The organism is Xanthobacter aminoxidans (genome assembly GCF_043193615.1).
Classification (GTDB): Bacteria; Pseudomonadota; Alphaproteobacteria; order Rhizobiales; family Xanthobacteraceae; genus Xanthobacter; species Xanthobacter aminoxidans.
In genome coordinates this window covers 168,830-284,172 of sequence record NZ_JBAFUS010000004.1, presented here as the reverse complement: position 1 = coordinate 284,172, position 115,343 = coordinate 168,830, and the positions used below count along the sequence as shown (strand labels likewise).

Genomic DNA, 115,343 nt, shown 5'->3' with positions numbered 1-115,343 from the left:
TCCGGGCCGAGATCGGCCGCGTCCCGCGTGCCGGCGGCAAGATAGAGCGCCACATCGAGGCGGTCGGCCGGCAGGCGCTCCTCGGCGCGCTCGGGCCATTCCACCATGAGGAGCGCGTTCTCGCGCATCTCGTCCCAGCCGAGCTCGTCCAGCTCGTCCGGCTCCTGGATGCGGTAGAGGTCGGCGTGCACCACCCGGCCGCGGGGAAAGTCGTAGGTGATGAGGATCGGGAAGGTGGGGCTCGGCACGTCCACGGCGGGATCGTCGGCGAAGGCGCGGATGAGCGCGCGGGCCAGCTCCGTCTTGCCGGCGCCGAGGTCGCCGGTGAGGGTGATGGTGTCCTTGCCCCCGAACCAGCTGGCGATGAGCGAAGCGAGACGGCTGGTGGCGGCGAGGTCCTTCAGCACCACGCGGCAGGCCACCGGCTGACCTTCAAGGCGTTCCAGCACGATGCTCATTCGGCAGCCTCCCGCCGGCGCTCGCCTTCGAGCGGGAAGATGCAGGTGGCGAGGGTGCCGCGCGTCGCGGACGCCGGCCCCACCGTGACCGAGCCGCCATGCAGGCTCACGAACGAGCGCACGATGGCAAGGCCGAGGCCCACCCCGCGATGGCGCGGGCCGGCGCTGCGGCTCTCGAAGCGATCGAACAGCGTCTCCTTCACCTCCGCCGGCACGCCCGGCCCCTCGTCGCGCACGGTGAACACCAGCGCCCCGTCGCGCCGCGCGGCGCCGAGCGTCACGGTGGCGCCCTCGGGCGAGACGGCGATGGCGTTGGACAGGAGATTGAACAGGATCTGCCGCAGCCGCCGCGCATCGGCGACGAAGACGCCGGCGGCGGGATCGATGTTCACGGCGAGGGAAAGCCGCGCCTCGTCCACGCTGTCGCGCACCGCCTCGGCGACCGAGAGCACCAGCTCGCGCACGTCCACCTCGGTGAGGTCCAGCTCCATGGCGCCGGCATCGATGGTGGCGAGGTCGAGGATGTCGTCGATGAGGGCGCGCAGCAGGTCCGAGGACTGGCGCATGTGGTCGAGATAGTCGCGCTGGCGGTCGTTGAGCGGGCCGGCCAGGCCCTCGCGCAGCATGTCGGCATAGCCCATCAGGGTATTGAGGGGCGTGCGCAGGTGATAGGAGACGTGGCCGACGAAGGCGTTCTTCAGCTTGTCCGCCGCCTCCAGCGCCTCGGCGCGCTCGGTCAGCGCCCGCTCCACCTTCACGCTGTCGGTGACATCGCGGAACGTCACCATGGTGCCGCCGTCCGGCAGCGGCTGGGTGGCGCCGTCGAGCACGCGGCCGTCCGGCCGCTCGATGCGCAGCGTCATGACCTCGCGCGGGCCGATGGCCGTCACCGCCTGGCGGATGCGGGAGAAGGCGGCCGTCTCGCCATAGAGCGGACGGCACATGGCGGCCACTGCGTCCACATGGGGCTTGTCGCCCATGGCCTGGGCATCGAGGGACCAGAGCGCGAGGAAGGCCTGATTGTAGAGATTGAGCCGCCCGTCGGCGCCGAACACCGCCACCGCCTCGGCGAGCCCGTCCAGCGTCTCGCCCTGGATGCGGATGAGGCTGTTGTAGCGGCTCTCCAGCGCCAGATGTTCGGACAAATCGTCGAACAGATAGGTGATGCCGCCCTCGGCATTGGGCGTGATGACCACGCGCAGCATCTGCCCGCCGGGCAGGTGCCACCAGTCGTTCACCGGCTCGATGGCGCGATAGGCCTCGCGCAATTGCGCCCGCCACGCGCGGAAATCCGCCTGCTCGGGCACCTTGCGGCGGCGGCGCAGGTCTTCGAGGATTTCGTTTTCCGGCGGGCGCTGGTCGAGGAGACCGGGGGCGAGGTCGAACAGGCGCTCGTAGGCCGCATTGTGGAACACGAGGCGCTCGTCGGCGCCGAAGATGGCCACGGCGGTGGTGAGCTGGTCCAGCGTGCGCTGGTGGGCGGCGACCGTGCGGGCGGTCTCGGCCTTCGCCACATCCTCGCCGGTCACGTCGATGGCGATGCCGGCGGTGCCGAAGGGGCCGGCCACCTCCACCACGTCCATCTGCCGCCGCTGGCCACTCGCCACCGCCTTCACCCGCTGGCGGAAGGTGCCGGCTGCCCCCTCTGCGGTGAGCGCGGCGCTGCGGATGCGGGTGTCGAGCAGATCGAGGCCGGCGGCGCGCGCCTCGGCGGCCGAAGGCGCCCCCACCGCGGTGGCGAAGGCGGGATTCACATAGACCAGCGTGCCATCCGGCCGGCGCAGCCAGGCCGGCGCCGCGGCGGCATCGAGGGCGGCGGCGAGGCCATGGGCCATCCGCTCCGCCTCGGCGAAATCGACGGCATCGGCTTTTGCGGCGGTATCCACGGCATCGGCCGGACGCAGGAGCAGCACGCCCGCGCCGCCGAGGCTATGGCCTTCCAGCCGCGCGGGACCGGCCGGGGTGTCCACCAGCTGAGAAACGGTGCCGTCTTCCCGGCGCAACTGCTCCAGCGCGCGGTCGAGGGCTGCGGAGGCGGCGCCGAGGCTGGCGCGGAAAGCTTCCGGCGTCGCGCCGTGCACATCCACCGGCAGGGTGCGACCGCTCCAGGTCATAAAAGCGGGCGCGCCGGCGGTGAGGAGGGAGCGCGCGGCATGGGCTTCCGCCCGGGCCCGGGCGGCGGCGGCGCCGGCATCGCGGGCCTCGGCCTCGGCCTTGTCCATGCGCGCGCCGAGATCGGCGGCCACCCGGCGGGACCTCAGGGCCACGAGGCCGACGACGGCGCAGGCGGACAGAGCGATGACCGGCCACAGCGCTTCGGCCGCGCCCATGGCGATGCTCCAGCCGTCGGCGGAGGCCGGGGTGCCGGCAAGAGCGGTGGTGGCGAGGAGAAAGGAGCCGAACAGCGCGGTCCGGGTGCCGACGCAGAAATTCGCGCATCCCCTCGCCGGGGCCGGCCCCAGCCTGCGCCCGCGCGCCGGACGCCGCGCGCCGCTCCTCCGGATGCGCTCCGCCATTCGCCCCGGTGTCCTTCCCCTGCCCTGCGGCTGCCGCAGCCTCTCTGCGGCGCGCCGCGAATCACTTGCGAAGGATAACGGAGCGTTTACCAGCATTGAAAGGGCAGACCGCCGCCGGCCCACAGCCGGCAAACCAGCGCAGCCCTACACGTAGGCGACGGCCTCGATGCGCCAGCCGTCCGGGTCCATGAGGAATGAGGCGTAATAGCCGGGGCCGTACTGGGGCCGCAGACCCGGCGCGCCGTAGTCCGTTCCGCCGGTGGCGAGGCCCGCCGCATGGAAAGCCTCCACCGCCGCCCGGTCCGCCGCGCAGAAGGCGATATGGGTGCCCGGCGGCGGCGTCACCGGCCCTTCGCGCAACTGCACCCAGAAGGGCGCGGCGCCCGGCACGCCCTCCGGTGCCGGCAGGGTACCCGGCGGCCCCCAGCAGGCGGAAGCGCCCTCCGGCTCGTCATAGTCGGCCACCCGCACGAGGCCGAGGGGCGCCAGCACCGCATCGTAGAAGCGCACCGCGCGGGCAAGGTCCACGGTGGTGACGGAGAGATGCTCGATGACGGGGCGGACGGGCGTGAACGTCATGCTTCAGCTCCTGCTTACGCCCGCGCCCTCGGATGGGCAGCGCGCCAGGCGTTCATGAGGGCGGCGGCATCGACCTGCGTATAGATCTGCGTGGTGGAGAGCGAGGCGTGGCCGAGCAGTTCCTGGATCGCCCTGAGATCACCGCCCCGCGAGAGGAGGTGAGTGGCGAAGGAATGGCGCAAGGCGTGGGGCGTCGCGCTGTCGGGAAGGCCCAGCGCGCCGCGCATCCGCTCCACCGCCAATTGCACGATGCGCGGCGAGAGCGGCCCACCCCGCGCCCCCCGGAACAGCGGCTTGTCCGGCGCCAGAGGATAAGGACAGAGACCGCGATAGGCATCCACCGCCGCGAGCACCGGCGCGATCAACGGCACCATGCGCGTCTTGTTGCCCTTCCCCGTCACCGTGATCTGCGTCGTGCCGGGCGACATCATCCCCGCCGAGAGGCCCAGCGCCTCCGAGATGCGCAGGCCCGCCCCGTAGAGCAGGGCGATCACTGCCGCGTCGCGCGCCAGCACCCACGCCTCGCGTGCCTCGCCGGCACGGGTGTCGGGATCAGCCAGCGCGCGGGCGGCGGCGACGGAGACGGGCTTGGGCAGGCCCTTCGGCACCTTGGGCGCGCGCACCGCCGTGAGCGCGCCGACCTTGCCCTGCCCTTCCCGCTCCAGATGCCGGCCGAAGGAGCGTGCGGCGGCGAGCAGGCGCACCAACGTGCGCGGCGCCACGCCCTCGGCGCGGCGGGAGGCGAGCACGGCCCGCACGTCCGCCGGTGTCAGCGCGGCGAGATCGGGAAGCGTCGGGCGCTTGCCGAGATGGTCGGTGAGCCTGACGAGCACCACCGAAAGATCGCGCGCATAGGCCTCCAGCGTCTTGGCCGAGAGCCGCCGCTCGTGGGCAAGGCGCGCCAGCCAGCCCTCGACGGCGACCGCCACATCCGGCGCGGCGGCACTGGCGAGGCCGTGGGCGGCGCGGGCGGCGCGATCCTGATCTGACATGGCCATTGAGGAAGACTCCGGCGATCGGGCCGATCCTGCAAGCGCGGGCCTTCAGAAAGGCTGAACGGATTTTTCGGAGGAGCCTCTTGTCATCCAGATATATCGAACGATATAACCATCGTCGCTATATCTAACGACATATCTAAGGAGACTTCCGAATGTTCGGATGCAAACGAGACTGGCGGGACGCCCGCCGTGGCCGCGGCTTTGGCGGCGAAATGGGCGGCGACTTTGGTGGACGCGCGTTCGGCGAGCATGAGTTCGCGGGGCGCGGCGGCCACGGCCATGGTCCAGGCGAGTTCGGCGGCCATCGCGGCGGCGGCGGACCTGGGGGACCTGGCGGACGCGGTGGGCGCGGGGGCGGCGACATGTTCCGCATCGGCCGCATGCTGGCCCAAGGCGACCTCAAGCTTCTGGCCCTGTCGCTCATCGCCGAGCAGCCGCGCCACGGCTACGAGATCATCAAGCTGATCGAGGAGAAGACCGCCGGTTGGTATTCGCCGAGCCCGGGCGTGGTCTATCCCACCCTCACCTTCCTGGAAGAGGCGGGCTATGTCACCGCCGAGGCGGACGGCTCGAAGAAGCGCTACGCCATCACCGAGGAGGGCAAGGCCTACCTCGCCGAGAACCGCGACTTCGCCGACGCCATCATCGGCCGGCTGTCCGAGATCGGCCTCAAGATGGGTCGCGTGAAGAAGTGGATGGGCTGGAGCGAGAGCGGCCCGAGCCACGGCGCCGAGCTGCCCCGCCTGGTGGAAGCCGCGCTGGAAAACCTGCGCGATGTTTCCCGCGAGAAGCTGGAGCAGAACCGGGGTGCCGAGACGCGGATCGTCGAGATCCTCGCCCGCGTGGCCAACGACATCCGCGAGGCGTGAGCCCTGCGGCGCGCGGCGGGCGCACGAACGCGCCCGCCGTCGGCTGCGACTATATGATGTTTTAAACATCACTAATAATGCTTGATCGCTTAATAGACCGGGTGTAAGCAGCACAAATCACGCTAAACGCCTGCCGTCAGCGATCATGATCACAGCTGCCCAGCTCCGTGCCGCCCGCGCCATCCTCGGCCTCGACCAGCGCGCCCTTGCCGGCCTGTGCGGCCTCTCGCTCCCCACCATCCAGCGCATGGAAGCCAGCGACGGCGTGATCCGCGGCAACGTGGATTCGCTGATGAAGCTGGTGGGGGCGCTGGATGCCGCCGGCGTCGATCTCATCGGCGAAGGCGTGGTGAGCGACAGCGGCGGACGCGGCGTGCGCCTCAAGACGCCGGCCCCCCGGCCATCGGGGGACTGAGATGGCTCTCGCTCCCACAATCCAGCTTCTCGCCGCCCTTTCCGCGGTGGCCGCGCTGCTCGTGCTGGCGGTGGCCGGTGCCGTGCTCGCGCGCGGACCTCTCGGACGCCCCGTGGTCTATGGCGGCGCGCTGGCAGTGACGCTCCTTGCCGCCGTCTCGGCCCTCACCGCCATCCCGGCGCCCACGGGCGGGCTGGTGCTGCCGCTGGGCATTCCGTGGATCGGCGCCAATCTCCGGCTTGATGCGCTCTCCGCCGTCTTCCTCGTCGTGGTGAACCTCGGCGGAGCGGCGGCGAGCCTCTACGGCCTCGGCTACGGCCGGCATGACCATGCGCCCGAGCGGGTGCTGCCCTTCTTCCCCGCCTTCCTCGCCGGCATGAACCTGGTGCCGCTGGCGGCGGACGCCTACACCTTCCTGCTGGCGTGGGAATTCATGTCGCTCGCCTCCTGGGCGCTGGTGATCTCCCACGACAAGGAGGCCGGCAATGTGCAGGCGGGCCTCGTCTATATCCTCATGGCCTCGTTCGGCACGCTGGCGCTGATGCTGGCCTTCGGCCTGCTGGCGGCGGGCGGCGGGGGCTTCACTTTCGAAGCCATGCGCGCCGCGCCGCCCACCGGCTGGGCCGGGGCAATCGTGCTGGTGCTCGCGCTGCTCGGCGCCGGCTCCAAGGCCGGCCTCGTGCCGCTGCACGTCTGGCTGCCGCTGGCACACCCCGCCGCGCCGAGCCACGTCTCCGCGCTCATGAGCGGGGTGATGACGAAGGTGGCCGTCTACGGCTTCATCCGCATCGTGTTCGATCTCGCCGGCCCGCCGGACTGGTGGTGGGGCATTCCGGTGATCGTCGCGGGCGCCATTGCCGGCGTCGTCGGCGTGCTGCAGGCGCTGCTGCAGAGCGATACCAAGCGCGTGCTGGCCTTCTCCACCATCGAGAACATCGGCCTCATCTTCGTCGGCCTCGGCCTCGCCCTCGCCTTCAAGGCTTCGGGCTTCGGCGGGGCGGCGGCGCTGGCTTTCACCGCGGCGCTGTTCCACGTGTTCAACCACGCGGCCATGAAGAGCCTCCTCTTCTTCGGCGCCGGCGCGGTGCTCACCGCCACCGGGTCGCGGGTGATGGACCGCCTCGGCGGGCTCATCCACCGCATGCCCGTGACATCGGTGGTCATGCTGATCGGCGCGGCGGCCATCTCGGCTTTGCCGCCGCTGAACGGCTTCGCCTCCGAATGGCTGGTGTTCCAGGCGATCCTGCTCAGCCCAGAACTGCCGGCCTGGGGCCTAAAACTCTCCGTCCCGGCGGCGGGCGCCCTGCTGGCGCTGGCGGCGGCGCTGGCGGCGGCCTGCTTCGTGCGGCTCTACGGTATCGTCTTCCTCGGCCGGCCGCGCAGCGAACAGGCGGCGAATGCGCATGAGGTGGACGCCTTCTCCCGCGCGGCGATGATCGCGCTCGCCGCCATCTGCGTCGCCGCCGGCCTGTTCCCCGGCCTCGTCATCGACGCGCTCCAGCCGGCGGTGACGGCGCTCATCGGCGTGAAGATGCCGGCGCAGAGCGAAGTGGCGTGGCTCTCCATCGTGCCGGTGGCGGAAAGTCGCTCGTCCTATAACGGCCTCCTCGTCTTCCTCTTCATCGCTTCCTCGGCGCTGCTCACCGCCTTCATCATCCACCGGCTCGCCACCGGCGCGGTGCGCCGCGCGCCGCCGTGGGACTGCGGCTTTCCCAATGCCGATCCGGTGACACAATATTCCGCCGGCTCCTTCGCCCAGCCCATCCGCCGGGTGTTCGCCCGCACCCTGTTCGCCGCCCGCGAACGGGTGGAGATGCCGCCGCCCGGCTCGCTCGCCCCGGCGCGCATCGAGATCACCGCCCGCGATCCCGCCTGGGCCTTCCTGTTCCTGCCCCTGGCGGGGCTGGTGGAACGCATCGCGACGCGGGCCAACCGCCTGCAATATCTCACCATCCGCCAGTATCTGGCGCTGGTGTTCGGCGCTCTCGTCCTCCTGCTGCTGGTGCTGGCGCTATGGACCTGATGGCGAACCTCCAGATCGCGAACCTTCTGGTGCAGGGCACCCAGATGCTGCTGGTGCTGGCGCTGGCACCGCTGCTCACCGGCCTCGTGCGGAAGGTGAAGGCGCGCCTCACCCGGCGGCGCGGCGCCTCCGTGTTCCAGCCCTATCGCGACCTCGCGCGGCTCCTGAACAAGGAGGCGGTGCTGGCCCACAACGCCTCCTGGCTGTTCCGCGCCGTGCCCTACCTCCTGTTCGCGGCAACCTGGGTGGCGGCGGCGCTGGTGCCCACCTTCGGCACCGGGCTCATCTTCTCCTGGTCGGCAGACCTCATCGTCATCACCGCGCTGCTCGGCTCGGCCCGCTTCTTCCTCGCGCTGGCGGGGATGGATGTGGGCACCAGCTTCGGCGGCATCGGATCGAGCCGGGAGGTGATGATCTCGTCGCTGGCCGAGCCGGCGATGATCATGATCGTCTTCTCCCTCGCCCTCGTCGCCCATTCCACCCAGCTCTCCACCATCGCCTCGGTGATGGTCGCGGGCGTCGGCCTGCGCGTGTCGCTGGCGCTGGCGCTGGTTGCATTGGCCATCGTCGCGGTGGCGGAGAACGGGCGCATCCCGGTGGACAATCCCGCCACCCATCTGGAATTGACCATGGTGCACGAGGCCATGGTGCTGGAATATTCCGGCCGCCACCTCGCGCTCATCGAACTGGCCGCGCAGCTGAAGCTGCTGCTCTTCATCTCCCTCGTCGCCTGCGTGTTCGTGCCGTGGGGGCTGGCGCCGGCCGGTGCCGGGGCGGGCGCGGTGGTGCTGGGCATGGCGAGCTATGGCGCAAAGCTCGCGGCGGGTGCGGTGCTGCTCGCGGTGTTCGAGACGTCGATTGCCAAGATGCGGGTGTTCCGCGTGCCGGACTTCCTCGGCGCCGCGCTCATGCTGGGGCTGCTCGGCACCCTGCTCCTCTTCGTGTCGAGGATCCTGTGATGGACCGCACGCTGGAAATCGCGCACGGAACGCCGCTGGACGCCGCCCTCTCGGCGAGCCTCGTGTTCGACGTGGCCCACCTGTTCGCCGGGGCGCTGGTGCTCATCAGCTTCCTGATGCTCTATCAGGACCGGCTCTATGCCCTCCTGAAAGTGTTCGCACTTCAGGCGGTGGTGCTCTCCCTCTCCGTCGGCTGGCAGGCGCTGGCGCAGGATGCGCCGCACCTTTATGTCACCGCCGCCATCGCCCTGGTCTTCAAGGCGGTGGTGATCCCGCTGGCGCTGGCGCGCATGGTGAAGCGCCTCGGCATCCACCGGCAGGTGGAGACGGTGGTCTCCATCGGCCCCACCATGCTGGCCGGCATCGCCCTCGTGGCGCTCTCCCTCGTCGTCATGCTGAAGGCCACCGCCGCCGTGGGCGGCGCCGCCGATGCGCTGGCGCGGGAGGATCTCGCCTTCGCCCTTTCCGTGGTGCTGCTGGGCCTCCTGATGATGGTCACGCGGCGCAATGCCGTCAGCCAGGTCATCGGCTTCATGTCGCTGGAGAACGGGCTCATTCTCGCCGCCACCGGTGCCAAGGGGATGCCGCTGGTGGTGGAGATTTCCGTCGCCTTCTCGGTGCTCATCGCCCTCATCGTCATCGGCATCTTCCTGTTCCGCATCCGCGAGCGGTTCGACACCGTGGACGTGGACGCCCTCGACCGCTTCCGGGGAGGGCGCGCATGAGCTTGTTCTCCGATCCCGCCCCCTTGCTGGTGGCCGTGCCGGCGGCGAGCGCGGTGCTGCTGGCGCTGATGCCGTCCTATCGCGTGGGCGCGCTCGTCAACGTCGCCGCCTGCGGCCTCACCTTCGCGCTGGCGCTGCTTCTGTTCGGCGCGCCGCGGATCGCGGGGCCGTTCCTCATCGTGGACGACCTCAACATCGTCTTCGTGGTGCTGAACACCTTCGTCGCCTTCACCACCGCCTGGTTTTCCGCCGGCTACATCGCCCATGAGCTGGAGACGGGGCGGCTGACGCCGCTCAACCTGCGCTTCTACCACGCCATGTATCAGGTGCTGCTCGGCGCCATGACGCTGGCGCTGCTCTCCAACAATCTCGGCGTCATGTGGGTGGCCATCGAGGTGGCAACGCTCACCACCGTGCTCATGGTCGGCCTCTACCGCACCGAGGCGGCCATCGAGGCGGCGTGGAAATATTTCATGCTCGGCTCGGTGGGCATCGCGCTCGCTTTGTTCGGCACCATCCTCGTCTACATGGTGGCGCAGCCGGTGGTGGGCGAAGGCGCGGACGGGATGATCTGGAGCGTGCTGATGAAGCATGCCCACAATTTCGATCCGGCGCTGCTCAACGTCGCCTTCGTCTTCCTGCTGCTCGGCTACGGCACCAAGGTGGGCCTCGCCCCCCTCCATGCCTGGCTGCCGGATGCGCATTCCGAAGGCCCCACCCCCATCTCGGCGGTGCTCTCGGGCCTCCTCCTCAACGTCGCGCTGTTCGCGGTGCTGCGCTTCAAGTCGCTGCTCGCCGCCCATCCCGGCACGCTGGCGCCGGGGCCGCTGATGATGGCCATGGGCCTCGGCTCCCTGCTGCTCGCCGGCTTCATGCTGTACCGGCGGCGCGACATCAAACGCCTGTTCGCCTATTCCTCCATCGAGCACATGGGCATCATCGCATTCGCCTTCGGGCTCGGCGGGCCGCTCGCGAATTTCGCCGGGCTGCTGCACATGACCATGCACAGCCTCACCAAGTCCGCCATCTTCTTCGCCGTGGGCCATGCCTGTCAGGTGAAGGGCACGCAGGAGTTGGCGCAGATCCGCGGCCTCACCACCTCCCACCCGCTGCTGGGCTGGAGCCTCGTCGCCGGCGTCGTCGCCATCGCCGGCCTGCCGCCGGCCGGGGTGTTCATGAGCGAGTTCCTGGTTGTGACGAGCGCCTTCGGCGCCCGGCCGTGGCTGGCGCTGATCCTCGTCCTGGGGCTGCTCATCGCCTTCGGCGCGCTGATGGTGAAGCTCTCGGCCATCGCCTTCGGCGAGCCGAGCCCGGGCACCGATCCGGTGAAGGCGAGTTTCGTGCCCATGGGCGTGCACCTCGCCCTCGTCTTCGCCGCCGGGCTTTACCTGCCGCCGGAACTGGTCGCGTGGTTCCGCCATGTGGCCGCGGTGCTGGGCTAGGAGGGCGGCATGGTCAACCTCTCCGATCTCTTCGCCCGCAACGGCACCATCTGCCGCCCCTGGCCGCGCGTGAGCGTGAACGAGGCGGAATGGACCGGCCTCTGCACGGAGCTGGCCGCCGGCCGGCTCACCCTCTCCGCTTTGTTCGGGGATAGCGGCGCCGTCCACATGGCGCTGCTGGAGGAGGCCACCGGCCGCCTCGCTCTCGCGAGCCTCCCCTGCCCCACCGGCGCTTTCCCATCCGTGGCACGCCACCATCCCCCCGCCGCCCGGCTGGAGCGGACCATCCGCGACCTCTTCGGCCTGACGCCCGTGGGCGCGCCCGATCTGCGCCCGTGGCTGGATCATGCCCGTTGGGGCGTGCGCGCGCCGCTCGGCGCCGCCACGCCCGATGCGGGCGCGGGCGAGGCCTATCCGGTGCTGCCGGTGGAGGGCGAGGGACTGCACCAGATCCCGGTCGGCCCGGTCCATGCCGGCATCATCGAGCCCGGCCATTTCCGCTTCTCCGCCTATGGCGAGACGGTGGTGCGGCTGGAGGAACGCCTCGGCTACGTCCACAAGGGCATGGAAGGCCTCATGGCCGGCCGCGCGCCGGAGGAGGCCGCCCGCATCGCCGGGCGCCATTCGGGCGATGCCACGGTGGCCTATGCGCTTGCCTTCTGCCGCGCCGTGGAAGCCGCGCGCGGCGTCGCGGTGCCGGAGCGCGCCCATGCCTTGCGCGGCCTGATGGCGGAGCTGGAACGCCTCGCCAACCATCTCGGCGACATCGGCGCCATCTGCAACGATGCCGCCTTCGCCATCATGCTGGCCCATTGCGGCGTGCTGCGCGAGCGCGTGCTGCGCGCCTCGGCCCGCGCCTTCGGCCACCGGCTGATGATGGACCGCGTGGTGCCCGGCGGCGTCGCGCAGGACATTCCGGCGGAGGCCATTGCGGGCGTGAAGGCCATGGTGGCCGAGGTGCGCCGCGCCTTCCCCGCCCTCGTCCGCCTCTATGACGAGACCGCCTCGCTGCAGGACCGCACGGTGAGCACCGGCTTCACCAAGCCGGACTATGTGCGCCAGTTCGGCGCCGGCGGGTTCGTCGGCCGCGCCTCGGGCCGCGGCTTCGATGCGCGCCGCGCTCTGCCCTATCCGCCCTACGACCGCCTGCCGTTCGAGGTGCCGGTGCGCTCGGATGGGGACGTGAACGCCCGCGTGTGGGTGCGCATCCGCGAGGTGGAGGAGAGCCTCGGCCTCATCATCCGCCTCCTCGACACACTGCCCAAAGGCGACATCAACGTGCCCGTGTCGGCCGGCGGCGGCGAGGGGGTGGCGCTGGTGGAGAGCTTCCGCGGCGATGTCTTCGCCTTCGTGGCGCTGGAGGGCGACGGGCGCGTGCGCCGGGCGCATCTGCGCGATCCCTCCTGGTTCCAGTGGCCGCTGCTGGAGACCGCCATCGAAGGCAACATCGTCGCCGACTTCCCCCTCTGCAACAAATCCTTCAACTGCTCCTATTCGGGGGTGGACCTCTAAAAGCGTTTTCAAGCGAAGTGGATTCCGGTTCGCTTGAAGAAAACGCGTAAACGCAAGAAGTGAAACGATGCGGAAGCTCCTGCTTCAGGGCCTCCTCAAGGCCCCGCTCACCGAAAAAGGCCCCGACGACGCGGCGGTGGAGGCCCTTGCGCGCGAGCTGGACGCCGCCGCCCGCGCCCGGCTCGGCCGCAGCCTCTCCATCCGCGAGGTGGATGCGGGCTCGTGCAACGGATGCGAGCTGGAAATCCACGCGCTGGGCAACGCCTTCTACGATCTCGACCGCTTCGGCATCCGCTTCGTCGCCTCGCCCCGCCATGCGGACGTGCTGCTGGTGACGGGTCCCGTGGCGAAGAACATGGCCGAGGCGCTGAAGCGCACCTATGACGCGACGCCCGGCCCCAAATGGGTGGTGGCGGCCGGCGACTGCGCCATCAATGGCGGCGTCTTCGCGGGCAGCTATGCGGTGACGGACGGCGCTGCCGCCATCATCCCGGTGGACCTGAAAATCCCCGGCTGCCCGCCGACGCCGGTGGACCTGCTGACGGGGCTGCTGGCGCTGCTGAAGGCGGGGAAGAGATAGGAGCCGGATCGTCCTGCGGTCTCGCGCGCGCCCTCGCATCCCGGCCGACTGCAACGGAGCGCAGCGGAGTGGAAGGAGAGCCGGGATCCAGCGCAAGGGACCGCCGAAGGCGCTTCGCTGTCCAGCCACCGGCAAAGCATTGCCCGCTGCGCGGTTTTCTCCTGGACCCCGGATCGGCGCTCCAGCTGCGCCGTCGCTGGCCCGGGGCGTCCCCACCCACCGACGCCGCAGACCCGGGGGAAACGGGTCTGCGGTCGAAGCGCATGGCTGTCGGCCCTCCGTATTTTTCTTTACTCACGCACACAAAGGAAAAGCCGGGGATGGCCGCTTTTTGAGGCCACCGCGCGCGCCGATGGGACGGTGAAACAAACGCGCGCGGGGCCACGGCCACCCCCGGTGAAGCCCCGGGAGGGGGCAGTCGGTTCGCCGATCAGAAGAAGCCGAGCTTCTTGGGCGAATAGCTGACCAGCAGGTTCTTGGTCTGCTGGTAGTGGTCGAGCATCATCTTGTGGGTTTCGCGGCCGATGCCGGACTGCTTGTAGCCGCCGAAGGCCGCGTGGGCCGGGTAGGCGTGGTAGCAGTTGGTCCACACGCGGCCCGCCTCGATCTCCCGGCCGACGCGGTAGGCGCGCGAGCCGTCGCGGGTCCACACGCCGGCACCGAGGCCGAAGAGGGTGTCGTTGGCGATGTGCAGCGCCTCTTCCTCGTCCTTGAAGGTGGTGACGGAAACCACCGGGCCGAAGATCTCTTCCTGGAAGATGCGCATGTTGTTGGTGCCGAGGAAGACGGTGGGCTTCACGTAGAAGCCGTCCGCAAGATCGCCGTCGAGCATGTTGCGCTCGCCGCCGGCCAGCACCTGGGCCCCCTCGGCCTTGCCGATGTCGATGTAGGACAGGATCTTGTGCATCTGCTCGGACGACGCCTGCGCGCCGAGCATGGTCGCGGGATCGAGGGGCGAGCCCTGCTTGATGGCGGCGACGCGGGCGAGCGCCTTCTCCATGAACCTGTCGAACATGCTCTCCTGCACCAGCGCGCGGCTGGGGCAGGTGCAGACCTCGCCCTGGTTGAGGGCGAACATGACGAAGCCTTCCACCGCCTTGTCGAGGAAGTCGTCGTCGTGGGCCGCCACGTCCTCGAAGAAGATGTTGGGCGACTTGCCGCCCAGCTCCAGCGTCACCGGAATGAGGTTCTGGCTGGCATAGCCCATGATGAGGCGGCCGGTGCCGGTCTCGCCGGTGAAGGCGATCTTGGCGATGCGGGTGGACGCGGCGAGCGGCTTGCCGGCCTCGAGGCCGAAGCCGTTGACGATGTTGAGCACGCCCGGCGGCAGCAGGTCGCCGATGAGTTCGGCCACCAGAAGAATGCTGGCGGGGGTCTGCTCGGCCGGCTTCAGCACCACGCAATTGCCGGCCGCCAGCGCGGGCGCCAGCTTCCACACCGCCATCAGGATGGGGAAGTTCCACGGGATGATCTGTCCGACCACGCCGAGGGGCTCGTGATAATGATAGGCGACGGTGTCGTGGTCGATCTCGGAGAGCGCGCCTTCCTGCGCCCGCACGCAGGCGGCGAAATAGCGGAAATGGTCGATGGCCAGCGGGATGTCGGCGGCCATGGTCTCGCGGATCGGCTTGCCGTTGTCCCAGGTCTCGGCGCGGGCGATCAGCTCGAGATTGGCCTCCATGCGGTCGGCGATCTTGTTGAGCACCAGGGCGCGGTCGGCGGCGGAGGTGCGGCCCCAGGCCTTCTTGGCGGCGTGGGCGGCGTCCAGCGCGCGCTCGATGTCATGCTCGTCGGAGCGGGCGACCTCGCAGATCACCTTGCCGGTGATGGGGGAGGTATTCTCGAAATAGCGGCCGTTCACCGGCTCGACGAAGGCGCCGCCGATGAAGTTGCCATAGCGGGCCTTGAAGGGCGAGGTGTGGGTGCTCGACAGAAAGGCTGGGCTGTTCATTGTTTCCTCCCATTGGTGGTGCCGGAGGATTTGCAGCGGCCGTGCCAGTTCTCGAAGGTGCGCTGCACGCCTTTATTTGCAGTGCGGGAAGATGCTGCGAAAACTTGATTTTGTCCGCGTCAGGAGGACCTACGCAGAACCCCGACTTTACGGCCGGCGAATAGTCGTGCGAGACTGTCGCGCATAAGAACAAGGTGTCGCGACACCTGTCGCAAAATGCGACAGTCGCCGCGGGAAACGTCGCGCTAGGGAAGCGAAACGAGCCGAGGGACGAATGCCTGCGCCATTTCCGCCCCTCTCGCCGGTGCCGCCACCGGACGAGCTGCTCACCGCCCGCCGCCGGTTCTTTTCCGGCGCGCCCGGGGCGGAGCAGGCGCTCGCCCTTCCCATCATCCGCTCCTGGACCCGCTGCGCCGAGCGCGGCCTGCCCGTGGGCGGCCGGCTGAAGGCCGAGCCGCTGACGCAGGGCGAACTCTCCGTCCGCCGCGAGCGGTACGAGGCGCTGCGTCGTCGCTGCCGGCCCGAGCTGGAGGCGCTGCACCTCAGCGCCAGCGCCGCGGGCGGCATCGTCATCCTCACCGATCCCACCGGCCTCGTGCTCGACACCGTGGGCAGCGCCGATTTCGCCGATCGCGCGGCGCAGGTGGCCCTGCGGCCCGGCGTGAGCTGGAGCGAGGCGGACAGCGGCACCAACGCCATCGGCACGGCGCTGATCGAGCGGCGCGGCATCGAGGTGCGCGGCGCCGAGCATTATGCCGAGCCGCACGGCATCCTCACCTGCGCCGCCGCGCCCATCCACGATCCGTTCGGCGAGCTGGTGGGCCTGCTCGACCTCTCCGGCCCCTCCGCCGTGCCGCACCTGCATGCGCTGGCGCTGGTGGAGCTGGCCGTGGGGCAGGTGGAGCACCGCCTGTTCGAAGGCGCCTTCCCCGGCCGGGACGTGGTGCGCTTCCACGCCGACCCCTCCTTCCTCGGCACCGCGCGCGAGGGCGTGCTGGTGTTCGAGGACCATCGGCTCGTGGCCGCCAACCGCCCCGGCCTCGCACTGCTGGGCCTCGGCTGGGATGCCCTGGGCGCGCGGCGCTTCTCCGAACTGTTCGAGGGCAGTCTCGGCCGCCCCGGCGACGCCCGCCGCGCCCGCACGCCCAACGGCGCCGTCATGCTGCGGCTGGAGCGGCAGTCGCCGGCCCCGGTGCGGGCCGCCCCGGCGCCCGTCGCCGCGCCGGCTCCCACCGTAGCCCCCGCCGGCCCCAGCTTCGATGCGGAGACCGAGCAGGCGCTGGGCCGGGCCATTCGCCTGATGAATGCCGGCGTGCCCGTGCTCATCCAGGGCGAGACCGGCTCCGGCAAGGAGGTGTTCGCCCGCCAGATCCACGCCCGCGGCCCGCGCGCGGCCGGCACTTTCGCGGCGGTGAACTGCGCCGCCCTGCCGGAAGGGCTCATCGAATCCGAACTGTTCGGCTATGAGGACGGCGCCTTCACCGGTGCCCGCCGCGCCGGCTTCAAGGGCCTGTTCCGCGAGGCGGACGGCGGCGTGCTGTTCCTCGACGAGATCGGCGACATGCCCCTCGGCCTCCAGAGCCGCCTGTTGCGCGTGCTGCAGGAGCGGGAAGTGACCCCGCTGGGCGGCGGCAAGGCGGTGAAGGTGGATTTCGCCCTCGTCTGCGCCTCCCACCGCGATCTGAAAATGCTAGTGGAGCACGGCAGCTTCCGCGCCGATCTCTATTTCCGCATCGCCCAATACACCGTCACGCTGCCGCCTTTGCGCAGCCTCGCGGACCGGGAAGCGCTGGTGGAGCGCCTGTGGCGCGAGATGGCCGGCCCCGGCCCGGATGCGCCGCGTCTCTCGCCGGACTGCCGCGAGGTGCTGGCGCGCCATACGTGGCCGGGCAATTTCCGCCAGCTCACCGGCGTGCTCAAGGTGCTCCTCGCCCTCGCCGAGCCGGGCGAAACGGTGGGGCCGGAGGCGCTGCCCGCCGACGTCCGCGCAAGCGATCTGCGCAGTCCCGCGCAACCCCCCGCCGCATCAATGCTCCCTGCCTCTCAGGCGGCCGATCCGGCGTCCGGCCTGCCCGGCGATCTCGGCAGCGTCACCCGCGCCGCCATGGATGCCGCCCTGAAGGAATGCGACGGCAACATCTCCCGCGCCGCCCGCCGCCTCGGCATCCACCGCTCCACGCTCCACCGCCACCTCGCCTCACGCGGGCATTGAGCGGCGCGGGCGGGCCTAGACCCCCGCCAGATGATGCAGCACGATGCCCGAGGTGGTGGCGACGTTGAGGCTGTCGAAGCCCTCCGCCATGGGGATGGCCACCGTGCGCACCCGCGCCATCACGTCCGCCGGAAGGCCCGGCCCCTCGGTGCCGAACAATGCGGCGACGCGCGGCGGGCGATCGAGGCGGGAGAGGGTTTCCTGCCCGGACGGGGACAGCGCCACGGCCTCGAACCCCCGCTCGGAAAGCAGCTCGATGAGCACGCCGGCATCCCGCACCCGCGCGAACGGCACCACGAGGCTCGCCCCCACGGAGACGCGGATGGCCTTGCGGTAGAGCGGATCGCACGAGGCGTCATCGAGGATCACCGCATCGGCGCCGAAGGCCGCCGCATTGCGGAAGATGCCACCCATATTGTCGTGATTGGTGAGGCCGAGGGCCGCCACCACCAGCGCCCGTGGCCCCAGCCCATCCAGCAGCGCGCCCACGTCCGGCAGCGGCCGCGCCGTGCCCAGCGCGAGGATGCCGCGATGGATGTGAAAGCCGACGATGGCGTCCATCACCGGCTGCGGCGCCACGTAAACGGGCAGGTCTTCCGGCAGTGCGGCGATGAGGTCGGACAGCCGCTCCGCCTGCGCCTGCGACAGCAGCACGGAGGTGAGGCGATGGCCGCCGCGCGTGCCCAGCCGGCCGGCGAGCAGGCGCAGCACCACCTCGCCCTCGGCCATGAAGCCGCCCTGCCGGCCCACGAGATCGCGCTCGCGCACCTCGCGGAAGCCGGCGATGCGGGGATCGTCGGCCTCGGTCACCGGAACGATCATAGGGGCCGGCGCTTCACCGGCACGGGGGCGCAGGTGCTGGCGCGCACCACCAGCTCGGGCGTCATCTCCGCCCGCTCCACGGGACGACCGGGATCAGCGATGCGCTTGAGGGCCAAGGTTGCGGCGGCGCGGCCGTATTCGGGAATGAAGGTGTGCACCGTGGTGAGCGGGGGGTACCACACCCGCGCCTCCTCGATGTCGTCATAGCCGACAAGGGAGAAATCGCGGCCCGCGAGAAGACCGGCCGCCTGCAGCTCCATCAGCGCGCCGAAGGCGGAGAGGTCGTTGAAGCACACGGCGGCGGTGGGCGGCTCGTCCAGCGCGAGGAGGCGCGCCATGGCCTTGCGGCCTTCCGCGCGCAGGCCCGGCCCCTCCATCACCAGCGTCGGATCGAAGGGAATGCCGGCCGCGGCAAGGCCCGCCTTGTAACCGGCGAAGCGCTTGCGGCCGGTGGAGATGGCGCCGAAGCCGCCGATCATGCCGATGCGCCGGTGGCCCAGTTCCACCAGATGCGCGACGCCCAGCGCCACGCCCGTCACGTCGTCCGAGCCGGCGAAATCGAAGCCGGAGCCCTCGATCTCGCGCGTCACCTGCACCACGGCGATGCCGGTGGAGGCGAGCGCCTTCAGGTCCTCCACCCGCGAATGCGCGGCCGGCGAAACGAGAAAGGCGTCGGGCCGGTATTCCGCCAGCGTGCCCAGCGTGCGGGTCTGGCGCGCCACATCCTCCTGGCTGACCCCCAGCAGCACGGTCTTGCCCGCCTCGGAGAGGGCATCCTCCACCGCCGCCAGAAGCTCGGTGAAGGAGGGGTTCACGATGTCATGCAGACCGAGGGCGACGATGTTGGTGCGTGCCGTGCGCAGCGCTGCGGCACCGCGATTGGCCACATAGCCGCGCGCCCGCGCCGCCTCCTGCACCTTGAGGCGCGTCGCCTCGGCGACCATGGGGCTGTCGCGCAGGGCCAGAGAGATGGTGGCCGTGGACAGGCCCAGCTCCCGGGCGAGGCCCTGCAGCGTCACCTTGCCGATGGGCGCACCGGCGGGAGATGCACCGGGGTGAGCGGCACCCGGCGGAGGAGGATTCGTCTCGTCCATGGGCCATCCCTATAGCGGATCTGTCGCGTCTCGCGCCGTCCTTTCGGTCATGCTAAACGATTTAGCGACAACAGCAACGACAGCTGCGACGATACGAATCGGGAGGATGCCATGGCGGGTACGCGGGTTGGTTTCATCGGGGTCGGCCTCATGGGCCACGGCATGGCGAAGAACATCCTCGCCAAGGGCTTTCCCCTCGCCGTCATGGGCCACCGCAACCGCGCGCCGGTGGAAGATCTGGTCTCCCGCGGCGCGACCGAGGTGAAGACCCCCGCCGAGATGGCGGCCCAGTGCGACGTGATCGTGCTCTGCGTCACCGGTGCGCCGCAGGTGGACGAGGTGCTCAACGGCGAGAACGGCATCCTGAAGACCGCCAAGGCCGGCCTCCACATCATCGACACCTCCACCTCCGAGCCGACGCTGACCATGGCGCTGGCGGCGAAGCTGGCGCAGGACGGTATCTTTCTCTGCGACGCGCCGCTGGGCGGCACGCCCATCCAGGCGGAGGAAGGCGCCCTTTCCGCCATGGTGGGGGCGGACGACGCGGCGTTCGCGGTGATCGAGCCGGTGGTGGCGGCCTTCGCCAGCCGCATCGTGCGCGTGGGCGCGCCGGGCGCGGGACACACCATGAAGCTGCTCAACAACTTCCTGTCGCTGGGCTACGGCGCCATCTATGCCGAGGCGCTGGCCATCGCCGGCAAGGTGGGCGTCACGGCGGAGGTGTTCGACAGCGTCATCCGCGGCTCGCGCATGGATTGCGGCTTCTACCAGACCTTCATGGGCTACGTGCTGGACGCGAACGTGAACGCCCACCGCTTCACCATCACCAACGCCCACAAGGACATGCGCTACGTCACCAACCTCGCCACCAACACCGGCGCTTCCGCCTTCATCAGCGCCACGGTGAAGAACCTCTATGCGGCGGCCGAGGGCCTCGGCAACGGCGGCAAGAACGTGCCGCAGATCACCGACGTGCTGGCGCAGATGAACGGCCTGCCCACCGTGCTCGAGCTGAAGGCGGCGGCCGAGTAGCGTTACCGCAATTTACCGTCGCCCCGGCCCGGATTCACACTTCCGACACCGCCGCGCGCCAGCCTTCCCCGGGCATGGCGTGCGGCGCAATGACTCACGGGCAAGGCGGAACCTTCCGGCCCCGAAAGCATTTGCCGCCATATCGCGCCCCCTACCGGGAGAGCGCCGGCAGGCGATGGGATCGGGAGGCTGCCAGACGTGTCGCAGACCGGGCAACGATTGGTGAGCATCGATTTCTGGCGGGGCTTCGCCCTGCTGACGATCTTCATCAACCATATTCCCGGCCACGTCTTCGGCGGCTTCACCTATCGCAACTTCGGCTTCTCGGACGCGGCGGAACTGTTCGTCTTCCTCGCCGGCATCTCCGCCGCCTTCGCCTATCTCAGGCCCTTCTCCGCCGGCGAGCGCGTGCGCACCACGGCGCGGGTGTGGATGCGCGCCTTCACGCTTTATGCCGCCCATCTGGTGCTGGTGGTGATGTCTGTCGTGGTGGTGGGCGGCTTCGTGGTGCTCACGGGTGACGAGCGGATGCTCGAATGGATGCACCTCGACATCATCCCGCAATATCCGCTGGAATCCCTCGTGGGCATCGGGCTGCTCACCTACCAGCCGGGCTATCTCAACATCCTGCCGCTCTATGTGGGTCTCCTGCTGCTGGCGCCGATCCTGCTGCTGCTGGCGCGGCGCAGCCTCGGGCTGGCCCTTGTGGCCTCGCTCACGCTCTATCTCGTCACCCAGCTCGCCGACCTCGCCTTGCCGGTGTGGCCGGGGGCGGGGGGCTGGTTCTTCAATCCGCTGGCGTGGCAGCTCCTCTTCACCTGCGGCCTCGTGATCGGCGCGCTGATGGATCGCGGCCTGCGCTCCGCCGCCCACCGGGTGCTGGACATCGCCGCGCCGCTCTATCTGCTGGTGGCGCTGGTGTGGGCGACGCTCGGCTATCCGGTGACGCCCGACCTCTCCCCCGTGCCGCCCTTCCTGTGGGATTTCGACAAGACCAACCTCGCCCTGCCTCGCCTGCTGCATGTGCTGGCGCTGGCCTATTGCGTGTCGCGCCTGCCGCTGGAAGCCTGGCTGAAGAAGAGCGCGTCGGCCGCGCCGCTCATCCTCATGGGCCGGCATGCGCTGCCGGTGTTCAGCCTCGGCACCGTGCTCAGCCTCGGCGCGCAGGTGGTGCGCCCCCTCGCCGATGGCGCGCTGGCCGTGGATTTGCTAATTGTTGCCGCAGGTTTCTCGCTCCAGTGGTCCCTCGCATGGGCACTCGAATGGCAGCGCCGCGATCGCGCCCCGGCGCGGCAGGCGGCGCCGGTCCCGGCTTCACCGGCCGTGGCGCTCGCGCCCGGGCCGTGAGGCGCGCGGGCGGCGCTTTTCTCGCCGTCTGGCTCCTGCTGTGCCCGCTCACGGCCGGGGCCACGATCTCCAGCGCCTGCCGGGTGCCCGACATCTTCCTCGCCTTCGACAGCGATCTCGTCCGCACCGAGCGGCTGGTGGACCGCTCCGCCCCCGTGCGCATCCTGATGATCGGCCCCCAGCCCGACCGTCAGGCGCTGTCGGACAAGAAGCGCAGCCGCCTTGAGACGGAGCTGAGCAACCGCCTGCCCAACATCACCTTCACCATCATCGACGAGGGCGCGACGCAGGGCCTCGCACGGGATGATTTCGGCCGCATCCGCTCCGCCGTGGAACGGGTCGCGCCGGACCTCATCATCTGGCAGGTGGGCACCGCCGATGCCCTTGCCGCCACCGATCCCGAGAGCTTCGCCCACACGCTGGAGCAGGCCGCCGACTGGCTGCGCGGGCGCAACATCGACCTCGTGCTCATCGACCCGCCCTTCGTGCCGGGCGTGGACCACGAGCACCTCTACGGCCGCATCGTGAAGCAGATCGACGCGGTGTCGGACCGGGAGCGCATGAACGTGGTGCAGCAATACGGCGCCACCTCCTATCTCCAGTCCTCCGCCCGCTCCCCGGCCGAGGGCCGCGCCTGCATGGCGGAACTGGTGGCAGAGGCCATCGTGAAGGCCGTGACGAGATAGGTTCCGCAAGGTTTTCCCTTCACCCGCCCTTAACCCATTGCCGCCATTCTCACGATCGTGAGTAAGCGTTGCGTAGGGTTGCGTCATGCGTAGTGTGGCCAAGGGGGCGGCCGGGCGGACGGCGCGTCAATGTCGTCCGGAGTATCCCGCAATCGCCCCCTTGGCGGCCCCACCGGCCGCACCAAGGAAGGCGGCTTCTTCGGGAGCGGTTTCGGACCGTGCTCTCCCCCTCAATGAAATTCTGATCGGCGACACCATCGCCCGCATGGCGGCCCTGCCCGCCGGCTCGGTGGATCTCGTCTTCGCCGATCCGCCCTACAACCTCCAGCTCGGTGGCGAGCTGAAGCGGCCGGACGAAAGCCGCGTGGACGCGGTGGACGACCATTGGGACCAGTTCGAGAGCTTCGCGGCCTATGATGCCTTCACCCGCGCCTGGCTGCTCGCCGCGCGGCGGGCGCTGAAGCCCAACGGCACGCTCTTCGTCATCGGCTCCTATCACAACATCTTCCGCGTCGGCGCGCTGATGCAGGATCTGGGCTTCTGGATCCTCAACGACATCATCTGGCGCAAGGCGAACCCCATGCCCAACTTCCGGGGCCGGCGCTTCACCAATGCGCACGAGACCCTGATCTGGGCCGCCCGCAGCGCCGATTCGAAATACACCTTCAATTACGAGGCGCTCAAAGCCGGCAACGAGGATGTGCAGGTGCGCTCCGACTGGCTCTTCCCGCTCTGCACCGGGCAGGAGCGGCTGAAGGACGAGAAGGGTCGCAAGCTCCATCCCACCCAGAAGCCCGAGGCACTGCTCGCCCGCGTGCTGCTGTCCTCGACCAAGCCCGGCGACGTGGTGCTCGACCCCTTCTTCGGTTCCGGCACGACGGGCGCGGTGGCCAAGCGCCTGCGCCGGTCCTTCATCGGCATCGAGCGCGAAGAGACCTATGCCGATGCGGCGCGCGCCCGCATCGACGCCGTGGAGCCGCTGTCGGAAGAGGCGCTGGTCGCCCCGCCGAGCGCGCGGGAAGCGCCGCGTGTGGCTTTCTCCGCCCTGGTGGAGCGCGGCCTCGTCACCCCCGGCGCCGAACTCACCGACGCCAAGGGCCGATTCCGCGCCGTGGTGCGGGCGGATGGCACCATCTCCCTCGCCGACAGCCCGAACGTGGGCTCCATCCACCGCGTCGGTGCCCTCGCCCAGGGGGCGGAGGCCTGCAACGGCTGGACCTTCTGGCACGTGGAAGAAGCGGGCCGCCGCCATCCCATCGACATCCTGCGGGCGCGCCTCAGGGCCGAGATGGGCATCGCCGCCGAATAGCTCAGAAGCGGTAGTTCACCCCCGCGCGGACGACGTTGAAAGCGTAATCCGACGATGCGGCGATGACGAACTCCGGCACCGGGTTGGCCGGGCTGTTGGCAAGCGGGAAGGTGCTGCTGCCAAGGTTCACATAGAGATATTCCGCCTTCACCGACCAATGGGCGTCGATGCGCGTCTCCGCGCCGCCGCCCACGGTCCAGCCCCAGCGGGTGGAAGAGGACGAACCCGCCCAGGCATATTGCGCGCCGTTGGCGCCGCCGATGAAAAGGTTCGTGCCCCCATCGCCGAAGGCGAGGCCGCCGGTGGCATAGAGCAGCGTCGCCCCCACCGCATAGCCGAGCCGAGCCCGCACCGTGCCGAACCAGTCGCCGGTCAGCACATAGTCCTTGACGATGAACTGGCCGGGATTGACCAGCGAGGGGAGGATTTCGCTCCCGGCCTGGCTCCGGTCGGCATAGGCGAAATCGGCCTCGAGGCCGGCCACCACCGCGTTCCACTGCCAATTGTAGCCGACGGTCGCTCCGGCGGTGAAGCCGGTGGAGGAGCCGCCCAGCGCCGTCTCATACTGGATCGCATGCTTCACGGGATCGGACTGCAGGAAGGTGCCGCCGAGCTGAGGCGTGACGGTGGAGGCATCGATCACCGCGCCGGCGGTCACGCCCGCATAGAAGCCCTGCCAGGAGAGTGGCGCGGCGGCCGCCGCAGGCGCCGGCGCCTTCACCGCAAGATCTGCCGCGCACACCGGTGCGCATGTTGCCATCACGGCCGCAATAGCCAGTCCGAACCGCATTTTCTGCCCCCAGTGCCCGCAAACACGAGCTTAGCTTTAAAGGGCTCATGATGCCCTATGCAAGTACCCTCCGCCTGTCGCGTCTCATTGATCGTCGAGATGCGCGAGCACCTTGCGCATGACCGAGGGCAGCGCCTCCGCATCGAACCCCTCCGGCCGCACCCAGCGGTGCCCCTCCGGCGCAGGCGTCGTGGCAGGGAGATCGGCGCGCAGCACCTTCAGCGTCAGCGCGAAATGGGTGAAGACGTGCTCCACCGCGCCGGGCAGCGCCCGCCAGCGGGCTTTGAGCGGCGCGTGGCTCTCCGGCGCCTCCGGCTTCGGGCCCCAGGGGGTGGAGGGCACCTCCGTCATCTTCGCCAAGAGCCCCTTGTCCGGCCGGGTGCGCAGCAGCACCGCGCCATCCGCCCGAACGGCGAGGAAGGCGACGCCCTCCCGCTTCGGCTTGTCGCCCTTGGGCGCCTTCACCGGATAGAGCGCGGCATCCCCCGCCGCCCGCGCCTCGCACGGCTCCATCCACGGGCAGAGCGAGCAGGCGGGCGAGCGCGGCGTGCAGATGGTGGCGCCGAGGTCCATCATCGCCTGCGCGAAATCGCCGGGGCGCTGCGCCGGCGTGAGCGCGGCGGCCAGCGCCTTGATTCGCGGCTTGGCACCGGGCAGCGGCTCGGCCACCCGATAAAGCCGTGAGACGACGCGCTCGATATTGCCATCCACCGGGCTCGCCTTGAGGTCGAAGGCGATGGAAGCGATGGCCGCCGCCGTGTAGGGGCCGATGCCGGGCAGGTCCAGCAGGGCCGCCTCGTCGTCCGGAAAGCGCCCGCCATGGCGCGCCACCACCGCCTGCGCGCAGGCATGCAGGTTGCGGGCGCGGGCGTAGTAGCCGAGCCCCGCCCAGGCCGAGAGCACCTCCTCCAGCGGCGCGGCGGCGAGGTGCGAGACCGTGGGCCAGCGGGCGAGGAAGCCGGTGAAATACGGGCCCACCGCCTTCACCGTGGTCTGCTGGAGCATGATCTCGGAGAGGAAGACGTGGTAGGGGTCCGCCTGCCGGCCCGGCTCGGCCCGCCAAGGCAGGCGGCGGCGGTGGCGGTCGTACCAGGCGAGGAGCGCCGAAGGGGCCGGGGTTCCGGATCTGGAATTTCGGGCACCGCTTGCGGCCGCGCGTGCGGCGGGGGAGGATGTCATGCGGCCAAGGTGGCCGCGCCCGCGTGCCGGGGCAAGAGGCTCCGACACCGCATTGTTTCATCGTCCCATCCGTCCGCCGGAGACGCCTTGAGCACGTCCAACTTCACCCGCCGCTATCGAGGCCCGCGCCCCCTCGCCGATTTCGTGGCGCCGGGGATCAGCGACCTGTGCGGCCGCGCCGGCTTCTCGGTGGTGGAGGTGGTGACCCATTGGGACGAGATCGTCGGCCCGGATCTCGCGCCCCGCTGCATCCCCCTCAAGCTGCAATGGCCGCGGGAGGACGGAGCGGCGGCGACCCTCGTGGTGCGGGTGGAAGGCGCCTACGCCATCGAGCTGCAATATGCCGCCGGCATCGTGGTGGAGCGAATCAACGCCTATTTCGGCTGGCGCTGCGTCGGCCGCCTCACCCTGCGCCAGGGCCCGGTGCCCCAGCGCCACGCGCCGCCGCCCGTGCCGCCGAAGCCGGACAAGGCGGCCATCGCCGCCGTGCGACACGAGATCGGCAGCTTCGAGGACGAGGCGCTGGCCGAGTCGCTCGCAAAGCTCGGCGCGCTGGTGCGGCGCGAGCAGCGCGGCGGCTAGGGGGCGGGGGGCCAAGCGGGCGCCAAGCGGCCGCGGGGGGTGCTAACCGGCCGGCGTTCACCCGTCCGTTATCTCGGGCGCGCGGCGCGGGCCTTTCCCGCCATAAGGGCGACATGATAGAGCGCGAAGGCTCTTTTGCAGGTTCGGCGGTGCGGTGCCGGACTGTTCCCGTTTCCCGTTCTGATGCCCTAACGGAACCGGCGATGCGGCCAAGACCAGGCAAGCCCAGGAAAGCCCGGGGAAGCCCGGTCGCCAGCCGCCGGACCATTCGGAGATGTCCATGATTGTCGATCGCCGCCGTTTCCTGGTCACCGCAGGTCTCGCCGCGCTGGCGGCCGGGCTCGGCCTGCCGCTCTCCTTCGATCCCGCCGCGGCCCAGACCGTGGAGCAGGCCAAGCTGATCGCCCCCGAGGCGAGCCCGCTGCCGGAGAAGGCGCTGGGCAGCGCCACGGCGCCGGTCACGGTCATCGAATATGCCTCGATGACCTGCAGCCACTGCGCCGCCTTCCACACCGGCACCTTCCCCGAGCTGAAGAAGAAGTACATCGACACCGGCAAGGTGCGCTTCATCTTCCGCGAATTCCCGTTCGAGCCGGTGGCCACGGCTGCCTTCATGCTCGCCCGATGCATGCCCGAGGACAAATATTTCCCCATGGTCTCGACCCTGTTCGAGACGCAGAAGACCTGGGCCTACAGCACCGATCCGGCCGCCGGCCTCCTCGCCGTGGCCAAGCAGGCCGGCATGAGCCAGGCCGATTTCGAGAAGTGCCTCACCGACCAGCAGCTCGGCGAGAAGGTGCAGGAAAGCGCCCTCTACGCCAACAAGGAGCTGGGCGTGAACGCGACCCCCACCTTCTTCATCAATGGCAAGAAGGTCTCCGGCGCCCTCGGCATCGCCGAATGGGACAAGGAACTGGCGCCGCTGCTCGCCGGCAAGTGAATTCGCCAGCCTGATCTAGAAGGGCCGGTGCGCTGCGCCGGCCCTTTTTATTTGCGTGTTGCTGACGCTCAGGCGCCGCGCGGGCTTTCACGCCGCCCGGAGCTTCTTCTCCACATAGCGGCTTTCCTGCGTGCGCCCGCCATAGCCATAGGCATCGGCCTTCACCTCGCGCACGAGGATGTAGCTCTCCTCATCCAGATCCGGCAGCAGGCCGGACATGGCGGCGAAGACGGCTTCCAGATAGGCGGCCTTCTCGTCCTTGGTATTGGTGCCGTCCACCACCAGGATGTCGAGGGAGAAGGACGAACGGGCCTTCGCCGACAGCGCCTCTCCGCCCACGAACCAGTGTTCGGCCGGGACGAAGGAGACGGCCACCGCCGTCACCTTCGGGTCCTTGCGCAGGATGCGGGCGGTGAGACCGGACAGGGTGGCGGCGACATTCGCCGCGAGGGCGTCGTCCGGGGCGCCGGACAGCTTCACGTTCAGGATGGGCATTTCGTCCTCCAGGGCTTCCATCGGTGCAGCGATGGCTTCTTGTAGGCCGCCCAAATCCATGAGAAAAATTGAATTCTAAAATTCCAGAGATTTGCTAATCTCATATCATGATCCGCAATCTCGACCTCGACCTCATCCGCAGCTTCGCCGCCGTGGCCGATCTCGGCTCCATCTCCGCGGCGGCGCGGAAGGTCGGACGCAGCCAATCCGCGGTGAGCCTCCAGATGGACCGGCTCGCCGAGGCCGTGGGCTTCTCCCTTCTGGAGCGGCGCGGGCGGGCGGTGTCACCCACCCTGCGCGGCGCCGCCTTCCTGGAGGATGCGCGGCGCCTGCTCGATCTCAACGACCGCATCCTCACCCAGCACGTCCACGGCGCCTTCGCCCAGCCGCTGCGCCTGGGCTTCGTGCAGGACGTGGGCGAGCAGGTGCTCCAGCGCATCCTCTACCGGCTTTCCGCGAGCTTCCCGCAGGCGCCCATCACGGTGCGCGTCTGCACCACATCCACCATGCTCGACATGCTGCGGGCCGAGGAGCTGGACGTCGCCGTGGGCTTTCGCAGCGAGAGCGAATTGCCCGCCTCCCTGCTGCTGCGCGAATCCATGGTGTGGATCGCCGCGCGCCACCTTCGCCTCGACCGTGAGGCGCCGGTGCCCCTCGTGCTGTTCGAGCACCCGTGCTCCTGCCGCACGGCCGCCATTGCCGCGCTGAATGCCGCCGGGCGGCCGTTCCGCATCGCCTTCACCAGCCCCAGCCTGCCGGGGCTGATGGCGGCCGTGGGGGCGGGCATGGGCGTCACCGTGCGCTCGCCCCGGGCGCTCAGGCCCGACCTCGCCATCGTCGCCGATCTCGACCGCGCGGCGCTGCCGGACATGGAATTCCTGCTCTACACCCGCCCCGGCGTCCGCCCCCCGGCGCTCCAGAAGGTGGAGGAGGTGCTGCAGGAAGAATTGCGGCGCGAGCATCCGTTGTACGCGGTGGCCTAAGCCCGCGCGGCGCCTGAGCGAGGGCAACGCCCCCAAGCCCGCGCGGCGCTTGAGCGAAGACAAAGCGAAAACCCCGCGCGGAGATTGAGCGGAGGCAACGCATAACTCGCCCCAACTGGACAGGCCGGGACGAACCCGGCACCCTTTTCTGATCGTTCGGTCCGGGACTGCCCCTTTTCGAGCCCGGCGGAGATTGCCGCGATGACCACCCCACAGCCGCCCCTGAAGGCGTCCCCCGCCTTCCCGTTCGACAATTCCTATGCCCGCGACCTCGCCGGCTTTTATGCGCCCGTCCTGCCGACGCCGGTGGAGGCGCCGGCCCTTGTGAAGGTCAATACCGCCCTCGCCGAGCTGCTGGGCCTCGACCCCGCCGACCTTGCGACCCCCGAAGGCGTCGCGGTTTTCGCCGGCCTTGCGGTGCCGGAGGGGGCGGAGCCCATCGCGCTCGCTTATGCCGGGCACCAGTTCGGCCATTTCTCGCCGCAGCTCGGCGATGGTCGCGCCATCCTGCTCGGCGAGGTGGTTGGCCGGGACGGGCTACGCCGCGACATCCAGCTCAAGGGCTCCGGCCCCACCCCCTTCTCCCGACGCGGCGACGGGCGAGCCGCGCTCGGGCCGGTGCTGCGGGAATATATCGTCAGCGAGGCCATGGCGGCGCTGGGCATTCCCACCACGCGGGCGCTGGCGGCGGTGACCACCGGCGAGCGCGTGGTGCGCGATCGCGCCCTGCCCGGCGGCGTGCTGGCGCGGGTGGCGGCGAGCCACATCCGCATCGGCACCTTCCAGTTCTTCGCCTCCCGCAAGGCGTTCGATGCGGTGAAGCAGCTCGCCGACTACACCATCGCCCGCCACTATCCCGACCTCGTGGAGGCGGAGAACCCTTATCTCGCCTTGCTCGACGGCGTGATCGGCCGGCAGGCGGCGCTGGTGGCGCGCTGGCTGTGCGTCGGCTTCATCCACGGGGTGATGAACACGGACAACATGTCGGTGTCGGGCGAGACCATCGATTACGGCCCCTGCGCCTTCATGGACGCCTACGACCCCAACACGGTCTTTTCCTCCATCGACGAGATGGGGCGCTATGCCTATGGCAACCAGCCGGACATCGCCCACTGGAACCTCGCCCGCTTCGCCGAGTGCCTCATCCCGATCATGGGGGACGACCGGGAGGCCGCCATCGCCGCCGCCAATGCGGCGCTGGGCACCTTCCCGAAGCGCTTCTATGCCGCCTACCACGCCGGGCTTGCCGCCAAGATCGGCCTGCCGGAAGCGAGCGAAGAGGATGTCGCCCTCGCCCATGACCTCCTCAACGTGATGATCGGCTCCAAGGCCGACTTCACCCTCACCTTCCGCCGCCTCGGCGCGCTGGCGGAGGACGCGGACGCGGGCGGGCCGGTGCGCGACCTGTTCCTCGACCGGGAAGCCTTCGACACCTGGGCCGAACGCTGGCGCGCCCGCCTCGCCGAGACGGGGCGGTCCGGTACCGAGATCCGCGCGGGGATGGATGCGGTGAACCCGCTCTTCATCCCCCGCAACCATCTGGTGGAAGAGGTCATCGCCGCCGCCATCGAGCGCGGCGACCTTGGCCCCTTCGAGCAGCTGAACGCGGTGCTGGCGCGGCCCTATGCGGATCAGCCGGAGTTCGCCGCCTATGCCGGGCTGCCGCCGTCCATGGAGGGGTATCGGACGTTCTGCGGGACGTGAGGGGGGTCTCTCTCCGCTGATTCTTTGCCTATCGGCAAGCAGCGGGACGACAACCTTGCACAGGCAAACTCGCTTACAGGCCCAATATTATACAGCCTAGATTTCCAATCATTTCCGCGACCAACAGCCCACACCAAGAGACCATAAATCAATTAAATAGAAATAAATTTCCATATTTCGCAAGTAAATCTAAAAATTATGGACATGAAATTTATTATTATGCTCAAACTCATTAATACGATTCCGGACACCATTAGAATAAATACTATTACTCGTAATTTAAATTGATCATATGATCTCAACTCCAGATCGGCATCGTATATCTGCATTGAATGAAGTTTTATGTCTATAATATTTTTATGATAAGAATAAATATTATTTATACTTTTTATATATTTATCTATAATTTCTAATTGAATTTTTGCCCATATTATTCTATCACCCGGCATATCGATCGGCGGATCAGACTCAAATCTGACAATTAGATTGGATAAAAGCCCTCTCCTTGATACAAGAAAATCGAAATCCGTTATAAAACACCAATCAAAAACCATTTCCTGTTTTGTTCGTGGCAGCCTGAATTCTGGCGTTGATAAAATGTACGGCAAACAATATCCAGAAAAGAACAATATTGCACCAAAAAACAAAGAATTCAGCTTCCATCCAGGGTAGAAAATGTAAATAATAGAATTATTGTTCCCAATAAGCATAATAGATATCGAAAATATTGTTAATGATTTTGATATATATGAAGACCTAATTGAATTAATTGATTTCCACCCAATCTTTCCTGCAAAAAATGATTTTCTCTTCATAACAGGCCTGCTGCATTCGGCCTGATTGAATCAGCAATACCTCGCCAAGCCTCGCGTATAGCGCCTGAAAAACTGAAATAAAATGTATATTGAGAATCAAAATTCTTAATAAGAGACTGAATCCGGTCAGATGATCCAAATTCCTGAAAAAATCTCCGTCGAGGATAATAGCTATCAAAATATACCGGAGTCTGAATAATTCCAGTCCAGCTGATTTCACCTTTTAGATATATTCTTCTCCCTACTGTTGCTGGATTATCACCGATAGAAGAGGCGACGAAAAGTAATTTTGCTAGGCTTTCGTCTCCGCAATCTTTAAGGCAAAATCCTGGAGGATCAATATAAAGCGCTGCGCCATTCCCTGGGCATTCAACCCAACAATCGGGATGATCGGGAGAACAGTGCCTTTGCATGACTTCCACCCAAGAGAGCTCCAACAATCGACAAAATCGTGCACAGGCTAAGGGGTTTTGTCAAACCGTCGATCACTGGAAGCGATGGCGCTTAAAGAGTTTATCCAACGAGAAGCTTTTGATCGCTATTTCCCGAATTAAAAAGCCCGGCCTCTCGGCCGGGCTCTTCGATACCTCAGAGGAAATCTTTCGAGCTAGATAGCTCTCAGAAGTCCATGCCGCCCATGCCACCCATGCCGCCGCCGGGCATGGAGGGCATGCCGCTGTCGCGCTTGGGCAGCTCGGCGACCAGCGCCTCGGTGGTGACGATCAGGGCCGCGATGGAGGCGGCGTCCTGGAGGGCGGTGCGCACGACCTTGGCCGGATCGACGATGCCGGCGGCGATCATGTCCACATACTCTTCCGTCTGGGCGTTGAAGCCGAAGGACGGATCGTTGGACTCCTGCACCTTGCCCACCACGATGGAGCCTTCCACGCCGGAATTCTCGGCGATCTGGCGGATGGGGGCCTCAAGGGCGCGCAGGACGATCTTGATGCCGGCCTTGATGTCGGCGTTGTCGGAGGTGACCTTCTCCACCGCCGCCTTGGCGCGGAGCAGGGCGACGCCGCCGCCGGGGACGATGCCCTCTTCCACCGCAGCGCGGGTGGCGTTGAGCGCGTCGTCAACGCGGTCCTTCTTCTCCTTCACCTCGACCTCGGTCGAGCCGCCGACGCGGATCACCGCGACGCCGCCCGCGAGCTTGGCCAGACGCTCCTGGAGCTTCTCGCGGTCGTAGTCCGAGGAGGTCTCCTCGATCTGCGCCTTGATCTGGTTCACGCGGGCCTCGATGTCGGCCTTCTCGCCGACGCCGTCCACGATGGTGGTCTTTTCCTTCTCGAGGATGACCTTCTTCGCGCGGCCGAGCTGGGCGATGGTGACGTTCTCGAGCTTGATGCCGAGATCCTCGGAGATCACGGTGCCGCCGGTGAGGATGGCGATATCCTCGAGCATCGCCTTGCGGCGATCACCGAAGCCGGGAGCCTTCACGGCCGCGACCTTCAGGCCGCCGCGCAGCTTGTTGACCACGAGGGTGGCGAGCGCCTCGCCTTCCACGTCCTCAGCGATGATGACGAGGGGACGACCGGTCTGCACCACGGCCTCAAGGACCGGCAGGATCGGCTGGAGGCCGGAGAGCTTCTTGTCGAAGATGAGCAGGAAGGGCTCTTCCAGGTCGGCGATCATCTTCTCCGCATTCGTGATGAAATAGGGAGAGAGATAGCCGCGGTCGAACTGCATGCCTTCGACCACTTCGAGCTCGGTCTCGGCGGTCTTGGCTTCCTCGACGGTGATGACGCCTTCGTTGCCCACGCGCTGCATGGCGCCGGCGATCATCTCGCCGATGGAGGCATCGCCGTTGGCGGAGATGGTGCCAACCTGCGCGACTTCGGCGGAGGAGGAGACCTTCTTGGCGCGGGCGCGGATGTCGGCGATGGCCGCGGCGACGGCGAGGTCGATGCCGCGCTTCAGGTCCATCGGGTTCATGCCGGCGGCGACCGACTTGGCGCCTTCCTTCACGATGGCCTGGGCCAGAACGGTGGCGGTGGTGGTGCCGTCGCCGGCGAGATCGTTGGTCTTGGAGGCGACCTCACGCACGAGCTGGGCGCCGAGGTTCTCGAACTTGTCCTCGAGCTCGATCTCCTTGGCCACCGACACACCGTCCTTGGTGATGCGGGGGGCGCCGAAGCTCTTCTCGATGACCACGTTGCGGCCCTTGGGGCCGAGGGTCACCTTCACCGCATTGGCGAGGATGTCGACGCCGCGCAGCAGCTTCTCGCGCGCGTCCGAGGAGAACTTTACTTCTTTGGCAGCCATAACGGCCTCCTTGTGATTCTGTTTCGGTGGACCGGCTCAGAAGCGCGGACGCATCACTTGGCGATGACGCCGAGGATGTCGCTTTCCTTCATGATGAGCAGGTCCTGGCCGTCGATCTTGACCTCGGTGCCGGACCACTTGCCGAACAGCACGCGGTCGCCGGCCTTCACGTCGAGCGGGACGAGCTTGCCGCTCTCGTCACGGGCACCGGCGCCCACCGCGATCACCTCGCCCTCCTGGGGCTTTTCCTTGGCGGTGTCGGGGATGATGATGCCGCCGGCGGTCTTCTGCTCGGCTTCGATGCGCTTGACGACCACGCGGTCGTGCAGAGGACGGAAGGACATGGGTCGTTACCTCTTCGGGGGGAGCGCGAGCCTTGGCCCGCCGTTCTGGCACTCCCGAATGAAGAGTGCCAAGCTCGTCGCGGAGATAAGGGCGCGCCCGGCGAACGTCAAGGCGCGCTGCAGCAATCGGTGGGCTAGCAAAGCGGTAACGAGCCGTGGGATAAGCTGTTCAGGAGCTGAGGCTTGACGGCGGGCGGGGGCGATGCGGACGGCATCGACGTCGACGGCGCAAGCCTTTATGGTCAGGCGACTGCCTGGGTGGTCGCATTCTTGTTCCAGGCGGCGGGAGGCCTCGGAAAGCACATGACGAAGATGGTTGCGGGATCCAAGTCTGCTTTCGAGCGATCTGCGTTCGGGCGGTCCGCGTTCGGATGGACGGCCTTCGGGCGGCCGCGCGCCGCGCTGGCCGGCGCTGCCCTTGCCGTGCTGGCCCTCGGCCTCGCCGGCTGCGAGACCACCCCTTCCGCGCCCCCGCCGGCCGCGCGCCCGGTCTTTACCAGCCCGATCCCGCCCGACCGCCTCGTCGGCCGCTGGGGCCTCGCCGCCTATCACCGGCCGGACGACGCCACCCGCACCGAGGCCCAGGCCAAGGCCTCCTGCGGCAACCAGCCCTATGTTATTACCGCCGGCACCAATGGCGGCGTGATGATGTACCTCGCCGACGACAACAAGCTCACCGAGCTGGTGTCGAAGCAGGTGGGCAACGGCCCGGTCTACATCGGCCCGCCGGATGACCCGGCCGGCGGCGAGCGCGACCGTCAGGTGGTGCGCTTCGACGGCAACATCCTGGTGCTGAAGTTCGTCGATCCGGAAGTGGCCAAGCGCTACGGCACCATGGTCTACGTGCGCTGCTCGTGACCTGAGGGGCCGCGCGCCCCTCACCGCCGAAGGCGGCAAAAAACCCAAGCATGGCTCAGCGTCCGAGGGCGCTGAGCATGGCGGACCCCCGGTTGGTGGGGTCGAACACGTGCAGGCCCAGTTCCTCGGCCAGTTCCCGGAAGGCGGCGATGCCGCGCACGGAATTGCCCCGCCCGTCGAGCCGCGGTGAATAGGTGGCGATGCCGAGCTGGCGGTTGACCACCCCGAGGATGCCGCCGCCCACCCCGCTCTTGGCCGGCACGCCCACGTCGAACGCCCAGTTCCCGGCGAAATTGTACATCCCGCAGGTGAACATCACGGCCAGCGTGGCGCGCACCGCGTCCACCGCGAAGGCCGTCGTGCCGGTGAGCGGGTTCTCGCCGATATTGGCCAAAGTCGCCCCCATGCGGGCGAGGTCGCTGGCCGTCACCAATATGGAGCACTGGCGGAAATAGAGGTCCAGCGTCGCGTCCACCCCGGCGGTGAGCGCGCCGGTGCTGGTGAGGAGGTGCGCGATGCCGCGGTTGCGGTGGGCCGTCTCCGCCTCCGAGCGGAACACCGCCTCGTCCACCGCGAGCCGCCGCCCCGCCGCCGCTGAAAAGCGGTCCAGCACGAACTCCAGCGCCTCGGCGCCGAGATGCTCCACCAGCATGCCGGACACGGTGATGGCCCCGGCATTCACCATGGGGTTGAAGGGCCGGTTGGTCTTGGCATCGAAGACGATGGCGTTGAAGGCGTCACCCGAGGGTTCTACCCCGACGCGGGAAAGCACCTTGTCGCGGCCCGCCACCTCGAGGGCGAGACAGAAGGCAAATGCCTTCGAAATCGACTGGATGGTGAACGCCACGTCGGCATCCCCCACCGCGACCACCTCCCCCTCCACCGACACGGCGGCGATGCCGAAGCGGTCCGGGTCCACCCGCGCCAGTTCGGGAATGTAGTCGGCGAGCGCGCCGGAGGTGTCGGCGCGGGTGCGCTCATAGGTGTGGCGCACCACCGTCTGAAGCCCGTGGCCGACCGGCGCGGCGGGAGCCGCGTGCGGGCTCGTATCCATCTTTATCCCCCTTGCCGGCCGCGCACCTGGACCACGGGTCCGCGGGGCCGTCGCGGCGAGCGAAGCACAAGCTGTGCCACGGCGGACCGATCCGACGCGCCCAGTGCTTTGCACCATAAGGAGGAAAAGGATCGGACTGGAATTAGTCTACTTCAAACCAACACACAGATCAGAAGCGTTATCGTTTGTAGACAATCCAATATTACCCGCGATACCACCCTGCTTATTGCCCCAGCGGTATCTGATTAATAAAAGAGCATAAAGTAGTCCCAATTGCCCCGAGACCGAAATGTCCGTTTATACAGCCTCTCCGCCCCGGCCCCGCCGTCGGAATAACGGCCAATCCGGTGGCGCAAGCCGGCATAGTCACGCGGCGGGGCCATTCTCGACACTTGCGGTTACAGCCAAATCCCTGCTGGTCTCTTCGGCCCTGGTCTCTTCGGCCCTGGTCGCGCCCTTCGCCTTGGGCACGGCGCTGGCGCAGGAGGCGGCGCCGTCCGTCGCCCTGCCCACGGTAACGGTGGAGGGCGTGGCCGAGACCGCCTGGGGGCCGGTGGACGGCTATGTGGCGACCCGCTCCGGCGCCGGCACCAAGACCGACACCCCGCTCATCGACACGCCACGCTCCGTCTCCGTGGTCACGCGGCAGGAGATGGACGACCGGGGCGTCCAGAACGTGGTGGACGCCGTCTCCTACACCGCCGGCGTGCTCACCGGCTCCTATGGCTATGATCCACGCTTCGACGACATCTACATCCGCGGCTTCTCGGTATCGGCGCGCGGCAATTTCCGCGACAGCCTCGCCCAGCCCAGCGCCAATTTCGCCTCCTGGCGCACCGAGACCTACGGCCTCGAACGCATCGACGTGATCAAGGGCCCCGCCAGCGTGCTCTATGGCCAGACGGTGCCGGGCGGCCTCATCAACCGCATCTCCAAGATGCCGGTGGACACGCCCTTCGCGGAAGTGGAAGGCCAGCTCGGCGATCCCGCCTGGTCGCAGGCCGCGTTCGACGTGGGCGGCCGCGCCACGACGGACGGCAGCGTGCTCTACCGCCTCACCGGCGTCGCCCGCGCCGCCGACGGCACGGTGAGCTACAGCACCAACAACGCCTTGTTCCTCGCCCCCTCGGTGACGTTCCAGAACGACACCACGCGCCTCACCATCCTCGGCAGCGTGCTGGACAGCCGCACGCCCTCGAACACCCAGTACTGGCAGACCCCGACCCAGCTCACCAAGATCCCCATGGGGACCACCTACAACGCCATCCAGCAGACGCAGGAGCAGATCGGCTACCAGCTGGAGCACGCCTTCAACGACGTGTGGAGCGCCAAGCAGAACGTCCGCTACGGCCATATCGACAACCACAGCATGTGGATGGACGCCAATGGCGTGGTCAACGGGCCGCTCATCTCCATGACGGCGACCAATTACGTGGAGACCGTCAACAGCTTCCAGGCCGACAACCAGCTGCAGGCCAAGTTCACCACCGGCCCCGTCGAGCACAAGGTGCTGGGCGGCGTGGACTATCTCTGGCTGGACAGCTCCTACGGCATGGGCAACGGGCCGGCGGGGGACGTGAACATCTTCAACCCCGACGTGCCCAACCTCCTCGTGATGCCGGCCATCACCTCGCGCGACGGCGCGGGTCTCAACCAGGTGGGGCTCTATCTCCAGGACCAGATGGCGTTCGGCAACGGCTGGCGCTTCCTCATCGGCGGACGGCAGGATTTCGCCTCCACCACCCAGAGCAGCTTCGGCATCGACACCGCCAACCGCGACGACCAGGCCTTCACCTGGCAGGCGGGCCTGCTCTATGCGTTCGAGAACGGCGTCTCGCCTTATGTGAGCTACGCCACTTCCTTCCTGCCCTCCATCAACGTGGACCAGAGCGGCCAGCTGCTGGAGCCCTCCAGCGGCGAGCAGTACGAGGCGGGCGTGAAGTACCAGCCCACGGGCGGGCGCAGCTTCTTCACCCTCTCCGCCTACCAGATCACCCAGAACAACTATGCGGTGCCGGACCCGGTGAGCTTCTTCTATCTCCCGGTGGGCAATGTCCGCGTGCGCGGCTTCGAGGCGGAGGCGCTGGTGGAGCTGGCGCAGGGGCTGGACCTCACCGCCGCCTACACCTTTACCCAGGGCGAGATCATCAACAGCCTCGACCGTCCCACCATCGGCAACACGCCGCCCAACATGCCGGCGCACATCGCCTCGCTCTGGGCCAAGTACACGGTGCAGGACGGTGACTGGAAGGGCTTCGGCGTGGGTGCCGGCATCCGCTACATCGGCCCGTTCTGGTCGGATACCAACAATCTCTACAAGAACGGCGCGCAATATCCCGTGGACGCCGCGCTCTATTACGAAAAGGACAACTGGAAGTTCCAGCTGAACGGCAAGAACATCTTCGGCCAGCAGAACGCGCTGCTGAACGAGGGCTATTGGTACTGGCAGCAGGGACGCTCGGTGATCGCCTCCGTGCGCTATCGCTGGTGAGCGCCGTGACGAAGCCGGCGCCGGCCAAGCCCGTGCCGGTCAAACCCGCACCGGCCAAGCCCTTCAGCCTGCGGCCGGCTCTGGTGTGGGCGCACCGCATCCTCGGCCTCTCCACCGCGCTGTTCCTGGTGGTGGCCGGGCTGACGGGCAGCGTGCTCGCCTTCCACCACGAGCTGGACGAGTGGCTGAACCCCTCGGCCTACCGCGCCACGGCGGTGGGCACGCCGCTCTCCCCCGACGCGCTGGCGCGGGCGGTGGAAGCCCGCCATCCCGAAGGGCGGGTCTGGTACATGGCGCTGGCGCCGGCCGGTCATCCGGCTGATGTCGCCGCCATGGGCCCCATCGATCCCGCCACCGGCGAGGCCATGGACATTCCCGCCGACAGCTTCCAGGTGGACCCGGTGAGCGGCGAGGTGCTGGCCGCGCGCCTGTGGGGCGCCTGCTGCTTCTCCGCGCTGAAGGTGATGCCCTTCCTCTACGAGTTCCACCACAACCTCAGCCTGCCGGGCGTCTATGGCGTGCTGTTCATGGGGGTGGTGGCGCTGCTGTGGCTGGTGGACGGCTTCGTCGGCTTCGCGCTGACCCTGCCGCGCGGGCGGCCGTTCCTCGCCAAATGGCGCCCCGCCTTCACCATCAAGGGCGGCAGCGCCTTCCGCCTGAACCTCGACTGGCACCGCGCGGCCGGGCTCTGGCTGTTCGCGGTGCTGATCGCCCTCGCGCTGTCCTCGGTGGCGATGAACCTGCGGCAGGAGGTGGTGGAGCCGGTGGTGGGGCTGTTCTCGAAGCTCACGCCCACGCCCTTCTCCGGCGCCCCGCTGGCGCCCCTGCGCGAGCGCACCCTGCCGTTCGATACGGTGCTGGAGGCGGGGCTCAAGGAGGCGCGCGCCCGGGGCTGGCAGGACCCGGCGAGCGAGATCTTCTACTCGCCCCATTACGGCGTGTTCGGCGTCGCCTTCGGCGACCACGACGACCCGCTGGACACGCGCTGGCTCTATTTCGACGGCGCGACGGGGGCCTTCAGGAGCGCCAACCTGCCGGGCGTGGGCTCGGCCGGGGATGTGTTCCTCCAGCTCCAGTTCCCCATCCATTCCGGCCGCGTCTTCGGCCTCACCGGACGCATCATCATCGCCGTCATGGGCGTGGTGATCGCCGGCCTCGCCATCACCGGCGTCGCGGTGTGGTGGATGAAGCGCAAGGGGCGGGTGGGCCGGAAGGGGAAGGCGAAGGCCGCCGCCGCCCGGACCAGGGTGATGCCGGCGGAGTGAGCCCTCTGCTCACTCGTCCATCTTCAGCGCGGCGATGAAGGCTTCCTGCGGAATCTCCACCTTGCCGAACTGGCGCATCTTCTTCTTGCCTTCCTTCTGCTTGTCCAGAAGTTTGCGCTTTCTGGTGATGTCGCCGCCGTAGCACTTGGCGGTCACGTCCTTGCGCAGGGCTTTGATGGTCTCGCGGGCGATGATCTTGGCACCGATGGCGGCCTGGATGGGGATGTTGAAGAGGTGCTGGGGGATCAGATCCTTCAGCTTCTCGCACATCACCCGGCCGCGCGCCTCGGCCCGCGTGCGGTGGACCAGCATGGAGAGGGCGTCCACCGGCTCGGCATTGACGAGGATGGACATCTTCACGAGGTCGCCGGGACGGTATTCGGTGATCTGGTAGTCGAACGAGGCGTAGCCCTTGGAGATGGACTTCAGCCGGTCGTAGAAATCGAACACCACCTCGTTGAGCGGCAGGTCATAGGTGACCATGGCGCGCGCGCCCACATAGGTCAGCTCGATCTGGTTGCCGCGCCGGTCCTGGCACAGCTTGAGCACGCTGCCGAGATAATCGTCCGGGGTGAGGATGGTGGCGCGGATCCACGGCTCGTGGATTTCCTCGATCTTCACCACGTCCGGCATGTCGGCCGGGTTGTGCAGGTCGATGGTCGTGCCGTCCGTCATCTCGATCTGGTAGATGACCGAGGGGGCGGTGGCGATGAGATCGAGGTTGAACTCGCGCTCCAGCCGCTCCTGGATGATCTCCAGGTGCAAGAGCCCGAGGAAGCCGCAGCGGAAGCCGAAGCCGAGCGCGGCCGAGGTCTCCATCTCGAAGGAGAAGCTGGCGTCGTTGAGGCGCAGCTTGCCCATGGCGGCGCGCAGATCCTCGAACTGGGCCGCATCCACCGGGAAGAGGCCGCAGAACACCACCGGCTGCGCCGGCTTGAAGCCCGGCAGCATCTCCGCGCAGGGGCGCTTTTCCTCGGTGATGGTGTCGCCGACGCGGGTGTCCGCCACTTCCTTGATGGAGCCGTTGAGGAAGCCGATCTCGCCCGGTCCCAGCTCGTTCAGCACCACCATCTTGGGGGTGAACACGCCCACCCGGTCCACGTCGTAGGTGGCGTCGGCGGCCATCATCTTGATGCGCTGGCCCTTCTTGAGCACGCCGTCGATGATGCGCACCAGCACCACGACGCCGAGATAGGTGTCGTACCAAGAGTCCACCAGCAGCGCCTTCAGCGGCGCATCGCGGTCGCCCATGGGGGGCGGCAGGCGGGTGACGATGGCTTCCAGCACCTGATCGACATTGAGGCCGGTCTTGGCGGAGATGCCGATGGCGTCCGACGCGTCGAGGCCGATCACGTCCTCGATCTGCGCCTTCACCTTCTCCGGCTCGGCGGCGGGCAGGTCCACCTTGTTGAGGACCGGCACGATGTCGTGGTTGTTGTCGATGGCCTGGTAGACGTTGGCGAGCGTCTGCGCCTCCACGCCCTGGGAGGCGTCCACCACCAGAAGCGAGCCCTCCACGGCGGCGAGCGAGCGGTTCACCTCATAGGCGAAATCCACATGGCCGGGGGTGTCGATGAGGTTGAGGACGTAGGTCTCGCCGTCCTTGGCCTTGTAGGAGAGGCGGACCGTCTGCGCCTTGATGGTGATGCCGCGCTCGCGCTCGATATCCATGCTGTCGAGCACCTGCTCCGTCATCTCGCGCTCGGAGAGCCCGCCGGTGATCTGGATCAGGCGGTCGGCGAGGGTCGACTTCCCGTGGTCGATATGGGCGACGATGGAGAAGTTGCGGATGTGCTTCTGGGCGCTGGCGGTCATCCGCGCCGCATAGCATCGGCGCGGGGCGGCCACAAGGCGAAGGCGCGATTAGGGTCGCGCCGGGACACCCAACGGCCGGCTTGCGCGCCCTTCTCCCGCGAGGGGAGAGGGGCGTGCGCCGACGGCCCGGCCGTTTGGAGGACCGGAGCCAGCCCCCTCATCCGTCACGCGGCTGCGCCGCGCGCCACCTTCTCCCGCGAGGGGAGAAGGGAAAAGGCCGCGCCGGCGGGTCGTCAGGCTTCAAGAAAAACCTGCGCTCAGAGCCCCATCAGGCGGCGGGACTTGGAGGTCGGGTCGGGTTCCTCCGTCGCGTCCGCCTCGGGGCCGGGATCATCCGGCAAAGGCGGCAGGGCGACGATGGCGTCGGCCTTCTTGGCGTTCTCGGGCCTGCCGGTCTCGGGCTTGCCGTTCTGCCTCGCCCGAGCGCGGGCACTGTCCACGCCATTGCCGGCGGGCGGGGCGAGGATGACCGGCACCGGCTCCGCGGCCTTGCCGGCCTTGGGATCGGGCATCTTGGAGTCGGTGATTTTCGATGCGGCGGTCGCACCAGCGGCGACGGGCTCGGGCGGCACGGGCGCCTCGGCCACCACCACTGCCGCTCCGGAGGTGGCAGCCTCCGCCGCAGCAGTCTCCGCCGCCTTCGTCTCCACGGCCTTCAGCTCGGCCAGCTTCTCCTCGGCGAGCTTCTGCTCCGCGATCTTCTTCTGCTCGGCGATCTTGGCGTCCTCGCTGGCGCGCACGGCGGCGATGGCCGCCTTCACCCGCTCGGCCTCGTGCTCCAGGATCGGGGTCGCGGAGACTCCGGGCGGTACCTCCCACACGAAGGCGTCGAGCCGGCCGGACACCGGCGACACCGGCGCCCAGCGGTCGGAGACCACGCCATCGGCGATCCAGGCGGGATCGCGATTGGCGCGCACGGCGCGGGCGGTCCACTCGCGGGCCTTGCCGATATCGGCATGCTCGGCCGCTTCCAGCTCCGCCATGAGCAGGCAGACGCGCTGGCTGGGATCGTCCAGCAGCGGCTCCAGCACGAGGCGGGCCTGGCGGAATTCCTGCGCATCGATGGCCGCACGGGCGAGCGCGATGGCGCTTTCCCGCTGGGAGGGCGCCTTGTTGGCGAGGGTGCGGATGCGCTTGAGCCGGTCGAGGGCCGCATCGCCGGGGCGCAGATACGCCTCCACGTCGGCGAGTTCCGGGTGCGGGTTGGCGGCGAACGCCGTCTCGACGATCTTCGCCGCCTTGCGCAATTCCCCGGCGGCGCCCAGCAGGCGGCCGGCGCAGGCGGCGGCGGGCACGAGCGTGGGGGCGAGGCGCACCGCCTCCACCGCCTTCTCGCGGGCGACCAGCGGGTCGGTCTGTTCCAGCGCGATGGCCTCGGCGGCGAGCAGCACGGCGCGGCGGCGCTTGTACTGGGCCTTGTCGATGCCCTTCTGCGCCATCTGGCGTTCGAGAACCGTGCGGGCGCCGGCATAGTCCCCGGCGGCGCAGCGCGCCTCGATCACCGCATCGGCAGCCCAGCCGAGCGTCGGGGCGGCGGATGCGGCCTCCTCGGCGATGGCATAGGCGGCGGCCTTGTCGCCGGCCTTGCGGGCTTCCATGTGCAGGCCGCGCAGGCCGAGCAGGCGGGTGGAAGGATCGTCCACCATGGCGCGGAAGGCGGCGATGGCCACTTCCGGCTTGCCGTCGAGCTGGGCGGCCTGGGCCGTGAGGAGATGGGTCAAAGGCTCGTGCGGCAGGAGCCGCGCGGCGTCGTGGCGCGCCTGCCGGACGGCGGCGTTGTCGCCGATGCCCACCGCGAGCAGGCCGCGCGACACCGCCTGCCAGCCCTTCTCGCGCTTGCGACGGCGGGAGAAGGCGGCGATCAGCTTGGGCGAGCGGACGAGCAGCGAGAGCAGCCGCCACAGCAGCAGCAGCACGCCGGAGACCACAGCGATGACCGCGAGGGCCACCGGCACGGTGGTTTCCACCCGCCAGCCCTCCCACACCACGGCGATCTCGCCCGGCCGGTCGGCGAGCCAGGAGACGCCGAAGGCGGCGGCGGCGAGGAGGATCAGGAGCAGGACGAGGCGGATCACGGCACCTTCCCCGAAATGGCAGCCAGCTGCTGCTGGAAGAGAGATCCGGCGGCCTTGACCGCGGCGGCCCGCGCCTCGATGTCGCGGAGGACGGCGAGGCGCTGCTGCACGCTGTCGGGCAGCTGTTTCAAGGTCTTCAGGGCCTCGTCGAGCTGGCCGGCGCGCACCTGGGTGACGGCGGTGCCGAGGAGCCCTTCCGAATCCACCGAGCCGGGGCCGGTGGCGGGGCGCACCTTCACGAGGTTTTCGGCCGAGGACATCAGCCGGTCCATCAGCGAGGCGCTGGCATTCGCCGGGGCGGGCGCGGCGGCGCCGAGGGCGGCGGCGCCTTCCTGCGCGAGGCGGGCGGCCAGCGCGGCGGACGGCGCAAAGCCCTTCTCGGCGGAAGCGGAGAAGGCGTCGAGCTGGCCGGCATTCGCGCCGAGCGTGGCGCGGGCGGCGGCGAGTTCGGCGGCGAAGGGGCGGCCGGAGACCACCGCATCGCGGAAGGCGGCGACCACCACGAGGCTGGAGGCCGTGCGGTTGAACTGGGTGGCGGCGGCGCTCGCCTCCTCGATCTGCTTCTTCAGCGCATCGAAGCGCGGCCCGATGGCCTCGGCCTGTTTCTCCAGCCCCTGCACCTGCGGCCCGAGGGCCTGGGTCTGGGTGGCGAGTGCCTGCACCTGCGGAGCGAGCGACTGGGTGGCACCGATGAGCGCCTGCACCTGCGGGGTCAGAGCCTCCACCTTCGCGCCGGCCTCGCGGGTGCCGGTGGTGGCGGCGGCGACCGCCGTGCGCAGGGCGCTGTCGCTGCCCTTCAGCGCATCCACGTCGCGGCGCAGGGCGGCCAGCGCCTCGCGGCCCTGCTCGGCAGCGGTCTTGAGATCGTCCACGCTTTTCACAAGCGCGGGCGGAATGGCGGGCGCCGCAGAGGCGGCCGGCGCAACAGAGGCCGGGGCGGCCTTCAGCCCGGCGAGGGCCTCCTGCACCGCCTTCAGCGCGGCCTCGTCGCGATCGAGCCGCTCGGAGAGGGCTGCGATGGCCCGGGGATCGACGGCCGGCCGGGCCTCCAGCGCCGCGATGCGCGACTGGAGCGGCGAGAGGTCCACCTTCGGCGAGGCCACAGGGGCCGGGGGATAGAGGATCGGCAAGGCATACCAGAGCCCGCCGGCCGCCGCGCCACCGCCGATGAGGCCGGCAATCAGCGCCGCGAACACGGTGCCGCCACCACCCTTGCGGGGGGCTTCCGGAGCCGGCTGCGGCGGGGTCGGGGTTTTGGCGGGGGCTTCGGCCTCCTTGCGCACCTCAGTCTCCGCGACCTGCTCGGCGCTCTTTCCGGCCGCAGCGCTGGACGCAGCGCTTTTGCCGGGCGCGTCTTTGGCGGTCGCGTCGCCTGCGGGATCGCCAGTGCTCGGGCCGGTGCCCGCGCCGGTGGCTTTGGCCGCCTCGGCCGGCGCGGCGCCGGCCGAGGGCTTCTGGGCCGCCGGAGCGGCCGGCTTGGGCTCGGACGCGATTTCCTGCGCCTTCAGATCGAGCGTGGGCGGGGTGCGGGGCGGTCGGGAGGAGAAGTTCTCCGCCTTCGGATCGTCGCTCGCCGGCGTATTGGTGGCCATCGGCGTCGCTCGTGCCTCCCTATTGGGTTCGGACCCGTCTTCGGGACCGGGATAGACCGGCCGGGGCCGGGCCGCAACCGCGGCGCCCGCCCCCGTCCCTCACAGCCGCGTCACAGCAGCGCGAACAGCGCGTCCTCATTGGGCGCGGCGGCGACCTCCACCGCCAGACCCTTGCGAACGAACGGCTCGGCCACCTGCTCGGAAAGGCACAGTTCCCTCACACCGGTCAACGCGTCGTTAAGCCCCGCGCCTTCGACGCACCTGAGCAGCGTCTTCACCGTTCGCTGGGAGAAGTGCAGCGCGGCCTTAACGGTTCCGCTCGCCAGCGCCGCGCGGGCCTCTTCGCTCAACGCATCGGCCGGTTCGGCGGCATAGACGATGGCGAGGTCCAGCGAGATGCCGGGGGCGGCGAGCAGGCCGGCGAGATCGGCGGCGCGGTCCTCCCCCGCCGGATTCAGCACCCGCGCGCCGGACGGGAGCACCGCCGCGATGCGCCCGGCCAGCGCCGAGGCATCGCCGTCGCAGTCGGTGACGCTGGCAAAGCCGATGGCGCGGGCCTCCTTGGCCGTGCGCGGCCCCACCGCGAAGGCCGGCAGATGCAGGAAGCGCTTGCCGTCCGGATGGGTGGCGAAGGCCGTCACCCCGTTGATGGAGGTAAAGGCCACCGCATCGAACGGGCGGTCCGGCAATGGTGTCGTGGTGGGGGCGATCCGCAGCATGGGATCGACGGTCACGTCATGCCCCAGCGCCTTAAGACGCTTGGCGGTCTGGTTCGCCGCGGGCAGCGGCCTTGTGACGAGAACATGCATCTGAAGAATCAATCGAGCGGAAGAACGGGGCAGAACAACGGCCGACGCGACACCTGCCGCGCCGAAAAATACCGGACGCGGCGGAAGCCGCGCCCGAAACCCGAACTCCGGCGCGACCGAAAGGGCCGCACCGGAAACTCACAATCCCAGCGCTTTGGCCGGGGCGCTGGCGCGCAGCTCGGTGCCCAGCGCGGTGCCGAGCGCGGCGGCGTCAGCAATGGGTGCCGCACCGGAGGCTTCCGCCGCATCCGCGCCATCGGGCGTCATGACGAGGCCGGAGAGGCGCACCTGGTCGCCCTCCACCCGGGCAAGGCCGGCGATGGGGGTGCGGCAGGAGCCGTCGAGGGCGGTCAGGAACGCGCGCTCGGCGGCCAGCGCGATGCCGGTGTCGCGGCAGGCGATGGTGGCGATGGCGGCATTGGTGGCGGGGTCATTGACGCGGCATTCGATGGCCACGGCCCCCTGCCCCACCGCCGGCAGGAATTCCGATGTCGCCAGCACCGCGCTCGCCACGTCGGCGAGGCCGAGCCGGGTCAGGCCGGCGAGGGCGAGGAGGGTGCCGTCGAAATCCCCGTCCCGCACCCGCGCGAGGCGGGTGTGGACGTTGCCGCGCAGCAATTCGACCTTGAGGTCCGGCCGCAGGCGCCGCAATTGCGCCTCCCGCCGGAGCGAGGCGGTGCCCACCCGCGCGCCGGCCGGTAAATCGGCGAGGCCGGCGCCGGATTTCAGGATCAGCGCATCGCGCACATCGGCGCGCGGCAGGTAGCCGGCGAGGTGCAGGCCCTCGGGGAGGTAGGTCGCGACGTCCTTGGCGGAATGCACGGCGAGGTCCACGCGGCCGTCCAGCAGCGCTTCCTCCAGCTCCTTGGTGAAGAGGCCCTTGCCGCCGGCCTCGGACAACGCCCGGTCCTGGATCTGGTCGCCTGTGGTGCGGATGACCTCGACGGCGACCTCGGCCGGCGCGACGTTCAGCGCCTCAGCCAGGGCCGCCTGCACCGCATGGGCCTGCCACAGGGCAAGCGGGCTGCCACGGGTGCCGATGCGCAGAACAGGGGATTTTCCGCCGGACATTTCTTCCAATTTCGTATTCTCGTTCAGGGATGCGTAGAATGCGCGAGGGATTCGAAACGGGATAGGCGGCGTTGCGGCGCAGCGCAATGGCGGCGCGCAATAGCCTGGGAGGATGTGAGTTTGCCCGATCTCATGGTGCTCGGCATCGAGACCACGTGCGACGAGACGTCGGCCGCGGTGGTGACGCGCTCGCCCTCGGGCGCGTCGGACATCCGCTCCAACGTCATCCGCTCGCAGGTGGAAATCCATTCGCCCTATGGCGGCGTGGTGCCGGAGATCGCGGCGCGCGCCCATGTGGAGGTGCTGGACCATGTGATCGCCGAGGCCATGCGGCAGGCGAACGTGGATTATTCCGAGCTGTCCGGCATCGCGGCTGCGGCCGGCCCCGGCCTCATCGGCGGGGTCATCGTCGGCCTCACCACCGCCAAGGCCATCGCGCTCGCGGCCAAGAAGCCGCTGGTGGCGGTGAACCATCTGGAAGCCCACGCCCTCACCGCCCGCCTCACCGATGGCGTCGCCTTCCCCTATCTCCTGCTCCTCGTCTCCGGCGGCCACACCCAGCTCCTCGCCATCGAAGATGTGGGCAAATACACCCGCCTCGGCACCACTCTGGACGACGCGGTGGGCGAGGCCTTCGACAAGGTGGCGAAGATGCTGAGCCTGCCCTATCCGGGCGGACCGCAGGTGGAGGAGCAGGCCAAGCACGGCTATTCCGCCCGCTTCGCCTTCCCGCGCCCGCTCATGGGGCGGCGCGAGCCCGATTTCTCCCTCTCCGGCCTCAAGACCGCGGTGCGGCTGGAGGCGGACCGCCTCGCCCCGCTCTCCGACGAGGACGTGGCGGATCTGTGCGCCAGCTTCCAGGCGGCAGTGGTGGACCTCATCGCCGACCGCGTGCGCGCCGGCGCCCGCGCCTTCCGGGACCGGCTGGGGCGCGGCCCCACCGCTTTGGTGGTGGCCGGCGGCGTCGCCGCCAACGGCATGATCCGCGAGAGCCTCGCCAAGGTGGCGGCGGAGCTGAACACCCGCTTCGCCATGCCGGCGCCGGTGCTGTGCACCGACAATGGCGCCATGATCGCCTGGGCCGGAGCCGAACGGCTCGCCCGTGGCATCCGAGACCGGCTCGACGTGAGCCCGCGCGCCCGCTGGCCGCTCGATCCGGCGGCCGCCGCCTCCGCCACCGCGCGGGCCTGACACGGTGTCGGGTTCCAGCTTTCGCCGCATCGGCGTGATGGGCGCCGGCGCCTGGGGCACCGCCCTCGCCAATGCCGCCGCTCGCGCCGGGCGCGAGGTGGTGCTGTGGGGACGCGACGCCGGGGCCATGGCCGACATGGCGTCGGCCCGCGAGAACCGCGCCGATTTGCCGGGCATCGCGCTTGATCCCGCCGTCTCCCCCGTCTCCGACCTCGATTTGATCGCCGAGTGCGACGCCGTGCTGCTGGTGGTGCCGGCGCAGGCCTGCCGCGAGGCGCTGGGGCATCTCGGCTCCCGCGTGCCGGCGGGACTGCCCGTCATCTGCTGCGCCAAGGGCATCGAGCGCGGCACCCGCGCCTTCATGAGCGAGGTGATCGCCGAGGCCCTGCCCGGCGCCCGCCCCGCCGTGCTCTCCGGCCCCAGCTTCGCCACCGACGTGGCGGCGGGCCTGCCCACGGCGGTGACGCTGGCGGCGGGCGACGGCGCGCTGGCGAAGGACCTTGCGCAGGCCCTCGGCTCTTCCACGCTGCGGCTTTATCACTCCACCGACGTGCGCGGCGCCGAGATCGGCGGGGCGGCGAAGAATGTGCTGGCCATCGCCGCCGGCATCGTCGCCGGCCGCCGGCTGGGGGCGAGCGCGGCCGCCGCCCTGGTGGCGCGGGGCTTTGCCGAACTCATGCGCTTCGGCGCCGCCTATGGCGCCCGGCCGGAGACCATCACCGGCCTCTCCGGCCTCGGCGACCTCATCCTCACCACCTCCGGCCCGCAATCGCGCAACTTCGCCTTCGGCCGCGCGCTGGGGGCGGGCGAGGCGGGGGCGGGAAAACTGGCGGAAGGCGCCTTCACCGCCAGCGTGCTGGTGGAAATGGCGGCGGCCAAGGGCGTGGACGTTCCCGTCAGCGCCGCCGTGGACGCCGTGCTCGCCGGCCGCCTCGGCATCGACGGCGCCATCGAGGCGCTGATGGCACGGCCGCAAAGGGCGGAGTGAGCGAAAGGTGGAGTGAGGAAAGGGGGGCCGGAGCGCATGCGCCGCCTCTCACAGCCGTCATCCCCCAGCTCGGTGTTCCGCCGTCATCGCCCCTTCACAAGCGTCATCCCCCGGCTCGTCCGGGGGATCCACCCATCCGCGCGTCCGGTTCTCGCAGGCCGGGCACTCTTCTGGCGGCTCGGTGGATCGCCCGCACAAGGCGGGCGATGACGGCACATGGGAAAGGCGCCGCGCGGGCTTGTGGCGTTGTCTTCGCTTAGGCGCCGCGCGGGCTTGTGGCGTTGTCTTCGCTCAAACGCCGCGCGGGCTTTATGGGCCGTCTCGCTCAGGCGCCGCGCGGGCTTCAGGCTTTCAGCCGGTCGAAGGTGCGGCCCATCTCCTCGCGGCTCACATGGGCGATGATGGCGGGGTCGAGCACATCCTCGCCGGCGCGGAAGGCCGCCTCGGCGTCTGGGTGGGCGAGCGCGATGCGCAGGGCGCCGAGCAGGTCGTAGAGCGCCCACGGCTTGCCGGCATCGCGCAGGGCCGATTGCAGCGCCCCCTGCACCAGCGCCCGCACCGTGCGGTGGGATTCGGAGACCGGCACCTCGTCCGCCTCCCCCTCCAGTGCGGCGATGCAGGCCTCCGCATCGAAGGAGACGTGGCCCCGGCAGGCCAGCGGGCGCACCGGATAGATCACGCAAATGCCTTCGGCGAGGAACGGGCATTCCCCGCCCAGCGCCATGGTGCCGGAGGCGGCGGGCGCAGTTGCCTGCGCGGCGGCGAGGCGGGCAGGCAGGTCTATGCCCACCTTGCGAAAGCCCTCGGACATGGCGCGGACATAGCGCGCCACCATCAGCACCTCGGGCATGGTGGCCGCCACCTGGATGCGGCAGCAGGTGCCGCATCCCTTGTGACAGGCGAGCGGCGGCAGATCCTTCGTCTGCTCGGTCACATTGTGCTCGTAGCTGGAGAAGGCCTGCATCCAGATGCGGTCGACGAGCTCGGCCGAGCCCGCATGGGCGCCGAGGGTCGCGCCGAAGGCGGCATGCTGGGCACGGAAAAAGGCGGCAGGACCATCGGACGCGGGGTCCGTCCCGGAAGCGATCGCCACGGCAAGCCTCCAAAAATGCGTCGCGCCCCAAACGGGCGATCCGGCACGCTGGCAAAGGGCGTGCGCCGGAGCATTGAGATGGAACAAGCTATGTACGATCGGGAATAGCCATCAAGTCCGGGAAACTGCGTAGGGGCCCGCCCCCTGCCGGAGGGGGCGGGAACGCGATCAGAAGAAGGTGGCCGTCACGCTGGTGTGCTCCACGGACGGCGGATTGGCGAAGTGCGGGCCGGCGAGGCGGCGCCATTCCTGGAATTCGGGGGAATTGCGGAAGTGGACCATGTGGTCCTCCACGCTGTCCCAGGTGACCACGAGGTAATAGCGCGAGGGCGTCTCCACGCAGCGCTCCAGCGCCATCCCGCGGCAGCCGCGCGACTTCTGGAAATAGGGCGCCGCCTCCTTCACCGCCGCCTCGAAGGCGGCTTCGGACCCTTCCTTGATGTCGAGCGTGGCAATCTCATAGACCATGGTGCGTTTCCTCGTGGTGCGGCGCCCGTCCGCGCCGCCGGCGGCGGACATTAAGGCCTCGGCCGCAACACGCAATCCTCGCCATCATGCCTTGCCAAGCAAGGCCGGAAACGGCACATCCGAACCATCGATTGCGAACGCGAGCATTGCCATGGCCCACTGGCTCTACAAGTCCGAACCCTTCAAATGGTCCTGGGAGATGCAGGTGAAGGCGGGGGCCAAGGGCACCCACTGGGACGGGGTGCGCAACCACCTCGCCAAGCAGCAGATGCTCGCCATGAAGATCGGCGACACCGGCTTCTTCTACCATTCCAACGAGGGCAAGGAGATCGTCGGCATCGTCGAGGTCATCAAGGAGGCCTACCCGGACCCCTCCGACCCCACCGGCAAGTTCGTGATGGTGGACATCAAGGCGGTGAAGCCGCTGAAGACCCCCGTCACCCTCGCCGCCGTGAAGGCCGAGCCGCGGCTTGCCGAGATGGCGCTGATGAAGTTCTCCCGCCTCTCGGTGCAGCCGGTGACGGACGAGGAATGGGCCCTCGTGTGCGCCATGGGCGGCATCAAGGGGTGAGCCGCCCCATCACCGACCCGAACGCCTTCATCCGCGCCGAGACGCGCCTGCGCCCGGTGCCGCTGGTGCCGGAGGTCTCTCTCCATGTGGCCGACGAGGCGGTGCCCATCTGGCATCGCACCGAGGAGGAACTGGGCGAACTCGGCCTGCCGCCGCCCTTCTGGGCCTTCGCCTGGGCCGGCGGGCAGGCCCTCGCCCGGCATGTGCTGGACCATCCCGAGACGGTGCGCGGGCAACGCGTGCTGGATTTCGCCTCGGGCTCGGGGCTCGTGGGCATCGCCGCCATGAAGGCGGGGGCGGCGGGCGTGACCTGCGCCGACATCGACCCCTTCGCGGTGGCCGCCATCGCCCTCAATGGGGAAGCGAACGGCGTCGTGCTCTCCCCCACGCAGGACGACCTCATCGGCCGCGACGATGGGTGGGACACGGTGCTCGCGGGCGACATCGCCTATGAGCGCGATCTTTCGGAGAAGGTGTTCGCCTGGCTCCTCGCCCTCGCCGCGCGCGGCGCGACGGTGCTGATCGGCGATCCGGGCCGCACCTATCTGCCGAAGGACCGGCTGGAAAAGCTCGCGGAATACTCGGTGCCGGTGACGCGGGAGCTGGAGGACATGGAGATCAAGCGCACGGCGGTGTGGCGGCCGGCTTAAGGCCTGTCTGGCGTGCTCGACGGAGCCTCGCCGCAACTCCATCGTCATGCCCGGCCTTGTGCCGGGCATCCACGTCGGGCCGATGGGACATTCGCTGGACAGCCGTCCCTAGCCGCTCCACGTGGATGGCCGGGACAAGCCCGGCCATGACGGCCTGTATGGAACCATTCCGCTGACGCTCCATGCGTCCGGGGCGCGGGAGTGGTTCCCGGGACAGGCGGAGGCCCCAATCGTACGGGGGCAACAAAGGCGCATCCGGTCCGCGCCGCGCTCTCCCCTCAGCACTCCACCCGGTTCGGGCAGAACGCCTTGTGAAGGGCGGCGATCACCGCCAGCACCTCCTCGCGCGCGATGCGATAGAACACGCTGGTGCCTTCGCGACGGGCCTCGACCAGCCCATCCGACCTCAGCCGCATGAGTTGCTGCGACATGGGCACCTGCTCGATGGCGAGTTCGTCGCGCAGCTGCGCGACGGATTTCTCGCCGTCCACCAGCGCGCACAGAACCAGCAGGCGCTGCGGGTGGGACAGGCTGCGCATCAGTTCGGCGGCCCGCTCCGAAGCGGGGATCATCTCGACAACATTCATAGTCTTGAATTTATGATAATCGAATGTTAGATGCAATGGCAACGCGGGATGCCCCGCACGGAAGGGACGCCCGAAAGAGCGCCTCAACGAAGCAGGATCTCGGGAGCAGGATAATGTCTGTCGATCGCATCGTCATGATGTTTGCGGGTTTCATGGTGCTGGCCTCGCTCGGCCTCGGCCTCACCGTGTCGCCCTATTTCTTCTGGCTCACCGCCTTCGTGGGCGCGAACCTGATGCAGGCGTCCGTCACCGGCTTCTGCCCGGCGGCCATCCTCTTGAAGAAGCTGGGCGTGAAGCCCGGCGTCGCCTTCACCTGAACTCCCGTTTCTGACCCCCGCCCGGCGCGAGGCCGGGCAGAGAGAGCCACCATGTCCCTGCGCTTCATCCCGCCCGCCGCGGCCCTCGCGGTGGCGATGGCTGCCCTTTTGCCTGCGTATGGCGCCTTCCCCGGCACCGCCCGCGCCGCCGATTTCACCGTCCACAACGTGGAGGTGCCGGAGCTGAAGGGCGTCTTCGGCGAGGTCAAGAGCCGCACCGTGGTGCCCGCCCGCGCCCGCATCGGCGGCACCGTGCGTGCCGTCTCCGTCTCCGAGGGCGACAGCGTGAAGGAGGGCGACGAGATCGCCCTGGTGGTGGACGACAAGAACGCCCTCTCGCTCAATGCCGCCGACGCCAGGATCAAGGAGCTGACCTCCCAGCTCGACAATGCGAAGATCGAACTCGATCGCGCCCAGCAGCTCGTCGCCCGCGGCGTCGCCAGCCAGGCGCGGCTCGATACGGCAAAGACCCAGTTCGATGTCGCCACCAACCAGGTCACGGCCTCGCAGGCCGACCGCGCGGTGGTGCTCCAGCGCGCCCGCGAGGGCGCCGTGATCGCGCCCGCCGACGGCCGCGTCCTCACCGTGCCGGTGACGCCCGGCAGCGTGGTGCTGGCCGGCGACGAGATCGCCCGAGTCGCCTCGGGCCCCTATTACCTCAGGCTCTCCTTGCCGGAGCGTCACGCCGCCTCCATCCGCGAGGGCGGCACGGTGCGCATCGGCGAGCGCGGCATTTCGCAGGACAAGGCCGGCTCTCCCGCCACCGCCCGGCCGGGCCGCATCGTGAAGGTCTATCCGGAGATTTCCGCCGGCCGCGTCATGGCCGACGTGGAGGTGAACGACCTCGGCAACTACTTCGTCAACGAGCGCACGCTGGTGTGGGTGGAGATCGGCAAGCGCGCGGTACTGGCCGTTCCGGCCGCCCTCATCCGGACCCAGCACGGCATCGATTATGTGACGCTGGCCACCGCAGGCGGGCCGCTCGACGTGCCCGTCATCCTCGGCGAGCGGTTTGCCGGCGATGATGGCGAACGGGTGGAAATTCTCACCGGCCTCAAGGACGGGGACTTGATCTCCGCGGCGGGGCACTGACCATGAGCGAGACCTCCCACGGCGTGCCTCATTCGGGCGAGACCCATTCGGGCGAGACCCGCCCCCTCGGTATCGCCGGCGTGCTGACGCGCACCTTCATCGCCTCCCCCCTGACCCCGCTGCTGCTGCTCGCGGCCTTCGCCTTCGGCCTCATCGCGCTCGTCACTTTGCCGCGCGAGGAGGAGCCGCAGATTTCCGTGCCCATGGTGGACATCCGCGTCTCGGCCCAGGGGCTGAAGGCCGAGGATGCGGTGAAGCTCGTCACCGAGCCGCTGGAAACCATCGTCAAGGCCATCGACGGGGTGGAGCACGTCTATTCGCAGACCGAGGACGACGGCGTGGTCGTCACCGCGCGCTTCCTCACCGGCACCAGCCCGGATGCCGCCATCCTGCGCGTGCACGAGAAGGTGCGGGCCAATCTCGACCGCATCCCGGTGGGCATCACCGAGCCGCTGATCGTCGGCCGCTCCATCGACGACGTGGCCATCCTCGTGCTCACCCTCGTGCCCAAGCCCGAGGCCGCGAGCCGCTGGACCGCCAACGATCTCACCCGCGTCGCGCGGGAGCTTCAGGCCGACATCTCCAAGCTGCCCGATATCGGCCTCACCTACATCGTGGGCGAGCAGCCGGAGGAAATCCGCGTCGCGCCCGATCCCGAGCGCCTCTCCCTCTACGGCATCACCCTCGCCCAGTTGCAGGGCAAGCTCGAAGGCGCCAACCGCACCTTCAACACCGGCACCGTGCGCGAGGCCAATGGCCAGCGCACCCTCGTTGCCGGCCAGACCCTGCAGACCCCCTCCGAGATCGGCGGCATCCTCCTCACCTCCCGCGACGGGCGCCCGGTCTATGTGCGCGACGTGGCGAACGTGACCCTCGCCACCCAGCCGGCCGAGCACTACGTCACCCATATCGAGAAGGGGCCGGATGGCCTCACCCGGCGCCCCGCGGTGTCGCTCGCCATCGCCAAGCGCCCCGGCACCAATGCGGTGGTCATCGCCGAGGAGGTGCTCAACCAGATCAAGGCCGCAAACGGCTCCACCCTCCCCGCCGACGTGGAGGTGAAGGTCACCCGCAATTACGGCGAGAGCGCCAACGAGAAGGCCAACGAGCTGCTGCTGCATCTCGGCCTCGCCACCGTCTCCATCGTCGTGCTGGTGGGCTTCGCCATCGGCTGGCGCGAGGCGCTGGTGGTGGCGGTGGTCATTCCCACCACCATCCTGCTCACCCTCTTCGCCGCCCGCCTCATGGGCTACACGCTGAACCGCGTCAGCTTGTTCGCGCTCATCTTCTCCATCGGCATCCTGGTGGACGACGCCATCGTCGTCATCGAGAACATCGCCCGCCACTGGGCCATGAAGGACGGGCGTTCCCGCGCGCAGGGCGCCATCGACGCGGTGGCCGAGGTGGGCAATCCCACCATCGTCGCGACGCTGACCGTGGTGGCGGCACTGCTGCCCATGCTGTTCGTCTCCGGCATGATGGGCCCCTACATGAGCCCCATCCCGGCCAACGCCTCGGCGGCGATGGTCTTCTCCTTCTTCGTCGCCGTCGTCCTCACCCCCTGGCTGATGCTCAGGATCGCCGGCCGGGCGGGGCAAGGTGATGCCGGCACCCATGGCGAAGCCGCCGACGGCGGCCGGCTGGGGCGCTTCTATGTCAGGGTGGCCCGCCCCATCCTCGCCTCCCGCGCCCGCTCAGGTGCCTTCCTCGCCACCGTGGGGGTGGCGACCCTCGCCTCCCTGAGCCTCTTCTACACCCACGCGGTGACGGTGAAGCTGCTTCCGTTCGACAACAAGACCGAACTGGCCGTCATTCTGGACATGCCAGCTGACACCCCTGTGGAACGCACCGATTCCACCCTGAATGCCATGGTGAACGCGCTCTCGGACCTGCCGGAGTCGGTTTCCTTCCAGACCCACACCGGCACCGCTGCGCCCTTCAATTTCAACGGCTTGGTGCGCCACTACGGCCTCCGGGCCGCCCCCAAGCAGGGCGACATCCAGATCAACCTGAAGGAGAAGGGCGAGCGCTCCCGCACCAGCCACGAGATCGCGCTCGACGTCCGTAACCGATTGAAATCAATCGCACTTCCGCCGGGCTCGTCGCTCAAGGTGGTGGAGCCGCCGCCCGGCCCGCCGGTGCTCGCGACCCTCCTCGCCGAGATCTACGGCCCCGACCCGGACACCCGCCGCGCGGTCGCCCGAAAGGTGCGCCAAGCCTTTGAAAGTGTTCCCTTTATCGTGGACGTAGACGACAGCTTCGGCACCCCCGGGGAGCGCGTCCGCCTGGCCATCGACCAGGACAACCTCGAATTCTACAAGGTGGAACAAGGGGATGTGTACGACGCCATCCGCGGTATCTTCGCCGGCGGCACCCTGGGCTATTCCCACCGCGGCGGCGGCCGGGCACCGATCCCGATCCGGCTCGAAATGTCAAAGGGAAACAAGGCTGTAGACGAACGCACCCTGGCGACGCCCGTGCCCGCCAACGCCCTGCCCGGCGGGCGCGGGGTGGTGGAACTGGGCGACGTGGTCCGCGTCGTCCGCGAACCCGCCTCCTTCCCCATCTTCCGCCACAACGGCCGACCCGCCGAGATGGTCACGGCCGACCTCGCCGGCGCCTACGAGGCCCCCGTCTATGGCATGATGGCTGTGTCCAAAGCCTTGGAAAACATGGATTTCGGCGACCTGCCCAAGCCTGTCATCGCCCTCCACGGCCAGCCCTCCGACGAGGCGAAGCCGACCCTCCTGTGGGACGGCGAATGGGAGGTGACGTGGGTGACGTTCCGGGACATGGGCGGCGCCTTCATCGTCGCCATCCTCGGCATCTACATCCTGGTGGTGGCGCAGTTCGGCTCGTTCAAGCTGCCGCTTGTCATCCTGACGCCTATCCCATTGACATTCATAGGAATAATGACCGGCCACTGGCTGTTCGGCGCGCCCTTCTCGGCCACTTCCATGATCGGCTTCATCGCCTTGGCCGGCATCATCGTGCGCAACTCCATCCTGCTCGTGGACTTCATCCGCCACGCCCGCACACCCGGCCGTCCGCTCGAGGAAGTGTTGCTGGAAGCGGGCGCCATCCGGTTCAAGCCCATCCTCCTCACCGCTTTGGCGGCGATGATCGGCGCGGCGGTGATCCTGACGGACCCGATCTTCCAGGGCCTCGCCATCTCCCTGCTGTTCGGCCTCGCCTCGTCCACGGCGTTGACCGTGCTGGTCATCCCGGCCATCTACGTGGTGCTGAGAGGCCAGCGCACGGCCGGACCGAAAGGGATGTGACGCGGAACGGTGGACAGCCGGAAAATCCCGTCCTCGCCGGGATTTTCCCCGCTTGACAGCATGGGGCCCCAAATCATAAATGGCGCCTCCCACGGTTCGGGGCCGTAGCTCAGATGGGAGAGCGCTGCAATCGCACTGCAGAGGTCAGGGGTTCGATTCCCCTCGGCTCCACCAACAAAATTTCATAAACACCTGAAATACAATAAAGAATCCCGGCCGCGAGAAATCGTGCCCTGGCATCTGCCCCAGCACCTGCATTCGCTCGTGGTGGTCCCCGGTAGACACAATCGGGATTTGCTGGAAATGGGCGGGATCGAGCGGGACGGCAGATTGTGTCGGCCAGCGAGCTACGGACGGTTGGAGCGGATAGCCAAGTCTGGTGATCTCGTCGCAGCAATGCGAATTTCCTGCATGGCACTGAAAAGTGTTTCAAACTCGGCCAGTTCCATTGGGTCATAGCTGAGATAATTCCCAGCGTTCCGCACGAGAACGACGTATAAATCTCCGTCACGCCCTTCCTTAAGGCGGAGCGAAATTGTTACGCCCCCACCACCGATTGTGGTGTCAATTTTTTTGACTACACGACCCTTGAAAACCTGCCTTAAGCCGCGAAATAAATTCCACACCATTGTTTGTCCCGCCAAGGTGATCCGAGACCATTCGTTGGACCGCCGGAAGTTGGATTTTCCGGCCTTGCTCACGGCGGTGGGCTGGGGCACCGCCGGAGTTCTGCAACATGATCGGAGGGTTATGGCCGGCGGCCCCACGCAGCCGATCCTCGTCGTAGTCTCTAAGCCAAGCCTCCATCATTTTTCACCGCGTCGGCAAGCGTCAGAAACCAGTGGGTGTTCAGGCATTCACTCCGGAAGCACCCATTGAAGGGATCGATGAACGCGTTGTCGGTGAGCTTTCCTCGCCGGAAGAAATCGAGCGTGACGCCCCTCGCATAGCCTCCTCGCCTTACGGTGCCGCCGATGTTCACCGTGCGTGGCGGATGGCCATCTGGAGGCCGCGCAGGAAGGCGGTGACGGCGCGGGAGCGCTGGCGCGCCTTGAGGGCGAAGATCTGGATGCTGCCGTTCTCCACGGCCGGGTCGGCAATGGGCACGCCCGCCAGCCGGCCCTGCGCCACCGCGGTGCGGCCGGACAGTTCCGCCAGCAGCGCCACCGCCTGCGTGCGCGCGGCGGTGTTCAGGCGCAGCGCCACGGAATCGCTCTCCACCGCCACCCGCGCGGTGACGCCCTGGCGCCGCATGGCCTCGTCGATCAGTCGCCGCGTCGGCGAGCGGGCGGGCGGCAGGATGAGCCGGCAGCCCTCCAGCGCCTCCAAAGCGATGGCGGGCTGCGCGGCGAGCGGATGATCCGGCGCGACGAAGGCCGTCAGCGGCTGGTCCACGGCGGTGAGCACAGCGAGGTCCGGGTCGGGCGGCGGGTTGTAGCCGATGCCGATTTCCGCCAGCCCTTCGCGCACCAGCCCCTGCACTTGGCGGGTATTGCCGACGCGGACATCGAAGGAGATGTCCGCGTGGCGGGCCTGGAAGCGGGTGATGAGGCCGGGCAGGATGTCCTCCGCCAACGGATCGATGGTGGCGATGCGGATTTCGCCCCGACGCAGCCCCTGCAAGGCGGCGATCTCGTCATGGGCTAAGGCCACGGCGGAGAGGGTGTCCCGCGCATGCCGCAGCAGCACGCGCCCGGCCATGGTGGGGGCGATGCCGCGCGGCAGGCGCGACAGCAGCGGCGCGCCGAACGCCTGCTCCAGGTTCTGGATCTGCCGGCTGAGCGCGGACTGCGCCACATGCAGCCCTTCGGCAGCCTCGCGCATGGAGCCGGCCTCCACCACGGCGACAAAATAGCGGAGCGACGTGAGGTTCATGGGCGGGCGCTCGGGCTGGGAGCTGCTGAAAGGTATCTCACTTCGGCATCATGATCGATATCAGATTGCAATTGTGAGATCGATCCCGCCGCCTGCAGATTGTCCCAGGACATCAGAACGGGAGTTTCAGGCGCATGCGTTGGATGGCTGGCGACCGGATAGCCTGCTCATGATGATCGGGGTCGATGTGGGCGGAACCTTCACGGACCTCGTGGCGGCCGACCCGCTGAGGGGCCTGCGCTTCGTCAAGACGCCCTCGACGCCGGACGATCCCTCGCGCGGCGTGCTGGACGCGCTGAAACTGCTGGCAGACGAACTGGAACTGACGCTGGATACCCTCCTGCCGGGCATCGAGCTGTTCATCCATGGCACCACGGTGGCCACCAACATCCTGGTGGAGCGGCGCGGTGCGCGCCTCGGGCTCATTACCACCCAGGGCTTTCGCGACCTGCTGGAGCTGCGGGAGGGCGCGCGCGACAACCGCTATGCGCTGCGCACCGCCGCGCCCACGCCGGTCATTCCCCGGCCGTTGCGGCTGGAAGTGCGCGAGCGCGTCGCGCCGGACGGCACAGCCGTGCTGCCGCTCGACCCCGAGAGCCTGGACGCAGCCATCGCCACCCTGCGCGCGGCCGGTGTGGACGGGGTCGTCGTTTGCTTCCTCCATGCCCACCGCCGGCCCGCGCACGAGCGGGCGGCGCGCGCGGCCATCGCCGCCACCGGCTGGGAGCCCTTCATCTCGCTGGGCCACGAGATCCTCGGGCGGGAGGGCGAATATGACCGGCTCTCCACGGCGGTGGTGAACGGCTATGTGGGCCCCGGCCTCAAGACCTATCTGAACCGCCTGTTCGGGCGGCTGACCGAGCGCGGCATCACCGTGCCGGTGCAGGTGATGCAGTCCAACGGCGGTGTGCTGCCGGTCGCCGAGGCCGGCACGCGGGCGGTGGGGGCGGTGACCAGCGGCCCGGCGGGCGGCGCCATGGCCGGCGCACTCTACGCCCGCGCCCTTGGCCTGCCGCAACTGGTGACCTATGACACCGGGGGCACCAGCACCGACATTTGCATCATCCAGGACGGTGTCCCGGTGGAGCGCAACCGCGCCGAGCTGGCGGGCCTGCGCATCGCGGCCCCCGCCATCGAGATCAATCCGCTCGGCATCGGCGGCGGCAGCATCGCCCGCATCGATGCCGGGGGCATGCTGGACATCGGCCCCATGAGCGCCGGCGCCGTGCCCGGCCCGGCCTGCTTCGGCAAGGGCGGCACGCGAGCGACGCTGACCGACGCCAATCTTGTGCTCGGCTTCATCTCCGGCGAGACCTTCCTCGGCGGGCGCATGCGACTAGACGTGGCAGCGGCGCGGGCGGTCATCGCACAGGAGATCGCGGCCCCGCTGGGCATCGGCGTGGACGAGGCCGCCTATGCCATCCACGTGCTCGCCACCTCGCGCATCACCGAGGGCATCCGCCTCGCCACCGTGCGGCGCGGCATGGACCCGCGCGATTTCGCGCTGATGTCGTTCGGCGGCGCCGGCGGGCTGCACGCCAATGCGGTCGCGCGCGAGCTGGAGATCCCCACCGCCATCATCCCGGCCATGGCCTCGGTGCTCTCCGCGCTGGGGTTCCTTGCGGCGGACGTGCGGCAGGATCTCCAGCAGACTGTCAACGCGCCCATCCGTGACCTGCACGACGGCCGGCTGGCGCAGGTGTTCGGCGCCCTGGAAGTCGAGGGCCGCGCGGCGCTGGAGACATCTCGCAGTCGTGGCGGCCATGCAGGCGACATCCACGTGCGCCGCTTCGCCGACTGCCGCTACGAGCGGCAGGTGCACACAATCCCGGTGCCGCTGGAGCCGGACGACACCGCGGCCGATCTCGAACGGCGCTTCGTCGCGACCTATGAGGGACTCTACCACCACACCCATCCTGGCGAGCCGGGCATCGTGGAGACCTGCCGCGTCGCGGTGTTCAACACGCTGCCCAAGCTCGCCCTGCCCGTGCTCGACGCGGCACCGGCGGGCGGCGTGGACTGCGCGGCGGCACGCACCGGGGAACGCCGCATCTTCATTGGCGCGGCGGTGATGGCGCCGGTCTATTGGTTCGAACAGATCCGCCGCGGCATGGTCATCGCCGGGCCGGCGCTGATCGATTCCGCGGCCACCTCGGTCCTGGTGCTGCCGGGCAGCACGGCCACCCTCGATGCCACCGGCAGCCTCTGCCTATCCGACGCCGCCGCCCCCGCGGGAGACCGGGCATGCTGAACCCTCTGACACTAGCGGTGGTCCGCCACAAGCTGAAGGCGGTGACGGAGGAGATGGTGGAGACGATGACGCATACGTGCTTCTCGCCCATCCTCAACCAGAACCAGGATTTCTCCGCCGTCCTGCTGTCCTCCGACATCCAGACCGTCTCACAGGCCGAGCGCGTGCCCATCCACATGGGCGCCATGCCGCTGGCGGTGCGGCTGATGGCGGAGGCCTTCGAGGACGACCTCTTCGACGGCGACATCCTGATGGCCAATGACCCGTTCTGGGGCGGCAGCCATCTGCCGGACGTGACGCTGGCCATGCCCTTCTTCCACGGCGGAAAGCTGCGCTTCTGGGTGGCGCTCAGGGCCCACCAGGGCGACATCGGCGGCCTGTCGGCGGGCGGCTACAGCGCCGCCGCCCGCGAGATCTGGCACGAGGGGCTGCGCATCCCGCCGGTGAAGCTGGCGGCGCGCGGCGGCGTGCGCCGCGACGTGCTGCGGATGGTGGCCAGCAATTCCCGCCGGCCGGAGGACCTGGAAGGCGACCTGATGGCGCAGCTCGCGGCCGTAAAGGCCGGCGCGGCGCGGCTGGAAGAGCTGTTCCGGCGCTATGACGCCGAGGAAATCGAGGCCTGCGTCCGCGCGGTGCTGGACGGCGGCGAGGCCATCATGCGGCAAATGCTGCGCGGCTGTCGCCAGGGCCGGTACGAGGGGCGCAGCTGCATGGAATACGAGCCGGCGCCCGGCCACCTGCTTCCCATTCCCGTCATCGTCACCCTGGAGGACGGGCGCGCGGTGGTGGACCTGACCCAATGCCCCGACCAGGTGCCGGCCTTCATCAACAGCCCCTATGCCAACACCCGCGCGGCGGTGATGGTGGCCTTTCTCTATTTCAGCGGCGATGAGCAGGGCCTGAATGACGGCAGCGCCCGCGCCATCGAGATCCGCACCCGGCCCGGCAGCCTCCTGGACCCGGTGCTGCCCGCCCCCGTGGGGGCCTGCACCTCCTCCACCGCCTGCGCGCTCATTGAGGCGGTGCTCCAGGCGCTGGGGGGCGCCGATCCGGATCGTGCCATCGGCGGCTTCGCCCGCCGCTTCCGCTTCGCCTTGGCCGGCTCGGACCGGCAGGGGCGGCCCTTCATCTGGCACTATTTCTTCAACAAGGGCGGCACCGGCGGCAATCGCGATCACGACGGCTGGCCCAACCTCGGCGGCCTGCACAATCCCGGCGGCACGCCCTCGCCCTCCATCGAGCGCACCGAGGCCTCCTATCCGCTGGTGGTGGAGGAATATGCCCTGGCGCCCGACACCGGCGGCGCCGGGCAGCAGCGCGGCGGCCTCGGCGGGCTGATGCGGCTGCGCTATGACGGCACCACGCCGGCGGTGCTCAACGCCTCGGGCGAGGGCGTGCTGGTGCCGCCCTTCGGTACCGGCGGTGGCGCGGACGGGGCAGGCCACGACTACCGTATTGCCCAAGCCGACAGCAGTGAGCACCGTCTGGGCGTGCACGACAGCGGCGTGGTGCTGGAGCCGGGGGCCTGCCTCGTGTGCACCTCGGCGGGTGGCGGCGGCTATGGCTACCCCCGCTCCCGTGATCGTGACGCGGTGCGCCGCGATGTGGCATTCGGTTATGTCAGCGCTGCCGCGGCGCGCGCGGTCTATGGGCTGGAGGACGCGCCAGAACCGCCCGACCGCAGAGATTCGGTGCACCGGACGTCCTGATGTTCAATCCCCGCCATCCCTACCCAGGCCAAGGGATCAACACAGCTCGCAAAAGAGGGGCGCCGCGCCGCGGCGACTGATGCGGCGCCGCAGCCTTTTATCTGACGTTTCGGGCCATCAGGCGTTCGGCGCGGCAGCCCCTTCGGGATAGGTCTTCCGCACGTATTCGGGGGTGAGTTTTTCCTGGTGCAGATCCTCGGCGATCCGCGCCACATCGCGGGCGGCCGGCTCGCCGTAGCCGCCGGCCCCCGCCATCTCGAAGCGCAGGACGTCGCCGCTCTTGAACCGGCGGGTGAATTTGGACGGCAGCGGCTGGGCATCCGGGCCGGGGTTCAAGATGGACTTGGCGCCCGCGCCCGGTCCCCCTCCGAACAGGCCCCAGGGCTGGGAGGTGAAGCGGTCGGAGCGCACCTGCACCTGCACATCGTCCACCAGCAGCCGATACTGCCGCACCATGCCCAGAGCGCCGCGATACTGGCCGGCACCACCGGTGTCGGGGAGGAAGGCATATTCCTCGATGCGCAGGGGATGCTCGGCCTCGATCAGCTCCACCGGCACATTGGCGAGGTTGCCGATGCAGTAGGGTCCGGCATCCTGGCCATCGCTGTCCGGACCGCCACCGAGGCCGGTGTTGTTGTGGAACTCCAGATGCAGGAAACGGCGGCCCGCCGCATCGTTGCCCGAGGCTGCGATGGCGAATTCCGAGCCGCCGGCGCAGGCCGGCAGGCGGCCCGGCAGCAAGGTGGCGAGCGCGCCCAGCACGATGGAGCGCAGGCGGAAGCCCACTTGGCCGCGTGAGCCCACCGCCGCGGGATAGCGCACGTCCACGAAGGTGCCCGGCCGGGTCTTGACCGTGATGGCGCGGTAGAGACCGGCATTGTTGGGAATGGACGCACCGAGCACGGTGCGGATGGCGGCATAGACGCAGGAGACGGTGAAGGCGCGGTTGCAATGGACGGCGCCGCCCTTGTCGTCGTCGGTGCCGGTGAGGTCGGCCTCGATCTCGCTGCCAGTCTTGGTGAGCTTCAGGTGGATGCGGATCGGGCCGTTGCCGACGCCGTCGTCATCATTCCACTCCACGAACTCCACGGAACCGTTCGGCAGCGCCGCAAGATCGGCGCGGGTAAGCGTCTCGGCATAGTCGATGAGGTCGTCCAGATAGGCATCGAGGACATCCGGATCCCAGGTGGCGGCGAGCTTTTCCACTTCGGCCGCGGCCTGGTCGAGGGCGGCGAGCTGCGCCCGCACGTCGCCCATCACCCGGTCCGGCACGCGGGTGTTGAACTCGATGATGCGCATGAGCGTCTCGTTGGGCTTGCCCGCTTCGACGATCTTCAGCGGGGGAATGCGCAGTCCCTCCTCGAAGATCTCCATGCTGTCGGCGGCGTTGCCGCCGGGCACCCGGCCACCGAGGTCCGAATGGTGCAGGATCAGGCTCACGAAGGCGATGCGCCGGCCCTTCACATAGACCGGCTTGAAGGTGAAGATGTCGTTGAGGTGGCTGCATCCCGAATAGGGATCGTTGCTGGCCAGCACGTCGCCTTCGCGCACATCCTCGCCGAAATGGGCGAGGCAGGCGTCCAACGCCGGCATCACCACGCCCAGGTGCACCGGCACGGCGAGCCCCTGCGCCACCAGCCGGCCCCGGCCGTCGCAGATGGCGGCGGAGAAATCCATGCTGTTCTTGACGTTGGAGGTGCGCGCCGTACGCGTGACCATGACCAGCGCGTTGTCGGCGGTGGTGATGAGGGCGTTCTTCAAGAGTTCGCGGCGGACGGGATCGATGATCGTCATGTCAGGCTCCCTCACGCTGCGCTGCGTGTGACGAGGACGTTGTTCCAGCTGTCGAGGGCTGCGCTCCAGCCGGGCAGGACGACGATGGTGGTGTCGTATTCCTCGACGATCAGCGGCCCGGACATGGCGCCGGCGGCCAGTGCCGCACGCGGTACCACGGGTGTATCGAACCAGCCCTCCGGGCCGAAATAGGCGCGACGCACATGGGCGGTGGCCGTCTTCTCGGCGCTGCGCCGGGCCTGGTCGGGCATGCGCGGATGCTCGGGCACGCCACGGCACACCAATTTGAGCGAGACGAACTGGATCGGCTCGTGCGGCGAAGCATAGCCGAACACGCCGGCATGCTCGGTATGGAAGGCGGCCGCCAGCTTCTCCAAAGCGTCGGCGCCATCCGGCACCGGCAGGGTCAAGGGCGTCGTCTGGCCCATGTAGCGCAGATCCGCGAACAGGCTGACGCTCTGCCGTTCCGGCATGGCGAAGCCTTCGGCGCGGAGCATCTCCAGGCCACGGGCGCGCAAGGGCGCAAAGGCCTCCTCCAGGCGCGTCAGGTCCGTCTCGTCCAGGCGGCGATAGAAGGCCTGGACCAACTGGTGCTCCACGTCGGCAAACAACATGCCCAGCGCGCTGAACAGCCCGGCCACAGGCGGCACCACGATGTGGGTCATGCCCGCCGCCTGGGCCAGCGAGCAGGCATGCACAGGCCCGTTGCCGCCGATGGCCAACATGGCGTATTGCGCCGGATCGCGGCCCTTCTCGGAGGAGACGCCGCGCAGGGCGCGCAACATGGTCGCGTCGGCAATGGCGTGGATGCCGTAGGCGGTCTCAATGGCCGGAAGGCCGACCCTCTCGCCCAGCGCGGCGATGGCGGCGCGGGCACCGTCCATGTCCAGCTTCAGCTCGCCGCTGACCAAGGCATGCGGGTTGAGATAGCCCAGCACCAGATTGGCGTCGGTCACGGTGGGGCTGGTGCCACCGCGCCCGTAGGCGACCGGGCCGGGCTCGGCCCCGGCGCTGCGCGGGCCGACCAGCAGGCCGCCGGCCGCATCGCTGGCGGCGATCGAGCCGCCGCCGGCGCCCACCTCGGCGATGTCGATGGTGGGCACTTGCACCGGATAGCCGGCGCCCTTGATCATGCGCGTGCCCAGCGCCGCGCCACCGCCCACTTCGGTCTCCGGGCACAGCGAGAAGGCGTGCTTTTCGATGACGGTGGCCTTGGCGGTGGTGCCGCCCATGTCGAACACCAGCATGTCGCCGATGCCGATCTTCACCCCCAGGCGCTGGCCGCCCAGCACGCCGGCGGCCGGTCCGCTCTCGATGATGTCGATGGGCTGGCGGGCCACCACGTCGCCGGGCGAGATGCCGCCCGAGGACTGCATGATCATCAACGGGGCCCGGATGCCGAGGCGATCGAGCCGGGCCTTGAGGGCCGAGACATAACGCTCCACCACCGGGCGTATGTAGGAGTTCACCACCGTGGTGGAGGTGCGCTCATATTCGCCCAGCTGCGGCAGCAGGTCGATCGAGGCGGTCACCGGAACACCCGGCAGAAATTGGCGCAGCATCTCGGCGGCGCGGCGCTCATGCGCGGCATTGGCGTAGGAATTGATGAAGGTCACCGAGATTGCCTCGACACCTTCCGCCGCGAACACCTTGGCGGCCGCGGTCATCGCGACCTCGTCGAGAGCGGTGATGACGCTGCCGTCGGCGGCGATGCGCTCGTCCACCTCCAGGCGCAGGTGGCGATCCACCAGCGGGGCGGGCTTCTTGTAGGTCATGTCATAGAGCTTGGGTGTGCGGAAGCGGCCGATCTCCAGCACGTCGCGGAAGCCGCGCGTGGTGAGGAGGCCGACCTTGGCGCCCTTGCGCTCGATGATGGTGTTGGTGGCCACCGTGGTGGCGTGGACGAACTCGCGGATCTGCGACGCGGCGATGTTCAGCTCGGCCAGCAGCGCCGAGACGCCGGTCTCGATGCCCTCGCTATAATCGAGAGGGGTGGACAGCACCTTCTTGCTGAAGATGGAGCCATCGGCGCTCATCAGCACCACGTCGGTGAAGGTACCGCCGATATCGACGCCGAGACGATAGGACGGGTCTGCCGCTGCGCGTGTCATACAAGTCTCTGATGCTGGTTGGGGGATGGCGCGTCAGCGCAGGCGCGCGGCCCGTGGAATGCGCCAGATGTGCACGATCTGCCCGGCTCGCAGGGCATGAATCTCGTCATGGAGATGGACGGTGGTGTCGGCATAGCCGACCACCACCCGGATGCGGTCGCCGACGCGCGGTTCCTCGCTCGGCCCCTGCAATTCGATCTTGCCGTGCTCGGCGGAAAACCCTACCGAGGCGACCGGCGGCAAATCCAGCGGAAGCGGCATGCCGGCATCCGTGCTCATGGCCTTCTTGCCGGCATCGCAGATCACCCGCTGCGGCGTCGGCCGGCTGGTGACGGTGGAGAGCACGGTCAGCCCGTAGTCCAACGGCACATTGTAGATGGTGCGGTAGCGCACATCACCGAAGATGCCGCCGCCAGCCTGGATCTCGGTTACGCCGGGAATGCCGGCGGAGGTTTCGAACGTACCGGTGCCGCCGCAGCTGACGATGGCAATGGGAAAGCCCGCCGCGCGGCACAGGTCGGCGCTGCGCACCAGATCGCCCACCGCCTGCGCGATGGCGGCGCGCTTCTCGGCGGGGTCGCGAATGCGGGTGGTGTGACCCTCCCAGGTCATCACGCCGGCCAGCTCCAATCCGGGATGGGACGCGATGATGCGCGCCAGTTCAACCACCGGCGCGCAGGGCAGCACCCCGGCGCGCCGCGTGCCCGTATCCACTTCGATGAGCACGCGCAGCCGCATGCCGGCGGTCTGTGCGGCAGCGGCCAAGGCGGCCACATTGTCCGGGCCGTCCACCGCCACGGCCACATCCACCTGCTGGCGCAGGGCCATCAGCCGGGCGATCTTGAGCGGGCCGGCGATCTGGTTGGCGATGAGGATGTCGGTGATACCCGCCTCCGCCATCGCCTCGGCCTCCGACAGCTTCGCGCAGGTGATGCCGATGGCGCCGGCGGCGATCTGTAGCCGGGCGATGTCGGGCGACTTGTGCGACTTGCAATGGGGCCGCCAGCCGACGCCGGCCTGCCGGCAACGCGCGATGATGCGCGCCATGTTGGCTTCCATCACGTCGACGTCCACCAGCAGGGCCGGCGTATCGATCCCGTCGAGCGGGGCGAGAGCGTGCGGCGTCATGCGGCGCGCCCGTTCTGGCGGCACCTGAGGAACAATGCGATGAGATCACGCGCCGTCGGCGCCTCGTCCAGCCGCATCACCTGTTCTTGAAGCGCAGTCGCGTCATCCGGTACCGTACCGAAGCCGTGCTCCAGGCAGGCGCGGAATTTTGCGAACACTTCCTCTTCGCTCATCGGCTCGTCGGGGGCGCCCTTCATGGTCCAGCGGGTGCGCTCCAGGGTGCGGCCATCCTTCAGATGCAGCCGCACGCGGGCCGGGGGGACGGCGGTGGGCTCCATGTCGGCGGCGGCGATGGTCTCGAATAGCGAGCCGAAGGCCACATCCGGTGCGCGGATGCGACCGGGCGTGAAAGTGGGGATGGTCACCTTGCCGTCGGTAAGTGCGGCGGCGAAGGCATAGGCCGCATTGAACTGGGCGTGGACCACCGGATTGTGGTGGCCCTGGTCGAACGGCGAACCGACGATCTGGCGGTTTACCTCGCTGAGCTCGATGGTGCCTGAAGCGATGTGGGCGCCGGTGATGCCTTCCGCGCGGTAATCGAGCGCGATCTGGATGACCGTGTGGACGCAGCGGCAGCACGGATAGGGCTTCATGCTGAGTTCGCGTACGCGCCAGATTTCACCGATCCCGTCGGAGAGGATCTCGGGCCGCACCTCGCCGCGCTCGTAAAGCTCGAACAGGCCCGCCTTGCCCTCCAGGAAGCGCCAGGGGCCGGTGACGCCGTGCCGGGCCATCTGCGCCGCCAGCACGCCGGACCGGGCGGCGAAGCCCGGCCCGATGCGCTTGGCGAGCGCGCCGTCGGCAATGAACTGGGTCGTGCCGCTCAACTGCACGAAGGCCAGCGCCATGGCGTGCAGGGTCTTCTCGGCGTCGAGCTTGTACAGCTTGGCGACGGCGGCGGCGGCGGAGATGGTGCCCAGGGCCGTGGTGGGATGCCAGCCCTTGCCCAGCGAATTGTAGCAGGCCAGGCCCAGCCGGCAGAACACCTCGACACCCACCGCGATCGCGGCGAGGGCGTCCTTCCCGCTGATCTTCCGCTCAGCTTCCAACGCGGCCAGAACCGCCGGCAGCACCACACAGAACACGTGGACGCGGGCCGGGTCGTGCTGGTCGTCGAAATCCAGGCTGTGCGCGGCCGCACCATTGGCCAGCGCCGCGGTGACCGGATTGGCCATGCGCCCGCTCAGCAGCAGCGTGGACGTGCCATTCGCTTCCCATTCGGTCAGCGCCGCCTGCAACTCCGCCATGCCGGGAGCCTTGGCGGCACCGCCGATCACGCCCAGCGTATCCAGGGTGAACAGCTTGGTGAGCTGCACCACGTCCGGCGGCAGGTCCTCGAAGCTAAGGCGCGCGAGATCGGCAGCGAGGCGTCTGCCGATGTCCGGTGTGCCGGGGGTGTGCATGCTCATGGTATCGCTCAGGCCTTGATGTCGTGGCGAAGCAGGTCCGAGATCTCGCGGCGCAGCTCCAGGAATTCCGGGGCGAGCTTCATGTCTTCCCTGCGGGGACGCTCGAAGGGAACGGTGATCTCCTTCAGCACATGCGCCGGGCGCTTGCTGAAAACGAGGATGCGGTCGGCGAGATAGAGCGCCTCCTCGATTCCATGGGTGACGAACAGCACCATCTTGCGCTCGGCTTCCCAGATGCGGACCAGTTCATCCTGGAGGATGTCGCGGGTCTGGACGTCGAGGGCGCCGAACGGCTCGTCCATGAGCAGCAAGGAGGGCTGGATGCAGAAGGCGCGGGCGATGCCCACCCGCTGCTGCATGCCGCCGGACAATTGATGGGGCCATTTGTCGGCGGCGCCGTCGAGACCGACCATGTGCAGATAATGCATGGCGCGGCGTGTGCGCTCGGCCTTGGAAACGCCCATCACCTCCAGCCCGAAGGCCACGTTCTCCAGCGCCGTGCGCCAGGGAAACAGATCCGATCCCTGGAACACCATGCCGCGTCCGCTGCCGGTCCTGCCGGTGATGTCCTTGCCGTCCAGCACGACACGGCCGGAATCGGCGCTGACCAGGCCGTTGATGATCTGCAGCAGGGTGGACTTGCCGCAGCCCGAGGGGCCGAGGAGGGCGACGAACTCGCCCTCCTGGACCTCCAGCGACTGCTCCACCAGCACCGGCAAGCCGGCGAACGACTTCGAGATGTTCGAGACCGTGAGATGTGCCATGTCAGGCGAGCTCTTTGATCGCCTGTTCGAGATAGGTGCGGTCGATCAGCTTGTTGAGGTCCACCGTGCCGTTCAGCGCACCGGCCGCCTTGTAGACCGGGATCACCTTGGCGACGTCGTCGGGGGTCAGCGTCTCCATCTTCGGCGGGAAGGCCTTGATGTCCTCGGTGAGCGTCTTCCAGATCGGCTTGAGGAAATCGTCACCTGCCGCCTTCAGCTCCTTCGAGGAGGCGTACTGGCCGACCTGCGCCTTGTACCAGGCATAGTCCGCATCGGTGCTGCGGAAGGAGGTCAGGACGGCCTTCAGCAGCGCCACGGCGGCGAGCTTGTTCTCATCCTTCTGGAGCCAGGCGCCGGTGGTCATAATGACCGCGCTGAACCAGTTGGGATATTCCTGCCACGGGCGCACCAGGATCTGGTAGTTGCCCCGCTCCTTCAGTTGCGCGGCCTGCTCGATATGCATGGGCACCGCATCGACGCGACCGGCGAGCAACGCGCGGGCGCGGTCGCCGGAACTGCCCATCTCGATGAAATTGACCTTCTTGGGATCGATGTTGCGCTTCTGCAGGACGCCGATCAGCATCACGTACATGAAGTCGCCGATGGAATTGACGGCGATGGTGCCGCCGTTGGTGGCGATTTCTTCCAGGCTCTTGGTCTTGTCGGCATTGACCACGATCACCTGGGAGGTGTTGCTGTAGGACAGGCCGATGATCTTGAGGTCCGCGCCGGCCTCCGCGGCGGCGAGGGTAGACGCCACGTCGGCGTCGCCGATGTCCGCGGAGCCGGCGATCACCTCCTGGGCGATCTGCGGGATCTTGGCGGTGGGGCGCACCTCGGCGTCAGCGAAGCCGCTGATCTTGCCGAGCTGCATGCGCAGCGCCGCCTGCATGGGCACGTTCACAGCGGCGGCGGAGGCCAAGGTGTTGACCTTGAGCACGCGGGGTGCAGCCGCAAAAGCCCGGGACACCGGGCCGAGGGTCAGGATGCCACCAAGGGCGGCGCCGGCGGAAAGGCTGGTGCGCAAGAGGTCACGTCGGCTGAGCATATCGAACATGGAAGGTCCCCTTTTTATTGGAAGGCGTCGTCAGCCGCCGGTCTGGCTCCGGTACCAGGGCGCCGAGCGGTGCCCGATCCAGCGCAGCACGCCGGTGGCGCTGATGGAGATGAGCATCAGCATCACGATCAGCGCGAACAAGGGCGCAGTGGACAGATCGAGGCCCGCATCGTTCAGCAGCCCGCCGAAGCCGGCGGAGATGAACATTTCCGCAGTGACCATGGCGCGCAACGCGTGGACCAGGCCAATACGGGCGGCGATCAGCACATAGGGATAGAGGGCCGGCAGGATGACCATCCGGAACCGCTGGAAGCCGGATGCATCGAAGGCGCGGGCCACGTCCAGCAGGCGGGGCGACACGCCGCGCGCGGCCTCCGTCATGGTCAGCACCACGTACCAGACCGTGGCGACGAACACGATGGACGTGCAGAATAGGACGCCCCGTCCCATGAGGATGATGAACAGCGGCACGATGGCCGCCGCCGAAACCACGATGAACAACGAGGCCCAAGGCTTCACGATGGCCAGCACGAGGTTCGAGCGGCCCATGGCGATGCCGAGCGGGATGCCCACGAGCAGTGCCGCCGCATAGCCGATCAGCATCTGCCACAGCATGGACCACAGCGCCGGCCAGAAGGCCCCCTCGCGCAAGGTGGCGACCAGGCTGACGGCGGCCTGCACCGGGGTTGCCACCAAGGCCTCGCCGAGCCGCATGCCGGCGACCTGCCACAGGGCGAGAACAATGAGAATGCCGAGCGCGTTGACCGCCAGCGAGCGAGTACTCATCGCCGGCCCTCCGGCCGCCAGATGCAGACGCGACGCTCAGCCAGCAGCAGCAGTTCTTGCAACGCCAAGCCCAGCAGGCAGAGTACCGCAAGTATACCCAGCACTGCGGCGCTATCGAGCCGCACGGCGGACTGCTTCATGATCGCCCCGAGATTGACGGCGGCGAGAAACAGTTCGGCGGTAATCATGGCGTTGACCGCGCGCACCACGCCGATGCGCAGCGCCGTAAACAGGAAGGGCAGGCTTTCGGGCAGCAGCACCATGCGCACCTGCTGCCAGGGAGAGGCGCCGAAGGCCCGGCCCACGGCGAGAAGCCGGGGGTCGGCGTTGCGGGCGCCAGTGCTCACCACGATGATCATGTCGAACACGCACATGATAACCACGAGCACCACGCGGGCCTCGAAATAGAGGCCGCACCAGATCATGATGAACGGGGCCCAGGCGACGCTCGGCACCGCATAGATCAGGTTCACCACCGGATCGAGCAGGTCGTTGACGAAGCGCATCCGGCCCATGAGCAGGCCCACGGGCAGCGCAATGGCACAGGCGATGACATAGCCCAGCGCCATGTGCTGCAAAGAGCCGCCGAGCGCGCGGGGCAGCTCCATGGAGAGCGTCATCTGCCACAGCCGGGCCAGCACTTTCAGCGGCGAGGCGAGGACAAAGCTGGAATATCCTTGCGCAACCAGTTGCCACACAAGCAGGCCGGCCACCAGGGACGCCAGATACACGATGCTGAGGGAGCGCTGCCCCAGGCGCGCCGGCAGCTTGCGCGGCGCGGGCGGCTGGGAGGGGACGGCGACGTCGCTCATGGGTGCATCGGCCTCCAGCTCTCGGGGCGCGGTGCCGCTGGCAATATGCGGCTGAAAGTGATCCTATATGCGTATCTGACTACGTGTCTAGTTGGCTATGCAGCTTTTCGGGGGGCATTTTTGTCTCAAGCCGATTTCATTCCGCTCTACGTGCGGATTCAGCGCTTCCTCCGCGAGGAAATCGAGTCCGGCCGGTTGGCGGAAGGCGATCGCACACCGTCCGAACCCGAACTGGCCGCGCGCTTCGACACCACGCGCGCCACCGTGGCGCGGGCGTTCCAGCAATTGGTATTTGAGGGCGTCATCGTGCGCCGGCCGGGCAGTGGCACGTTCGTCGCCGCGCGCCCGATCAGCGCGCCCATCGATCTCACGCGGGTCCGATCCTTCGAGGAGCAGCTCTCCGCCAAGGGCGCCAGCATCGATTACGAGATGATCGGCTTTTCCCATCGTGCCGCAACGGAGGGGGAGGTCGAGACGCTGCATCTCTCCGCCAAGGCCAAGGTCTATGCGCTGGACCGGCTGCGCCTCGTGGGCGGGCGGCGCATGAGCTTGGAATGCCGCATCATTCCCGATGAACTGGGCCGGCGCATGACGCTGGACATGCTGCGTACCAAGTCGATCCATCGCATCCTGGACGAAGACTTCGGCCTGCGGGTGCACCGGGTGGAAGGCAAGATACGTGCGGATCTCGCCAAGCCGCAGATCGCGGAGAAACTGAACGTGAAGCGTGGCAGCGCCTTGCTGATCCGCGACTACGTCCTTTTCAGTGCCGATCGGCGGCCGCTGATCACGGGAGAGTCCTTCTACCGGAATGACTTTCAGATCGACTATGTGGTTCAGCAGCAGCCCAATGGCTCTTGACGGCGCGGCATTCCTGGTGAGCCAAGCCAATGCCGGATGCCACAAGGAAAACAACTGCGCGCCTGTGATGCGGGCAATTACCGCGGCAGCTGTTTGGTCCAATTGCGCGTAGCGGCTTCAATCGGGTGCGGTTTCAGTTTTAACAGGCCACCTCACCACCATCAGGCGCTGAGGAAGCGCATGCGCAGGGCCTCGTCGGCCATCAGCTCCTGCGAGCTGCCGCTCCACACGATGCGTCCCTTCTCCAGGATGTGGTGCCGGTCGGCGAAGCGGCACAGCATGTCGATGTTCTTGTCGATCACCAGCACCGACTGGCCGCGCTCGCGGATGCGCACCAGCGCATCCCAGATCTCGCGGCGGATGCGGGGAGCGAGGCCTTCCGTCGCCTCGTCGAGAATGAGCAGGCGGGGATTGGTCATCAGTGCGCGGCCGATGGAGAGCATCTGCTGCTCGCCGCCGGAGAGCAGGCCGGCACTGCGGCGGGCGAGGGTGGCGAGCGCCGGGAACAGGCCATAGACCGCCTCCAGCGTCCACGGGGATGGTGCCCGGCCGCGGTTCGCCGCCGTGGCGACGAGGTTTTCCTCCACTGTGAGGTTGGGGAACACCTGCCGGCCCTCCGGCACCAGTGCGAGACCGTTGCGCGCGACCTTGTAGGCCGGCAATCCGGAAATGCGGATGCCGCGGAAGCTGATGTCGCCCTGGGTGAGGGAGACGAGGCCCATGATGGCGTTCACCGTCGTGGTCTTGCCCATGCCGTTGCGGCCCAGCAGCGTCACCACCTCGCCCTCGGCGATGGCCAGGTCGACGCCGAACAGCACCCGGCTTGAGCCATAGGCCGCTCCCACCTGCCGCAGTTCCAGCATCACAGATCCTCCCCTTCGCCGCCGAGATAGGCGAGTTGCACGCGCGGATCGGTACGCACCACTTCCGGCGGCCCGTCCGCCACCCGCGCGCCGGAGGCCAGCACGAAGACCCGGTCGGCGAGGCTGAAGACCGCCTCCATGTCGTGCTCGACCAGGAGAATGCTGAACCGCCCCTTCAGCCCGGCGATGAAGTCGATCATGCGGCGCGCCTCGGCAATGCCGAGCCCGGCCATGGGCTCGTCCAGCAGCAGCACCCGCGGCTCGACGACGAGGGCCATGGCGATCTCCAGGAGCCGCTTCTCGCCGTGGGAGAGCTGGGACGCCGGCCGCTCGGCGCACTCGGACAGACCGAGGCCGGCGAGTTGCGCCTGCGCCTTGCGGCGCAGCGGCGCTTCGTCCGCCACCTCCCGCCAGAAATGGAAGCTGTGGCCGGCGTGGGCCTGGGCGGCAAGCGCCACGTTCTCGACGACGCTCAGCTCGGGAAAGATGCTGGCGATCTGGAAGGAGCGGGCGATCCCGAGCCGGGCGCGCGCATCCATCGTCAGGCGGGAGATGTCCCGCCCCTCGAACAACACCGCGCCGGCATCGGGGCGGAGCGCTCCGGAGAGGAGATTGACGAAGGTGGTCTTGCCAGCCCCGTTGGGCCCGATCACCGCCACCAGCTCGCCGGCGGCGAGGTCGAAATCCACCGCATCGACCGCATTGAGCCCGCCGAACCTGCGGGTCACGCCCGCGGTCTGAAGAAGGGTCTTGCCCATCGGAATGATCCCTTGAGAACAGGCGCAGGCTGCCCTGCCGGACCCGGCGCGAACAGGGCGCTGAGCCCGCCCCGGCCGAGGAAGACGAGGAGGATGAGCAGCGCGCCGAAGCCGAGCCGCCAGTGGATGGTGAGATCGGAGAGATATTTCTCGATGCCGAGATAGGCGAGCGCACCGATGATGGCACCGAAGGGCGTCGCAAGTCCGCCGGCCACGACCATGATCATCAGCTCGGCCGAGCGGGTCCAGTCCATGTATTGCGGACCGACGAACTCCGCCGCATTGGCGAGCATCGCCCCCGCCAGCCCGCACACCGCCGCCGAGAGCACGCAGGCCGCGAGCTTGTAGCGGAAGGTGGGAAAGCCTGCCGCCTCCATGCGCCGCTCATTGATGCGGATACCCTTCAGCACCGTGCCGAAGCGCGCCCGCGCGAGGCGCATGTTGAGGCCGGCGAGCACCACCAGAAGAGCGAGGGCCAAATAGTAAAACTGCCGGGAATCATAGAGGTCGACCAGTCCGCCGAAGGTGCTGCGGACAGCGAGGTGCATCCCGTCGTCGCCGCCATAGTCGTAGAGGCTGGAGGCGCCGTAGAACATCATCTGCGCGAAGGCGAGGGTGATCATGATGAAGAAGGTGCCGGAGGTGCGCAGCGCCACCACCGACAGCGCCGCGGCCAGCAGCGCGGAGAGGCCCATGGCCAGCGGCCACTGCACGAAGCCGCTCTCCACCCCGGCATCCGCCAGGATGCCCACCACGTAGGCGCCGATGCCGAGATAGAGCGCGTGGCCGAAGCTGACGAGCCCGGTCTGGCCGAGGATCAGATCGAGGCTCAGGGCGGCGATGGCGAAGATGATGACGCGCAGCCCCATGTCCACCCAGAACGGCTGGTCGGCGATCCCGGCCACCAGCGGGAGCAAAAGGAAGGCGCCGCAGAGGAGCCCGATGGCCGGCACGCGCCAGCGGGCGAGCACGCCGGGGCGGGAGGGGCCGTGTTCGGACGCTTCCGGGGGCGCCTCGGGCCGGCGCAGGCCGGCGGCCGGGATGAGACCCTGCGGGCGGAAGAACAGGATCACCGCCATCAGGATGTAGATGAGCATGGAAGCCAGAGCCGGCGCCACCGTGTTGGCGGCCACCGGCGAGAGGACCAGCGCCATGAGATCCTTCAGATAGGCCCGGCCGATGGTGTCGATGACGCCCACCAGCAGGGCCGCCACGAAGGCCCCCTTCACCGATCCCATGCCGCCCACCACCAGCACCACCAGCGCCAGGATGAGCACGTTGTCGCCCATGCCCGGATAGACGGTGAGGATGGGCGCCGCGATATAGCCCGCGAAGCCGGCCAGCGCCGCGCCGATGCCGAACACCACGGCATAGATGGCGCCGATATTGACGCCCAGCACGCTCGTCATCACCCGGTTGCTGGCGCCGGCGCGGATGAGCATGCCCATCCGCGTCCGGCCGATGAGGACATAGAGCAGTCCTGCGATGGCAAGGCCGGCGCCGATCATCGCCAGCCGGTAGGCGGGATAGGGCGCGCCGGGAATGAGCTCCACCGATCCGGCAAGAAAGGCCGGGATGGGCGCGTGCAGCGGCTCCGGCCCGAACACCATCCGCGTCGCCTCGTTGAGCACATAAACGAGGCCCACCGTGCACATCACCTGGTCGAGATGGCTGCGCGCATAAAGATGCCGGATCACCAGCCGCTCCAGCACGAGGCCAATGACGAAGGTGGCAAGGCCCGCCGCGACGAAGCCCGCCACGAACGAGCCCGTGACCAACGCGAAGGTGACGCCCAGATAGGCGCCGAGCATGAACAGGGAGCCGTGCGCAAGGTTCACCAGATTCATGATGCCGAAGGTGAGCGTGAGCCCCGCCGCCATCAGGAACAGGATCACCCCGAGCTGAACTCCGTTCAGGAGTTGCTCGACGAACAAGAGTTGCATGGCCGCCTTCCCGCTGTGTCAGGAGTTCTCTTCAAGATCATCCGCGATCACTTCAGCGGGCATTCCTGGTAATAGGCGTCCTTGGCGTCGGTCATCACCTTCTCGACGGTCTTGGTGACAAGGGTGCCGTCCTCGCCCTTCACCACCTCGCGAACATAGTAGTCCTCGATGGGGAAGTGGTTGGTGTTGAAGGCGAACTTGCCACGGTTCGAGGCGAAATCGGCCTTCTGCAGCGCTTTGCGGATGTCGTCCTTCCGGCTCATGTCACCGCCCACCGCCTTGACCGCGCTGGAGACGAGCAGAATGGAATCGTAGGCATGGGCGGCGTAGTCGTTGGGCAGGACTCCGTTCTTCTGCTTGAAATCGGAGACGAAGCGGGCGTTCGCGGCATTCGGCAGATCGACGCTCCAGACATTGCCCGAGCGCACGCCGATGGCATCGTCGCCCACCGCAGGCAATGTCGCCTGGTCCACGGTCCACACGGTGTAGAGCGGGGTCGACTTCGCAAGGCCCGCCTGGGCGTATTGCTTGACGTACTGCACGCCCATGTCGCCGGGATAGAAGATGAAGGTCGCTTCCGGCGCGGCGGTGCGCAGCGCGCTCAGTTCGGCGGCGAAGTCCACCTGTCCGAAGCGCGTGTAGACCTCGCCCACGAGGTCGCCCTTGAAGTTGCGCTTGAAGCCGGAGACCATGTCCTTGCCGGCCTGGTTGTTGACCGTCATGACATAGACGCGCTTGACGCCGAGCTTCTCGAGATAGGCGCCGAGCGCCTCGGCCTGCTGGTCGTTCTGGGACGACACGTTGAAGAAGTTCGCCGAGCAGGACTTGCCGGCGATGGGCGCCGGTCCCGAAATGGGCGAGATCACGAAGGCATCGGTGCGGGCGAGGCCGCCGTGCACTGCCATCATCTCCGAGGAAAAGACCGGACCGACGAGGAAGTCCACGCGCTTCGACTTCACCATCTCGTCGGCCAGTTGCTTGGCCACGTCCGCCTTGCCCTGGCTGTCGCTCCAGAAAAACTCCACCTGCTGGCCACCGAGCTTGCCGCCCTCGTGGGCGACGGCAAGTTCAATGGCTGCCTGCATCTGCTTGGCGAGCACCGCGCCGACGCCGGTCTGGGGCAAGATGACGCCCACCTTCACCGGATCGGCCAAAGCGGGGGCGGCGCAGAGAAGGGACAGGGCTGTGCTGAAAAGGATGCTGGCTTTCATGGAATGCGCTCTCGGTTTCAAAGGGGGCAGACGGACGCGGCTTCCAGATGGCTGAGACTCCGGCCGCGGCATGAGCCGGGCCGGAGGAAAAAATCAGGCGAGGCGCGCGGCCTGAACGGTCGTTGCGTCGTCGCGATAGCTCGCCCAGACCTCCTCCATGAAGGCGAGGCTTTCAGGGTCGAGATCGAACCGCGGCTCGGGGTCCTGGTCCCAGTGGCCGTGGCGATCTTCGCCGGCGATGAGCAGGGCGGAACGGCGCCCCAGCATCGAGCGGCAATGGGCCGGCATGTAGAAGAAGGCGATGCCGATGCGCCGGTCGTCGGACATGTTGGCGGGCGATCCATGCACCGTGCGCTCGTGGTGCATGGAGAACTCGCCCGGCTCGAGCGGCATGTCGACGGCGAGGCTCTCGTCCACCGTCACCTTCTGGCCGCGGGCGAGCAGATTGTCGGCATCGAACGTCTCCTCATGCACCAGATCAGGCCCGAGGTGGCTCTTCGGGATAACCTTCATGCAGCCGCTCTCGGTGCTGGCGCGCGACAGAGCGAGCCAGACGGTGACTTCCTGGTGCGGGTTCAGCCCGTAATAAGCGGAGTCCTGATGCCAGGAGACGAAGCGCGGATCACGCGCATTCTTGGCGAAGGCGGACGAGCCGAAGAGCAGCACGTCCGGCCCGAGGATGGCCTGGACGGCCGACACAATGCGCGGGTGCCGCGCCAGCTCCACGAGCCATGGGAAGGCGAGATGCGCCTTGATCTTGAGGCGCTTGTTGACCTCCTCGCCCGACTGGGCCTCGAAATCTTCGACTTTATTGCGATAGAGGCGTGCCTCTTCCGCGCTGATGGCCCGGACCGGACAAAGGTATCCCTCGGAATTGAAATGCGCGACCTGTTCGGGGCTGAGCACGCCAGTCATTGCGCTTCCTCGCTGTGTTTGCGTATGCCTGCGCATGTGCAGGCGGTTTTCGGGGCTTCACAGGAAGGCGGCGCCGGCCGACGCGCACCATGGGCTTCGCTCTCTGAATCCGGATAAAAGCGACAGTGTGTAGTTTTAATCAGCCCGGTTGATTGTCAAGTTGAAGGGCCGGCGATAATCTGGGCAAAATATCGATGATGGGCGTCAAAATTTGAGCACGAGCAATAAAACCGTTCGCCGCCGCGGTCGCCCGCAAGGTGACGAAGTGAAGATCGCAATCCTCAAGGCAGCGAACGAGCTGCTCGAAGAGCAAGGACTTTCGGGGTTTACGATCGATGCCGTTGCAACCCGGTCGGGTACGGCGCGCTCGTCCATCTACCGCTGGTGGCCAAATCGGGGGGCTCTGGCGATCGCCGGCTTTCTCGCGGAGACTGCCCAAAAGATCGGCTACCCGGTGACGGCCTCGGCCGTTGCCGACGTGAAAAGCCAGATGATGCGGGTCGCAGAGGTCTACGGCCAGAAGGTCGGACGTACGATTTCCGCGCTGGTGGCCCAGGGCCAGAGCGATCCGGAGGCGCTGCGCGCGCTCCTCGACGGCTATGTGCTGCCGCGCCGGGAAGAGGCGAAGAAGGCCCTCCTGCGCGGCATCGCCAACGGCGAACTGCGCGCCGATGTCGATCTCGACGTGGTGATCGATGCGCTCTACGGGCCGATCTGGTACCGCATCCTCGTCCCGCACGCGCCATTGACGTCGGAATGGGCCGGGCACCTCGCCGACTACGTCTTCGACGGCCTGCGGCCGGCTGCGGCGGACGTCCTCAGCGCACGCGCATGAGTGACCAATTCAAGCTCGGATCGATGTGGAGCTGCTGCATCACAGGCAGGAAGACGGGGACCACCACGAGGATGGTCGAGATGCCCTCAAGCATGATGTGCTGCACCGTCAGGCAGTCCGCACCGTTCTCCTGCGAGCCGAGTGACGGCCTGACCGATAGACCCACATATCCCATGTGGCTCTATCGGATCGACGGGGCCTGCTCCGTCCTCGGCATCGCTGGCGAACCCGCGCGCCGGGGAGCGCAATTTGCTGAGCGACGTGCCTAGCCTTCGCCGCGGGCGATGACGGGGAGCTGTGGCGCTTCGTCGACATTGAGGCTGAACAGATCCGGCCGCGCATAGTGGCCGATGGGGTCGAAATCCAGCTTGGCGCCGATGATGTCGTCGAGGTCGACATCGGCAGTGAGGATGCCTTCCTCGTCCAGCAGCGGACCGGCCAGCACTTCTCCCAGTGGGCCGACGATCACCGAGCGGCCGTGCATCATCCAGGCGTCGGGGGCGGCGTCGATGCGGCTGGCGTAATCTTCGGGGAAGTCCGAGCGGCGCATCACCTGGCAGGCGCTGATGACGAAGCAGCGGCCTTCCATCGCCACATGCCGCATGGTGGAGATCCAGGTCTCCCGGTCGTCGGCGGTGGGCGCGGCCCAGATCTCGACACCCTTGCCATAATAGGCGGCCCGCAGCAGCGGCATATAGTGCTCCCAGCAGATGGCGCCGCCGAGCTTGCCGTAGGGCGTATCGACCACGGTCAGGGTCGAGCCGTCGCCGAAGCCCCACACCAGACGCTCCGAGCCCGTCGGCATCACCTTGCGATGCTTGCCGAGAAGGCCATCGGGGCCGAGATAGAGCACCGTGCAGTGAAGCGTTCCGCCATCGCGCTCGATGACGCCGACCACCACATGGATGTCGTGCTCCGCGCAGGCCGCGGCGAGCTGGTCCACTTCCGGTCCCGGCACCGTGATGGCGCCGCGCACGTAGCGGACGAAATCCGCCCGCCCCTCAGCCGTCCGCCGGCCGACGCTGCAGCCGAAGTCGAGCCCCTTGGGGTAGCCGCCGATGAAGGCCTCGGGGAACACCGCGATTTTCGCCCCCGTGGCGGCGGCTTCGGCGATGAGGGCGACGGTACGCTGGGTGGCGGCCGGGCCGTCGAAGGGGATGGTTGCAGCCTGGACAGCGGCCACCTTGATGCTGGGCATTTCGCTCATTCCTTGTTGTGTGCTGCGCCGTTCCACAGCGGGCGATCGAGATCGAAGAGGTCGCGCGTGCGCGTGTAGGCCGTCGGGCCGTGCATCCGGGCGACGAGATCGAGGGCGAGGCCGTCCACCCGCGGACGGGCTGGATCGCCGGTCAGCACATGGGCGGCATAATGGGCGTGCAGCACCTCGCCGACGACCAGAAGCTGGCCTGGGCCGGTCTCCAGCAGATGGGTCATCCGGCATTCGAGGGCGACGGGGGATTGCGCGATGCGCGGCGGACGCACGCCGATGCTGGGGACGGCCGAAAGGCCCGCCAGCGCGATCTCGTCCACCTCGGGCGGTGCATCCACGCAGGTCGCGTTCATGGCCTCGACGAGGGCGTGGGGGACGAGGTTGACGACGAACTCCCCGGTGGCGCGGATGTTGGCGGCCGTGTCCTTCTCCGGCTCCGGCCGCGCGAGGATGCCGAGCGCCACCACCGGCCGGTCCGCACCGAAGACGTTGAAGAAGGAATAGGGCGCAGCGTTCACGACGCCATCGGCGCTCATGGTGACGACCCATGCGATGGGTCGCGGCAGCACGGTGGAGGCCAGCAGCCGGTAGCGCATCTCGGCGGAGAGGAGGCTGAAGTCGAAATGGCGCGTGGCGGGGCCATCCGGGGGCGCCGCGGCCTGTGTCTGGGTATCGGTCATGATGTCCCTGCGGCCGGCGTCAGGCGCTCCGGCCAGCTGGCGGACGACGGCCCTCGCGCGGGGCGGGGCCATCGTCTCCATGGTGACGGACGGCGGCCTCAGGCGCGAAGGATCTTCACGCTCTTCACATCGAAGCTGCCGGTGGCGATCTCCTTGTCCACCTCGCCGGCGATGGCCGTGTTGATGAACTTCGGCACGTCGGGCATGCGCGGCAGGAGCTTGGCTTCCACGCCCCATTTGGCGAGGGTTTCCATCTGCGCGATCTGGGCCGGAGAGAGGGCGACCTTGATGTCGGTGAAGGTCTTCGCGCTCCACGCCGGATCGTAGCTCGACGCCTTCTGGAGCACCGGCTCGGGAATGTTCTTGGCCGGCTCCAGCGAGCGGAACCAGCTGTTCGCCAGATCATTGTTTTGCGCGGCGAAGAACAGCGCCTGCGCATTGGCGAGCAGCAGACGGCGCAGCACGTCCGGCTTCTGGACAAAGCGGTTGTTGGCGGCGAGCACGATGACCGGGCTCAGGTTTTCCGAGACGACCACGGCATTGCCCGTGCTCTCGAAGAAGCTCACGAAGGGGTCATAGGTGAAGAACGCGTCGATGCGCTGGGCGCCCACGGCATCGGCCAGTTCCGCCGGGCCGACGTTCACGAAGGTCATGTCCTTGCCGGGCACGAGGCCGGCCTTCAGCACGGCGTCCTGCGCATTCTGGAAAGCGGTGATGCCGAAGGTGCCGTAGACCTGCTTGCCCTTCAGGTCCGCCATCTTGGTGATGCCGGATTTCTTCGTGGCCAGAACCGCCGAGCGGAAGCGGGCCTGGGAGGACACGGTCGTCACCGGCGCGCCGATGGCCATGGTGGTCACGGCGGCGAAATCGGAGAGCGTGCCCACGTCACCCGCGCCGGAGACCAACGCCTCGGTGATGGCCGGCGAGGCGGCGAGCTGGATCATCTCCATCTTCAGCCCGTTGCGGGCGGGGATGTCGGTGCGCATCAGCACGTGGGCGATCTGGGCCGACACGGTGGTCGTGTTGAACCAGCACATGCGGACCACATCCCCTTCCTGCGCGCGCAGGATGGAGGGGGCAGCCAAAGGAAGGGTGGCGGCGAAGCCTGCGGCCAGCTGGCCGAAACGGCGGCGTGAAAGTCCTGAGGTCATGATTATTCCCCTTTTTGCCATTCCGGCTTGAGCGTTTCCCACAGGTCGTTGACCGTGGAGACGAACCATGGATCGGAGCGCATCTCGGCCGTGCGCGGGCGCGGCAGCGGCACCAGAACCTCCTCGCGCACCCGCCCCGGACGGGGGCTCATCACCACCACGCGGTCGGCGAGGAACACCGCCTCATCGATGCCGTGGGTGACGAAGATCACCGTCTTGCCGGCTTCCGAGGAGATGCGGGCGATCTCCTCCTGCAGCAGCACGCGGGTCTGCGCATCGAGGGCGCCGAACGGCTCGTCCATCAGGAGGATGTCGGGATCGGGCGCGAGCGCCCGGGCGATGGCGGCGCGCTGCTTCATGCCGCCGGACATCTGGTGCGGGAACTTGTCCTCGAACCCATTGAGCCGGACCATGGCGATGAGCGCGCGGGCAATCTCGGCCCGCTCAGCCCTGCCCATGCCCTTGGCCTTGAGCCCGAACTCCACGTTCTGCTGCACCGTCATCCAGCCGAACAGCGCGTAGTCCTGAAACACCACCGTACGGGAGGGACCGGGCCGGGTGATCGGCCGGCCATCCTGGAGCAGTTGCCCACTGGTGGCAGACTGGAAGCCGGCAATGATGCCGAGCAGCGTGGACTTCCCGCAGCCCGATGGACCCAGCAGCGAGATGAACTCGCCGCGGCGGATGCGCAGCGTCACGCCATCGAGCGCGACGACGGGCTCCTCGGTCTTTGACCCGTAGACCTTCCCGACATTGCGGATGTCGATCTGCACGTCCTCGGGCGAGAACTGGGAGGAGAGACCGGAAGAGATGGCGGGAGAGATGAGTGCGGCGTTCGCGGTCATGGCTCGTTCCTCAATTGCGCTCGGAGGGCGCCCAGGCATTCACCCGCCGCTCGATCCGCTCGAGGATGGCCGACATGGCGAAGCCGACGAGGCCGATGGTGACCATGCCGGCCACCACGTTGTTGATCTGGAACAGCATCCGGGACTGCTGGATCAGGTAGCCGAGGCCCGTCTGCGCGGCGATCAGCTCCGCCGTCACGACGCACATCCAGCCGACGCCGAGGGCGATGCGAAGGCCCGGCAGGATGATCGGCAGCGAGGCGGGGATCAGCACGTCCCAGAACAGCTGCCAGGGCTTGGCGCCGAGGCACAGGGCCGCGTTCATCTGGTTGCGGTCGAGGCCGCGCACCGCGGTGTAGGTGGCGACGAAGGCGGGAAAGACCGCGCCGAGGAACACGAGGAAGTAGGACGCCGCATCCCCGAGCCCGAACCAGAGGATGGTGATGGGGATCCACGCCAGCGGCGGGATCGGCCGCAGGGCCTCCACCACCGGCCGCACAAAATCCGATACCGAGCGCCACCAGCCGCACACGAGGCCGAGCGCCAGCCCGACCACACAGGCGAGCAGGAAGCCGACGGCGACCCGCTGAAGGCTGGCGGCGAGATGGATCCACAAGGAGCCATCCACGGCCATGTCCCACAGGGCCTGCGCCACGGCGAATGGCGACGGCAGGAGGAAGCCATCCACAAGTCCAAGCCCCGTCACCGCCTGCCAGAAGGCGAAGAAGGCGGCGAGGCCGAGGCCGGCGCGGACCGACTTGTCGGCGAGAAGCCGCGACCAAGGCATCTTCCGCGCCGCCGGCACCGACCTGTCGGGAACCGCCGTCATTGCGCCCGCTTCAGCGTTCGCTCCCATCGGAACATCCTCCTTCAGCCCGCCAGCCGGCGGCTCGTCCGTGCGATCAGCCATGACCAGAGGCTAAGATATGTCGGCCAATTCCGTCAATTCGCCAATGCCGGAAAAATGGCGATTGATCGGGCAATAATGCTGACGAATGCGATCAAAGAGGCAGCAAGTCGCACATTCTTTAAGCGCGGATGTTCAATTTTTATCGGCTAAAACCGATGCTAGACCTCGCCAGCCAGATCGGACATGGTGCATCCATCGGGGGAAAGTGACAGTGACGGCGGACATCGAAGAGAAGCTGGCCCGGATCGGCATCACCGGGACGCTCTACAAGCTCTATCTGACGGCAGTCGGCCTCGGCGGCGCCTCCATCACGGAGGTCGCCGCGAAGGCGGGCCTGGCGCGCACCACGGCGCACGACGCGCTGGCGAAGCTGGAGGAAGAGGGGCTGATCCGGTTCGTCGACCAGGGCAAGCGGCGCTTCGTGGTCGCCCAGGACCCCGGCGTGCTGCTGGAGCGCATCGAGGCGCGCCGGCAGATGCTGGAAGACGTCATGCCGGTCCTGCGGTCCATGTATCACCACGAGACCGGCAAGCCGAACGTGCGCTTCCATCCCGGCCCGGAGGGCATCCGCACCACGCTGTGGGACACCCTGTCCGGCGGCGACACGGTGCTGCGGGCCACCCTCTCCATGAAGGAGTTGATGGCCGAGCCGGGGCTCGACGAGATGGAGCGCTACCTCACCGAGCGCGCGCGGCGGGGCATCTGGCTGCACGTGATCCGCTCGGCGGAACGCGACATCGCCCCCATCTGGCCATCGAGCGACGAGCAGCGGCGCGAACTGCGCTACGCGCCGCCCGCGCACCAGCTGGCGATGACCTGCTTCATCTATGGCAACAAAGTCGCGCTCATCTCGTCCGCCCGCGAAAGCTACGGCATGATCATCGACAGCGCCGAGTTCGCCGCGTTCCAGGCGTCGATGTTCGACGCCATGTGGAGCCTCAGCATCCCGACGTGAGGCGGGGGATCACTCCCCCGTCCGCCGCAGAAGCCGCAGCGCGTTGGCGGTCACGAGCACGGTCGCGCCGGTATCGGCGAGAATGGCCGGCCAAAGGCCGGTGATGCCGGCGACGGTGGTGACGAGGAACACCGCCTTCAGTCCCAGCGAGATACCGATGTTCTGGCGGATGTTGCGCATGGTCCGCCGGGACAGGTCGATCATGCCGGCGATGTCCCGGACGCGGCCATGCAGCACGGCGGCATCCGCCGTCTCCAGCGCCACGTCGGTGCCGCCGCCCATGGCGATGCCGATATCAGCCGCGGCCAGCGCCGGCGCATCGTTGATGCCGTCACCGACCTTGGCGACGATATCGCCCTGCCGCTTCAGTTCGGAGACGATGCGCTGCTTGTCCTCCGGCAGAAGCCCGGCGCGCACCTCGATGCCGAGCGCGCGGCCGATGGCGGCGGCGGTGCGGGCGTTGTCGCCCGTCAGCATCATCGTGCGCAGCCCGCGTTCCTTCAGCGCCGCGAGTCCTGCCGCCGCATCCGCGCGCGGCTCGTCGCGCATGGCGATGGCGCCCGCGAGCACATCGCCGACGATGACGAGGGACACGGTCTTGCCCTCGTCGTTCAGCCCTGCGAGGCGATCTTCCGTCTGCGGATCGAGCGCCACCCGCGCAGCCCCTGCCGCGACGGAGCCGAGGAACACCTCGCGCCCCTCCACGATCCCCGTCACCCCCCTGCCGCCCAGCGCACGACCATCGCTCGCGGCGGGAATGGAGAGGCCATCGGCGGCAGCACGGTCGAGGATGGCCTTCGCCAGGGGATGGCTCGATCCGCCCTCCAGAGCGGCAGCAAGGCGCAGCACCTCCAGTTCGGGCAGCGCGAGGCCGATCACGTCCGTCACCTTCGGCCGTCCCTCGGTCAGGGTGCCGGTCTTGTCGAGACAGACCACAGTGACCTTGCCCGCCGTCTCCAGCACCGCGCCCCCCTTCAGGAGCAGCCCGCGGCGCGCGCCGGCGGACAGGCCCGAGGCGATGGCCGCGGGGGTCGAGATGACCAGCGCGCACGGGCAGCCGATGAGCAGGATGGCGAGGCCCTTGTAGACCCATTCGCCCCAGTCGCCACCCAACAGCAGCGGCGGGACGGTCGCCACCAGCGCGCCGATGACCACGACGGCGGGGGTGTAGATCCGCGAGAAGCGGTCGATGAGCCGCTCGGTGGGCGCGCGCGCCTCCTGAGCCTCCTCCACCAGCTTCACCACGCGAGCGATGGTATTGTCCTCGGCCGTCGCAGTGACGCGCACGGTGAGCGCCGCATCGCCGTTGACGGTGCCAGCGAATACACCCGCGCCGACGCCCTTGGTCACGGGCGCGCTCTCGCCGGTGACCATGCTCTCGTCGATCCCGCCCTCTCCCGCGACGATCTCGCCATCGGCCGCGATGCGGTCGCCCGGGCGCACAAGGATGGTGTCTCCGACGGCGAGCTGCGCCGCCGGCACTTCCACGAAATCGCCGCCCCGCGCCACCAGCGCCGTCTTCGGCACCAGGGCCGCGAGCGCCTTGATGCCATCGCGCGCCCGGCCCGCGGCGAAGCCTTCCAGCAGCTCGCCGACAAGGAAGAGGAACACGACGGCCGCAGCTTCCTCCGCCGCGCCGATGATGACCGCGCCCACGGCAGCAATGGTCATCAGCGTTTCGATGGTGAAAGGCATGCCGACCGCTGCGGCTGCGAACGCACGGCGGGCGATGGGCACGAGGCCGACCAGCATCGCGGCGATGAACAGGGGCGTCTGAACCTGCGGCAGGATGAGGCCGGCCAGGAAGGCCGCCGCGAAGGCGGCACCGCTGGCAAGGGTCAGTCGCGCCTTGCCGTTGGACCAGAACCCGCCCTCGCCCGGTTCCGCGCCATGGGCGTGGTCGTGGCCGGCGGCAGGCGCATCCCGATCCGGAGGATGGCTGGAGTGGTCATGCCCCGCATGGGGATGATCCGCGTGATCATGCCCGCCATGGTCATGGCCCCCATGGGCACCATGATCATGATTGCAGCACGCCTCGGGGGCCGCGGCAGGAGCGGACGTGCGGGCCGGCTCGGCGTTCGCGAGGGCGAGGCCATAACCCATGGGCTTCAGCCGCGCCGGCAAGGCCGAGAGATCGGCACCGGAATCGTGCCGCACGACCAAGGTCGCCGCCGCCACGGACACGCTCGCCTCCGCCACTCCGTCCAGACGGCTTGCCACGGCCTCGATCTTCGCTGCGCAGGATGCGCAATCCATGCCTGAGACGCGATAGCGAGTCTGAACCTGCCCGGCTGTCATGATGCCGCCTTTCCTTTGGTCATGGTGGCAGCCTAAATGCTCTAGTAACTAGAGGAGCAACCCCCATGGCTCCGGTGCAGGCGCACCTCACAATCGGCGAAGCCGCCCGTATCAGCGGCGTGAAGGTGCCCACCATCCGCTTCTACGAGGAGACCGGCCTGCTGCCGCACCTGCCGCGCAGCGAGGGCAACCGCCGGCTCTATGACGATGCGCAGGTGAAGCGCCTCGCCTTCATCCGCCATGCCCGCGAGCTGGGCTTCGGCCTTGATGCCATCCGCACGCTGCTGACCTTGCAGGATCGCCCCGACCAGCCCTGCGCCGAGGCCGATGCCATGGCCGGCGCTCGCCTCGACGAGGTGCGTCGGCGCATCTCCTCCCTGAGGGCGCTGGAGGCGGAGCTGGAGCAGATGGTGCAGGCCTGCGCCCACGGCCAGGTCGCCGAATGCCGCGTCATCGAGACGCTTGCCGACCATGGTCGGTGCAGCTTCCACCGCGACATCGAGACCTCCCGCGACACGGCTCCCCAACCGGCCACGCAAGTGCACGAGAGGACGAAGGGGCGACGCTAGCGACTACTCGGCCTCGTTGCCGGTGTCCGTCCTCTCGCCGAGCGCGCTGCGCCGTAGGCGACTCGGCGAAGTGCTCGTCCAGCGCCGGATGGCGCGGCTGAAACTGGCGTTGGAGCCGTATCCCACCTCCGCCGCCACGGTCCGAATGGCGCTGCCAGTGGCGGTGAGGCGGGCGATGGCCTGCTCGGCGCGCACCTTGTCGATCAGCTCGGACAGGCTGGCCCCCTCGGCGGCCAGCCGGCGTTGCAGGGTGCGCCGGCTCATGAACGCGAGTTCGGCGATGCAGGCGAGGCTCGGCTCGGTGCCGGCTTCCATGAGGGCTGGCAGGATGGTGGTGATGGAGCCGGCCAGCGTGCCGTCGCCGCGGATCACCGCAGAACCTGCGGGGACGGCAACATCGGCAACCTGCCGCCCGTTCACATAAGGCCGGTCGAGCAACGCATCGGAGAAGACCATGGTCACGGTGCGGTTCGCCGCCGGGACCACCTCGCAGCCGAACTGGGCGCTCATGCCCTCAACCCCGTGGCGCGGGTGAGGCGTCAGTTCCATCCGCTCGATCAGCGGACCCTCATGGCCCGTGCGCAGTGCCACGGTGCGGATCAACGCGGCCACATACTGGTGCACGAAGGATAGGTGCTCGGCATCCACGGGCACGCGAAAGGCGTGGCGTACCGCGCCGCCGCCGGGATCGGGCGTCAGGGTGAACAGCTCGTGGGAGCCGTGGTGCAGATAGGCGCGCGCCACCTTGATGAAAGCCTCCCGCGGTGTGCGGGAGGTCATGACGATCTGGCCCAGAAAACCGAGCTCCTCGATCCCGGCATGGGCGACCATGCGGCAGGGCACATCATGCCCCTCCCGCCCCACGACCTCCATCAGCAGGCGGATTCCGGCCATGAGCGGGATCGGGCGGTCACGGTCCTCGATCAGCCCCGCCGGTAGGCCGGCGTCGAGCAGCATCTGGTCGAGCGAGTAACCGCTATCGCGCAGCCAGACCATGAGCGGCGCGATGGCCGCGGCGCGCACCAGAGGCAGTGTCGTGGTCACGGGTGCCCTCGTCTTCCAATCTCTTTCTCGACCGGCTTGGCTTACGGCGACCCGACGTAGCTGCCACCGCTCAAGCTGGACAGTAACAGAGCCTGTTCACACGCTTTCACCGTGGCGCGCAAGATCAAAACCCGCACGGCGTGAGGACTTGGCTTCACACCCGCGCGAACGGCGGCCATGTTACGAAACGTCAATGATTGCAAGGATGCACACGAAAACCCGCATTCCTTCAGAAGTCCCCTTGCGCAAGCCCACACTCCCGTTGCTGTGTGGCCACACCCGGCCGGGAATAGCGTGGGCGGGGCAGTTCCGCCCCCGCGGCTGCGCTAGGATGGCGCGGCCGGCGCATGACAAGACCCGGCGGGGCGCCCCAGGACGGCGCCGGCTCAAGACGGGGGAATTATGGTCCGGGGGCATCAGTTCGAAACAACGGCCGCACACCGCTCGGCCGGGTCAGACGGCACAGCTCGCACGCGTCGGGGGGCGCGAGTGGGATTGCGCGCCGCGCTCGCCATGCTGGTCGCGGGCGCGATGCTGGCGATGGCACCCGCGCGTCCTGCCCACGCTGCGGACCTCGGCGTGGCGCCCGCTGCGCAGCCCCCGGCGGCGTCCGGCTGGCAGTATCAGGCCACCTTGTACCTTTGGGCGACCGGCATCGACGGCGACATCGGCATCCGCCGCCTGCCGGCCATTCCGGTGGACATCACCTTCGGCGACGTGATGCAGAACTTCCAGGGCGCGGTGATGGGCAACTTCATCGCCAAGAAGGACAACTGGACCCTGTTCGCCGACGTGTTCTGGTCGCAGCTCGGCACCAGCAAGAACCTGTCGACCGCCGGCCAGCCCCTCCTCGATTTCTCCCAGCGCCTGTTCATCCTGTCCGGCGCCGCCGGCTACCGGCTGCCGGTGGGGGACGCCGATTTCGACCTCTCCGCAACCGCCGGCTTCCGCTATCAGCGGCTGTCGGCCAACACCTCCCTCAGCTCCATCTTCGTGCCCTTCGCCATTTCCGAGTCCGACACCAAGGACTGGCTCGACCCGACGTTCGGCCTGGCGCTGCAATGGAAGCTCAACAAGCAGTGGTTCCTGAACGCTCTGGCGGACGTCGGCGGTTTCGGATTGCCGGCGAGCTCCAAGCTCTCGGCGCAGGGCCTCGTGGCGGTGGGCTACAACTGGAATGAATCCTGGTCGACGGCGCTCGGCTATCGGGCCCTCTACACCGACTACGAATCCATCACTTCGCCCACCCGCGACTTCCGCTACAACACCACCATGCATGGGCCGTTCATGAGCATCGGCTACCATTTCTGAGCACCGTCGCCGCGCCCGGGCGACGGCAGTCGCCCAGGCGCTGACTGCGCTTTCTCTTGCACTGCAGCGAGACTTGGTCTAGCTAGCCCGGCCTTCCGCACCCGCATACGGCAAGGAGGCCCGATGACCGCCTGCGGCCTCGATTTCGGCACCTCCAACACGACCCTCGGCCTGAACGGATCCAACGGCCCGCGCCTCGCGCGGCTGGAGGGCGCATCCGACACCCTGCCGAGCGCGATCTTCTTTCCCTGGACCGGCACGCCGCTGGTGGGCCGCGCCGCCATGGCCGCCTATGTGGGCGGCGAACAGGGCCGCCTGATGCGCGCCCTGAAATCCGTGCTCGGCACGTCCCTCATCGAGGAGACGACGCCGGTCGGCCGTCGCCGGCTCGGCTTCAAGGGCGTCATCGGGGAGTTCCTCGCCGAGGTAAAGGCGCGCGGCGAGGCCGAAGCCAACGGGCCGCTGCGCGAAGTCGTCCTCGGCCGGCCGGTGCATTTCGTCGATGGCGATCCGGACGGCGACAAGCGCGCCGAGGAGACGCTGGGCTCCATCGCCCGCGACATCGGCTTCAGCGCCCTCTCCTTCCAGTTCGAGCCCATCGCGGCCAGCCTCGACTATGAGCGGCAGGTGGCCGGCGAGGAGCTGGCGCTGATCGCCGACATCGGCGGCGGCACCTCGGACTTCTCCATCGTGCGCATCGATCGCGGGCACCAGAACCGCGCCGACCGCGCCTCCGACATCCTCGCCAACGAGGGCGTGCGCATCGGCGGCACGGACTTCGACCGGCACCTGTCGCTGGCCGTGGTGATGCCCCTGCTGGGCCATGGCAGCCCGCTGAAGCGCAAGGGCCTCGCCATGCCGGCGGCGCTCTATCACGACCTCGCCACATGGTCCGCCATCAACCGGCTCTATGACGGGCGCACCGCGCGCTCCATTCGCGAGCTGGAACGCGCGGCGGCGCAGCCGGAGCTGGTCTCGCGCCTCGCGCGCGCCGTCGAAGAAGAGCGCGGTCACGGCCTCGCGCTCGACGTGGAGGCGGCCAAGATCCGCGTGGCCGAGGAGGGTGCCACGGAACTCGATCTCGCCGTGCTGGAGGCCGGGCTTTCGGTCGGCATTTCCCATGACGACCTCATCGCCCATACCGGGCTCCTCGCCGAGCGAATCGCCGGGCGGATCTCATCCTGCCTCTCCGCCGCCGGACTGACGGCGGACGCCATCGATGCCCTGTTCCTGACCGGCGGCTCGACCCGCCTCGCCCATGTGCGCGCCGCCATCTGCGCCTGCGTCCCGCAGGCCCGGGTGATCGAGGGCGACACCTTCGGATCGGTGGGTACCGGTCTCGCCATCGAGGCGGCGCGGCGCTACGGCGGCTAAGGGTTCGCGCCGCCCACAGGTTGCGCGCATCCTCCCATCGGCCATGCTTCCCTTGGACGCGCGGGCATGCTGTTCTCTCCTCCGGACGGCGGCGATGACAAAGACCGGCCGCAGGAGGAAACATGAGCTACGCCATAGCCTTGGGCCTCGCGCTGGCCGCGACGGCCCTGTCCGTGACCACCCCTGCCGCCTACGCCCAGACGCCGGCCGCACCGGCCCAGGCTGTTCAGGCGCCGCAAGCGCCCCTCACCGGCACCTGCTCGCAGCAGCGGCTTTGCCAGCTCAAGAAATTCTACGAGGTTGCCAACTTCAGGATCGGCGGCCGCTACGACCTGTCGAACCCGGATAAATGGGCAAACGGCGGGGAAGGCGGCACGACGCTGGAATCCCTCGGCGCCGGCCCGGCGAAGACAGCCTACATCGCGCTCGGCACCCCGAAGCGCAACGCCGCGGGCGAGATCACCAACGCTGTGGTGATCAATTCCTTCTATTCCGGCGACGCCACCGACATGTACGCCCAGTGGGTGGAGGGTACGGCCCTCTCCGGCGGCTCGGTGATCGGCTCCGGCAAGCCCATCGATACCGACCAGTATTACGTGGTGCTGGTGGACGCCCTCGGCCTGTGGGGCACCAGCAAGCCCTCGGAAGGGCTTGGGCAGAAGTTTCCGCAATACAGCTACCAGGACATGGTGCAGGCCAATTACCGGATGCTGCGCGACCACCTGAAGGTCGCCCGCGCCTCGCTCGTCACCGGCGTCTCCATGGGCGCGACCCAGACCTATGTCTGGGGCGTGATGCATCCGGACTTCATGGATGGCCTCATGCCCATCGGCGGCACCAGCCAGTCGGACGGCGAGGACCCGGTGGGCAACTGGACCTTCCAGCTCATGTCCGCCGCCATCGAGAGCGATCCGCAGTGGCGCGCCACGGGCGGCAATTACTACAACCTCCCCAAGGACAAGCACCCCAATCAGGGCGTCGCCTTCGGCTGGTCGATCCTCAACCTCACCGGGTTCGACTTCCAGCACCGCTCGCAGCAGGACTGGTCGACGGTGCAGCGGGACGTCTTCTACTGGAACCCGCCCAACCCGCAGGCCGGCGCCTCCATCGCCGCCCGCTCGCTGCTGTTCGATGCGGTGGACCTGCTGTGGCGCAACCGTGCCGGCGAGACCTACAACATCAATGCCGAGCTGAAGCGCATCAAGGCGCGCACCCTCGTGATGCACATCGAGAACGACCAGTGGCTCACCTTCGACCGCGCCAAGCGCACGGTGGAGAAGGTGCCCGGCGCGGACTTCGTGCATGAGAAGAGCCCGGTCGCCCATTACGGCGTCTTCCCCATCCTGAAGAACCGCCAGTTCGATCCCACCGTGGCCGCCTTCCTCGGCGACGTGTCGCGCCTCACCCGCAATCGCGAGATGGCGGCGAAGACCTACCGCACGCCGTCCGTCGCGGCCGACATCACCCCCGACAAGTCGTTCTGGAACAGCTTCGTCACCTATCCCTTCCCGGTGAAGAAGACCAAGGCGAAGGACAGCCGCGGTGTCGAGTGGGACATCGGCTACATGGACGAATATGCGGGCACGGCCGCCAACCCCGACGTGCTGGTCATCGTCCACGGCAAGGGCGCGTTCGGCGGCCATTACGGCAACATCATGCGCATCGCGCTGGAGCGTGGCCTGCGTGTGATCGCCGTGGACATGCCCCATTACGGCATGTCCGGCCCCGGCAATCTCGACAAGAGCCCGGCCCGCACCCTGCAGGACATGCGCGACGTGCTGCACGAGGTGGTGGTGAACCAGCTGAAGGTTCCCAAGGCCGCCTATCTCGGCCATTCCATGGGCGGGCAGATCGTGCTCGGCTACGCCCTCTCCTGGCCCGAGGCGGTGACCAAGCTGATCCTCGAAGCCCCGGCTGGCCTTGAGGAATATCCCCGCGAGGTCACGATCGCGCCGGGCAAGAAGCTCGACCTGTTCGATCCCGCCTTCGCCCACGATTTCGACGCCTGGAAGAAGGCGTGGGACCAGACCGGCCTGCGCGAGCGGGAGAAGAACCTCACCGCCCAGCAGATCGACGACTTCTACCACTTCCGCAGCCGCGATCCCGTGACCGGAGCTGTGACGCCCCAGCGCAACGGCTACTTCCTGCGCGACAGCGAATATGCCCGCCTCCACACCGCCCAGCGCATCGGCATGATCAAGGGTGATCCGCGCGAGCTGCAGCAGTGGGTGGACGTGTTCACCTTCGACATCTACGCCATGGTGGCGGAGCTTCAGGAGAAGGACCCCAAGAGCCTCTACAAGCGGCTGACCGAGATCAAGGTGCCGATCTTCCTCGCCTTCGGCGACAAGGAGCCCTTCATCCCCGGCACCGCCTTCAACGGGCTCACCGACCTCTCCCGCCAGTTGGTCCTGCCCTTCATGCGCCGCATGAACACGGCGGGGCGCGACGTTCAGGTGAAGATCTATCCCGGCACCGCCCACTTCATCCACACGGACGAGCCGGTCGCCTTCGCCGAGGATGTGGTGGACTTTGTGGAGACCGGCCGTGTGCCCACCGGCGCGCCGGCAAGCATCGACCGCCTCATCCACGGCGCACCCGCCGCCGCAGAGGCCGCCCCGGCCAAGGCTGCGGCGCCGACCGGATTGAACAAGTAGACGTCGCCAAAAGGTTTGCGCTCCGGACCCGGAGCGCAAACCGCCCTCGGCGCGCCCCTGACAAGAGGCCCCCATGCAGACGCTCGACGTGAACGGCCTTCGCCTCGCCTACCGGGAATGGGGCGGGGGGGACACGACCGTCCTCTTCATCCACGGCAATCTCGCCAGCAAGGAGTGGATCGAGCTGGCGGCCCCCCACTTCCCGCGCGGCGTGCGCACCGTGGCGGTGGATTGGCGCGGCTGCGGCGACAGCGACAAGCCGGCGCCCGCCGCCGACTTCTCCAACTATTCCATTGCCCAGCATGCCGACGACATGATCGCGGCGCTGGATGGGCTCGGCATTTCCTTTTGCCACCTCGCCACCCACTCCACGGGAGGTATCATCTCGACGCGCATGATCCTGAAGCAGCCGGAGCGCTTCGGCCGGGTATTCTCGCTGTCGCCGGTCGGCCCGCAGGGCATCGACTTCCCGCCCGAGAAGACCGCCTTCTTCGGCCAGATGAAGGAAAGCCGCGACCTCACCCGCCAGATCATGGCCGCGACCGCGCCCAGCCTGTTCGTGGATGAGACGCTGTTCAAGGGCCCTGCCCGCTTCATCCCCGACGCCGGGCCGCGTGCCGCCCTGTTCGACCGGATCGTCGATCAGGTCTGGGCGGTGTCCGACGGCATCTGGTTCGGCACGCCCGACACCCTCACCAAGGAGGCGAAGAGCGGCGAGCTGAAGGGGAAGATGGCGACCATCCACCATCCCCATCTCGTGGTCTGGGGCATGCGTGACGGCGTGATCAAGGAAGCCGACATGGTGGAGATGGCTGCGGTAATGCCCGATTGCCGCTTCGTCGCCGTGCCCGGCATCGGCCATTCCATGAATTTGGAGGCGCCGGAGCTTTACGCCGGCTATTTCGGCGCATGGTTCGGCGGGCTCTGACCCTGCCGCCCTCCGCGCCTGTGTCAGGGCGCGTCCAGTCCCGGAACCGGTCACTTCGCCCACCTCGAGCCCGAGCCGGTGACGCTACCGGAGCTTGACCACCGCGCCGCAGGTGGGGTTCAAAGGCAAGGGGGCGCCGGATCATCCGGAGACCGATCGCGGGCCGAGCCGCCCGGCGCATCGGCCCCTGATGCCCGCCGATATGGAGTCCGCAGCCCATGTGGGACCGCCATCCGATCCGGCTCTCGCTCGTCCACATGCTGCCCAAGGTCGCCGACGTCCAGGGCGTGCCGCTCGCACCACTGTTCGGCCGGGCCGGGCTTGCCGATGCGACGCCCCGCGATTGCGCGCTCGATGACACCTCGCTCGGCGGCGATCGCGTGGTGGCCCGCGGACAGATCTCGACCCTGCTGTTCCATCTCGCCCGGCGCAGCGGGGAGGCCGCCATCGGGCTTGATCTCGCCCATGCCGCTGATCCCACGCGGCTGGGCCTGGCCGGCCGTGCCCTGTTCGCCGGGCGCACCCTGCGCGACTGCTTTTCCGCCCTTCACCACCAGATGCCGGACCTGCAGGGCGGTGTCTCGGTCGCGATCGAGGAGCGCGACGGCGTCGCGCGCTGGCGTCACCGTCTCGCCGACAGCGATCCCGAACACGCGCAGGTGCTGAACGAGGGCGTCGCCGCCTTTGTCCTGCGCGCATTGCGCGCCATCACGGGCACGGACGCGGCGCCGCTGCACATCCGCTTCGCCCATCGCGCGAAGGCGCCGCCCACGCTCTACGAGGATCGTCTCACTGCCGGCGTCAGCTTCGGTTCGGGAGACGGGATCGAGATCACGTTCGATGCCCGATGGCTCGACAGCCCAAACGTGCTGTTCGCCCCGGCACCCGATGGGGGCAGTACGCCACTCGCCGCTGTGACGCTGAGCGACGATGCTCTCGTCGGCATGATCGAGACCCTGTTCGATAGCGCCGCCCTTACCGGCACCCTCTCCCTTGTGGATACGGCCCGCAGCCTCGGCCTGTCGCCCCGCACCCTGCAGCGGCGGCTCGCCCGGCTGGGTACGTCCTACGAAGAGCAGTTGGACCTCTGGCGGCACGCGCAGGCGCGGCTGCACCTCGGCGGATCGTCGGTGCCGGTCGCGTCGGTGTCGCGCGCCCTGGGCTATGGCCATCCCGCGCATTTCGTCCGCGCATTCCGGCGCTGGGAAGGTCGCACGCCCCTCGCCTTCCGGACCTCCGCACGGCTCGACCTGTAAGCGCCGAGTTGGCGCCAAATGGCAATTGAGAAGTCCCCGCCGCTCCCGCTAGAGCAAGAGCCGGCTAAGACCGTGACATGCGGGGGACATGAACGGGCGCAGGCCGAGCGCGGAACGGTCACTGGCGGAGAGGTCATGCACGGGCAGAGCGGCTGCGCCGTCGCACATCAGGGGACTGGCTCCGTCGAGGACGCACCAGCCGCAGCCGGCGATCCGGACATGATCCGGATCGCCGGCGGGCTGTTCCGCATGGGCTCGAACGATCATTATCCGGAAGAGGCTCCCGTCCATCAGGTGCATGTGGATGCCTTCCTCATGGATCGCACCCCCGTCACCAACCGCGCCTTCGCCCGCTTCGTCGCCGCGACGGGATACGTGACGGTCGCCGAGCAGGCGCCCCGGCCGGAGGATTATCCCGGTGCCAATCCCGCGCTGCTGGTGCCCGGCTCGCTGGTGTTCCGCATGCCCATCGACGCGGGCGATCCCGACGACTGGACCCGCTGGTGGCAATTCGTGCCCGGCGCATGCTGGCGCCACCCGCAGGGACCCGGCAGCGATCTAACCGGCAGCGAGGACCACCCCGTCGTCCACATCTGCCACACCGATGCGGCCGCCTATGCCCAATGGGCCGGAAAGGCGCTGCCCACCGAGGCGGAATGGGAGTTCGCGGCGCGCGGCGGGCTCGACGGCTCTGCCTATGCGTGGGGGGCCGAACTCGTCCCCGGCGGCGTTCACCGCGCCAACACATGGCAGGGGCGCTTTCCGGTAGAGAACCTCGCCGAGGACGGCTTCGTCGGCACATCGCCCGTCGCGGCCTTCCCGCCCAACGGCTACGGGCTCCTCGACATGATCGGCAATGTCTGGGAGTGGACCGACGACTGGTATCGCCCGCGCCATCCCGCTCCCGCGGAGAAATCCTGCTGCCTGCCCCGCAACCCGCGCGGCGGGACCATCGAAGACAGCCTGGAGTGGGCCGCCCCCGGTCTCGCCCTGCCCCGCAAGGTGCTCAAGGGCGGCTCGCATCTTTGTGCGCCCAGCTATTGCCGTCGCTATCGGCCGGCCGCGCGCCAGCCGCAATCCGTCGATACCGGCTCCGTGCACATCGGATTTCGATGTGTGCGTCGCCTCACCAGCTGACGAGGTATCAGGTGACTGATCGTAACGAGAAGACTGAAGAGAAGGTCCCGAGCCGCCGAGATGTGCTGGCCGGAAGCGCCGGCTTCCTCGCGGCCGTCGCCGGCCTCTCTTTGCTCGCCCCCGGCGCACGGGCGCAGGGGACGCCGCGTCCGCACATTCTCTACATTCTCGCCGACGACCTCGGCTTCGCCGACGTGGGGTTCCACGGCTCGGACATCAAGACGCCGAACATCGACCGCCTCGCCGCCGGCGGCGCCAAGCTCTCCCAATTCTACACCCAGCCCCTCTGCACGCCGACCCGGGCAGCGCTGATGACGGGGCGCTATCCCATGCGCTACGGCCTTCAGGTGGGCGTGATCCCGTCGGGAGGCACCTACGGCCTCGCCACCGAAGAATTCCTGTTGCCGCAGGCGCTGAAGGAGGTGGGCTATCGCACCTCCCTCGTGGGCAAGTGGCACCTCGGCCATGCGGACCAGAAATACTGGCCCCGCCAGCGCGGCTTCGACAGTTTCTACGGTCCGCTGGTGGGCGAAATCGACCACTTCAAGCACGAGGCGCACGGCGTCACCGACTGGTACCGCGACAACACGCTGGTGAAGGAAGAGGGCTACGACACCGACCTGTTCGGCGCCGAGGCGGTGCGAGTGCTGGGTGCCCATGATCCCAAGACCCCGCTCTTCCTCTATCTCGCCTTCACCGCTCCACACACGCCCTATCAGGCGCCGCAGCGCTATCTCGACATGTATGCGCACATCGCCGATCCCTCACGGCGTGCCTATGCGGCGATGGTCACCGCCATGGACGACCAGATCGGCCATGTGGTAGCGGCCCTCGAGGCCCGCGGGATGCGGGAAAACACGCTCATCGTCTTCCATTCGGACAATGGCGGCACCCGCAACAAGATGTTCGTGGGCGAAGGGGCGCTGGCCGGCGATCCGCCGCCCAACAACGCCCCCTATCGCGACGGCAAAGGCTCCCTCTACGAGGGCGGCACCCGCGTGGTGGCGCTCGCCAATTGGCCCGGCCGCATCAAGCCGGGGCAGGCGGACGGGGTGATGCACATCGTCGACATGCTGCCGACCCTAGCGAAGCTCGCGGGGGCAGACCTCAAGCAGTCCAAGCCGCTCGACGGCAAGGATGCCTGGGCGGCGCTCGCCGCCGGCGCCCCCGGCCGCGACGAGCTGATCTACAACGTGGAGCCGACCACGGGCGCCGTGCGCGAAGGCAAATGGAAGCTCGTCTGGCACGTCCTGCTGCCGCCGAAGGTGGAGCTGTTCGATCTCGACGCCGACCCCGAGGAGAAGACCGACCTCTCGATGCAGAACCCCGCGAAGGTGGCCGAGCTGAAGGACAAGGTGGTCGCCCTCGCGCGCACCATGGCGCCGCCCCTGTTCTTCTCCAACGCCCTCAAGGCCACCCTCTCCGCCCCGCTCGCGACGCCAGATGCCGGCCTCTACGAACTGGAAATGGAGGACGACTGACGCCTTGCCGCCGCCGCGGCCGGGCTGAAGAGCGAGCCTTCAGCTTTGCATGGCCGTCGGCAGCACGATCTCGGCCCGGAGGCCGCCGCCGGGGCGATTGGCGAGGGTCAGTTCGCCGCCGTGAGCCTTGACGATGCTGCGGGCGATGGCGAGGCCGAGGCCGATGCCGCCGGTCTCGCTGCTGCGCGAGGGTTCCAGTCGCACGAAGGGCTGGAACGCGTCCTCGAAACGATCTTCCGGCAGGCCCGGCCCGTCGTCCTCGACCCGGATGGAGACGGTGCCCGGCCCTGTCTGGCCAACCGTGACTTCAGCGCGGCGCCCATAGCGCACCGCATTGTCCACGAGATTGCGCAAGGCCCGCCGCATGGCGACCGGCCGGCAGGGCAGCAGGACGTGAGCGGCCATCTGGTCCGCCATCCCCGCATCTGCGCCGACACCAGCAAATTCCTCCACCACGTCCGCGCACAGATCCGCGATGTCCACCGTCCGGGTCTCCTCGCTGGTCGCTTCGGCGCGGGTGAAGGCGAGGGTCGCCTCGCAGATGGCGACCAGCTCGTCAATCGTCGCGACGATGTCGTTGCGCACCTCCACGTCGTCCACGAACTCCGCCTTGAGACGCAAGGTGGTGAGCGGCGTGCGCAGGTCATGGCTGATGGCGGCGAGCAGGCGCATGCGGTCGCGCACGAACTGGCTGAGGCGCTGCTGCATGGTGTTGAAGGCGCGCGTCGCCGCCGCCACCTCGGACGGTCCCCGCACGTCGAGCGGCGGGACACTTTCGCCGCGGCCGAACCGTTCGGAGGCATCGGCAAGGGAACGCAGGGAGCGGGTCTGAAACCGCACGCAGGCCACCGTCACCAGGGAGACGGCCAGCGCCGAGATGAGGAAGGAGAGCACGATGGGCCGGCTCCAGATGCCCGGCAGCCCCACCACCGCATCTACATGCAGCCAGCGCTGGCCCGAGAGCGGCACGCTGAGCGCCACAACGCCGAGACCCGGCCGCAGAGGGCGACTGGGCCCACCCGTGCCACGGCGCAGCCAAGGAAAGTCCTCGCTGCTGCGCTCGGGGCAGCGGCTGTCCCACTGGCCGTCGGTGTCGATGTGCACCGCCGGCGCTCCGTTGCCGACGCCATGCAGGCGCCGCGACAGGAGGCGGGCGAGCCCTTCTTCCGTGGAGGTCATCTCATGCGGGTCGGGAGGGTCGGCGGAAACCCATGCGCAGGTGCCGCGCGTTGTGAAGGCACCTGCGAGCCGGTCGGCCTGCTCCTGCGGCATGGATTCGATGAGGCGGGTGAGCGTCACCGTCTGGCTGAGCGCCTGCCCGCGCACGATGCCTGCCACCACCGCGTCGTGCTCGCTCTGGAGAACCAGCACCAGCAGCACCTGCGCCAGCGCCAGAGTCGCCACCAGCAGCAGCACCAGCCGCCCGGCGAGGCTGCCGGGCCAGAGGAACCGCAAAAGCCGGTTCGCAAGCCCTCTCACGCCTCCACCTCCACCGGCGCAGCGAAGACGTAGCCATCGCCCCACACCGTCTTGATAAGGGTGGGGTTCTGCGGGTCGCGCTCGATGCGGCGCCTCAGGCGGCTCACGAGGTTGTCGATGCTGCGGTCGAACACCTGGGCCGGGCGGCCTGCGGTGATGTCGAGCAGCTGGTCGCGCGAGAGCACCACCGAGGGGCGCGTGACGAAGGCGAGCAACAGGCGGAACTCGGCGCTGCCGAGACGCACTTCGCTGCCGGTCTCGTCCAGCAGCACGCGCCGGCCGGGATCGAGCTGCCAACGGTCGAAGCGGTAGAGCGCGGGATCGCCCTGCTGCGCCCGCGCCGGCCCCTGCGCCCGGCGCAGGATGGCGCGGATGCGGGCGAGCAGCTCGCGCGGATTGAACGGCTTGGTGACGTAATCGTCGGCGCCCAGTTCCAGCCCGACGATCCGGTCGGTCTCCTCCGCCACCGCGGTGAGGAGCACGACGGGAATGTCGCTCGCCTGCCGGAGCTGGCGGCACAAAGTCAGGCCGTCCTCACCCGGCATCATGATGTCGAGCACCACGAGGTCGAAGGTGCCGGTGCGCATCTGCTGGCGCATGTCCACGCCGCCGGATGCGACGCTGACCCGAAACCCGTTCCGCGTCAGGTATTTGGCCAGGAGTTCGCGAATTTCGCGATGATCGTCGACGACCAGGATGTGCGGCGTGCGTTCCATCTTGCCGTTGGGCTGCCGTTCTCTCGGGTTGGGACGCGGGCGCCGGCCGCGTTCCCTTCGGTGCGACTTGAGCCGACCGGCAGGCGCCCGGCCACCGCGAAATTGTATCCAACTGTATCAGCGCCGCCGCGTGGGACGAACATTTACGAAGCGACCGCTGCGGGACAAATTTTCCGGACGCGGATAAGGCATGAACATCCGCAGCGAACCCCGTAGCCAGACCGCCCCGCGCGTCCAGCCAGCACGCTCAGGTTTCGTCTGGAGTTGCAAAGATGTCGTTTGCCGCCGTGCGCCGCACGCTGATCTTTCTCCACCGCTGGATCGCGCTGATCCTGACGCCCGTCTTCCTCGTCATCATCGTCACCGGCGCGGTGCTGTCCTTCCGGCCCATCGTGAACAGCGGACAGGGACCACAGCCCGGCACGACGGTGGACGTCGCCGCCCTCACCCAGATCATCGGCACCATCGAGAGGACCGGAAAACCCGGCGCAATCAGCGTGGTGGAAGGCGGCCGCGTGCTGCAGGTCCTGTCACAGGACCCGGCCGTCGCGGGCCGCTGGGACGTCGCCAGCGGCGCCCACACCCCCGCGCCGTCCGGCGGCATCGACATCTTCCGCACCGCCGAGGGACTGCACAAGACGCTGCTGCTCGGCCTCGGCATCGTGGTGGAGATCGCAAGCTTCCTGATGCTCGGGATCATGGTGGCCGGGCCCTTCCTCGCCTGGCTGCGCTTCCGCAACAGCCTGATGGGCTGGCACACGGCCATAGGCTGGCTCCTGCTGCCGCTCACGCTGACCTCGCCGGTCACGGCGGTGATGCTCTCGCTGCACATCGGCACCGGATCGCGGCCCGAACTGCCGCGTGCCAAGCGCCCGGTGAGCATCACCCAGGCGCTCGCCATCGCCGGGCCCGATCTCGACCTGAGCCGTCTCGCCGGCGCCCGCCGGTTCCGGGGCGGCACGGTGATGCTGCAGATTGCGCCGGATGCGACCGGCCGGAACGGGGGCGGCTTTGTGGTCACCGATACCGGCGTCACGCCGCTTGTCGGCGGCCCGGGCCTCGTCAAGCAGATCCATGAGGGCACCTGGGGCGGGGCGTGGTCCGGCACGCTCAATTTCGGAATTTCTATGGTTCTTCTGGGCCTTACGGTCACGGGGGTTTATTCCTGGGTGCGACGCAGGGCCCGCAACCGGGTGCGGCCGGTGGCGGCCGGCGGCGATATCCTCGTCGCGCACGCCAGCCAGACCGGCACCGCCGCGCGTCTGGCGGGGGCGGTGTTCGAGGGGCTGATCGCGGGTGGGGAGAAGGCGACGCTGGCGCCCCTCGGCGCGCTGAAGCCGGCCGACATCGCCCGCTTTCCCCTCGTCCTCCTCGTTGCCTCCACCACCGGCGAGGGCGAGGTGCCGGACGGTGCGCGCGCCTTGCTGAAAAGGATGAAAGCCAGCGATCTCAAGGGGATACGCTTCGCGATGCTCGCCTTGGGCGACCGCAGCTACGCCAATTTCTGCGGCGGTGGCCAGCGCATGAGGGAGGCTCTGCTGGCGGCGGGTGGGGTCGAGGCGCTGCCGCTTCGGGAGGCCGATGGCGATCCGTCCGGCGCCTTCCTCGCCTGGGTGGACGCGGTGCGTGGCGACCTCGCCCTGAACTGCACCATCGCCGGCCTGCCGGCGGTCTCGCCGCCGCTCGCCCTCACCGTCGCCGACCGCCAGCGCCTCGATGTGCCCGATACCGACAACACGCGAGAAACATGGAAGATTTTTCTGCAGAGCGCGGAAGATCTCGCCTTCCGCCCTGGCGATCTGGTGCGCATCGCGGCGGGTGCGGGAGAGCGGCCGCGTTCCTATTCGGTGGGCAGTTCCAGCCGGGTCGATCCGCGCCGCATCGCCCTCACCGTCCGGCTGCATGAATGGACCGCAGAGGATGGCGCACGGCATCTCGGGCGGGTCTCCGGTTTCTTGCTACGTGAAGCGGAACAAGGGGTTACGGTTGAAGCTCGGCTTGATCCGCATCCCGGCTTCAACCCGCCGGCCGATCCCTCCTGGCCCATCATGATGATCGCCGCCGGTTCTGGCATCGCGCCCTTCCCCGGCTTCATCGCGGAGCGGCGAGCCTCGGGGCGGGCCGGGCCGGCGTGGCTGATCTTCGGCAACCGCCATCGTGACGGCGATTTCCTGTGGCGCGATATGTTCGAGACGGCCCTCGCCGATGGCACGCTGACCCGCATGGATACTGCATTCTCGCGCGATTCCGACGACGGCGCGCGGGTGCAGGACCGGCTCCGGCAGCATGCTGCGGAGGTATTTGAATGGCTCGTTGAGACGAAGGCCATCGTCTATATCTGCGGTCGCCGGGCCATGGCGGAGGCGGTATTGGAAAACCTTGCGCAGGTGCTGGTGACGGAAGGCGGGCTGAAGCCGGAGGCCGCGCGGGCGGAGATCGGGCAGTGGGTCGCCGAAGGGCGGGTCCGCGTGGACACGTTCAACTGATGGCGCATATTGGCGCACTTTCACCAGGTGTCAGGTGGGTGTCAGGGCGGCATTCGGTGCAGGTTCGGGACGAGATTCAATTTCGGGGCGGGAAGGCAGGTTGCGCGTGCATGGTTTAGACGGCCAGACCGACCCGGCGGCCCCCTCTCCGGCCGGATGTCCCCCGGTCGCGAGACCCGTGGGGGAGAGACCGGTGGGGTGGCGGCCTCGACGGGCGGGATCCCTGCGGGCGACCCTGGGCGTCCTGGTCGCGCTCACCCTCTCCGCCTGCGCGGTCGGGCCGGAATACGATACGCCGGAGCTGACCCTCCCCGGCCACTGGGGGGTGACGGCCAAGAAGGGGGAGGCGGCGCCCCAGCTGAAGGCGTGGTGGCGGCGCATGGGCGACCCCATGCTCGATGCGCTGATGACGGAAGCGGTCGCCGGCAATCTCGATGTCGCCACCGCCAAGGCCAATGTGCGGGCCGCCCGCGCCTCCTACCACCAGCAGATGGGAACGCTCTTTCCGCAGATCACCGGCAATGCCTCCGGCACGCGGGGCGACAGCGGCGGCGGGGTCAGCCCCAATGGCGACATCACCGTGTCCAACGGCTACGGCCAGTATCAGGCGGGCCTCGATGCCAGCTGGGAGGTCGACCTGTTCGGCGCCAACCGCCGCGGGGTGGAGGCGGCGGCCTACAATGTGGATGCGGTGGTCAACAGCCTCGACGCGGTGCTGCTGACGCTGGTGGGTGATGTCGCCTCCTATTATGCCGACGTGCGCGGCTATCAGGCGCAGATCGCCCTCGCCCGCAGCACCGCCGCCTCGCAGAAGGAGACGGAGGCGCTGACCCGGCGCAAGCTCGATGCCGGTGCCGCCTCGGCCGTGGACCTCGCCAACGCCTCCGGCCTCGTCGCCTCCACCGAGGCCAACATCCCGGAGCTGGAGGCGTCCCTCGCGGCGGCCATCCACCGCATCTCCGTGCTCACCGGCCAGCCCCCGGCGGCGCTCATGCTGCGCCTGTCGCGGGTCAGGCCGGTCCCGACCCCGCGCCTGCCGGTGCCGCGCGGCATTCCCGCCGACGTCCTGACCAACCGGCCGGACGTGCGGGCGGCGGAACGCGCGCTCGGCCAGTCCACCGCCCTCATCGGGCAGGCGGAGGCGAACCGCTATCCCTCCATCAGCATCACCGGCAACATCAACGCCACCGGCTCACGGCTCGGCGATCTCGGCCGCGCCTCGTCCATCAGCTGGGCATTCGGGCCGACGCTCACGGTGCCGATCTTCACCGGCGGGCAATTGAAGGCGCTGGTGGACCTCGCCGAGGCCAATCGCGACGTGTCCTTCATCGCCTATCAGGCGAGCGTGCTGACGGCGCTGGAGGATGTGGAGAACGCCTCCGTCTCGCTCTCCCAGCAGCGCCTCAAGACCGGCAAGCTGACCATCGCCGTCACCTCCTACGGGGAGGCGGCGCGGCTCTCCCGCGCGCTCTACGAGAACGGCTCCACGAGCTTCCTCGACGTGCTCACCGCGGAGCGCTCGCTTTATTCCGCACAGACCCAGCTCATCCAGAGCCGGGTCGCGACCACGAAATACTACATCGCCCTCAACAAGGCGCTCGGCGGCGGCTGGGACGGGGTGGTCGACACCTCCAGACCTGAGGTGGTGGACCAGAACACCGGCCCCCACTTCGCCCGCATCGCGCCACTCGCGCGCCCCGACGGGAGCGCCCAGCCATGACGGTGCTGCCGTGAACGCCTTGCCTCCCCTCGACGAAACCCGCACGGCGCCCGCCACCACCCGGCCGAAGAAGAAGCCCCGCCGGCTGTGGCGCTGGGGGTTGCTCGCGCTGCTGATCGCCGCCGGCGCCTATGGCTACAGCCGCTACACGGCTCCGGTGCCCGGCTCCGGGCTGATGACCGCCCCCGTCACCCGCGGCAACGTGGAGGAGACGGTGCTGGCCTCCGGCACGCTGAAGCCCTCCAACCTCGTGGCGGTGGGCTCGCAGGCCTCCGGCCGCATCCTCGCCATCAACGTGAAGCTGGGCGACAAGGTGAAGAAGGGCGACCTCATCGCCCAGATCGATTCCGTGACCCAGGAGAATTCTCTGCGCACCGCCGAGGCGGCGCTGGCCAACACCCGCGCGCAGAAGGCGGAGAAGGAGGCGACCCTCGTCCTCAACGAGCAGACCCTCGCCCGCCAGAAGACCATGGTGGCGCAGAAGGCGGTCTCGCAGGCAGACTACGAGGCGGCCGATTCCGCCGTGAAGGTGACGCGCGCCCAGCTCGCGGCGCTGGATGCGCAGATCATCTCGGCGCAGGTGGCGGTGGACACCGCCCGCGCCAATCTCGGCTACACGCAGATCACCGCCCCCGCCGATGGCACGGTGCTCGCCCTCGTGGCCCAGCAGGGCCAGACGCTGAACGCGACCCAGACAGCGCCCACCGTCGCCATCCTCGGCCAGCTCGACGTGATGACCGTGCGGGCCGAAATCTCCGAGGCCGACATCATCAAGGTCGCGCCCGGAATGCCCCTGTGGTTCACCGTGGTGGGCGCGCCGGACGAACGGCACAATGCCAAGCTGGGCTTCATCGAGCCGGCGCCGGAGAGCCTGAAGAACGACAGCAGCTTCTCCACCACCAGCAGCTCTTCGTCGTCCTCCTCGTCCGCCACCACCTCCGCGGCCATCTACTATATCGGCGTGTTCGACGTGCCGAACCCCAAGGGCCGGCTGCGCACCTACATGACGCCGGAGGTGCACATCATCCTCGGCCGGGCCGAGAACGTGCTCACCGTGCCCTCCACCGCGCTGGAGCGGGCCGGCAAGGGCTGGCGCGTGCGCGTGCTGCATGGCGACGGCACCGTGGAGCGCCGCCCGGTGGAGGTGGGCCTCAACGACAAGGTGACGGCGGAGATCCGCTCCGGCCTTTCCGAGGGCGAGCGGGTGGTGACGGGCGAGGCCGTGCCCGGCGCGTCCGGCAGCGGCGCCGGCGGCCCGCCCCGCCGGCCGCCCATGGGCGGGCTGTGAGGGAGCGGCGGGCATGAACGCGCCCAATATGAACCTATCCCTCGCTCCGCCTCTCGCGGAAACCGGCGAAGCGCCACTGATCCAGCTCAAGGGCGTATGGCGCGAATATCCCTCCGGCGAGGGCACCATCGCCGCGCTCAAGGGCATCGACCTCGATATCGCCCGCGGCGAGATGGTGGCCATCGTCGGCGCCTCGGGCTCGGGCAAGTCCACCCTCATGAACATCCTCGGCTGCCTCGACCGGCCCACCTCCGGCAGCTACCGGGTGAGCGGCAAGGAGACGGCGGCGCTGGAGCCGGACGAGCTGGCGGCGCTCCGGCGCGAGCATTTCGGATTCATCTTCCAGCGCTACCATCTGCTCGGCGAGCTTTCGGCGCTGGGCAATGTGGAAATCCCCGCCGTCTATGCCGGCGCCAATGCCGAGGCGCGGCGCGAGCGGGCCGAAGCCATCCTCGCCCGGCTCGGCATGGCGGACCGCACCGGCCACCGGCCGGGGCAGCTCTCCGGCGGCCAGCAGCAGCGCGTGTCCATCGCCCGCGCCCTGATGAACGGCGCCGACGTGATCCTCGCCGACGAGCCCACCGGCGCGCTGGATTCCCGGAGCGGCGCCGAGGTGCTGCGCATCCTCGACGAGCTGAATGCGGAAGGCCGCACCATCATCATCGTCACCCACGACATGAAGGTGGCCGAGCGGGCGCAGCGCGTGATCGAGATCCGCGACGGCGAGATCGTCGCCGACCGTCCCTCCGCCGCCGCCCGTACCCGCATGGTGAGCGTGCCCAGGGCCGCCGCCGCGCCGCCCTCGCGCATCGCCCGCTGGCGGGCCTTCGGCGACCGGCTCTATGAAGCCTTCATCATGGCGCTGCTGGCCATGAACGCGCACCGGCTGCGCACCTTCCTCACCATGCTCGGCATCATCATCGGCATCGCCTCGGTGGTGTGCGTGGTGGCGCTGGGCGAGGGCTCGCGACAGAAGGTGCTCGCCAACATCTCCAGCCTCGGCACGAACACGCTGGAGATCTTCGCCGGCCGCACCTTCGGCGATACACGATCGGGCAAGATCACCACGCTGGTGGTGGCCGATGCCGACGCCCTCGCCCGCCAGCATTATGTGGCGGCGGTGACGCCCACCGTCTCCAAATCCACCACCGTGCGCTTCGGCGGCACCGAGGCCAGCGCCCTCATCAACGGCGTCGGCGAGGGCTATTTCGCCGCCAAGGGCGTGCGGCTGACGCAGGGCCGGCTGTTAGACGCCGACAGCGTGCGCGCCCGCACCCTGGAGGCGGTGATCGACGAGAACACGCGCAAGACCCTGTTCGCGGACGTGCCCGGCGGCCCGCTCGGCAAGGTCATCCTCATCGGCGACGTGTTCGCCCGCGTGGTGGGGGTGGCGGCGCCGCAGCAGGGCGGGTTCGGCTCCAGCCAGAACCTCTCGGTCTATCTGCCCTACACGTCGGTGCAATCCCGCTTCGTCGGCTCCACCTCGCTGCGCTCCATCACCGTGAAGGTGGCCGACGACGCGCCCATGGATGTCGCCGAGCAGCAGGTGACGCGCTTCCTTCTGCAGCGGCACGGCACCAAGGACTTCTTCATCATCAACACCGACGACATTCGCAACACCATCACCGCCACCACCGAGACCATGACGGTGCTGATCGCCGCCATCGCGGTCATCTCCCTCATCGTCGGCGGCATCGGGGTGATGAACATCATGCTGGTGTCGGTGTCGGAGCGGGTGGGCGAGATCGGCGTGCGCATGGCGGTGGGGGCGCGGCAGAGCGACATCCTCAACCAGTTCCTCATCGAGGCGGTGCTGGTGTGCCTCGTGGGCGGCGTCACCGGCATCGCGCTGGCGCTGGGGTTCGGGGTGCTGTTCGCCTATTCGGGCTCGAACTTCACGCTGATCTATTCGGCCAGCTCCATCATCGCCGCCGTGGTGTGCTCCAGCCTGATCGGGGTGGGCTTCGGCTATCTGCCGGCGCGCAACGCCTCCCGCCTCGACCCGGTGGCGGCGCTGGCGCGGGACTGATCAGCGCCTGCGCAGCCAGCGCCCGAAGCCGCGGCGCGGGCGGGCAGCGCGGGCAGCGGCGCGGGCCTGCGCCTCGTCTCTGTCGGCCGCGGCCTGCGCGTCCTCGGCCGCGCGCACCCGCTCCAGCGCCCGCGTGGCGATGGCTTCGAGCGCGGGATCGCCGGACGCGCGCAGGCCCTCGGCCGCCAGCCGGCAGAAGTCCGGGACGGCGGTCTCGATGGATCGCGCGAACCAGGCGCGCGCCTCTTCCGCCGCGCCGTCCGCATAGCGCGTACGGGCATAGTCGAACTGGCCGCGATAATCCCCGCCGAGCGCCGCGCGGCGATACCAGCGGCGCGCCGCCACGGGATCGGCCGGCCGGCCCCAGCCCTGCTCCAGAAACCGGCCGACCATGGCCATGGCCTTGGGATGCCCCCGCCGCGCCGCCCGCACGAACCAGTGGAGCGCAAGGGCCGGATCAACGGCGAAATCGGCGGCATTCACCAGCAGCGTGCCGAGGTTGAACTGCGCCCACACATGCCCTTCGTCCGCCGCCGCGCGATAGCGGCGCCCGGCCTCCTCAAGGTCGCGCGGCACGCCCCAGCCCAGCTCATGGCAGCGGCCCACCATGTTCACGCCGTCGAGGCTGCCGGCATCGGCGGCGATGACGAACCAGCGGTACGCGGCTTGCGGATCGCGCGCGACGCCGGTGCCGTCGAGCAGCATCTGGCCGTACACCACCTGCGCGCTCAAGATGCCGTTGTGCGCCGCCGCCCGCACCAGCGCGACGCTCCGCGCCGGCTCCGCCGCCAGCCCCGCGCGCAGTTCGTCCGCGCTCATGCCCTTCAGGGCGCTGTAGGAAATCCGCTCGTCGCCCATGCCCGGCCCGCCGCGCCCCGAGGGGCATGCCGGGGCGATAGACCGTCGCGACCCACCTTCATGTCAAGCCGAGGCGCGCAGTTCTTAAATGGAACAGTTCTTGTTTTGAATGATTTCAGGCGGTGTACCGATATGTATCATTGAGTATTGCCATATCTCCATCCGCCACTTTTCGGCCCACCTTGGACCAGATCAAAAACATAGTTGTTGCGCTGCGGAATGCGGGGCATCTATACGTCACGTAACAGAATGATGACTTCCATATACGTGCCGCCGCCCGGTTGAGGGGTGGCACGCCTACAGTCAGGCTTTGCTTTGTCATGGTCCGAAACAGACCTTAACTCCTCATCTTGCGCTCATTATTGCAGACACCGCCCTGACGCCCGTTCCGTCAGTGCTCGACTATTGCCGAAACCAGCCCGCAGCGCGCCGCCGCAAGCATCGCCGGGCATCTCACCTTACGGGGAAAGATCATGGGAGCGTTGAGCACACTTCGGCCCACCATGTCGCGTTCGACGGTGGGCGCCGGCCTTGTGATGGGCCTGTCGGCCGTGCCGTTCATGGAGGCTTTCGCGCAGCAGGCGACCGCGCCCGCCGGCACCGACACGGACCTGCCGACCATCGTGGTCGATGCCGATGGCGAGCCGGTCAATTCGCTGGAGGCGACCACCGGCCTCTCGCGCCTGCCCGGCACCCTCCAGGACACGCCGCAGACCGTCACCGTCATCTCCCAGCAGACCATGCAGCAGCAGGGCGTGACCACGCTGGAGCAGGCGCTGCGCAATGTTCCGGGCGTCACCGTCGGCATCGGCGAGGGCGGCGGCGGCATGAACGGCGACCAGTTCCGCATCCGCGGCTTCCAGGCCAAGGGCGACGTCTTCATCAACGGCCTGCGCGACTTCGGCGTCTATGTGCGCGACAGCTTCGCCTATGAGAACGTGGAGGTGTTCAAGGGGCCAAGCTCGGAAAGCTTCGGTTCCGGCACCACGGGCGGCGCCATCAACATGCAGCTGAAGCAGGCGCATCGCGGCGACAAGTATGACGTGGACGGCCAGTTCGGCTCCGGGCCGCTCTATCGCGGCGTGTTCGACTTCAACAAGCAGATCGACGACACCACGGCCGCCCGCATCGTCGGCATGTTCAACGCCCAGGACATCGTGGACCGCGACCATGTGGAGGCCAACCGCTGGGGCCTCATGGGCTCGCTGGGCTTCGGCCTCGGCACCAGCCAGACGCTCTATCTCAACTATCTCTACCAGCACGGCGACCGCACGCCCGACTATGGCGTGCCCATCGTGACGCCGCTGTTCAACGATGCGAAGAAGTTCGGCGCCATCGGCGTGCCGGTGACGGAATGGGGCGTTCCGCGCTCCAATTTCTACGGCAAGGTGACGGACCGCGACATCACCGACACCAACATGTTCACGGCGAACTACAAGAACGAGATCAACGACTGGCTGACCTTCACCAACGACAGCCGCGTCGGCTACTACACGCGCGATTTCGCCGCCTCGGTGCCGGGCTGCAGCAACGGCTCGACCAATACGGTGCCGGCCACGCCGAAGACCTACGCCGCGAGCTGCACGGGGCAGTTCTTCGCCGGCAACAACCCGGCCATCACCTTCGGCGGCGGCAATCCGGGCTATCTGCAGGAAAGTCTCGCGGCCGAGAATGTCGCGACCATGACCGCCAAGTTCAACACCGGCTTCCTCAGGCATGAGCTGGTGACGGGCATCGACTATTACTTCGTCAACGACAGCCGCAACCTGCTCTCCCTCAACGGCTCGAAGGGCCTCTCGACCATCTGGCTCCCGGTCTACGAGAACACGACCGGCTATTATCTTTACGAGAATCCGTTCGGCAACAACGGCCAGAAGATCAGCAACAGCTATGATTTCGGCGCCTTCGCCAGCGACCGCATCTGGTTCACGGACCAGCTCTCCATCCTCGGCGGCATCCGCTGGGACAATTATTCGGCCGATTACAAATACTGGTGCGTGGACGCGCAGGGCACCTCCACCGTGCCGGGCTGCAAGAACAGCAAGGGCACCTGGATCAACGCCGATTCCAACACCCGCTTCTTCAGCCCCAAGGCCTCGCTGATCTGGGAGCCGACCAAGACCCAGACCTATTATGTCTCCTACGCCAAGTCCTTCAGCCCGCAGGGCGGCTTTCCCACCAACGACGTCACCGTGGTCAACCCGGTGCAGAACAATCTCGAGCCGGAAGACAACGAGACGTGGGAGGCCGGCGCCAAGGTCTCGGTGCTGGACGGCAGGCTCGGGCTCACCGGCGCGGTCTTCCGCATCAACAAGAGCAACGTCTTCTACACCGATCCCGTGACCGGAAATTCGGTGGAGAGTGGTGAGAACCAGCGGGTGCAGGGCATCGAGCTGGGCGTGACCGGCACCATCACCGACGCCTGGACCATCCAGGCCGGCTACGCCTATTATTCCAGCGAAATCCTCACCTCGACCACGCTGAGCTATGTGGGCAACGAAGTGCCCTTCGTCTCGCCCAACAACTTCACGCTCTGGACCACCTACGACCTCATCAAGGGCGGCGTGGTGCGGGCCATCCCCGGCCAGCTTCTGGTGGGCGGCGGCATCACCTACGCCGACGGCTATTTCACCAACAGCGCCAACACGGCCATCATTCCCGAGACCTTCTCGCTCGACGCGCTGATCTCGTACAAGCACGACAAGTATCGCGTGGCGCTCAACGGCTACAACCTCACCAATGCGCTGAACTATTCGGCCGGCTGGGGCAACCGCGCCGTTCCCGCGCCGGGCCGCTCGTTCACGCTGAGCGTGGGCTACACCTTCTGATCGTCACGAAAACGGCGTCGGCGCGGTCGACACGGCCGGGCCGACGCTGCCGGTTTCTGGATGCGCGATGCTCGTTGAAATCCCCGATCTCCTCACCGCGGCCGAGGTCGCCCACTGCCGCCGCGTGCTGGAGGGCTCGCCTTGGATAGACGGCCGCGTGACGGCCGGCGCGCAGGCGGCGAAATCCAAGCAGAATTTGCAGATTCCGGTGGAGTCGGCCGAGGCGCAGGAGCTGGGTGATCTCATCCTGCGGGCGCTGGGCCGCAACGGGATTTTCAACTCGGCGGCCATGCCGCTCCATGTGCTGCCGCCCATGTTCAACCGCTACGACGTGGGCATGAAGTTCGGCGCCCATGTGGATGGCGCCATCCGGGCCATCCCCGGCGCCGGGCGGCGGATGCGGGCGGATGTCTCCACCACCGTCTTCCTCACCGATCCCGCCGACTATGATGGCGGCGAACTCCTCATCGAGGACAGTTACGGCGTCCACGAGGTGAAGCTACCGGCGGGCCATGCGGTGGTCTATCCCGCCAGCAGCCTGCACAGCGTGCGCGAGATCACCCGCGGCAGCCGCTGGGGCTCCTTCTTCTGGACCCAGTCCATGATCCCGGACGATGGCCGCCGCGCGCTACTCTACGACCTAGACCTCGCCATCATGGCGGTGCGCAGCCGGCTGCCGGACGACGAGCCGGCGGTGCTCCAGCTCACCAACGTCTATCACAACCTGCTCCGGAGCTGGGCGCAGCTGTAAAGCCCGCGCGGCGCTTGAGCGAAGGCACGGGAAAGCCCGCGCGCGGCACCCGAGCGGCCGCCCTGCCGGCAAAGGCGCTACTGGTTGATCTCCGGCTCCACCAGCCGCGCCAGATTGCGCAGGGAGTCCTGCCAGCCGAGATAACAGGCCTCGACGGGAATGACGTCCGGGATGCCGGTCTGGGTGATCTCCACCTCGGTGCCCATGGAGACCTTCTTCAGCACGATGGTCACGTCGATATCGCCGGGCAGGGCGGGCGTGTCGAAGCGGTCGGTGTAGCGCACGCGTTCGCCGGGGACCAACTCGTGAAACTCCCCGCCGAAGGCGTCGCTGTGGCCGGTGGTGAAGTTGCGGAACGACATGCGGAAGGTGCCGCCCACCACCGCGTCGAGATGATGCACCGTGCAGGTGAAGCCGTTGGGCGGCAGCCACTTGGCGAGCGCATCGGCCTCGATGAAGGCGCGATAGACCTTCTCCGGGCTGGTGGTGAGGATGCGGTGCAGGCGAACGGTGCCGGGCATGTCTCTTCTCCCTGTCAGAGCACGCGCCGATCTGATCGCATCGCGATCAGATCGGATCACGCGTTCTCTTTCTTAAAGTGAGAGGGCGATTCACCGATCAAATTGATTCAATTTGATCGGATCGCGCTCTAGAGGCGGCGGCGCCGCCCGTCACCCCAAAAGGACGAACGGCGCGCGCCGCACCCGACACCCGCGCGCCGTTTTTCCGCTCACCCCACCTCGGGCAGGCGGTGGATGTATTTGTCGAGGGTGATGGGATAGTCCCGCACCCGCACCCCGGTGGCGTTGTAGAGCGCATTGGCCACTGCCGCGCCCACCCCGCACAGGCCGAGCTCGCCCACGCCCTTCGCCTTCATGGGCGAGGACATGGGGTCGGTCTCGTCGAGGAAGATCACCTCCTGGTGCGGGATGTCCGCATGCACCGGCACCTCGTAGCCGGCGAGATCGTGGTTGACGAAGAAGCCGTGGCGGCGGTCCACCGCCAGCTCCTCGAACAGCGCGGCGCCCACCCCCATGGTCATGGCGCCGATCACCTGGCTGCGGGCGGTCTTGGGGTTGAGGATGCGACCCGCCGCGCACACCGCCAGCATGCGTCGCACCCGCGCCTCGCCGGTGGCCGCATCCACCGCCATTTCCACGAAATGGCCGGCGAAGGTGGATTGCTGGTAGCGCTTGCCGAGGTCGCCATATTCGATGGTGTCCTCCGCCGTCAGCCCGTCCGCGCCCGCCGCCTGAGCCAGCGGCACGGCCCGGTTGCCGGCGCGCACCTCGCCATCGGCGAACACCGCCTCCTTGGAATTGAAGCCGAGGGTGCGGGCCACCTCCTCGCGCAGCTTCATGCAGGCGGCGTAGACGCCGGAGGTGGCGTTGTTGGCGCCCCATTGC

The 115,343-nt window shown here is 68.4% G+C and carries 97 protein-coding genes, 1 tRNA gene and 2 pseudogenes (2 of these 100 running past the window's edge); 47 read left to right on the top strand and 53 right to left on the bottom strand.

All coding sequences use genetic code 11. The features are described from left to right. From tsaE to V5F74_RS20005, 5 genes are all read right to left on the bottom strand, one after another. On the bottom strand, positions 1-458 hold the beginning of the coding sequence (gene tsaE / locus V5F74_RS20025; protein ID WP_038192879.1) for a tRNA (adenosine(37)-N6)-threonylcarbamoyltransferase complex ATPase subunit type 1 TsaE. 1,114 nt of this gene lie to the left of the window's left edge; 458 of the gene's 1,572 nt are visible here — the first part of the coding sequence; it begins with the start codon at positions 456-458; its stop codon lies beyond the left edge, outside the window. After that, positions 455-2,974, bottom strand: coding sequence for a sensor histidine kinase (locus V5F74_RS20020; protein ID WP_394009792.1), 2,520 nt, complete (start codon positions 2,972-2,974; stop codon positions 455-457). Before V5F74_RS20020 ends, tsaE begins: the two co-directional genes overlap by 4 nt. A 144-nt stretch (positions 2,975-3,118) precedes the next feature. Beyond that, a complete protein-coding gene (locus V5F74_RS20015; RefSeq protein ID WP_250164906.1) occupies positions 3,119-3,553 on the bottom strand; it encodes a VOC family protein in 435 nt (144 codons plus the stop codon). Positions 3,554-3,567: 14 nt separating this feature from the next. After that, positions 3,568-4,545: a tyrosine recombinase XerC gene (locus V5F74_RS20010; protein ID WP_394009866.1), complete on the bottom strand. Its 978-nt coding sequence runs from the start codon at positions 4,543-4,545 to the stop codon at positions 3,568-3,570. Between the two features lie 89 nt (positions 4,546-4,634). Next, positions 4,635-4,856, bottom strand: coding sequence for a hypothetical protein (locus tag V5F74_RS20005; RefSeq protein WP_197023084.1), 222 nt, complete (start codon positions 4,854-4,856; stop codon positions 4,635-4,637). Here V5F74_RS20005 and V5F74_RS20000 point away from each other — a divergent pair. From V5F74_RS20000 to V5F74_RS19965, 8 genes are all read left to right on the top strand, one after another. Beyond that, positions 4,764-5,420: a PadR family transcriptional regulator gene (locus V5F74_RS20000; RefSeq protein ID WP_394009865.1), complete on the top strand. Its 657-nt coding sequence runs from the start codon at positions 4,764-4,766 to the stop codon at positions 5,418-5,420. The two genes, V5F74_RS20005 and V5F74_RS20000, sit on opposite strands and share 93 nt — an antisense overlap. Before the next feature lie 145 nt (positions 5,421-5,565). Then, complete coding sequence (locus V5F74_RS19995; protein WP_024276957.1) at positions 5,566-5,835, top strand: helix-turn-helix domain-containing protein; 270 nt, start codon at positions 5,566-5,568, stop codon at positions 5,833-5,835. Position 5,836: 1 nt separating this feature from the next. Beyond that, on the top strand, positions 5,837-7,858 hold the full coding sequence (hyfB, locus tag V5F74_RS19990) for a hydrogenase 4 subunit B (RefSeq protein WP_029556605.1): 2,022 nt from the start codon (positions 5,837-5,839) through the stop codon (positions 7,856-7,858). Continuing rightward, a complete protein-coding gene (locus V5F74_RS19985) occupies positions 7,849-8,817 on the top strand; it encodes a respiratory chain complex I subunit 1 family protein (protein ID WP_250164902.1) in 969 nt (322 codons plus the stop codon). Before hyfB ends, V5F74_RS19985 begins: the two co-directional genes overlap by 10 nt. After that, a complete protein-coding gene (locus V5F74_RS19980) occupies positions 8,817-9,542 on the top strand; it encodes a hydrogenase-4 component E (protein WP_394009791.1) in 726 nt (241 codons plus the stop codon). Before V5F74_RS19985 ends, V5F74_RS19980 begins: the two co-directional genes overlap by 1 nt. Continuing rightward, positions 9,539-10,984 (top strand): hydrogenase 4 subunit F, encoded by a 1,446-nt coding sequence (locus V5F74_RS19975; RefSeq protein ID WP_394009790.1) that lies wholly within the window; start codon positions 9,539-9,541, stop codon positions 10,982-10,984. Before V5F74_RS19980 ends, V5F74_RS19975 begins: the two co-directional genes overlap by 4 nt. A 9-nt stretch (positions 10,985-10,993) precedes the next feature. Beyond that, complete coding sequence (locus tag V5F74_RS19970) at positions 10,994-12,496, top strand: hydrogenase large subunit (RefSeq protein ID WP_394009789.1); 1,503 nt, start codon at positions 10,994-10,996, stop codon at positions 12,494-12,496. A gap of 67 nt (positions 12,497-12,563) precedes the next feature. Beyond that, the gene (locus tag V5F74_RS19965) at positions 12,564-13,076 is read left to right on the top strand and encodes an NADH-quinone oxidoreductase subunit B family protein (RefSeq protein WP_029556600.1); all 513 of its coding nucleotides are present in this window, start codon (positions 12,564-12,566) and stop codon (positions 13,074-13,076) included. A gap of 430 nt (positions 13,077-13,506) precedes the next feature. Here V5F74_RS19965 and adh read toward each other — a convergent pair whose 3' ends face one another. Beyond that, a complete protein-coding gene (adh, locus tag V5F74_RS19960; RefSeq protein ID WP_029556599.1) occupies positions 13,507-15,027 on the bottom strand; it encodes an aldehyde dehydrogenase in 1,521 nt (506 codons plus the stop codon). Between the two features lie 274 nt (positions 15,028-15,301). Between adh and V5F74_RS19955 the strand changes: the two genes are divergently transcribed. Then, positions 15,302-17,239: a sigma-54-dependent Fis family transcriptional regulator gene (locus tag V5F74_RS19955; RefSeq protein WP_051678942.1), complete on the top strand. Its 1,938-nt coding sequence runs from the start codon at positions 15,302-15,304 to the stop codon at positions 17,237-17,239. A gap of 15 nt (positions 17,240-17,254) precedes the next feature. On the opposite strand, the gene V5F74_RS19950 is transcribed toward V5F74_RS19955, so the two are convergent. Together V5F74_RS19950 and V5F74_RS19945 are read right to left on the bottom strand one after the other, a co-directional pair. Further along, positions 17,255-18,061 (bottom strand): TrmH family RNA methyltransferase, encoded by an 807-nt coding sequence (locus tag V5F74_RS19950; protein WP_029556597.1) that lies wholly within the window; start codon positions 18,059-18,061, stop codon positions 17,255-17,257. Next, positions 18,058-19,155, bottom strand: coding sequence for a LacI family DNA-binding transcriptional regulator (locus V5F74_RS19945; protein ID WP_051678941.1), 1,098 nt, complete (start codon positions 19,153-19,155; stop codon positions 18,058-18,060). The genes V5F74_RS19950 and V5F74_RS19945 overlap by 4 nt, the downstream gene beginning before the upstream one ends. An 18-nt stretch (positions 19,156-19,173) precedes the next feature. Between V5F74_RS19945 and V5F74_RS19940 the strand changes: the two genes are divergently transcribed. From V5F74_RS19940 to V5F74_RS19925, 4 genes are all read left to right on the top strand, one after another. After that, positions 19,174-20,187 (top strand): NAD(P)-dependent oxidoreductase, encoded by a 1,014-nt coding sequence (locus tag V5F74_RS19940; RefSeq protein ID WP_280938457.1) that lies wholly within the window; start codon positions 19,174-19,176, stop codon positions 20,185-20,187. Between the two features lie 222 nt (positions 20,188-20,409). Then, complete coding sequence (locus tag V5F74_RS19935; protein WP_394009788.1) at positions 20,410-21,534, top strand: OpgC family protein; 1,125 nt, start codon at positions 20,410-20,412, stop codon at positions 21,532-21,534. Then, positions 21,531-22,220, top strand: a complete 690-nt coding sequence (locus V5F74_RS19930; protein ID WP_156026285.1) for an SGNH/GDSL hydrolase family protein — start codon at positions 21,531-21,533, stop codon at positions 22,218-22,220. The genes V5F74_RS19935 and V5F74_RS19930 overlap by 4 nt, the downstream gene beginning before the upstream one ends. Positions 22,221-22,305: 85 nt before the next feature. Continuing rightward, a complete protein-coding gene (locus tag V5F74_RS19925) occupies positions 22,306-23,529 on the top strand; it encodes a site-specific DNA-methyltransferase (RefSeq protein WP_394009787.1) in 1,224 nt (407 codons plus the stop codon). A 1-nt stretch (position 23,530) separates the two neighbouring features. On the opposite strand, the gene V5F74_RS19920 is transcribed toward V5F74_RS19925, so the two are convergent. Continuing rightward, a complete protein-coding gene (locus tag V5F74_RS19920) occupies positions 23,531-24,289 on the bottom strand; it encodes an outer membrane protein (RefSeq protein WP_394009786.1) in 759 nt (252 codons plus the stop codon). Between the two features lie 114 nt (positions 24,290-24,403). Next, complete coding sequence (gene mutY, locus V5F74_RS19915; RefSeq protein ID WP_394009785.1) at positions 24,404-25,498, bottom strand: A/G-specific adenine glycosylase; 1,095 nt, start codon at positions 25,496-25,498, stop codon at positions 24,404-24,406. An 87-nt stretch (positions 25,499-25,585) separates the two neighbouring features. On the opposite strand from mutY, the gene V5F74_RS19910 reads away from it, so the two are divergent. Both V5F74_RS19910 and V5F74_RS19905 read left to right on the top strand, forming a co-directional pair. Continuing rightward, a complete protein-coding gene (locus V5F74_RS19910; RefSeq protein ID WP_394009784.1) occupies positions 25,586-26,080 on the top strand; it encodes a DUF721 domain-containing protein in 495 nt (164 codons plus the stop codon). Between the two features lie 280 nt (positions 26,081-26,360). Beyond that, entirely contained in the window at positions 26,361-27,020 is a 660-nt protein-coding gene (locus tag V5F74_RS19905) for a DsbA family protein (RefSeq protein WP_029556588.1), read from the top strand. Positions 27,021-27,107: 87 nt separating this feature from the next. Here the strand turns inward: V5F74_RS19905 and V5F74_RS19900 are convergent, their stop codons facing one another. Next, on the bottom strand, positions 27,108-27,515 hold the full coding sequence (locus V5F74_RS19900; protein ID WP_394009783.1) for a tautomerase family protein: 408 nt from the start codon (positions 27,513-27,515) through the stop codon (positions 27,108-27,110). Between the two features lie 107 nt (positions 27,516-27,622). Between V5F74_RS19900 and V5F74_RS19895 the strand changes: the two genes are divergently transcribed. Further along, a complete protein-coding gene (locus V5F74_RS19895; RefSeq protein ID WP_029556586.1) occupies positions 27,623-28,498 on the top strand; it encodes a LysR substrate-binding domain-containing protein in 876 nt (291 codons plus the stop codon). A gap of 201 nt (positions 28,499-28,699) precedes the next feature. Beyond that, the gene (locus V5F74_RS19890; protein WP_394009782.1) at positions 28,700-30,202 is read left to right on the top strand and encodes a protein adenylyltransferase SelO; all 1,503 of its coding nucleotides are present in this window, start codon (positions 28,700-28,702) and stop codon (positions 30,200-30,202) included. Between the two features lie 811 nt (positions 30,203-31,013). Here V5F74_RS19890 and V5F74_RS19885 read toward each other — a convergent pair. From V5F74_RS19885 to groES, 3 genes are all read right to left on the bottom strand, one after another. Beyond that, positions 31,014-31,439, bottom strand: coding sequence for a hypothetical protein (locus V5F74_RS19885; RefSeq protein ID WP_394009781.1), 426 nt, complete (start codon positions 31,437-31,439; stop codon positions 31,014-31,016). A 196-nt stretch (positions 31,440-31,635) separates the two neighbouring features. Further along, positions 31,636-33,282 (bottom strand): chaperonin GroEL, encoded by a 1,647-nt coding sequence (groL, locus tag V5F74_RS19880; RefSeq protein WP_029556584.1) that lies wholly within the window; start codon positions 33,280-33,282, stop codon positions 31,636-31,638. Positions 33,283-33,335: 53 nt separating this feature from the next. Beyond that, entirely contained in the window at positions 33,336-33,626 is a 291-nt protein-coding gene (gene groES, locus V5F74_RS19875; protein ID WP_029556583.1) for a co-chaperone GroES, read from the bottom strand. Between the two features lie 303 nt (positions 33,627-33,929). Between groES and V5F74_RS19870 the strand changes: the two genes are divergently transcribed. Then, positions 33,930-34,484, top strand: a complete 555-nt coding sequence (locus V5F74_RS19870) for a hypothetical protein (RefSeq protein WP_245279315.1) — start codon at positions 33,930-33,932, stop codon at positions 34,482-34,484. 55 nt (positions 34,485-34,539) lie between these two features. On the opposite strand, the gene glsA is transcribed toward V5F74_RS19870, so the two are convergent. Next, the gene (glsA, locus tag V5F74_RS19865; protein ID WP_394009780.1) at positions 34,540-35,538 is read right to left on the bottom strand and encodes a glutaminase A; all 999 of its coding nucleotides are present in this window, start codon (positions 35,536-35,538) and stop codon (positions 34,540-34,542) included. 463 nt (positions 35,539-36,001) lie between these two features. On the opposite strand from glsA, the gene V5F74_RS19860 reads away from it, so the two are divergent. Both V5F74_RS19860 and V5F74_RS19855 read left to right on the top strand, forming a co-directional pair. Beyond that, positions 36,002-38,029: a TonB-dependent siderophore receptor gene (locus V5F74_RS19860; protein ID WP_394009779.1), complete on the top strand. Its 2,028-nt coding sequence runs from the start codon at positions 36,002-36,004 to the stop codon at positions 38,027-38,029. A 5-nt stretch (positions 38,030-38,034) separates the two neighbouring features. Then, a complete protein-coding gene (locus V5F74_RS19855; protein WP_394009778.1) occupies positions 38,035-39,294 on the top strand; it encodes a PepSY-associated TM helix domain-containing protein in 1,260 nt (419 codons plus the stop codon). Between the two features lie 9 nt (positions 39,295-39,303). On the opposite strand, the gene lepA is transcribed toward V5F74_RS19855, so the two are convergent. From lepA to hemC, 5 genes are all read right to left on the bottom strand, one after another. Beyond that, positions 39,304-41,109, bottom strand: a complete 1,806-nt coding sequence (gene lepA / locus V5F74_RS19850; protein WP_024281111.1) for a translation elongation factor 4 — start codon at positions 41,107-41,109, stop codon at positions 39,304-39,306. 257 nt (positions 41,110-41,366) lie between these two features. Continuing rightward, positions 41,367-43,184 (bottom strand): heme biosynthesis protein HemY, encoded by a 1,818-nt coding sequence (locus V5F74_RS19845; protein WP_394009777.1) that lies wholly within the window; start codon positions 43,182-43,184, stop codon positions 41,367-41,369. Continuing rightward, the gene (locus V5F74_RS19840; protein ID WP_394009776.1) at positions 43,181-44,776 is read right to left on the bottom strand and encodes a hypothetical protein; all 1,596 of its coding nucleotides are present in this window, start codon (positions 44,774-44,776) and stop codon (positions 43,181-43,183) included. The genes V5F74_RS19845 and V5F74_RS19840 overlap by 4 nt, the downstream gene beginning before the upstream one ends. Before the next feature lie 110 nt (positions 44,777-44,886). Further along, positions 44,887-45,585 carry a uroporphyrinogen-III synthase gene (locus V5F74_RS19835; RefSeq protein ID WP_394009775.1) on the bottom strand — a complete coding sequence of 233 codons (699 nt, stop codon included), beginning with the start codon at positions 45,583-45,585 and terminating at the stop codon, positions 44,887-44,889. Between the two features lie 138 nt (positions 45,586-45,723). Then, positions 45,724-46,656: a hydroxymethylbilane synthase gene (hemC, locus tag V5F74_RS19830; RefSeq protein ID WP_394009864.1), complete on the bottom strand. Its 933-nt coding sequence runs from the start codon at positions 46,654-46,656 to the stop codon at positions 45,724-45,726. A 132-nt stretch (positions 46,657-46,788) separates the two neighbouring features. Between hemC and tsaD the strand changes: the two genes are divergently transcribed. Next, positions 46,789-47,847 (top strand): tRNA (adenosine(37)-N6)-threonylcarbamoyltransferase complex transferase subunit TsaD, encoded by a 1,059-nt coding sequence (gene tsaD / locus V5F74_RS19825; RefSeq protein WP_250165194.1) that lies wholly within the window; start codon positions 46,789-46,791, stop codon positions 47,845-47,847. A gap of 4 nt (positions 47,848-47,851) precedes the next feature. After that, positions 47,852-48,835: an NAD(P)H-dependent glycerol-3-phosphate dehydrogenase gene (locus V5F74_RS19820; protein WP_394009774.1), complete on the top strand. Its 984-nt coding sequence runs from the start codon at positions 47,852-47,854 to the stop codon at positions 48,833-48,835. A 343-nt stretch (positions 48,836-49,178) separates the two neighbouring features. Here the strand turns inward: V5F74_RS19820 and V5F74_RS19815 are convergent, their stop codons facing one another. Further along, positions 49,179-49,928 carry a YkgJ family cysteine cluster protein gene (locus V5F74_RS19815; protein ID WP_394009773.1) on the bottom strand — a complete coding sequence of 250 codons (750 nt, stop codon included), beginning with the start codon at positions 49,926-49,928 and terminating at the stop codon, positions 49,179-49,181. Positions 49,929-50,096: 168 nt separating this feature from the next. Beyond that, complete coding sequence (locus tag V5F74_RS19810; protein WP_394009772.1) at positions 50,097-50,396, bottom strand: antibiotic biosynthesis monooxygenase family protein; 300 nt, start codon at positions 50,394-50,396, stop codon at positions 50,097-50,099. Positions 50,397-50,547: 151 nt separating this feature from the next. Here V5F74_RS19810 and V5F74_RS19805 point away from each other — a divergent pair, with 151 nt between their 5' ends. Together V5F74_RS19805 and V5F74_RS19800 are read left to right on the top strand one after the other, a co-directional pair. Further along, the gene (locus V5F74_RS19805; protein WP_374251513.1) at positions 50,548-50,967 is read left to right on the top strand and encodes an EVE domain-containing protein; all 420 of its coding nucleotides are present in this window, start codon (positions 50,548-50,550) and stop codon (positions 50,965-50,967) included. Then, entirely contained in the window at positions 50,964-51,617 is a 654-nt protein-coding gene (locus tag V5F74_RS19800; protein ID WP_394009771.1) for a class I SAM-dependent methyltransferase, read from the top strand. Before V5F74_RS19805 ends, V5F74_RS19800 begins: the two co-directional genes overlap by 4 nt. Before the next feature lie 278 nt (positions 51,618-51,895). Here the strand turns inward: V5F74_RS19800 and V5F74_RS19795 are convergent, their stop codons facing one another. Next, positions 51,896-52,189, bottom strand: a complete 294-nt coding sequence (locus tag V5F74_RS19795) for an ArsR/SmtB family transcription factor (protein WP_029877678.1) — start codon at positions 52,187-52,189, stop codon at positions 51,896-51,898. A gap of 128 nt (positions 52,190-52,317) precedes the next feature. Between V5F74_RS19795 and V5F74_RS19790 the strand changes: the two genes are divergently transcribed. The 4 genes from V5F74_RS19790 to V5F74_RS19775 all read left to right on the top strand — a co-directional run bounded on the left by V5F74_RS19790 (position 52,318) and on the right by V5F74_RS19775 (position 57,068). Then, complete coding sequence (locus tag V5F74_RS19790) at positions 52,318-52,521, top strand: YgaP family membrane protein (protein WP_024281123.1); 204 nt, start codon at positions 52,318-52,320, stop codon at positions 52,519-52,521. Positions 52,522-52,572: 51 nt separating this feature from the next. Beyond that, positions 52,573-53,613: an efflux RND transporter periplasmic adaptor subunit gene (locus V5F74_RS19785; RefSeq protein ID WP_394009770.1), complete on the top strand. Its 1,041-nt coding sequence runs from the start codon at positions 52,573-52,575 to the stop codon at positions 53,611-53,613. A gap of 2 nt (positions 53,614-53,615) precedes the next feature. Then, on the top strand, positions 53,616-56,894 hold the full coding sequence (locus tag V5F74_RS19780) for an efflux RND transporter permease subunit (RefSeq protein WP_394009769.1): 3,279 nt from the start codon (positions 53,616-53,618) through the stop codon (positions 56,892-56,894). Positions 56,895-56,992: 98 nt separating this feature from the next. Continuing rightward, positions 56,993-57,068, top strand: a tRNA-Ala gene (locus tag V5F74_RS19775). Between the two features lie 173 nt (positions 57,069-57,241). Here the strand turns inward: V5F74_RS19775 and V5F74_RS19770 are convergent. From V5F74_RS19770 to V5F74_RS19760, 3 genes and pseudogenes are all read right to left on the bottom strand, one after another. Continuing rightward, on the bottom strand, positions 57,242-57,595 hold the full coding sequence (locus tag V5F74_RS19770; RefSeq protein WP_394009768.1) for a hypothetical protein: 354 nt from the start codon (positions 57,593-57,595) through the stop codon (positions 57,242-57,244). After that, positions 57,592-57,843: pseudogene (locus V5F74_RS19765) on the bottom strand (integrase core domain-containing protein); the annotation flags it as partial. The gene V5F74_RS19770 and the pseudogene V5F74_RS19765, both read right to left, overlap by 4 nt. 29 nt (positions 57,844-57,872) lie before the next feature. Further along, entirely contained in the window at positions 57,873-58,769 is an 897-nt protein-coding gene (locus V5F74_RS19760) for a LysR family transcriptional regulator (RefSeq protein WP_394009767.1), read from the bottom strand. 169 nt (positions 58,770-58,938) lie between these two features. On the opposite strand from V5F74_RS19760, the gene V5F74_RS19755 reads away from it, so the two are divergent. Then, on the top strand, positions 58,939-61,020 hold the full coding sequence (locus V5F74_RS19755; RefSeq protein WP_394009766.1) for a hydantoinase/oxoprolinase family protein: 2,082 nt from the start codon (positions 58,939-58,941) through the stop codon (positions 61,018-61,020). Further along, entirely contained in the window at positions 61,014-62,729 is a 1,716-nt protein-coding gene (locus V5F74_RS19750) for a hydantoinase B/oxoprolinase family protein (RefSeq protein WP_394009765.1), read from the top strand. The genes V5F74_RS19755 and V5F74_RS19750 overlap by 7 nt, the downstream gene beginning before the upstream one ends. Positions 62,730-62,846: 117 nt before the next feature. Here V5F74_RS19750 and V5F74_RS19745 read toward each other — a convergent pair whose 3' ends face one another. From V5F74_RS19745 to V5F74_RS19710, 8 genes are read right to left on the bottom strand one after another with little or no spacing between them, the layout of a single operon-like run. Beyond that, the gene (locus V5F74_RS19745) at positions 62,847-64,523 is read right to left on the bottom strand and encodes a hydantoinase B/oxoprolinase family protein (protein WP_394009764.1); all 1,677 of its coding nucleotides are present in this window, start codon (positions 64,521-64,523) and stop codon (positions 62,847-62,849) included. Positions 64,524-64,534: 11 nt separating this feature from the next. Beyond that, entirely contained in the window at positions 64,535-66,634 is a 2,100-nt protein-coding gene (locus V5F74_RS19740) for a hydantoinase/oxoprolinase family protein (RefSeq protein WP_394009763.1), read from the bottom strand. Positions 66,635-66,667: 33 nt separating this feature from the next. Beyond that, a complete protein-coding gene (locus tag V5F74_RS19735; protein WP_394009762.1) occupies positions 66,668-67,762 on the bottom strand; it encodes a DSD1 family PLP-dependent enzyme in 1,095 nt (364 codons plus the stop codon). Then, positions 67,759-69,171: an MmgE/PrpD family protein gene (locus V5F74_RS19730; RefSeq protein WP_394009761.1), complete on the bottom strand. Its 1,413-nt coding sequence runs from the start codon at positions 69,169-69,171 to the stop codon at positions 67,759-67,761. The genes V5F74_RS19735 and V5F74_RS19730 overlap by 4 nt, the downstream gene beginning before the upstream one ends. An 8-nt stretch (positions 69,172-69,179) precedes the next feature. Then, a complete protein-coding gene (locus V5F74_RS19725; protein ID WP_394009760.1) occupies positions 69,180-69,935 on the bottom strand; it encodes an ABC transporter ATP-binding protein in 756 nt (251 codons plus the stop codon). A gap of 1 nt (position 69,936) precedes the next feature. After that, positions 69,937-70,992 carry an ABC transporter substrate-binding protein gene (locus V5F74_RS19720; protein WP_394009759.1) on the bottom strand — a complete coding sequence of 352 codons (1,056 nt, stop codon included), beginning with the start codon at positions 70,990-70,992 and terminating at the stop codon, positions 69,937-69,939. A gap of 30 nt (positions 70,993-71,022) precedes the next feature. After that, positions 71,023-71,778 (bottom strand): ABC transporter permease, encoded by a 756-nt coding sequence (locus V5F74_RS19715; RefSeq protein ID WP_394009758.1) that lies wholly within the window; start codon positions 71,776-71,778, stop codon positions 71,023-71,025. Continuing rightward, positions 71,775-72,590, bottom strand: coding sequence for an ABC transporter permease (locus V5F74_RS19710; RefSeq protein ID WP_374250008.1), 816 nt, complete (start codon positions 72,588-72,590; stop codon positions 71,775-71,777). The genes V5F74_RS19715 and V5F74_RS19710 overlap by 4 nt, the downstream gene beginning before the upstream one ends. 120 nt (positions 72,591-72,710) lie before the next feature. On the opposite strand from V5F74_RS19710, the gene V5F74_RS19705 reads away from it, so the two are divergent. Then, entirely contained in the window at positions 72,711-73,451 is a 741-nt protein-coding gene (locus tag V5F74_RS19705; RefSeq protein ID WP_029556553.1) for a GntR family transcriptional regulator, read from the top strand. 161 nt (positions 73,452-73,612) lie between these two features. Here the strand turns inward: V5F74_RS19705 and V5F74_RS19700 are convergent, their stop codons facing one another. The 6 genes and pseudogenes from V5F74_RS19700 to V5F74_RS19675 form a co-directional block, all read right to left on the bottom strand. Continuing rightward, entirely contained in the window at positions 73,613-74,314 is a 702-nt protein-coding gene (locus tag V5F74_RS19700; RefSeq protein ID WP_029556552.1) for an ABC transporter ATP-binding protein, read from the bottom strand. After that, the gene (locus V5F74_RS19695; RefSeq protein WP_394009757.1) at positions 74,314-75,072 is read right to left on the bottom strand and encodes an ABC transporter ATP-binding protein; all 759 of its coding nucleotides are present in this window, start codon (positions 75,070-75,072) and stop codon (positions 74,314-74,316) included. The genes V5F74_RS19700 and V5F74_RS19695 overlap by 1 nt, the downstream gene beginning before the upstream one ends. Then, positions 75,039-75,941 carry a branched-chain amino acid ABC transporter permease gene (locus V5F74_RS19690; RefSeq protein ID WP_245279443.1) on the bottom strand — a complete coding sequence of 301 codons (903 nt, stop codon included), beginning with the start codon at positions 75,939-75,941 and terminating at the stop codon, positions 75,039-75,041. The genes V5F74_RS19695 and V5F74_RS19690 overlap by 34 nt, the downstream gene beginning before the upstream one ends. A 165-nt stretch (positions 75,942-76,106) precedes the next feature. Continuing rightward, a pseudogene (locus tag V5F74_RS19685) lies at positions 76,107-77,015 on the bottom strand (branched-chain amino acid ABC transporter permease); the annotation flags it as partial. 47 nt (positions 77,016-77,062) lie between these two features. Beyond that, positions 77,063-78,226, bottom strand: a complete 1,164-nt coding sequence (locus V5F74_RS19680; protein WP_394009756.1) for an ABC transporter substrate-binding protein — start codon at positions 78,224-78,226, stop codon at positions 77,063-77,065. Between the two features lie 93 nt (positions 78,227-78,319). Next, entirely contained in the window at positions 78,320-79,141 is an 822-nt protein-coding gene (locus V5F74_RS19675) for a phytanoyl-CoA dioxygenase family protein (protein WP_024278070.1), read from the bottom strand. A gap of 265 nt (positions 79,142-79,406) precedes the next feature. Between V5F74_RS19675 and V5F74_RS19670 the strand changes: the two genes are divergently transcribed. Beyond that, positions 79,407-79,976: a TetR/AcrR family transcriptional regulator gene (locus V5F74_RS19670; RefSeq protein WP_394009755.1), complete on the top strand. Its 570-nt coding sequence runs from the start codon at positions 79,407-79,409 to the stop codon at positions 79,974-79,976. On the opposite strand, the gene V5F74_RS19665 is transcribed toward V5F74_RS19670, so the two are convergent. The 6 genes from V5F74_RS19665 to V5F74_RS19640 all read right to left on the bottom strand — a co-directional run bounded on the left by V5F74_RS19665 (position 79,960) and on the right by V5F74_RS19640 (position 84,649). Further along, entirely contained in the window at positions 79,960-80,082 is a 123-nt protein-coding gene (locus V5F74_RS19665) for a hypothetical protein (protein ID WP_394009754.1), read from the bottom strand. The two genes, V5F74_RS19670 and V5F74_RS19665, sit on opposite strands and share 17 nt — an antisense overlap. Positions 80,083-80,241: 159 nt before the next feature. Then, positions 80,242-81,174: a carbon-nitrogen hydrolase family protein gene (locus V5F74_RS19660; protein ID WP_394009753.1), complete on the bottom strand. Its 933-nt coding sequence runs from the start codon at positions 81,172-81,174 to the stop codon at positions 80,242-80,244. Positions 81,175-81,179: 5 nt separating this feature from the next. Then, positions 81,180-81,866 carry a flavin reductase family protein gene (locus tag V5F74_RS19655; RefSeq protein ID WP_029556545.1) on the bottom strand — a complete coding sequence of 229 codons (687 nt, stop codon included), beginning with the start codon at positions 81,864-81,866 and terminating at the stop codon, positions 81,180-81,182. A 98-nt stretch (positions 81,867-81,964) separates the two neighbouring features. Further along, positions 81,965-83,017, bottom strand: coding sequence for an ABC transporter substrate-binding protein (locus tag V5F74_RS19650; protein ID WP_029556544.1), 1,053 nt, complete (start codon positions 83,015-83,017; stop codon positions 81,965-81,967). A gap of 2 nt (positions 83,018-83,019) precedes the next feature. After that, entirely contained in the window at positions 83,020-83,862 is an 843-nt protein-coding gene (locus V5F74_RS19645) for an ABC transporter ATP-binding protein (protein WP_029556543.1), read from the bottom strand. A 10-nt stretch (positions 83,863-83,872) separates the two neighbouring features. Continuing rightward, a complete protein-coding gene (locus tag V5F74_RS19640; protein ID WP_245279314.1) occupies positions 83,873-84,649 on the bottom strand; it encodes an ABC transporter permease in 777 nt (258 codons plus the stop codon). Between the two features lie 334 nt (positions 84,650-84,983). Here V5F74_RS19640 and V5F74_RS19635 point away from each other — a divergent pair, with 334 nt between their 5' ends. Beyond that, a complete protein-coding gene (locus V5F74_RS19635; protein ID WP_245279313.1) occupies positions 84,984-85,727 on the top strand; it encodes a TrmB family transcriptional regulator in 744 nt (247 codons plus the stop codon). 9 nt (positions 85,728-85,736) lie between these two features. Here V5F74_RS19635 and V5F74_RS19630 read toward each other — a convergent pair whose 3' ends face one another. Next, positions 85,737-88,025: a heavy metal translocating P-type ATPase gene (locus V5F74_RS19630; RefSeq protein ID WP_394009752.1), complete on the bottom strand. Its 2,289-nt coding sequence runs from the start codon at positions 88,023-88,025 to the stop codon at positions 85,737-85,739. A gap of 65 nt (positions 88,026-88,090) precedes the next feature. Between V5F74_RS19630 and V5F74_RS19625 the strand changes: the two genes are divergently transcribed. Beyond that, a complete protein-coding gene (locus V5F74_RS19625; protein WP_394009751.1) occupies positions 88,091-88,594 on the top strand; it encodes a MerR family transcriptional regulator in 504 nt (167 codons plus the stop codon). Between the two features lie 3 nt (positions 88,595-88,597). On the opposite strand, the gene V5F74_RS19620 is transcribed toward V5F74_RS19625, so the two are convergent. After that, entirely contained in the window at positions 88,598-89,638 is a 1,041-nt protein-coding gene (locus V5F74_RS19620; protein WP_394009750.1) for a helix-turn-helix transcriptional regulator, read from the bottom strand. A 489-nt stretch (positions 89,639-90,127) separates the two neighbouring features. Between V5F74_RS19620 and V5F74_RS19615 the strand changes: the two genes are divergently transcribed. From V5F74_RS19615 to V5F74_RS19585, 7 genes are all read left to right on the top strand, one after another. Further along, entirely contained in the window at positions 90,128-90,949 is an 822-nt protein-coding gene (locus V5F74_RS19615; RefSeq protein ID WP_394009749.1) for a hypothetical protein, read from the top strand. A gap of 123 nt (positions 90,950-91,072) precedes the next feature. Beyond that, entirely contained in the window at positions 91,073-92,323 is a 1,251-nt protein-coding gene (locus V5F74_RS19610; RefSeq protein WP_029556536.1) for an Hsp70 family protein, read from the top strand. Between the two features lie 122 nt (positions 92,324-92,445). Continuing rightward, positions 92,446-94,980: an alpha/beta hydrolase gene (locus tag V5F74_RS19605; protein ID WP_029556535.1), complete on the top strand. Its 2,535-nt coding sequence runs from the start codon at positions 92,446-92,448 to the stop codon at positions 94,978-94,980. Positions 94,981-95,053: 73 nt separating this feature from the next. Continuing rightward, on the top strand, positions 95,054-95,908 hold the full coding sequence (locus V5F74_RS19600; RefSeq protein ID WP_394009748.1) for an alpha/beta fold hydrolase: 855 nt from the start codon (positions 95,054-95,056) through the stop codon (positions 95,906-95,908). Between the two features lie 218 nt (positions 95,909-96,126). Beyond that, positions 96,127-97,164, top strand: coding sequence for an AraC family transcriptional regulator (locus V5F74_RS19595; protein WP_051678928.1), 1,038 nt, complete (start codon positions 96,127-96,129; stop codon positions 97,162-97,164). A 135-nt stretch (positions 97,165-97,299) separates the two neighbouring features. Then, positions 97,300-98,301: a formylglycine-generating enzyme family protein gene (locus V5F74_RS19590; RefSeq protein WP_394009747.1), complete on the top strand. Its 1,002-nt coding sequence runs from the start codon at positions 97,300-97,302 to the stop codon at positions 98,299-98,301. Positions 98,302-98,312: 11 nt separating this feature from the next. Then, positions 98,313-99,782: an arylsulfatase B gene (locus V5F74_RS19585; RefSeq protein WP_394009746.1), complete on the top strand. Its 1,470-nt coding sequence runs from the start codon at positions 98,313-98,315 to the stop codon at positions 99,780-99,782. A 39-nt stretch (positions 99,783-99,821) separates the two neighbouring features. On the opposite strand, the gene V5F74_RS19580 is transcribed toward V5F74_RS19585, so the two are convergent. Both V5F74_RS19580 and V5F74_RS19575 read right to left on the bottom strand, forming a co-directional pair. Further along, complete coding sequence (locus V5F74_RS19580; RefSeq protein WP_374250026.1) at positions 99,822-101,261, bottom strand: ATP-binding protein; 1,440 nt, start codon at positions 101,259-101,261, stop codon at positions 99,822-99,824. After that, positions 101,258-101,977 carry a response regulator gene (locus V5F74_RS19575; protein WP_024281143.1) on the bottom strand — a complete coding sequence of 240 codons (720 nt, stop codon included), beginning with the start codon at positions 101,975-101,977 and terminating at the stop codon, positions 101,258-101,260. Before V5F74_RS19575 ends, V5F74_RS19580 begins: the two co-directional genes overlap by 4 nt. A 272-nt stretch (positions 101,978-102,249) precedes the next feature. Here V5F74_RS19575 and V5F74_RS19570 point away from each other — a divergent pair, with 272 nt between their 5' ends. From V5F74_RS19570 to V5F74_RS19555, 4 genes are all read left to right on the top strand, one after another. Further along, a complete protein-coding gene (locus tag V5F74_RS19570) occupies positions 102,250-104,463 on the top strand; it encodes a PepSY domain-containing protein (protein WP_394009745.1) in 2,214 nt (737 codons plus the stop codon). Positions 104,464-104,656: 193 nt separating this feature from the next. Further along, positions 104,657-106,183 (top strand): efflux transporter outer membrane subunit, encoded by a 1,527-nt coding sequence (locus tag V5F74_RS19565; RefSeq protein ID WP_394009744.1) that lies wholly within the window; start codon positions 104,657-104,659, stop codon positions 106,181-106,183. 10 nt (positions 106,184-106,193) lie between these two features. Next, complete coding sequence (locus V5F74_RS19560) at positions 106,194-107,471, top strand: efflux RND transporter periplasmic adaptor subunit (RefSeq protein ID WP_394009743.1); 1,278 nt, start codon at positions 106,194-106,196, stop codon at positions 107,469-107,471. A gap of 13 nt (positions 107,472-107,484) precedes the next feature. After that, positions 107,485-109,500: a MacB family efflux pump subunit gene (locus V5F74_RS19555; RefSeq protein ID WP_394009742.1), complete on the top strand. Its 2,016-nt coding sequence runs from the start codon at positions 107,485-107,487 to the stop codon at positions 109,498-109,500. Here V5F74_RS19555 and V5F74_RS19550 read toward each other — a convergent pair whose 3' ends face one another. Then, positions 109,501-110,358, bottom strand: coding sequence for a tetratricopeptide repeat protein (locus V5F74_RS19550; protein ID WP_394009741.1), 858 nt, complete (start codon positions 110,356-110,358; stop codon positions 109,501-109,503). It lies immediately after the preceding gene. A 473-nt stretch (positions 110,359-110,831) separates the two neighbouring features. Between V5F74_RS19550 and V5F74_RS19545 the strand changes: the two genes are divergently transcribed. Then, positions 110,832-113,186, top strand: a complete 2,355-nt coding sequence (locus tag V5F74_RS19545) for a TonB-dependent receptor (protein WP_394009740.1) — start codon at positions 110,832-110,834, stop codon at positions 113,184-113,186. Positions 113,187-113,253: 67 nt separating this feature from the next. Then, positions 113,254-113,937 (top strand): Fe2+-dependent dioxygenase, encoded by a 684-nt coding sequence (locus tag V5F74_RS19540; RefSeq protein WP_394009739.1) that lies wholly within the window; start codon positions 113,254-113,256, stop codon positions 113,935-113,937. A gap of 77 nt (positions 113,938-114,014) precedes the next feature. Here the strand turns inward: V5F74_RS19540 and V5F74_RS19535 are convergent, their stop codons facing one another. After that, positions 114,015-114,458 carry an SRPBCC family protein gene (locus V5F74_RS19535; protein ID WP_029556523.1) on the bottom strand — a complete coding sequence of 148 codons (444 nt, stop codon included), beginning with the start codon at positions 114,456-114,458 and terminating at the stop codon, positions 114,015-114,017. Between the two features lie 209 nt (positions 114,459-114,667). After that, positions 114,668-115,343, bottom strand: partial view of an aldehyde oxidoreductase molybdenum-binding subunit PaoC gene (paoC, locus tag V5F74_RS19530; protein ID WP_394009738.1) — the 3' end only. Its footprint extends 1,538 nt past the window's final position; the window shows 676 of its 2,214 coding nt (coding positions 1,539-2,214); its start codon lies beyond the right edge, outside the window; it ends in the stop codon at positions 114,668-114,670.

What these genes read in the sequence shown, in the direction of transcription:
- V5F74_RS19690 (WP_245279443.1), bottom strand. Translation starts at nt 75,941, where the DNA reads ATGGGGCTGCGCGTCATCATCTTCGCCATCGCCGCCCTGAGCCTCGAT.
- V5F74_RS19920 (WP_394009786.1), bottom strand. Translation starts at nt 24,289, where the DNA reads ATGGCAACATGCGCACCGGTGTGCGCGGCAGATCTTGCGGTGAAGGCG.
- V5F74_RS19810 (WP_394009772.1), bottom strand. Translation starts at nt 50,396, where the DNA reads ATGGTCTATGAGATTGCCACGCTCGACATCAAGGAAGGGTCCGAAGCC.
- V5F74_RS19725 (WP_394009760.1), bottom strand. Translation starts at nt 69,935, where the DNA reads ATGGCACATCTCACGGTCTCGAACATCTCGAAGTCGTTCGCCGGCTTG.
- V5F74_RS19600 (WP_394009748.1), top strand. Translation starts at nt 95,054, where the DNA reads ATGCAGACGCTCGACGTGAACGGCCTTCGCCTCGCCTACCGGGAATGG.
- V5F74_RS19625 (WP_394009751.1), top strand. Translation starts at nt 88,091, where the DNA reads ATGGCTCCGGTGCAGGCGCACCTCACAATCGGCGAAGCCGCCCGTATC.
- V5F74_RS19700 (WP_029556552.1), bottom strand. Translation starts at nt 74,314, where the DNA reads ATGCTGGAACTGCGGCAGGTGGGAGCGGCCTATGGCTCAAGCCGGGTG.
- V5F74_RS19890 (WP_394009782.1), top strand. Translation starts at nt 28,700, where the DNA reads ATGACCACCCCACAGCCGCCCCTGAAGGCGTCCCCCGCCTTCCCGTTC.
- V5F74_RS19870 (WP_245279315.1), top strand. Translation starts at nt 33,930, where the DNA reads ATGACGAAGATGGTTGCGGGATCCAAGTCTGCTTTCGAGCGATCTGCG.
- V5F74_RS19785 (WP_394009770.1), top strand. Translation starts at nt 52,573, where the DNA reads ATGTCCCTGCGCTTCATCCCGCCCGCCGCGGCCCTCGCGGTGGCGATG.
- V5F74_RS19715 (WP_394009758.1), bottom strand. Translation starts at nt 71,778, where the DNA reads ATGAGTACTCGCTCGCTGGCGGTCAACGCGCTCGGCATTCTCATTGTT.
- V5F74_RS19655 (WP_029556545.1), bottom strand. Translation starts at nt 81,866, where the DNA reads ATGACCGATACCCAGACACAGGCCGCGGCGCCCCCGGATGGCCCCGCC.
- tsaD (WP_250165194.1), top strand. Translation starts at nt 46,789, where the DNA reads ATGGTGCTCGGCATCGAGACCACGTGCGACGAGACGTCGGCCGCGGTG.
- V5F74_RS19730 (WP_394009761.1), bottom strand. Translation starts at nt 69,171, where the DNA reads ATGAGCATGCACACCCCCGGCACACCGGACATCGGCAGACGCCTCGCT.
- V5F74_RS19950 (WP_029556597.1), bottom strand. Translation starts at nt 18,061, where the DNA reads ATGATCGTTCCGGTGACCGAGGCCGACGATCCCCGCATCGCCGGCTTC.
- V5F74_RS19945 (WP_051678941.1), bottom strand. Translation starts at nt 19,155, where the DNA reads ATGGACGAGACGAATCCTCCTCCGCCGGGTGCCGCTCACCCCGGTGCA.
- V5F74_RS19760 (WP_394009767.1), bottom strand. Translation starts at nt 58,769, where the DNA reads ATGAACCTCACGTCGCTCCGCTATTTTGTCGCCGTGGTGGAGGCCGGC.
- adh (WP_029556599.1), bottom strand. Translation starts at nt 15,027, where the DNA reads ATGAACAGCCCAGCCTTTCTGTCGAGCACCCACACCTCGCCCTTCAAG.
- V5F74_RS19790 (WP_024281123.1), top strand. Translation starts at nt 52,318, where the DNA reads ATGTCTGTCGATCGCATCGTCATGATGTTTGCGGGTTTCATGGTGCTG.
- V5F74_RS19570 (WP_394009745.1), top strand. Translation starts at nt 102,250, where the DNA reads ATGTCGTTTGCCGCCGTGCGCCGCACGCTGATCTTTCTCCACCGCTGG.
- V5F74_RS20015 (WP_250164906.1), bottom strand. Translation starts at nt 3,553, where the DNA reads ATGACGTTCACGCCCGTCCGCCCCGTCATCGAGCATCTCTCCGTCACC.
- V5F74_RS19740 (WP_394009763.1), bottom strand. Translation starts at nt 66,634, where the DNA reads ATGACACGCGCAGCGGCAGACCCGTCCTATCGTCTCGGCGTCGATATC.
- V5F74_RS19995 (WP_024276957.1), top strand. Translation starts at nt 5,566, where the DNA reads ATGATCACAGCTGCCCAGCTCCGTGCCGCCCGCGCCATCCTCGGCCTC.
- V5F74_RS20000 (WP_394009865.1), top strand. Translation starts at nt 4,764, where the DNA reads ATGGGCGGCGACTTTGGTGGACGCGCGTTCGGCGAGCATGAGTTCGCG.
- mutY (WP_394009785.1), bottom strand. Translation starts at nt 25,498, where the DNA reads ATGACATCCTCCCCCGCCGCACGCGCGGCCGCAAGCGGTGCCCGAAAT.
- V5F74_RS19980 (WP_394009791.1), top strand. Translation starts at nt 8,817, where the DNA reads ATGGACCGCACGCTGGAAATCGCGCACGGAACGCCGCTGGACGCCGCC.
- V5F74_RS19795 (WP_029877678.1), bottom strand. Translation starts at nt 52,189, where the DNA reads ATGATCCCCGCTTCGGAGCGGGCCGCCGAACTGATGCGCAGCCTGTCC.
- V5F74_RS19640 (WP_245279314.1), bottom strand. Translation starts at nt 84,649, where the DNA reads ATGCCTTGGTCGCGGCTTCTCGCCGACAAGTCGGTCCGCGCCGGCCTC.
- V5F74_RS20010 (WP_394009866.1), bottom strand. Translation starts at nt 4,545, where the DNA reads ATGTCAGATCAGGATCGCGCCGCCCGCGCCGCCCACGGCCTCGCCAGT.
- V5F74_RS19695 (WP_394009757.1), bottom strand. Translation starts at nt 75,072, where the DNA reads ATGGGCAAGACCCTTCTTCAGACCGCGGGCGTGACCCGCAGGTTCGGC.
- V5F74_RS19955 (WP_051678942.1), top strand. Translation starts at nt 15,302, where the DNA reads ATGCCTGCGCCATTTCCGCCCCTCTCGCCGGTGCCGCCACCGGACGAG.
- V5F74_RS19575 (WP_024281143.1), bottom strand. Translation starts at nt 101,977, where the DNA reads ATGGAACGCACGCCGCACATCCTGGTCGTCGACGATCATCGCGAAATT.
- V5F74_RS19720 (WP_394009759.1), bottom strand. Translation starts at nt 70,992, where the DNA reads ATGTTCGATATGCTCAGCCGACGTGACCTCTTGCGCACCAGCCTTTCC.
- V5F74_RS19895 (WP_029556586.1), top strand. Translation starts at nt 27,623, where the DNA reads ATGATCCGCAATCTCGACCTCGACCTCATCCGCAGCTTCGCCGCCGTG.
- V5F74_RS19750 (WP_394009765.1), top strand. Translation starts at nt 61,014, where the DNA reads ATGCTGAACCCTCTGACACTAGCGGTGGTCCGCCACAAGCTGAAGGCG.
- V5F74_RS19735 (WP_394009762.1), bottom strand. Translation starts at nt 67,762, where the DNA reads ATGACGCCGCACGCTCTCGCCCCGCTCGACGGGATCGATACGCCGGCC.
- V5F74_RS19545 (WP_394009740.1), top strand. Translation starts at nt 110,832, where the DNA reads ATGGGAGCGTTGAGCACACTTCGGCCCACCATGTCGCGTTCGACGGTG.
- V5F74_RS19925 (WP_394009787.1), top strand. Translation starts at nt 22,306, where the DNA reads ATGCGTAGTGTGGCCAAGGGGGCGGCCGGGCGGACGGCGCGTCAATGT.
- V5F74_RS19630 (WP_394009752.1), bottom strand. Translation starts at nt 88,025, where the DNA reads ATGACAGCCGGGCAGGTTCAGACTCGCTATCGCGTCTCAGGCATGGAT.
- V5F74_RS19605 (WP_029556535.1), top strand. Translation starts at nt 92,446, where the DNA reads ATGAGCTACGCCATAGCCTTGGGCCTCGCGCTGGCCGCGACGGCCCTG.
- V5F74_RS20005 (WP_197023084.1), bottom strand. Translation starts at nt 4,856, where the DNA reads ATGGCCGCCGAACTCGCCTGGACCATGGCCGTGGCCGCCGCGCCCCGC.
- groES (WP_029556583.1), bottom strand. Translation starts at nt 33,626, where the DNA reads ATGTCCTTCCGTCCTCTGCACGACCGCGTGGTCGTCAAGCGCATCGAA.
- lepA (WP_024281111.1), bottom strand. Translation starts at nt 41,109, where the DNA reads ATGACCGCCAGCGCCCAGAAGCACATCCGCAACTTCTCCATCGTCGCC.
- V5F74_RS19970 (WP_394009789.1), top strand. Translation starts at nt 10,994, where the DNA reads ATGGTCAACCTCTCCGATCTCTTCGCCCGCAACGGCACCATCTGCCGC.
- V5F74_RS19805 (WP_374251513.1), top strand. Translation starts at nt 50,548, where the DNA reads ATGGCCCACTGGCTCTACAAGTCCGAACCCTTCAAATGGTCCTGGGAG.
- V5F74_RS19660 (WP_394009753.1), bottom strand. Translation starts at nt 81,174, where the DNA reads ATGCCCAGCATCAAGGTGGCCGCTGTCCAGGCTGCAACCATCCCCTTC.
- V5F74_RS19540 (WP_394009739.1), top strand. Translation starts at nt 113,254, where the DNA reads ATGCTCGTTGAAATCCCCGATCTCCTCACCGCGGCCGAGGTCGCCCAC.
- V5F74_RS19680 (WP_394009756.1), bottom strand. Translation starts at nt 78,226, where the DNA reads ATGAAAGCCAGCATCCTTTTCAGCACAGCCCTGTCCCTTCTCTGCGCC.
- V5F74_RS19645 (WP_029556543.1), bottom strand. Translation starts at nt 83,862, where the DNA reads ATGACCGCGAACGCCGCACTCATCTCTCCCGCCATCTCTTCCGGTCTC.
- glsA (WP_394009780.1), bottom strand. Translation starts at nt 35,538, where the DNA reads ATGGATACGAGCCCGCACGCGGCTCCCGCCGCGCCGGTCGGCCACGGG.
- V5F74_RS19985 (WP_250164902.1), top strand. Translation starts at nt 7,849, where the DNA reads ATGGACCTGATGGCGAACCTCCAGATCGCGAACCTTCTGGTGCAGGGC.
- V5F74_RS19675 (WP_024278070.1), bottom strand. Translation starts at nt 79,141, where the DNA reads ATGACTGGCGTGCTCAGCCCCGAACAGGTCGCGCATTTCAATTCCGAG.
- V5F74_RS19595 (WP_051678928.1), top strand. Translation starts at nt 96,127, where the DNA reads ATGTGGGACCGCCATCCGATCCGGCTCTCGCTCGTCCACATGCTGCCC.
- V5F74_RS19555 (WP_394009742.1), top strand. Translation starts at nt 107,485, where the DNA reads ATGAACGCGCCCAATATGAACCTATCCCTCGCTCCGCCTCTCGCGGAA.
- hyfB (WP_029556605.1), top strand. Translation starts at nt 5,837, where the DNA reads ATGGCTCTCGCTCCCACAATCCAGCTTCTCGCCGCCCTTTCCGCGGTG.
- V5F74_RS20020 (WP_394009792.1), bottom strand. Translation starts at nt 2,974, where the DNA reads ATGGCGGAGCGCATCCGGAGGAGCGGCGCGCGGCGTCCGGCGCGCGGG.
- V5F74_RS19650 (WP_029556544.1), bottom strand. Translation starts at nt 83,017, where the DNA reads ATGACCTCAGGACTTTCACGCCGCCGTTTCGGCCAGCTGGCCGCAGGC.
- V5F74_RS19975 (WP_394009790.1), top strand. Translation starts at nt 9,539, where the DNA reads ATGAGCTTGTTCTCCGATCCCGCCCCCTTGCTGGTGGCCGTGCCGGCG.
- V5F74_RS19755 (WP_394009766.1), top strand. Translation starts at nt 58,939, where the DNA reads ATGATGATCGGGGTCGATGTGGGCGGAACCTTCACGGACCTCGTGGCG.
- V5F74_RS19965 (WP_029556600.1), top strand. Translation starts at nt 12,564, where the DNA reads ATGCGGAAGCTCCTGCTTCAGGGCCTCCTCAAGGCCCCGCTCACCGAA.
- V5F74_RS19780 (WP_394009769.1), top strand. Translation starts at nt 53,616, where the DNA reads ATGAGCGAGACCTCCCACGGCGTGCCTCATTCGGGCGAGACCCATTCG.
- V5F74_RS19905 (WP_029556588.1), top strand. Translation starts at nt 26,361, where the DNA reads ATGATTGTCGATCGCCGCCGTTTCCTGGTCACCGCAGGTCTCGCCGCG.
- V5F74_RS19710 (WP_374250008.1), bottom strand. Translation starts at nt 72,590, where the DNA reads ATGAGCGACGTCGCCGTCCCCTCCCAGCCGCCCGCGCCGCGCAAGCTG.
- V5F74_RS19745 (WP_394009764.1), bottom strand. Translation starts at nt 64,523, where the DNA reads ATGACGATCATCGATCCCGTCCGCCGCGAACTCTTGAAGAACGCCCTC.
- V5F74_RS19840 (WP_394009776.1), bottom strand. Translation starts at nt 44,776, where the DNA reads ATGGCCACCAATACGCCGGCGAGCGACGATCCGAAGGCGGAGAACTTC.
- V5F74_RS19900 (WP_394009783.1), bottom strand. Translation starts at nt 27,515, where the DNA reads ATGCCCATCCTGAACGTGAAGCTGTCCGGCGCCCCGGACGACGCCCTC.
- V5F74_RS19610 (WP_029556536.1), top strand. Translation starts at nt 91,073, where the DNA reads ATGACCGCCTGCGGCCTCGATTTCGGCACCTCCAACACGACCCTCGGC.
- groL (WP_029556584.1), bottom strand. Translation starts at nt 33,282, where the DNA reads ATGGCTGCCAAAGAAGTAAAGTTCTCCTCGGACGCGCGCGAGAAGCTG.
- V5F74_RS19835 (WP_394009775.1), bottom strand. Translation starts at nt 45,585, where the DNA reads ATGCATGTTCTCGTCACAAGGCCGCTGCCCGCGGCGAACCAGACCGCC.
- V5F74_RS19550 (WP_394009741.1), bottom strand. Translation starts at nt 110,358, where the DNA reads ATGGGCGACGAGCGGATTTCCTACAGCGCCCTGAAGGGCATGAGCGCG.
- hemC (WP_394009864.1), bottom strand. Translation starts at nt 46,656, where the DNA reads ATGTCCGGCGGAAAATCCCCTGTTCTGCGCATCGGCACCCGTGGCAGC.
- V5F74_RS19535 (WP_029556523.1), bottom strand. Translation starts at nt 114,458, where the DNA reads ATGCCCGGCACCGTTCGCCTGCACCGCATCCTCACCACCAGCCCGGAG.
- V5F74_RS19590 (WP_394009747.1), top strand. Translation starts at nt 97,300, where the DNA reads ATGCACGGGCAGAGCGGCTGCGCCGTCGCACATCAGGGGACTGGCTCC.